We start from the raw sequence: 115,343 nt of genomic DNA, 5'->3' as shown, positions 1-115,343 counted from the left end.
AATTTCTACCCAAACAATAAGCCCCGTTAACCCTAAGCCGCCGATTGTGGCTTCAAACCATTGCTGATTTGTGTCAGGACTACAAACAAGACGTTGTCCGTCAGAGCGCAAAAGTTCAAAATTAAGAACAAAGTTGCCGAAACTTCCTACGCTATGATGGTTTTTTCCATGGACATCATTTGCTAGAGCGCCCCCAAGGGTAACAAACTGCGTACCGGGCGTGACTTGCAAAAACCATCCTTGTGGCACAACCAAGGTTAAAATCTCTTGTAAAGTCACGCCAGCTTCTGCTTTTAACTTTCCAGTTTGCCGATCAAACTCAATAAATTTATTGAGGGGACGCGTTAAAACTGGTGTGCCATCGGAGGTTAAGCAAACATCGCTATAACTGCGGCCGTTGGCATAGGCAATCATGGGGGTTTTAGGTAGGGGTTTTGTTCGGTCTGTCCATGAAATGACCTTTTCGCTGCTGATTTTGGGGTAACGGTTCCAAGGGGAAAGGGTGATGCTCATGGATGCATGGCCTCTGGTTTCCGTTTCAGATATAGCGCCCAAATGCCTAAGCCAACAGCAAACCAGAGAGTCGCAAGGCGGATAAACACGGTTGCGGCTATAGCGGTTGGCATGGGGACGTTTTTTAACACCAGCAGTGCCAACATCGCCGCTTCGGCTCCTCCCAGCCCACCCGGTAAGAAGCTTAGAGCTCCTGCAAGCATGGAAATAGCATAAATAAACACAGCAAAGGGGAGTGAAATGTCGGCACCAAGCCATTCCAGTACCCAATAAAACGCAAGGGCCTCTGCACCCCATGAAATTAAGCTGAGTATGAGAGCGGAAGCCATTAGTTTTGGTTCATGACATCTGCGAGCGTTTAAAAAGACGGTTGCAATATGACCCACCAATTTAGCTATTTTGCCGGTATAGCTTTCAGCTTTTTTCTTTATCCAATTTAAGATGCGCGCATCGCCCATCAATAGTAATAAGCTCAAAATGATCAAGCCGCCAGTCATCACGAAAACTTGCCCTTCGGGATATTGAGATAACCCTATTAAGGCTAAGGCAACGATAGCCAACAAATCGGACAATCTTTCGCTAATAAATGCTGCAAATGATGAAAAATAGCTCACATTGTAGGGTTTTAACAGAACGCCCCTAAAAGCTTCGCCTGCTTTGCCCGGCGTGGTAGTCAATGCAAACCCACTGATGTAAATCAGAATGTTATCTTTAACGGGTAATTTGTGACCAAGGACTTGTAAATACATTTGCCAGCGAATGAACCTTAAACCATAGTTAATAAGCGACATACTTAGCGCAATGGCTGCACCAATAAAACCAATCTCAACAAAAGAAGCCTGCACTTCTTCCCAGCCTCCCCAAACGGAAAACCCTAAATATCCCAAGGCAGATAAAACGATGGAGATAATGAGCGCCTTAAACTTCCATCCGCTGAGTTGGTATTCGCTCATGCGATAACCCAGAGGGACGCAATTGCCCAACAGGCAACAGTAGTAAGGAGATGGATGTCCGTTAGTAAATCTTTTGCTGTATCGTTACCTTTGTCTTTTTGGTGTAATAAAAATAGGTATCGGAAGATGCCGTAAACAACAAAAGGTAACGTATAAATGAGGTTATCGCTGCCATGCAGCGCCTTAGTGCTAGGCGCTACGGTATATAAGCCATAACTTAATATCGTGCAGGCGGCGGTAATTGAGATGAACTGCTCTAGCATCGCGGGCTTGTAATCATCCAACACTTTTCTGGTTATGTTGCTGTTTGCACCAAATGCTTCGAGAGTCAGCAATTCAGCTCTTCTTTTGGTGAAGCCTAAAAAGAGTGTAACCATCAAACCACACAATAATATCCATTGCGAAGGCATAATACCTAGCCCGAGGGTGCCTACTAAAATTCGCAGCATAAAGCCGGTTGAAATAATAAAAACATCTAAAATGACGACGTGCTTCAATTTCATTGAATAGAAGATGTTTAGAATAAAGTAAGTGCTAACAAAGCTACCTGCCCAAATACTGATATTGAACGAAATAGTCAGCGCCCCTGTAAGCAATAACCCTAGAGTTATCCACGCGGTTTTTAACGAGATTTTACCACTAGGTAGTGGTCTGTTTTTCTTTGTTGGATGTTCTTTGTCTGCTTCAATATCAAGGAGATCGTTCAAAACGTAAACAGCACTTGCAACCATGCAAAAGCTAATAAAAGCAAACAGCGTTAATTGTAAAATATCTTGCGACCATTGATGCGCAAAAAGAGGACCAATGAGCACAAAACCATTTTTAATATATTGGTGAGGTCTGAGTAGTTTGATTAATGGCACAATAAATCCTAAAGCTGTGCTGGTAAGCTAATTCCTGTTGCAGCTGTCGTTAGAAATTGAAATAATCGAAAAGCTGTTGGATCCTACCATAATATGGATCGCATTCAATATGAATGTAGTGATTGTGCATGAAGAATGTTATCTTCAATTGTGGTGGTAAAATAGTTGGCCTCAAGAGCTCTCAGAGTGGAAAAATATGGTTAGCTTTGAGATGAAACCTGTTTTATAAAGTACCAGTAATTGACTGGAATAAAACGTCATAAATACACAACTCCAGATCCAGAAAAATACTATGTTTACGAGTTTGAAAACGCTTTTTACTACCAGCTTACTAATATTGATGCTTGCTTCATGCGGTGGCGGCGGTGACTCAACGCAACCTGTTCAACCGCCCCCTCCTCCTCCACCTGCTCCCACGCAACAGGAACAAATAAGCGAATTATGGTCCTCCGTAATTCCAAATTATATGGAACAGGTACCTTGGGCTTCGAACAATATTTACGATGCTGGGCACGTATTAATGTTGCCTTTAGATTATGCTTTTTCCCCAAACGGTTCAGTGCAAATGCAAAATGATTTTCATGCGCTATTCTCAGATTACTTGGCCGTTTTTGATGAGAGTATTGAGCCGAATATCTTAAGTCGCTTCCAGTTTCTTTATTTGGCCACACGTTATTTGAATTTGGTGCAACCCAATGGGTTCAATCAAGAACAGAAAGCGCTTTATGATAAAATTTTATCGCATTTGGAGTTGGTGTTTTTTGAGCAATCAGCCCGTTATGCGTTCAACAACATTGGTACGTTAGAAGAAGTGGTTCAAACTAAACTTGATCTTGTTACTGAGCCGGTATCTAAATTACGTAGAGTGACGGTTGATTTAGAGTTTCATGTTTTTGCCATTGCCGGTGAGTTTGCAGCAATGCAGCGCCGAATCGACGGTGATGTGAGTCAGCGTATCCAGCGTATTTTGGATCTTAGTTATGATACTTTTCAAAGCGAAGTGGTTTATACCGACAGTGGTTGGTTATATCAACCGGGGTTTTGGGAAAACTATGTTGATTATCAATTTGCAGGCCACTCTATAATCCAAGAGAATTTAGCGCCTTTGCCTGTGGCTGGTATTGCTACCGATTCATCCCACAGCCATAGAATGCCACTTTGGTTATTGAGTATGGCCAAAGCATACCCAGAAGGAAACGATAGAAGAGAGTATTTTGAGTCACTTTCTGATGGGTTCGAAGAGCAATTTATGACAGTGGTATATCGTGCGCCTACCAGTGATTTCCCTGCTCCTCGTATGACGAACTATATGGACGGACATAATGGCTTATATCGGTATAATGCGGATAATCCAGAGCCAATTAAGTTAGCTTATGAAGCGTTTAATTTATCAGGCACGCTGTTAATTAGCTTCTTTCCTTATATGTATAACGACGAGCTTGCTTCAGCTTATGAAAACTTAGCATTCCCACTTCAGGAAAATGTAGCCGATTTATATGTAGGGCTGGGACCCTCGCTTGACCCCACTGCATCGGCCATTACCTTGCCTGCATATCATGAGAACGGTTTTGCAGAAATGAACGCATTAATCGCATCGTTAATGGTGTCTGAGGTTGTTCAGTAGAAGCAAGACAGCGGTTAAGTAGTAAAAAGGCGACAATGGGTCGCCTTTTTGCTTGTGGGATGGCAGAAACCTAGGCAGTAAAGCGTGTTTGTAGGGATTGTACTAACCAACCTTTCAGTTGTGCTTCTGAAAGTGCACCACTGGTACGAGATACTTCTCTTCCGCCAGCAAAAAGAATCATCGTTGGAATATTTCGAATACCTGCTTCGACGCTTACTTCCCGTGCCGTTTCGGTGTTGACCTTGGCGAATAGTATAGAATCAGTTTCCGCGGCAACTTTTGCGAAAACCGGTAGCATGACTTGGCACGGACCACACCAAGATGCCCAATAGTCCACCAAAACAGGTAAATCATTCTTTTCGATATAGTGATAGAAGTTTGAGTTATTTAACTCAAATGGTTGATGGCTATGTAACGCAGCCTGACATTTACCGCATTTCGCATCAACATGAGACTTGTCTTCAGGTATGACGTTAGTTGCTGCACAAGATGCACATACGATATGCATAATTTATCTCCAAAGTATTCAATAGTTTTGTTGACCTGTCACTTTGGCGCTTTATTTCAACTTTCTTTTGACGTTAAAGTAAATATTAACCATATAGCATATAAATGTTTCGCTAAAGGTCGACATAAGGCTAATATATTTGGATAGAAAGGGCGAAATCTAACCAATTCAAAATTGGAGGAGAAGATAATGGCATGTTTATTAGATCCCGCTGGAAATATCGTATTTCTAGCGCATTATCATGTGTTTGGCAGAATGCTACATTCAGTTGATACAGAAATTAAAGGTGCGGAAGTATCGAGACACCATGCGGCTCTAGAATGGCGAGAAGAACAATGGATGATCAAAGATTTTAGTACCAATGGTACTTGGGTCAATGGTGTGAAAATGCCGAAAAATCAATTTGTTGCCATAAAGAAGGGCGCGGCCATTCAATTTGGGCATAACACTAATGATACTTATACCTTGATTGATAACAAGGCTCCCGTTGATAGCTTGTGTCGTTGTCAGCCCGATGCAAAGGCAGAGCCGCCATCATTAGATTATGTTGTTGAGCTCGACACTTATCATATGTTGCCTAATGGCCAATCTCCGAGCACAGTTGTGTATAAAAGTAATGGCATGTGGTGGGTTGAAGATTTGCATGCACAAGATCACAAACGAGCTTTAAAAGACCGAGATTTACTTGAAATAAACAAAGAATATTGGCAATTCCGCTTAGCGGGAGGTTGCATGGAAACCGTGCCGCTTTCACAAGAAGAATCGCATTTAGAAGATTTATGTGCCGAGTTTAGTGTCAGTCAGGATGAAGAAAGTATTAGTTTGAAAATCATCCAAGGTACAAAAGAACAAGATTTAAAAATCCGCAATCATCATTATCTTTCCCTATATTTGTGTCGAAAACGTATCCAAGATCAGCAGTCAGGTTTAGCCAGTTCCGAGCAAGGGTGGGTTTATGTTGAGCAAGTTTCAAAAGATTTAGGCATTGAAGAAACCGCAGTAAATGTTCATGTTCATCGAGCTAGAAAACAATTTGCTCAACAATTCAAAAATATTGCGGATGCACCGAATTTTGTTGAGCGGAGACCTTCTCAGTTACGTTTAGGATTGTCGTGTTGCCGCGTTTTAAAAGCCGATAAATTAGAATGTGAACTGAGTTTAATGGCTTAGTTTTCAGGTAACGAGAAATTGGGCTTTTTATGATACGTGAAATAACGTGAAATAATACTCGAACAATATATCCATTACTTTAAGCGCTACCTTGATTACAGTGGAGTGTGTGATTTTTGAATCACACAAAGTTGATATGGAAGCAGCCTTGAGTCATCGATGGGTAGGGAACAGCCCAGCTTTAACACAGTTAAAACAACAAATCAGTAAATATGCAGGTGTGGATTTTCCGTTAATTCTTCGTGGTGAGAAAGGAACGGGAAAATCACTCGCTGCATCATCAATTCATGAGATGAGTGCTCGTCGTACTTCTCCTTTTATTAATGTCTGTTGTTCTCATTGGGATCCCAAAAGTGCCATTCAACTATTTGAACAATGTTTCAAAAAGGCATTAGGAGGGTCGATACTTTTAAAAAACCTCAATGTTCTACCCGAGTCCATTTTGAACCGGTTACAACCTTTCTGGGAAAGAGAGTATATGGGACAGGTCGTGCCCGTCAGGATTATGTGTACTTTTTGGGATCGGCATGAAAACAAGGAGGTGATTGAATCTTGTGCGCCGTGGTTATCTCTTAGTTTACCTAATCTAAATAGACGAACAGAAGATATTCCGCTACTCATCCACATGCTAAGAGAAAAATATAAAAACATTAAACACATTGAATTTGAACAGGATTGTTGGCCCCTTATTTTCAGCAATTCTTGGGAAGATAATGTAAAGGGGTTAGAGCGGTTTTTTGCGAAGTTGGCGGTGTTATCGGAAGATGAAGTCGTTTCAAAAAAGGCGCTCATTTATTATTTTCCAGAGTTTGAGGGGCTTAAAATAGATCCTGCTTACCTTGCGATGGATACGTTTGATGAAAACAAGCCAAAATTAGGGAGTAAACAGTCGATAGCGGTATCGTTATTGGAAAACCAAATTCCCGATGTGGCACATCAACACATTGCTATTTCGCGTTCACTCAATTTCATGATGCAGCAATTCAACGAGAAAATTACCATTGAACATGCTGCAAAAAAAGCCTGTGTTAGCCCGCCACACCTATCTTTTTTGTATCGAAAACACTTGGGCGTGTCATTTAAAAAGTTGCTTTTAGAACTTCGAATTGAGTATTCAAAGCGGCTTTTACGTAATCAACCCAGTATGCAAATTACGCAAATCTCTTATGAGACAGGGTTTCATGATTTAAGTCATTTTGAGAAAACATTTCGTAAGCTGGTTGGTATAAAGCCTTCCCAATATCGTCGCCAATTACACTAGTTCTAATGCTATTGTTGAGTACAAGTGAACACTCTAAATTAGGTGCTTAGGAGCCTACAAGGGGATGGTTTGCTTGTTGTCAGTTAGGCAGTTTATCAGCGGATTAAGTTCCGCTTTTTATTTCGTAAGCATCCTTGTTTTTTACCTTTTATCAATGCTTTTTACTCAAAGTAAACGATCTTCCGCGCAATTTACCTGCCAGTTGCCGCATTTGTACACTTCTTCTGTTTTAGCCTTGTTTATTCTTTCTCCATCAAATGAAGGTGATGCCGCATTTTAGGGCGCGCACATTCACTGATAACTAAACGCTAATTTAATCAATTAATGAGTAGGAGTTAACTATGGCTTTTCCAACCGCAGTTAATAATCAAATCACTGATTCAGTGACACAAGCCAATGTACAAGTGCTTGGTGATGCGCCCGCGTTATCAATGGGTAATTTATTCCAAGCAACCTCACAAGCGCTGGGCAACTCTGCGCACAATGCGACCACTTCCCAGCAGCAAACAAATGTAACTGCGCAAGCGGCGACCACAATGGGTGTTGCAACACTGTATTCCATTGATACCGCAGCAGCAGGCAAAGCAACTTCAGCAATTTTACAATCGAAAGTCGCTGGTTTGTAAACCTTGCCTAAAAATATTTAAATTTTAATAACACAAGGAGATAAGCATCATGGCTTTTCCAACTTCAGTAAATAATCAAATCACGGATTCTGTTACCCAAGCTAACGTAAAAGTGTTAGGTGATGCACCTGCTATTGCAATGGGCAACCTATTCCAAGCAACGTCACAGGCGTTAGGTAATGCGGCTCATAACGCAACTACCGCGCAGCAACAAACTAACGTAACGGCACAAGCAGCAACGACTATGGGCGTCACCACTTTGTACTCCCTAGACACCGCTTCAACCGGTAAAGCTACTTCGGCCATTTTGGGTTCTTAATTTCGAATTAATACGGAGTACGCCAAATGGCTTTTCCAACTTCAGTTAACGACCAAATCACTGACTCAGTGACGCAGGCTAATGTTGAAGTGTTAAGCAGTGCACCTGCCAGCGCGATGGGGAATTTGTTTCAAGCAACCTCACAGGCTTTAGCAAATGCTGCTCATAACGCGACGGCAGCACAGCAACAAATGAATATTGTTGCTCAGGCTGCAACAACGACGGGTGTGGCGTTGCTTTACTCCTTAGACACCGCGTCAACCGGGAAGGCGACGAGTGCTATCTTGGGCGGATAAGTTTCTTAAACCAACAGAAGGTAAAACCTAATGTATCCAACAACTGTAAACAGCCAAATCACTGACTCTGTTACTCAAGCAAACACAGAAGTAGTTGGTCTTGCACCAGCAAGTTCTATGGGCAATTTGATGATGGCAACATCACAAGCGCTAAGCAATGCTGCTCATAATGCGACGACTTCTCAACAGCAAAGCAACATCACTTGGCAGGCTTCTACTGTACAAGGTGTGAGCACACTTTACAGCGTAGACACGGCGTCTACAGGTAAAGCAACAAGCATGATTTACGGTTGATTCAAAACCGTATTATTTAGCTTAGCCTAAGAACAAGGAGGTTCTTAGTTAATAGGTTCAGGGAAAAAAACGAGAGGGTGATTATGAGTCTCGTAGCAACCTTGGTAAACGCAGGCATGGCTCCGGGTGTGGCCATGGGAATGGTTTACAGTACTGGCGCACATAGCGTAGGTATTCTGATGGAAAATGCTGTTCAAAATGAACGCTTTTCTCAACTTTCGAGTCAGGCAAGTTTAGATCAGTGCTTGGCACTTATTATTTCAACGGGCGCAGCTGGGGCTGCCAAAGGACAATAATCATGACGGGTTCAACAGTTAATGATGTGATTACAGATTCTGTTACGCAAAGCAGCACCTTACTCACTAGTATTGCAGCTCCTCACGGTCAGGCATTGCTCGACATGGCTTCGGCTGAAACGATGGGTATGGCGATGTACAACGCCATTTCAGCGCAACAAAATGCACAGCTTACTACCAATGCATCGGTAACAGCGACGTGTGCGAAAATGCTAGCTGTTGGACCTGCTGTACAGCTTCCTCCGGTCGAAAAGCCAGATGTGCCGCCGCCACCATTTATGCCGCTTTCCGGCGGGGACGCTAGCGGCGGTGATGGTGGATCAAGTAAGGCCGATGCTGAACAACTCATTGCGATGGCGAATACGCTGATAGACAGCGCCGCGAAAGACATTGGCTCACAAAGTTCCAGTGATGCAGATGTGCAAAAAAATCTCAAAGCATTGATTGCGAAATTGCAATCATTGGAGTCGAAAGGGGGGAGCAGTTCGGAAGAAGGTGACAAAAGCGTCCCCTCATCGGGTACAACACCCACCACCTAAAAACGAAGAAGCGGCGCATACAAACAAATTAGCGGATGAAAGAACGAAGCATAATCAGACATCCACAGGCGTGAACGACAACACTTTGAAACAGGTATTCTCATGGCTAATCAAATGGTAAATCCACAAATAATGAACTCAATTCAGGCGGTGCAGCAAGCCACTTTAACGGGCGATATTATTCGTCACTCAGGGGCGGGAAAGGCGTATCAGTCTGTTTCTCAAAGTGCAGCCATTGCCATTCAAGATGCAACTGACCAGCTTCGCAATATGAATACGATTAGCACAACGGCGGCAGGTGTTGCGGTTTCCCAAATGTTGGCAACAGGTAATGCGGACGAATGTGCAAAAGTATTAGCACAAATTCAGGGATTAGTGACTGCAAGCGCCGAAAGTTTCAAAACTATTGGTGAAAATGCGGGAACAGTCGTGAAAAACTTTCCTTCCGGTGACGAATAAAGAGCACAGTCGTGTGTTAAAGGATACGGAATCATGATTTCCATACATTCCCCCATTTCAGGCACATCTAGCTTATCCGTTAGGGCAAGCAACATTTTAGGTTGGATGCCAGGATCGATGCAGTGGCTAGAGCAAGCCATTAACGATTCACACCTGACCTATAATTTTTCGTCTGAAACTGCATTGCTAAACAGCATTGCTGAGGGATTGTTCAGCACGAACTTAATTCCTGTTGCGGATTCCGGCGTAGTGGCATCTGCGGATTTTTTAATGTCGATGAGTGAATCCGAATTACAAACCTTATCTTTGGCGTTACCGCAAAAAAACACCCAGGCTTTTGAGCAACTTGGTGTCGATAAGAAGGCGATTACGGCATGGCATAACCTGCAAGCAGAAACCGTACTCGATACACTGCAAGTCAGCCACAATGCGCTGTTCTTAACCATGTCGCTAGATGATATTGGTCAGCTAAGTCAGTTGAATCAAACTATTACGAATAACGCGTATCCCGACTTTGTGTATTTAGAAGCTGCGCGTTTTGCCTTAAAGGCTGCTTGTAGCGCCTCGGCATTTTGCCATTTTGTTGAGTTTGCGTGCATTACGTTGAATTATTTGGTGAGTAAAAATCAAGCAAAGAAGATAACTCCCAATATTAGTAATAAATTCAACGAGCTATATCAAGACATGTTATCCAAAGCAGTGAAAAATCTAAATTGCCCTCAGTTGACGTCGAACCAAGGAACGTTACAAATTCCTGCGCTGTTACAGCATTGGGGGCAGCAAAATGCCGCCATTGGGTTCCGTGATATGGCAACGGCGATAGTTAACTGGGTTCGTCATTCCGAGCCGCAGGCCCTGTTCGATGATATTGGCAATGATGCACAAGTAAAGGCCTTTCAGAATAGCCTAATTGCGTTTACCTGTTTCTTGAAAATGGAAAAATTGACGTTGTCTCAAGATAGCAAATACTGGTTTGCCAAACTCAGTAACCCGAATTTTGATCACCAAACATGCGAAGTCATGTTGGATGAAAATGGTTGTGTGAGTGTGTTGCGATTTGAACAGATAATTGCGTCAAATACCCAAGCAACAACCAATACACTAACCAGCACCTAGAACGTGCCGATTAACCCTAACAATGCTCAACCAGAGTAGGAGTGACATGCAATGAATCCACAACAAAATCAAAACCAAGATCCACGCGCACAAGTGGATGAAAATATGAAAACGTTAATTACGGAATTGAGCCAAAATTTGCAGCAAATTGGTCATTTCTTGAATCAGTCTTTCAATCAGAATAGGCAGTTGCTTGGGCACTTGGAGCATAGGCAGTTTATTGATACGCAAATGCAGCAGCAGGCTCAACAGGCACAGCATCAAGCGCAACAAATGGCACAGCAGCCGCATCACGCTCAGCAACAGCCTCAAATGCAAGGGCAACCGGCACCGCAAGCCGGTAATTTGGTAAATGATGCTAACACGGCAATGCAAGGAGGTAATGCACAAGCCGCATCGCAGATGCAGCAGCTTAATCAATCAGCGCAACATCATTTCCAAGAAACAGAAAGCGCTATGCATCAATCTAACTTGCAGATGCAAAAAGAAATGCAGCACCAGCAAGCACTCGCTGAGCAAAGTGTGTTGCAAGCACAACAACAGGCAGAACAAGCCAGTGCACATTTAGCGGCCCAAGCTCCACAACAAGAAGGCGTTCTGGGGCAAGGACCAGGGGTTCAAGGTGATTCGCATGGCACTCAGCCAGAGCAGAATATTCAACATCCGCCAGGGCCACAAATACCCTCGGGTAACGGCCAGTCGTAATTCTTGTACTAAGGAATGTGAGGTAAAAAACTATGATGTCGATAGCACCAATGAGCTTCATGCTAAATGAGACACATAAAGCCACATTACAGGTAGCAACGAAACAAATGTTGGACCTGCTTCATAGAGTGTCTGAGCCTCACGAGTATCGCCTACTTGCGACAGTTGATCGTAACACCTTGATTAAAGAAGGGTTCGCGAATGATTTAGTTGATAACTTAGTTTACTTAACCGAGCGTAATGCCAATAAAAGCGTTAAGTTGAGCAACGACAAGTTCAGCATCGGATATACTCAGGCCGCGTTTGATGCCTCGTTATACGCAACAAATGACATTGTAAAAACCTTGGCTGGGGCGTCATCTGGAAAGTGCTACTGGTGTGAAAGTCAATTGGGTGCAACCCATATTCAAGAGCACTTGGTTTCCCACTACCGACCACCGGCAGGTTATCTTCATGAAGGTGCGCTAAAGCGCCGCGCTTATGTGGGTCTCACTTATGATACCAGCAACCTACTTTATACCTGCCCGCAGTGTGCGGAGAAAAACAAAGGTTTACAGTTTCCAACGTTAGATGGACATCATATGCCTGAGGTGCAGCAATCAAACGAGCATCCGGTGTTAATCAATCCTAGAACGGAAAACCCAAGGGATTACATTCGTTTTAATCCGCTTAACGGCAAAGCGTATGCGTTTGATCGCGTTAAAGGGTTTTATTTGCAAAAACAAATGGACGAAGCGCAAATTGAAGCGCAGTTAGTGAAGCAACCGAATACCATCCCATTGCAATCAGATCCAACGGGAAAAGCATTATCTTCTCCGCAATTGGATGCTGAATTTAATGCGTGGCTGGCAAGTTTATCCGTCAACGAGAAAGCCTCGTTGTCCCGAGGAGAGGAAAGCATTCAAATATTAAATTTGAATCGACACGCTTTGCTACTCACAAGGTTAGCGCACTTACAAGCGCTTTGGCTGACGTTGCAGTCCGACATAAAAAGCGCATCAACAGACAACAATGAGCAAGGAGAGTTAACGCTGGAGTTGCCTTTATTGGCCCAGCAGCAATTCACTTCGTTATCAATCGATGCAAAGGCCACATGGTGGCATAACCCCCATGAAAACTGGAGCGCGATATATCTGAACTATGTTCAGTTTTTAAGTGGTGAGCAAACTCATCACGAAAACGTGTTCGTTCCTGCTTTAGCGCAGTCTTGTCTTATGTATCTCGTACTAGAAAGTGAATTAACGCTCAAGCAAGTTAGGCGAATAGTGATGCTAAATAGCCATGATTTACTGTATGCCAGCACAACATCCAAGTGTGTGTTTTTACCTATTAATTGGCAGGAAGATTGGCACAACCTTGTTAAGGTGCATGAAAATGGAACAACCTGGCAAACGAGTTTTAATGAACTTGTGTTAACCAAGCCCGCGGCGTTACAAAACTTGTTTTCTAGAAGTGAAGTTTGGGCAGAAGGAAACTACGAAGCGTTAGCTTAACAAGGTTACTACAGATAACCGAAGAAGGGGGTTAAATGAAGGTGCTGAAGTTAATAGGGTTTATTGCATTGTTAGTGATTATTTTTAAACGTCCCTATGCACATTCACCGCATTTCACGCCAGTAAACCACGCAAAAACGATCCCGACTCATGTCATTAAAGCCTTGCCTAAAGAAACTGAAAAACCTCTGCACGGTATTGATGTATCCCACTTTCAAGGGGAAATTGACTTCTTGGAAGTGGAAAAATCAGGCGTGCATTTTGTTTATTTAAAAGCGACGGAAGGCACCCGCTTTGTCGATCCCACTTATATGAAGCACATTGAAGCGATAAAGCAAACTCAATTGCAACACGGTGCATATCATTTCTTTCAACCTAGCCTTGATGCGAAACAGCAAGCGGAATTTTTTGTTAAAACCATCAAACAACAGTCGCATCTGTTACCTCCTATGCTTGATGTTGAAGTTTCGCAGGGCATGTCTTCTGATGCAATAAAAGCAGGCGTTAAAGTGTGGCTCGATTATGTGCAAGCTGAGCTAAAGTGCCGTCCAATTCTATACAGTTATGGGGATTTTTGGCGTGACAATTTAGGCACTGAATTCACCCAATATAAATTTTGGTTAGCAGAATACAGCAAAACCTTAAAAAAGCCTGATTCGCTATCTAACGTGAACCTTTGGCAATACAGCGATAAAGGCCGGATCCCGGGAATAGAGGGCAAGGTTGATATGGATGTAATGTTTAAAAGGGAAGGTGTTTGCAATGCCTAGCTATTTACGTTTGGGATTAATATGTGTGGCCTTCTTGAGTGTTGGCTATTTTGCTCTTTTAAGCAGTGCGAAAGTTGACGCTGAACTTGCCCATCTTAAGAAAATTCAGCTTCATGGTATGAATACCAGTAACGAAACTTTGTTGACAGCAAACCAGCATTATTTGAAAGGTGTTGAACAACAAGCCTTGGATGAACTGATATTGCTGGTTGAGGTGACTACCCTGTTAGACATCGCTGAAAGTAGCCAAATTGGAGTGTCATTTATTGCTGACTACAATGTGACTGTAGGTCAGTTACTAAAAGAGTTAAATCAAGGGCTTAAACAAGGCATTGACGTTACCATGGGGTCAATTGTCGCCGTGAGAGTGCTGGGCTTACTTGCGCAAAGCGCACATTTTTTATCACCGTATTTAATGTGGTTATGTCTCATCTTTTGGACGCTTTATGCATTGCTCGCAATGGTTCGGGAGAAAAAGTTGATACCGCAACGTGTACTCATTAACGCTCGGCTTATTACACGGCACACCACACTATTATTTATTGTCGTACATTTACTGCTTCCCTACAGCATTCATTTTTCTGCATTAGCATCTGAGCAAATCAGCAGTAAATTGCAGCTCAGTAGCCAAGCAAATTTGAGTCAATTACATGGTAGTTTACTCTCATTCACCGCGGGTCATAAATTAGAGGAAAGGGCGAAGTCGAGCATACATCACTTAAAAAGCGTTGGCCAAAAGCATGTTCATCAGCAAACGGAACGCGTGTTAAGTTATGTATTGTGGAAGATCACACTTTTAGCGTTAAACCTCATTTTGATGCCGGGAATTATTTTGACTGCAATGTTTTTTATTGCGAAGGCGCTGTTGCCTAGACCTGAAAAAGTCAATTAAATAATAAAGACAAAACCCATGTTATTCCCTTGAATAAGCGTTAAATAACCACTTTTCGCAGCATTTTATTAACCTTGTTGAAATAATCATATTCAACGAGATAACTGTATTTTGATTAGAACTCTAATTATTTATGTGGTAGTCTCGCGCGCCTTAAATATAGCAGTGTCGTTAAGCAGTGGGGGCGACTCATATGAATCAAATCGTACAAATACAGCCAGCAGAAACCTATCAGACACCAAAATTTCAAAGTTATCAGCAACGCCAGATAGATAAGATAGATGCATTGCAGAAAATGCCAGACGCACTGCGCTTTGAAATGCGAGTTGTTGCTAGTGTTTTCCCTTTTCGGGTGAATCAGTTTGTTATTGATAACCTTATTGATTGGGACAAAGTACCCAATGATCCCGTCTTTCAATTAACGTTTCCGCAGCGTGGAATGTTAGATGACGAGTCATTCAATAAAATGGCGGCGTTATTAAAAACTGATCCAAGTGCAGAAGCGATATTTCAACTGGCCCAAGAGATCCGTCAAAAGTTAAACCCGCATCCAGCAGGGCAGATGGACAAAAATGTGCCAAAAATTGATGGTGAGCCAGTAAAGGGAATGCAGCATAAATATAAAGAAACGGTGCTGTTTTTTCCATCTCAAGGACAGTATTGCCATTCATACTGCACTTTTTGTTTTCGTTGGGCACAGTTTGTTGGTAAAGCAACGCGTTTTAATAACAACGATGCTGAAGAGCTTCATTCGTACCTGAAAGAACATACAGAAGTAACCGACCTATTGATGACCGGTGGCGACCCAATGGTGATGCGTACGGAAAAATTCGAGAGATACTTGGATGCGTTAACGCAACCTGAGTTCGATCATATTCGTACTATTCGCATTGGCACCAAATCCCTGACGTTTTGGCCACATCGATATGTTTCTGATGATGACGCAAGTGAGCTTTTAGCTTTGCTACGACGCTTAGTGAAAGCGGGTAAACATGTGTCTATCATGGCGCACATCAACCATATCCAAGAGTTGCGCTCCGAGGTAACGCGAGAAGCAATAGCGCGAATTCGCGAAACCGGTGCTCAGATCCGCACACAGGCCCCATTGTTGAATAATATTAATGCTGATGCTGATATGTGGGCTGAGATGTGGAAAGAGCAAACACAGTTAGGCATGATTCCATATTACATGTTCATAGAGCGTGACACGGGTGCAAAGCGTTATTTTGAGTTGCCACTTTACCAAACATGGGAAATATTCCGTGATGCCTACAAACAGGTTTCCGGCGTAAGCCGCACGGTGAGAGGCCCTTCAATGAGTGCAGGTCCCGGTAAAGTGGAAATATCCGGTGTGACTGAAGTTATGGGCGAAAAAGTATTTGTATTGCGTTTTATTCAGGCAAGAAATCCTGAATGGGTGCAGCGTCCCTTCTTTGCTAAATACGATGAAAAGGCAACGTGGCTAGATGATTTGAAGCCAGCCTTTAATGAAGAAAAGTTTTTCTGGCAAGACGAATACGAATCCATGTAACCTCATTTCTCTTTCTATTTTTTGGGGTTGGCTCTGCAATGGGGCCGACCATTCTAACTTTCTTATAAATTTTCCCATTAAGCTAATTTTTCCAACCAATACTGTTGTTTTTTAATTAATTAAACATGGTTTATTAATTATTATTTTCATATAAAACAATGCCTTAATCTTGTTGAAAATATCCTGTCGTTTGTGTCCAGATAATTGTCGTTTAGCTCCTAATGCTGTGTTGATGCTCCTCTATATGATGAATATCAACGTAAGGGAAGCGGCTCAATAGAGCGGAAATTACATCATAGTTAATGTCAGTGAATAAAAAGGAAGACGCATAAATAAAAACGTCACTCGCATGACGTGATAAATAAAACAAGTGAAGAGAGAAAGAGTTATGAAACTTAATAAAATTTCAGCATCGTTAGTCGCCGCCACATTGGCTGCGTCGTTTGCCACTCAAGCTGCAAACGACCGTTATATTATCCAAGTAGAAGATGGTAAAAAAGGCGTAGTTAAAGCGCTAGCTAAGAAGCTTGGTGGGGAAATCAATGTTGATTCTCACGGTTTCTTCTCCGCGACCTTTGCCGGTAAAGACTTATCAGAAGTAAAAGGGTTATTGAATAACCCGCATATTAAATTAATTGAAGACGACCAAATTCGTAAGCCTCTTGCTATCTTCAATGACGATGCTGGCAATCCAAACGACATGCAAATCACGCCTTATGGCTATTATCAAGCACAAGCAGATCAAGTGACATTAGATCTGAATGCCGGCATGAAGGTGTGTGTTATCGATTCGGGTCTTTCTAACGACAACCCAGATTTTGATTTCACTCGTGTAACTGGCGATAACGACCCAGGTACAGGCAATTGGTTTGAAGCGGGTGGTCCTCATGGGACACACGTAGCGGGCACGATTGCCGCAGCGGATAACGACATTGGCGTTATCGGTATGGCTCCGGGTGTCGATCTTCACATCATCAAAGTATTTAACGCCGATGGTTATGGTTATTCATCTGACTTAGCTCACGCAGCCAACCTGTGTGCAGAAGCGGGTGCTAACCTTATCAACATGAGTTTAGGCGGTGGCGGTGCTAACAGCACTGAAGAAAATGCCTTTATTGCTTTCCGTGATGCTGGTGGCCTTTCCTTAGCGGCGGCGGGTAATGATGGTAATGACGTGGCTTCTTATCCTGCGGCGTATTCATCAGTTATGATGATTGGTGCGGCAGATGCTGACAACAACATTGCAGATTTCTCTCAATTCCCAAGCTGTACAGTAGGTCGCGGTAAAAACGTGACAACAGATGAAACCGTGTGTGTTGAAGTGGCTGCTGGTGGTGTGGATACACTGTCTACTTTCCCTGCTGGCACTGGCACGCTCTCAGCGATGTCTGCCGATGGTGTACCGTTTGCCTCTGCTGCAATGGAAAACTTTGGCACAGCAACGGGTTCAACCTATTTCATGGGGACAGCAGAAGCTGTTGATTCAGGCGCGTCTGGCAAAGTATGTATTATCGACCGTGGAAATATTTCATTCCTCGATAAAGTGGCAAACTGTGAAGCGTCTGGTGGCCTAGGTGCATTAATCATCAACAATGAGCCGGGTTTATTGTTCGGTACATTGGGTGATGCTAGCACTAACACAACTACTATCCCTGCTGTTGGCGCAGCGCTGGAAGACCGTGCTGCATTGTTAGCAGCAAGCAACGTTACTGTTTCTGTTGAAAATGGTGACTACAGCTTCCTAAGCGGTACCTCTATGGCAACACCAACAACAACAGGTGTCGCCGCTTTGGTTTGGTCTAATCACCCAACCTGTACTGGTGAAGAGATTCGTGCGGCACTTAAAGCGTCGGCATTTGATGCGGGTGCACCGGGTAGAGATGACTTCTTCGGATTCGGTTTGGTTAAAGCCGATGATGCCAATGCATACCTAACGGCTAACGGTTGTGCTGGCGGCGACAACGGCGGTGGCAACAGCGATGATTTCTCATTATCAGCGAATGGCTTTAAGTCTAAAGGTACGAAAACAGTTGATTTAACGTGGGGCGGTGCAACCACGAGCAATGTTGATGTTTATCGTGATGGCAGCTTGGTAGCAACCACTGCAAATGATGGTGCTTACACCGATAGCATTACGACAAAAGGTGGTGGTTCTTACATCTATCAAGTTTGTGAAGAAGCAACAAGCACTTGTACTGCAACAGTAACGGTAACATTCTAAGGTTTATAGACCCTTGTGACGCGCGGGCTTCGGCCCGCTTTTTCCGTTTCAGTACGTTCAAATTATAGATTGCTAATCGTATCAACAAATCGCTTTTGAACGCGCAGCTCGAGCAACAAAACAATTGAGAATCAAGGAGTTTGTTATGAAGAAATATGTGTTGTTAGTGTCATTCATTGTATGCATCACCACGGTTATTTCTGGCTCTTGGTTGTCCAGTAATAAACAGCAAGAAGTGGCGAGCTATATTGTAATGGCCAGCTCGTTGGCAGATGCCAAGGCCTCCGTATTGCAGCAAAAGGCGACTATCGACCGACCGCTGTCTATCATTAATGGCGTGTCAGCCAAACTGACCAGTGAGCAAGCAGAAAACCTTCGTAACCAAGGCTTAAGAGTCAGCCTTGATGTGACCATGCGCCTCAATACAAACAGCAAAAAACGCTTATCTGAGGTAAGCCAATCAGTTATTCCGTTCCAAATGGGAGCATTGCCGCTCCATGATGCGGGTTGGTATGGCAATGGTGTGACGATTGCTGTGATGGATACTGGCCTAAAACGGATGAAAGGCATTGATAGAACGGCGAATAATCGTCAGCGTTACTATGGTACTTATGACGCAACGACCGGTGAAGTAGACACCACAGACACCGACTTGAATGGACACGGCACGCACCTAGCTTCAATTGCAGCCAATAGTCAATTAGACATTTTCAACCGTTATTACGGTATTGCACCAAATTCACGCTTACTCAGCATTAAAACCTTTTCCGATGATGGTGTGGGTAACTACACCTCCGTGATAGATGGTATTCAATGGGCAATCGAAAACAAAGACTTGCTCAATATTCGCGTGTTAAATATGTCGTTTAGTGCAGAAGCTCGCAGTTTTTACTGGGATGATCCCGTTAACATTGCCGTGATGAAAGCGTGGCAAGCAGGGATTGTAGTGGTAACGTCTGCGGGTAATCAGGGGCCTGATCCAATGACAATCGGTGTGCCTGGCAATGTACCTTATATTATTACAGTTGGTGCAGCCACCGATCGATACACCGCCACCGATCAAGCCGACGATAGGATCACGACTTTCTCCGCTATGGGGCCAACTGTTGAAGGATTCGTGAAGCCTGATTTACTCGGGTACGGCGGTCACGTCATCGGACTTATGGATTTGAAAGCTGAGTGGGCCACACAATATCCAGAATTTCATGATGGCCTGAACTACTTTGAAATGTCAGGTACGTCACAAGCCGCGGCAACCGTTTCAGGCGTGGTTGCATTACTGCTTCAATATCACCCTGACCTTACTCCCGATCAAGTTAAGTGCAAACTTTTAGCGTCCGCGACACCGATTAAAGATCCAGATGGTGTGCGATTTGAGCACGTTTTGAAACAAGGTGCTGGCCGAATTAATGCCACAGAAGCAGTATTAACAGACGCGTTAAACTGTGCCAATCAAGGCATGGACATTGCCAAAGACATCGCTGGAGAAGAGCACTACATTGGGGCGCTTGCTTTCACGACAGAAAATGAATTACAGCCTGCTATTACCACCTTGATGAATGACGGCAATATTTGGCGAGATGGTAATATCTGGCGCGATGGCAACATCTGGCGCGATGGCAATATCTGGCGCGATGGCAATATCTGGCAAGATGGCAACATCTGGCGCGATGGCAATATCTGGCGCGATAGCAATATCTGGCAAGATGGTAATATTTGGCAAGACGGTAACATCTGGCGAGACGGCAATATTTGGCGGGATGCAACACTTATGTCCGCATCTTCTATTCCAGACACATCCACTGTGATACTGGACCACAGCTATGAAACCGATGTGGCAAATTGGATGACGCCGGAATAAAAAATACATCCGGCTACATTTTAAAAAGGCTTAAGCTTTGCAGCTAAGCCTTTTTTTTGTTTACACTTGACCTGTAAAATCCAATTTCAACCATTAATGACGCGTACCTTCTTGCCAAAATTACTGATCCTATTGTTGTTATTTTCTTTGCCTGCGTTTAGTGCAAATGAATTTCGTTTTGACTCTTTTAATGTGAAAGATGGCCTAACTCATGAAGTTATTCGTGGTGTCATTCAAGATAAACGAGGGTTTTTATGGATTGCTACAGAGGGAGGATTAAACCGGTACGACGGCTTCAACTTTGTTGAATTTAAATATCGAGCCAATGACAAGCAATCTAGTAACGTCATTTCCGACTTGACCATTGATACCGCTGGTGACTTATGGCTAGCCACTTTGGGCAGCGGCGTGCTCAAATTTGATACGCGCAAACACCAGTTTCAGCGGATCCTTCCCGAGCAACTTTCCAGCCAACAAGTCTCTGAAATATTCATCGACTCCAATCAACAAATTTGGGTAGGAACGCTTGAAAGCGGCGTTAACCTTATTGTTAAAGAAAACGGGCAATTTGTGAATAAGGTTTTTCCAGAACAACCTGAAGGCGTGAGTCATCCATCGATTACCGCTTTTGCTGAAGATAAACTCGGCAGAATTTGGATAGGCACTGATGGTGGTGGCGTTGATATTTATCAACCAGAAACGAATTCATGGCAAAACTTGAAACAAGCACCAAAGAGTCAGGAACAAGCGCCACTTAGTTTAACAGGAAACCGAATACGTAGCTTACTGCGCGATCGCAAAGGTAATATTTGGATAGGTACCGGATCAAGTGGATTGAATCAATATGTTTTCTCAACAAAAACCATTCGGCATTATCAGCATGATCCCCACAATATTCGCAGTTTAGCTAACAACCGCGTGTTAGCGATTTACCAAGACAAAGACGACGCGATTTGGTTGGGCACGGATGCAGGCTTATCGATATTGGAAGACGATAAATTTAACAACGTTAGTAGTAATCGCGCGAATCCCGATAGCCTAAGCAATAATCGTGTTATGAGCATTTTCCAAGATCGAACAGGGTTAATGTGGATTGGTACTTATAGTGGATTGAACAAATGGAATCCGGCTACTCGCTTTTTTAACCACAACATTCCCGTTACGCGACCTAATTTAGATCATTCCGTGGTTCTCGACATCACGAGTGATAACCAAGGCAAGGTTTATGCTGCTACTTACGGCGGAGGCGTTGCTATTAAAATGCCCGATGGACGCTGGAAGAGCATTTCTACCGAAGCAGGTTTAGTGTCGAACAGCGTTGTTTCCATTTTGGTGGATAAACATGATGGTTTATGGATTGGAACGCGCGCGCAGGGCCTTTTATATCGGGCCTCACCGCAAGCACCATGGACGCAATTTACTCACGACCCTAATGATCCCCGTTCCATCCCTTCCAACGGTGTTACCGACATCATGCAAGATAGACAAGGCAATATTTGGCTAACCACCTATTCTGGTGGAGTCAGTAAGAAAACTGCCAGTGGGTTTAAAAATGTTGTGAAGGGCGAAGGGGCGGCGGGGCTGTCCAGCAAAAATGTATTTCAGGTTTTGGAAGATAAAGACGGCTATATTTGGTTAGCAACTGATAGAGGGCTTAACTTACTCGATCCCAAAGACTTTTCCATTTCCCAATTTTTACCTGACGAATCTACAAAAGAAGGGTTGGCAACCGAGTTAACATGGAATTTGTTTGAAGACAGCTTAGGCAATATGTGGATAGCAACGCAAGGGCATGGTGTTCATTTATGGCTCCATGAAAATAAAGCAAAGCGTCACTTAGTGCTACAACATTTCACCACAGAAAACGATTTGCCCAGCGATACCATTTATGGTTTTCAAGAGGATAATTTCGGTCATATTTGGATGTCGACTGCGCGTGGTTTAGTGCGCTTAAATCCCTCAGACATGACTACCACCACCTTTAACGTGAGTCATGGGTTACAAGGCTACGACTTCAACTTGGGGGCGACGCACAAAGACAAAGCAGGGCGCATTTATTTCGGCGGTAACAATGGCTTTAATTGGTTGGTTTCAGAGCCATTGGTCAGGAATAATGTGCCGCCGAGCGTTGAACTCGTCAATATTACCTCCGTTGATGACAGAGTTAAAATGCCCAAACGTGGGCAAACTCTGGAACTAAAACACAGCGATTATTTGGTGGCTTTCGATTACGTTGCCTTGGATTTTGCCGCGCCATTGAAAAATCAGTATCAATACCAGTTAAGTCCGTTCGATGAAAACTGGCTTTACGTTGGCAATTTACGACGCGCAACTTATACCAACCTTCCCTCTGGTGAATATACATTTAAAGTACGTGCGGCAAATAATGATGGTGTGTGGAGTGAACCTCAAATTAACTTGAAGATAAGAGTGTTGCCTCCACTTTGGCGCACACCTATCGCCTATAGCGTGTATGCGTTGTTGGTGACAGTGATTGTCTTTTGGTTCTTACGGAATCATCTTAAAACGCTAGCGGCAGAAGAGCATCAGCGTAAACGCCTGCAAGAACTGGTAGATGAACGCACACGGGAATTAGCTCAACAAAATAAACAACTCACACAACTGAACAAAGAATTGGCGCTTTCACATACCACCGATGCCTTAACTGGCGCCAAAAGTCGGCATTTTTTGGATTTATATTTAAAAGATCACTTGAATCGACTACAGCAGGACGACGCTACTGAAAAAATGCTGTTGTTGCTGATCGACTTAGATAACCTTAAGCCCTTCAACGATACACTGGGACACGCGGCGGGTGATGCCTTGATAGTGCATTTCGCGGAAACCTTACGCTCCTTAATTCCAACGCCATTTCATATTATTCGCTGGGGCGGTGATGAATTCATGGTTGTTGGTTTAGTGAATCATGCCGAAGAATCGGTTGCATTCGTTGATAGTGTTAAACAGGGGTTACAAACCAAAGTTTTTCATTGGTTTAACCAATCGTTCGATTTGAACTGTTCAATGGGGTTTGCGCACTATCCATTCGAGGCGAGTCATCGAAATGCGTTAACGTGGGATCAAGCCTCAATGTTGGCAGATAAAGCCATGTATGCCGCCAAAGAACAAGCGGGTGTGAGTTGGTGCGGGGTTATGAAAAGTAAGCGTGAAATTAATGAACTGTATATTTCCGAGTTGATGCGATGCCAGCGCATTACCCAAGTGCAAGATCTTGTTGAAATCCTCACCTCCACTTAACGTTTAAGGTGAGCCATCTTGATGAGCCTGCTTCTGGTAATCGCTCGGTGTGCAGCCAAGCCATTGTTTGAAGCATCGCGCAAAGTATGCGGGATCAGAAAATCCAACAGCATCAGATACTTGCCCTACATTAAACCCTTGATGCAGCAAAGAGCGAGATTGAATGAGGCGGTACTCGCGAATATATTCACCGGGTGTCATACCTAAAGAGGCTTTTAATCGTCTTTGTAATTGTCGCTCCGACATGGCCATCCCCGAAGCCAACAAACTCAAACCAAATTCGCAGTCTGAGTAATGTTGATGAGCAACGGTTTGTAATTTGCTTAAGAAGTCTTGATGTGGATTAACGTCTGATTGAGGCAAGGCATCAGGCAACGCATCGGTTTTGGCCTTAGCAAGCACATTTTGATTCAATTGCTGGCGTAGTAAAATTTGAATTTTTTCTCGAATGCTTAATAGGTTTTGAAGGCGCAGTTGCAGCTCTTTGTAATGAAACGGTTTGGTGAGGTAATCGTCTGCGCGATTCTCCAAACCGGCGAGTTTGCTCTCAATATCTGATTTTGCCGTTAGCATTAAAATAGGAATATGTTGCGTATGTGGATTTTGTTTAATGCGTTCAACCACCTGATAACCAGAAATATCTGGCAGCATCAAATCACAAATAATCAAATCTGGAATGGCTTCTTCGGCATAATGGCAACCCGCTTCACCCGTGCCAATGACTTCAAGCTGATAATGTTCGCTGAGCAAATGGCGCAAGTAATCTTGCATATCAAGGTTATCTTCAACGATCAGCAAACGGTTATCTTGCGTGATTACCGAGGTGTTAGTAAGTTCGGCTTTAGGCTTATTCTCAGCCGCTTGGCGTGATGTAGCGTGGTGTGATGCATCAAACGATACCGCTTTTACCTTTACCTCTGCATTGTCAGGTTCAGCGGTTACGGGGAGAGTCAAAGTGAAGCAACTTCCTTGGTGAACTTCCGACTGGACTTGAATGCGCCATTGATGCAGTTGCACAAGTTCGCTGATTAGTGCAAGCCCAATGCCCATGCCAAAAGTAGAAGAATGCTTACTGATGTCAGCGCGCTGAAAGCGTTCAAATAAGCGAGTTTGTTCCTCTTGTGTCATGCCGCAGCCAGTGTCGGTTATTTCGATCTGTATTTTGTCCGTGCTTAACGTGGTTACAAGCCGAATTTCACCTCCTTCCGGCGTGTATTTATAGGCGTTGCTGAGGAGATTAAATAGAATTTGCTGGAGTGAGTCCTCATGTGCTTCCACCCAACATTTCTCTATTAATTGATATTGAAAATCAATGCGTTTTTGTTGGCACAAATGCAAAAATTGTAAACAGCACTGTTTGATGATTTCAGAAGCGGGTTGCACAGTTTTAACCAGTTTGGGAGCGCTGGTAATTTTGGATAAATTCAGCAGTTGCTCAACCATTTTTAGAATGTGATAAACATTGCTTTTTGCCACTGCAAAACGGTGTTTCAACGCACTTTCTTGAATTTTATCTTCCCCTTCCTCTATTGCGCCTTGAATGAGTGTCAGCGGGGTTCTGAACTCATGGGTAATATTGGCAAGGAATTTGTCTTTTATACTCAAAGCTTGTGCTTCCGCTTCATGCAGCTTGGTGATGTCTATCAAGCATACGGAATATTGGTTTTCAAGGACCTCTGCAAAGCGAATATAGCAATAAAGAATGCGTCCAGAGCGATGTTGTAAGCGTACTTCTCGAGTATGAGATGTAACCAGCTTGGACTCAGAAAAAGTTCCTTCGGCAAACCGAAAAATGCTTTCTAAAGGCTCATCGTTGGACAACAACGCGTTGAAGAATACACCGGTTAACTCGGAAGATTGATAACCGGTAAGGGGGGTGACTGCATCGTTAGCGGCTTCAATCTTGCCTTTGTTATCCAAGATTAAACAAGCAAAGGGAACGCCATTGAGCGATATCTGGCTTGAGCGTGAGTTGGCAACCTCAAGTTTAGGGGCTTGCGAGGAGGGCGCGTGTTTGTCGTTTTCGTTATGGTTTCTAGGGGAACTGAATGAGCCCTGTTGTTTATCAAGGAGATAAATAATTAGGCAATAAAAAGTGATCCACATAACCAATATTATTTCCCTAATTTCGCGAAGCTCTTCCTCGAAAGCGCCGGCAAAATAACCTGCAAAATGTATCAAAGGGAGAAGCGGCAGCATCATTAATTCCGGCTGAGGTAGCCAGCTAGGTGGATTTTGCGGTTTAAGCTTCGTGAGTGAAGGTGCTTGCTTAAGAGCATAAGCGAGAAAAAAGTAAGGGCTGAACCAAAGCAGCGAGACCCAATGTTGCCCTTGGGGAGGTAACACCTGAGAACGAGACATGAGTTCCAAAAAGTCCAGAATAAAAAAACAGACAAAGGAAAAGCTTAAGAATAAGAAGCGACGATTCCAGTCCTGACGCTCAGACGCTTTTGATTGCGAGTAAAAAGCCAGCACTAAGTAAGCATCCATCAACATAAAGAACAAAAAAGACGAAAAATGCTGGGTAAACTCATGGCTTTGGCTTTGACTGGGAATAATCACCAAATACACAAACATCATGCCCATAAACACAAGTGCGCCATATTGACGGATGGATGCTCTGAGCGAAAGCTGTTTGTTATCCTGATGATGTGCCGAATTATATAGCAACAGTGAAAACACCATCACGAGGAAATAAGCAAAGTAACCGTAGTCGGCAAACAAATAGATGTTTTCAGCAACATCAAGCTGGTGGGCTATCAACAAACCGATTTTGGTAAATAACCAACAAGCAAGCGCTACGTTGATACAAAACCAGAAAAAACGGATCGGAAGCATCTCTGACTTTCGGGGAACAAATGCCAAAGTAACAAGCAGCACCAACGTGCAAGCAATATGAAATGCCTGATTAAGCGCAGCCTGACTCATATCAAGCTGCGTGGCGAAATCAAAAATAAGAAAGACTATAACAGTGGTCGTTAGTCCGACCAATGTAAACAGCGTCAAGGAGCCGCCTGATTGGTTAATTTCGCTTTAAGGGAAGTCAATATCATAGCGTTAATAGTGAGTACCTTTGCTAACAAAATCAAGCGCCGCGACCCTAGAGCAACGCATCCTTTATGATGAATAATCAATGCTTAAATCAATAGCCCCAAGGCGTTGGCGGCAATGCGATAGGTTTAGTTAAATCAAACTCGACACTAAACTCTCGGCCTTCGCGTGTTAGTCGATAGGTGAACTTTTCAGGATAAATATACATGTGCCATGTATTGCCAATGGATTGTGGTAAACCTAAATTCGCGAATAATTCTTGGGTAAATGCATCTGCCGGAAAGGATTGAATTTGTGGCCAGCCTGCGTTTATGGTGTGGCCGCCATATTGGGTTAGGTTATCTTCTTTGCCAGAAGGTTTACGATGGTCGTGTTTTAAACTTAATCCTGAGCCTGTATGCGTAAGGATCCAAGTGCGAGAATGGTCGTTACCAACGTGAAACGGTATATAAACCCGGTTTTCTTCACACTTCATCACATGCATCACCAATGATTTGTTGGTAAATGCTGCGCTAGGTTGATTATCGACTTTTACTTTTCCTGCGTAAGCCTTACCGCAATGTTCTTTGATGGCATCCGTGAATTGCACTTGTGCTGTTACCTTTGGCACTGCTGGTTTAGGTCGTTCATTGTCAGCGCTGGATGAGGCCGAAAAACTAAGCGTACTAATGAAGAGAGAGAGCAAAACCCAAGGGTGTTTAAGATTGGTGTTCATTTCTTTTAACCTGTTGTTTTTATTGAGTGTTATAGGTATTTAGTGCATATGTAACGGTGAAGATTCCAATAGTCTGACATCATATAAGAAGCCTTATGCTTCAACCTACTGATGTCGCCTTATAACTTTTTCACCTGAGTAGTAAAAATAGCCGCTAACGTGTTGCTACCATAGCCAATTTCATCCTGTTATCTTTGCGCCTAAATAGTTGACCATTTTGGCATTATACTATGCCAGCGTGGTTTGTTTTACTTTCCGGTTCTTCCTGAGTCTTTGTCCGTTCTGAAAAGCGTTTTAGAGCCATTTTATCGAGAACTAAAAGCACACCTATGAAAAATAAAATCACAATTATGATGCTCGCGGCATTTGGTGCAACACCCATGACTTACGCGCAGTCTACCAGCTCGTCGCAGGCCGACAGTGTTGAAAAAATCGCAGTTGTTGGTATGCGCACACCGTTGCGTTCTATTGGGGATTCGCCCGTTCCCGTCGACCTTATTTCCGCTGAAGAACTTTCCAATACAGGCTTTACTGAATTAAACCAAATGGTGGCATCGTTAGTGCCGTCTTATAATTTCCCTCGACCTTCTGTTACTGATGGTACAGACCATGTGCGCCCAGCAACATTACGCGGGATGAGCCCTGATCAGGTATTGGTGCTAGTGAATGGTAAACGTCGCCACACATCTGCGGTGGTAAATGTAAACGGTTCCGTTGGACGAGGTTCAAGCGCGGTCGACCTCAACACTATTCCTGCAAATATGATTAAGCGAATTGAGGTGTTACGTGATGGCGCGGCTGCACAATATGGTTCTGATGCTATTGCTGGCGTCATTAACATTGTTTTGCGTGATGATGTGAAAAAAGAAGCCTCATGGAATTATGGGGCTTACGGTGAAGGTGACGGTAACTCTAGCACGATTCAGGGCAACATTGGTTTTGCCAGCGATATTGGTTTCGTGCATTTTGCCGCGCAGCATCGTAACAAAGCGCCCACCAATCGCGCGGGGCTGGATCCGCGTCAACAATACGTAGAAATTGATGGTGAGGCAGATCCAAGAGAAGCCGAATTCGATCGTTTAAACCATCGTTTTGGTGATGCAGATGTTGAATCTGATAGCATCTTTGTTAATTCGGGTTATAACTATACGGACGCGAGCCAATTTTACTTTAACGCTAGCTACGAAGCGCGCGATGGTGAATCGGGGGGATTTTATCGTCGCGCCCAAGATAGCCGAAATGTGCCTGAGATTTACCCCGACGGCTTCCTTCCCCTGATTGTATCGGACGTCACTGACTATGCCACAACATTGGGCTTTAAATACGAGCCGGGTGAAACCACTTACGACTTTAGTGTGACTTACGGCAGCAATGAATTTGAATTCGGCGTTAATAACAGTTTGAACACATCTTTAGGCGCACAAAGCCAAACATCATTTGATGCCGGAACATTAGAATTCGAACAATTCACGGTGAATTTTGATATGACCACCAGCGCTGATATTGGCTTGAATAACCCTCTAAATATGGCGTTTGGGGCAGAATATCGCGATGAAACTTACAAGATTCAAGCTGGGGAAGAAGCGTCTTACATTAATGGCGGTGTAGCGAATCAATTTGGCGGTACTGCTGCCGTTGGCTCTCAAGTATTTCCGGGTTTTCGCCCAAGCGATGCCAGCGACAACTCCCGCGATAGTTATGCAGTTTACGCACAGTTTGATAATTACCTAACGGATGAACTATTGATTTCATCTGCCATTCGTTTTGAGGATTTCAGCGATTTTGGCACTACCCTAAATGGTAAGTTGGCACTGCATTATCAGCTATCGGACAGTGTGTCATTGCGTTCCGCTATTAGTAGTGGTTTCCGTGCGCCGTCACTAGCGCAAATTAATTATGCGACAACAGCAACGGTGTTTATCGACAATATTCCAAACGAAGTGAAGACCTTCAGAGTAAACGATCCTGCCGCTATCGCCCTTGGTGCAGAGCCGCTCGATGCGGAAGAGTCGATTAACTACAGCGCCGGTATTGTGTATGCACCTATTCCTGAACTGGAAATTTCCATCGATTACTACCGCATTGATATTGATGATCGCATTGTGCTCTCCGACAATATTCGTGGCGATGCGGTACAAGCTATTTTAGAAGCAAATGGTAACTTTGGTGTGAATGGTGGGCGTTACTTTACCAACGCCATTGATACGGAAACCACAGGTGTTGACTTTGTTGCTAGTTATTTATGGACATTAAACGATACTTGGAACGCGAATATCACATTAGGCATGAATTTTAACGATGTGGATATTACTCGGATTGCTGAAAATCCACCAGAGTTAGAGCCTCTCGGCCCGAATGCGCGTCGTTTTGGTCGTACAGAACTGGCGTTAATAGAAGAAGCGCAACCGGAGAACAAAGGTAATCTCGGCATTAGTTTGCAAGGCGGCAAATGGGGTGGCTCTTTGATATTCCGTCATCACGGAGAACTAACCACTCGCCACTCAACCGATCCAACTCGCGACCAAACTTATGGTTCAGAAACAGAAGTCGATGTGGAAATTCGGTATGCACTTACTGAGAATTGGCAGTTTGCACTGGGCGCAAATAATTTATTTGATGAAACTCCAGACCGTGTTATCGAACAGAATAACTTTAATGGCATATTTCCTTATAGTTCTGCGTCACCCTATGGCTATAATGGCGTCTATTACTACGGTAAGGTAAAAGCAAGTTTCTAATCTGTCATTTGATGTCAATTCATGATTTATTTGGGAGAATTTCCGCATCATGTGGGTGGGTGAAAAAAAGTAACATTTTCGCTTAATGCTGTTGGCGCGGAAATTTTCTCCGAAAAATTTTGAAATCAGTAATTTGGTTACTTTAAATAATTAATCGCTATTTTTAATCTTATTTTTCTATCCAAGGTAGCTTATTTTCTCGCATATTCGATTGGGGAATACCTTGCTTCTTCCAGGCATTAAGTAAAGAAAAAATGCAGTTTGACTTTGCGCTTTTCTAGCAATAAGTTAGCTAAAAAACTAATAAAAACTGGACTATTTGGGGAACACGATGCTACTTCATATTGAAAGTATGCCTGTACAAAGACGCTTGACTATAGGTTTTGGTTTTATCCTTTTTTTAATGGTGGTTTTGACCGTTCTTGGCATTAATAAGGTTAACTTTATTAATGAAACATTAACGGAAATAACCGACATTAATTCAGTGAAGCAGCGCCATGCTATTAATTTTAGAGGAAGTGTTCACGATAGAGCTATTGCAATAAGAGATGTTGTCTTGGCAGATAATAGTCGCGCGCTTGATAACTTTGTTGATGAAATTGAAGCATTAGATCAATTCTACAAAGAATCAGAAGTAAATATTAATAAAATGATTTCAAGTGGGTTTAGTTTTACCTCCAAAGAGCTAAAAATACTTGACAGAATAGACGCCATTCAAAAAGAAACTTTGCCTCTTATCCAGCAAATCATCCAGCTTTCCAGAAATAAACAGCCACAACAAGCACAAGCTTTATTAATGAGCAAAGCACGACCTGCATTTATTAATTGGCTTGCCGCTATTAATGAGTTTATTGATTACCAAGAAACCGTCAATAAAGAAGCCACGCCGAAGGCGCGAGAGGTGGCAGATGGGTTTCAGTCGTTGATGATGATCCTCAGTGCGATTGCGATTGTTATCGGCATTATTGTTGCTAAAGTGATCGAGAAAAGCATCATTTGGTCGTTGGGTGGAGAGCCCTATGAAGCCGCAGATTCATTGTCAGAAATGGCAAATGGAAACCTCACGGTGAAGATTCAATCTTCTACCAAAGACAGCTTGCTTTCCTCCTTGGCAACGATGCGCGACAAACTTGGTAGTATCGTTAGAGATATTGTGAATGCGTCTGATGAGCTTTCGGAGCAAACGGACAAGGTTGTTACTGGCTCTTCTCAGGTTTTCAATGCTGCTAAGAAACAAGCAAACTTAACGGAATCGGCAACTAAACGGCTAGCTACGATTCGAGAAGGTTTGGGACAGGTGTCTGAGGTTGCCCAGCAAACGGAGGATAACTCATCTTCCACCACGGATTACACTTTAGAAAGTAAAAACTCTATTGAGCTGAGCGCGCAGGAAATTGAGCGCATTTCACAAACGGTAGAACACACCGTGAACCAAATTCGCAAACTGTCGGATACATCGAGCAAAATCGGTAGCATAACGAATGTTATCAGCGATATTTCCGAACAGACCAACTTGTTAGCACTAAACGCGGCAATTGAGGCGGCAAGAGCGGGGGAGTCCGGGCGTGGCTTCGCAGTGGTTGCCGACGAAGTACGTGAATTAGCGAAGCGTACAGGCGATGCCACTAGCCAAATCGAAAAAATGATTATGGAAGTGCAAAAAGAAACAGCGGCATCGGTAAGCGCAATGGAAAAAACCCAACCACTGGTTGAAAATGGGCGTGTATTGACAAGTAAAACCAATGACTTGTTAGAAAGCATAGAGCAACAAGCGTCGAATTCATTACGCAACGCGAAGCTAGTCACCTCGTCTATGGCAGAACAGATTAGGTCTTTAGAGGATATTAGCCAAGTGATGGAAGACATTAATCAAATGTCTCAGGACTCCATTTCGTCATTACAGAAAAACAACGAAGCAACGAAATCACTTAGTTCTTTGTCAACAAAGTTGCGTGAGGATGTGGCTTACTTTTCAATTAAATAAACGAAATAAGCCACAACTTTAGGTCTGAAAATAAATAGTTAGATAAAGGCGTTACTCGTTATTCGAATGGTGTAACGCCAATTCCCTTCATGCTGTAGCCCACTGTGGCAATGTCTCCTTGCCAACCTTCCGTTGATAGTGTTCCGTGAACCCAGACGGCATCATATAAGCTATCTACAGGCACACCTTTTTCAAATTTCACGTAAACAATTTGGTTTGAAGGTGGTGGTGGAACGTGAATACAAGCTCCGAAATAAGGTACCAGTAAAAATTCAGTAAGAGTTTGATCATCGCCTTCCAGTGGTACAACAAACCCCGGAATTTTGACTTCTTTACCATTCAGCTCAGGAAGTGTTGGTGCATTCGGGCTTTGCTGAGCCATAGATTTATTGTGATCGAGCTGCGGAGCATCAGGAATAACGTAATCCTTTGGTGCCAAATCCTCCCAATACAATTCCGTAGGCTTAGCCCAAGAAAAGGAACTGACTAGAATGATGCTAAAGAATAAGACTAAGTACCGCATTAATGGCTCTCCGGTTGGGGTTTAGGGGGGGCGATGTTTGCCCAGCCCATCGGGTTTTTGACGACTTCGTTGCCTTCATCCGGTGATAAAGGAATATTCATTGATAAAATTAACGAACAAACAGCAAAGCCGGCTCCAAAATAAAATACGGCACTTGGTGAGGTTAACCAGACAATGCCTAATAGAGCAGGAATGACGACCGCTGCTATATGATTAATCGTGAAACTAACACCGGCCGTTGAGGCAATATCTTTATGGTCGGCGATTTTCTGGAAATAGGTTTTAATGGCAATCGCCATAGCAAAGAACAGATGGTCGATAACGTACAATGTGCCTGCAATGTAGCTATTTTCTACTAGGCCGTAACAGATAAAAAGAATAATGAGCCCAATATATTCACACATCAAAGCGTTGCGTTCGCCTACCTTGTGGATCCACTTGCCGATTTTGGCTGCAAAAAACAAGTTAAAGACATAGTTGATCATAAACAGCAAACTGATGTCTCCAACGGAATATTCGAACTTTTCAACCATCATAAAGGCGGCAAATACCACAAAAATCTGACGGCGTGCACCGCTAAAGAAAACCAACGCGTAGTACAGCCAATAGCGTTTGCGTAGCACCATATGTTTGTGTTGCTGAGAAACCTGTTTAAACTGTGGGAAACTTACCCATAGCGCCACAATAATAATAAAGCCAATCCCACCTGCGAGCATGTAGGTCGTGCTATAACTCATGCCTAGCCATTCCATGAGTACCCAAATAGATGCATAGGCAAATAGCGACGCGAATGATTTTACGGCAAGCTGTGTTCCCATAAAATGCGCGCTTTTATCCTTGGGGAGCCATTGTAGGGTTAACGATTGGTTGATGGTTTCGTAATAATGAAAACCGACCGACATTAAAACCGTGGTGGCGTATAAACCAATTTCAAAAGGAAATAAGCCAGTGATGGCTACACCAATGGACAAAACGGCAAGAGACAAGAGTGCGAATGTTTGCTCTTTTATCGCTAATAAAACGAAAACGGCGGTAAACGCCAAAAAGCCGGGAACCTCTCTAAGGCTCTGTAAAATCCCAATTTCTGCACCTGTAAAGTTGGCTTTTTCCACAACAAAGTTGTTTAGTAACGCGTGCCAAACTGAATGCGTAAGCGGCATGACAAACGCCATGGCGAGCAGTAAAAACTGCGGGTTATTTCGTATGGATGCGAGGCGACTCATTAACGGCTCCCACCTTGAACAGAAGGAAAATAAGACGTTTACTTTATCATAGATTCAGTCAGGAGTGCCGAGGGAAGCAAAGAAAAAGCATCCCAAAATGAGATGCTTTTTGTAACAACAAACTGCTAAAAGCGTTTGTTTGAATAGAATTAGAATGCAGGCTTGTCTTCAGTTGAGTTGTAACGCTCAACACTGTCAGAGATTTCCTTCTTCGCTGCTTCAACACCTTCCCAACCTTCGATTTTAACCCATTTGTTTGGTTCAAGATCTTTATAGTGGGCAAAGAAGTGTTCAATTTGCTTTAACGTAGACTCTGGCACGTCGGAAAGCTCTTTTACATTACGGTATAAAACAGACAATTTATCAACGGGAACGGCAAGGACTTTTGCGTCGTTACCTGACTCGTCAGTCATGTTGAGTACGCCGATTGGACGACAAGCAATCACACAGCCCGGTAAAAGAGGGAAAGGTGTAATAACCAGTACATCAGCAGGGTCGCCATCACCAGAAAGTGTGTGAGGAACATAGCCGTAGTTAACAGGGTAGTGCATTGGTGTACCCATGAAGCGGTCAACAAAGATTGCACCTGAATCTTTATCAACTTCATATTTGATTGGGTCTGAATGCGCTGGAATTTCAATGATAACGTTAACTTCATCAGGCAAGTGTTTGCCAGCTGGCACATCGTTTAAGCTCATGTGAATACCTTAGTTACTGTAATTGGAATTAGAAATGAGTTCGCAAAATTGCCCAATTATAAAGGGGGAATGCGGCATTGATAAAGCGCTTTGTTGGTTATGTTTTTGACAACAGCGCTTTGCTTCGATTTCCTGTTTTAAATCAGGGCGTTTTTAACCCACAGCATTGCAAGAAAACCGGAAAGTGTTTGCAGGGTAAAACGTTATGATTCAAGGATGAGTTGTTCCATTACCTTCGGCTTTATAATATGCGGCTAGAGCCAAGGTGGAGTGAGGCTCTTGTTATGACATTCATTTTTTGGAGAAAAATATGTTTAAGCGTACCTTATTGGTAGCAATGGTTACTGCGTTTTCATTGGTTGCAACTGCTCAACAATCCGAGATTGATCTAGCAGCAGAAAATGGCATTGAATGTTATCCGTTAGCTCACGGTGTAAATGGGCTGGGTTCCAAACGAGAAATGGTGATCCCGCCTTTCACAACAGTAACGACCACATTTTTTGATTTAAGAGTGTTGAACATAGGTTCCGACATGGTAAATGTGCGATTAAAGCTTTTTGATGAGAATGGTATTCAAGTTGATTCAGAGACGGGTATGAGCTTCAATGCTAAGTTTTCAGCATCGAATAACCCTCTTCGTAAGAGTGATGGCACTGGTGCCGCTGTATTAAATTCTTTCGAAATTGGTCGTTTCAGATTTGATAATAATAGTACAAGCTACTATTCAGGGCTTATTTCATGGCAGGCTGACAGGTGCGTAACCGAACCAACCCTGTCTGTTGAAGCGTCTTTTGTTCTTTATTCCAATGGCTCTTATGGAACACGAAACCTAATGGTTAACGGTGGAAAACCGTTCTAATATATCTCGATAACGCCCGCTCATTGTGAATAACGCAGTGAGCGGGTTATTCTACGCTGCTTCGCAAGCCTTCTTTTTACGCCAGCGCTTTTTTCCGCCCAAACTGCAAATATCCGGTAGTGAAGGCCACGCCAATCAAAATAATCGCGCCACCAATAGCTGTGCGAAGTGCCAGTGTTTCACCCAAAAATATTCCGCCCCATAAAATCGCAAACAGCGGAATGAGGTACATATTGGTCATGGTGCGGGCAATGCCTTGCTCGGCAATGAGTTTGTAATAAAGATAAAAAGCGTAGCCCGAGCAGCCAATACCAAGTGCGGCTGTACTGGATATCGCTTCGATGCTTGGCATTTTTTGTGGCCAAGAAATGAGAGCGAAAGGTAATAGAATAATCGCGGAATAAAATTGGCTGCCAGCAGCAACCGTCATTGGTTTTAAACCGGCTGCTTTGGCTTTGCTAACACAAGCCGCTAAACCGTAATTGGCGCAAGCAAACAGGCCAAGCAAGGCTGGAAATAACGCAATACTCACAGTGTCGTTGGGTGAGATAAGTAAAATCGTGACGCCAGAAAAGCCTAAACACATGCCAAAAATAGCACTTTTACTTAGCTTATCTTTGAGCCAAATGAAAGCGATGAGTGAACTAAACATCGGCGCAGTCGCATTAATCACGCCCATCGGACCTGACTCCATAAACAAGCTTACATAGCCCCACAAACTAAAAGGAAGCGCAGTATTGGTTACGGCTAGCAAGGTAAGCGGCCACCAGTGTGTAAGAGTGTGTCTGATTTCTTGTTTATAAGACAAATAAACAATTGCGCCCAAGATAAAAGTGGCAATGACGCATCGAATAAAGGTGAGGGCCGCTGGGGCAATTTCTGGTGATGCAATACGCATAAACATAAAGGATGCTCCCCACACTGCGGATAACAACAACAGTTCAACAACCCATTTTAATTGCATACTTCGCCTTCCTAAAGTTTTATATCTTAATTAATGGGTTAGGCTCGTTTAGCTCGACGACGAAAAGAAAAATATCCTGTGGTAAATGCCACGCCTAACAAAATACAAGCACCTCCGAGTAACGTTCGTGCTTCAATCGGCTCTCCTAAAAACAATGCTCCCCACAACATGGCGAATAGCGGGATGAGATAAGTTACCGATAAGGTTTTACTAATACCTTGTTCTGCGATCATTTGGAAGTATTTGTATAGGGCATAACCGGTACAAACGATGCCCAATACACTGGCACTGATTAATGCATCAAACCCGGGAACTGTTTCGGGCATGAAATAAATAGCAATGGGGGCAATAAATAACGTTGAATAAAGCTGACTACCTGTTGCTACTGTCATCGCGGATAGTCCCGCTGCTTTTGCTCGTGTGATGTTTGCGGATAAGCCATAGCAAGCGCTCGCGAGCAACCCTAAACATATGGCAAGAGTATCGAGTTGAATGCCTTCCTGTGGCACTAACATCATCACACAGACACCAATAAAGCCTAGGATTAAGCCAATGATAGTGTTGCTATGAAAAGGCTCTTTTAACCACATATAGGCAACAAAGGTACCAAATAGCGGAGTCGCGGCATTGAGTACCGCCATGGTCCCTGATGCTAAAAATTGGCTAACGAATCCCCATAGGGAGAAAGGAATAGCCGTCCCGCATAGCGCGATGAGCGAAAGTGTGCCCCAGTAACGAAAGATTTTGCGAATATTGGCTTTGTTTGTGGCATATAAAATAATGCCGAGGAAAAGGGCTGCAATGGCAGTTCGAAAGAAGGTGACTCCAAACACACCCATCTCTGGAATCGAAATTCGGATAAAAATAAACGAGGCGCCCCAGATCGCGGCGAGGAAAAAGAGCTCGGCGAGCCATTTAACTTGCATTAGATTACTCACAAAAAAGTGACAACAGTGTTTTACGTATTCAGATATTGCGTTCGCTGAATTAAGCAACAGGCATTTAAGACTAGGAGCTTAATGCACAGATACTAAAAGCCAAAACAATATCAGTCGAAAAGGTCTTTTATTCGGCTCTCCAGCGCTAACAATTTGGATTTCCTATCGAGTCCACCAGCATACCCTGTTAACCCGCCGTTTTTGCCAATCACACGATGACAAGGAATGACAATCGAAATGGGGTTTTTTCCATTCGCTTGGCCGACCGCTTGACTGCCCTTGGGTTTGTTAATTTGGGAGGCGATATCTTGGTAACTGGTCGTTTCGCCATAAGGAATCGTAGTGAGCGCAGTCCAAACTTGTTGCTGGAATGCTGTGCCTTTGGGAGCTAAAGGTAAATCGAACTCGGTTCGTTCGCCTGCAAAATATTCCAGCAGTTGTTGTTTCGCGTCGTCGATAACCGAAATACGTGGCTCGGCTTCAGGTGTCCAGTCTTGTGGTGGCGCAAAATGGTCGATTCGCGTAATAGCATGGTTCGTCGCAACAATGTGAAACCAGCCAATACGTGTATCAAGGTAAGCGTTGTGTTCGAGTTGTGTCATGCCATGCTCCACAATTGAAACGTAAGGTAACTGCGCCACGGAATGACGTGTTCGTCGTTTATAGGGTGCTTCTCACGTTGTTTTTTGACAATCAAGTCTGTACTTAGCCAAATATCTGGGTCGGACAAGCCTCTCATCTTGGCGTAGGCCACTGTCCACGGGCCGATACCTTTTAAGGGAAGCCAATTTTCTGGGTCGCTTTGTCGGCCATTTTCACTTACGTATTGCGCTAAGTTGTGTAAGGTTTGCTTTCTTGCTTGTGGCATTTTTAAGAAACTAAGATCACTGGCAAGAATGTCGCTAGGGCGAGGAAAGTAAAGTTGCCCGTTCACTTCATGAGCGCAGTTTTCAACAAGGTGACATACGTGTTTCGTGGCGGCTTTTATTGACACCTGTTGGCCCATAATGGCGCGAACGCCCGCTTCAAATACATCCCATACACCCGGTAGCCTGAGCCCTTCGACTATCTGGTTTTCGGAGAGCCCCGCACGGATCATGTGGTTTGCGATCAACTGACTATCGGTATCGGTGTCCAACATTCGTTTAATATTACGCAACACAGCACCCAACGAACTGGGGGTGTCGAGTTGGATATTCACGTTGAACGATTGGCTTGTAGCTTGGTATTCGGCGAAGAAAAAACCCCGGCAATCAACGTTGTTTTCACTCAGTTCGAAGTGGCGGCTGTAGTACGACTCGGTGACTTCTTCTACACCTGAGATGGCGCGTAATGCCAGAAAATCTCTTACTTGAGGCCAGTTGTAAGGGGCTCTGCATGGTATCGTAATTTGATGAAACTCGTGTTGGGTATGTTGCATTTTCCGTACTTCGCTGGGCGTAAGCCTAAAGTGATTTTGCATATTGTCTTGTAACCGTCGAGCACTATTAAAGCCACAACTATGGGCGATATCCTCAATACTCAATTGAGTTTCGTGCAGTAGTCGCTTCGCAAATAAAAGTTGCTCGGTAAGTTGAAAGTGTTTGGGGCTTACGCCCAGTCCTAGTTGAAAACGTTTCCTTAAGTACCTATCTGATATGCCGAGCTTTTCACTAATAACAGAGAGTTCCATGTCCGGGTGCTGTTTGAGTAAACGCATGGCGCGATGTAATGTCGTTTCAACACCTTGCCAAGCGCAAGAGCCGGGGGCGCTGTCGGGTCGACAACGCAAACACGGGCGAAATCCTGCCTGTAGTGCTTGTGCTGCTAAATCAAAATAAACCACATTGTCTTCTTTAGGCAGTTTCACTGGGCAAACATTTCGGCAGAAGATGCCCGTGGTTTTTACTGCCACGAAAAAACGACCATCGAAACGAGGGTCTCGGCTTTTTCTGGCACTTTTATATTGTTCGGGAGTGAACTGCAACATGGTTAATATCGAATACGAAAGAGGTGAATATCATGCCATGTAATCTTAATAAAAAGCGATGAAAACGGAACTGATTGTGATAAACAATGTCCATTACAGCGGATCTATTATAATGTTTGCTATAAATGCTGTCTTTTTTAATCCGTTAAAGCATAGAGTTCTGGCTGCATTGGGCGCTTTTACTTGTTTTTGAATTAAGACAAAAGTACATGGGTCATTGCTTAACGCGCGGGCTCATTGGATAATAGTCAACTAATTTTCGTTCTAACACAGTGTCGATAATCCTAATAAATGATGTTTAGATTTTCCCATATTGCCTATTTTCTCATTGTCTTTTGTTGTGCTTTCACACGCGTGGCGCAGGCACAAACTGAGGTATGGTTAGACGCTTTTTTAAATAAAGTGGAGCAACAGGTATCCAAGGCTAAAGTACCCGGATACAGCATGGTGTATGTTGAAGCGGGCGAAGAGCCACGTTATTTCAGCTATGGTTTGACCGAGGCAAAAGGAAAGCCGGTAGACGAGTTTACGCTATTCCGTTTGGCATCGGTTTCTAAAACCTTTACGGGTGGATTAGCCGGCAAGCTGGTTGAGCAAGGCAAGCTGGATTGGCAAACATCAATTTCTCAGTTGGCGCCAGAGTTTGGTTGGGATCAAGCAGGCAAAGCTAATATCACCTTGGAACATGTGCTTTCTCAAAGTAGCGGATTAGTTCCCAATGCCTATGATAATTTAATTGAAGCTAACTATTCGTTTAACCGTATTTTAAATAAACTCGCCGACTTACAGCCTTTATGTCAGCCGGGTGAGTGCTACACCTACCAAAATGCCCTTTTCGGTGTACTTGAGCATCACTTTCGCTTGAACAATGTTTCCTACAGTAAGTTACTAGAAGAGGAGCTATTGAAGCCCTTGAATATGCGCTATACCTCGGTTGGCAAGTCACCGTTGGAATCATCAACCACATGGGCAAAGCCTCATGTTCTTACGCGAAATAAAACGTGGCGAAAAACACGCGTTTCGAACAGTTACTACCGTTTTGCACCCGCTGCTGGCGTGAATACCAATGCCACTGATATGGGAATTTGGCTTAAAGCCATGTTGGGTGAAAGACCGGATGTAATTAGTAGCAAAGTGGTGAATGACATCACAACACCGCGCGTACGTACGACTCGCGAGCTGCGACGCAGAGGGTGGCGAGGCCATATTCAAGATGCACATTACGGTTATGGTTGGCGTGTATACGACTTCGATGGTCACAAGCTAAATTACCATAGCGGTTGGGTGAAAGGGTATCGTGCAGAAGTGGCATTTAGTCCTGAAACGGGCGCAGGCTTTGCTATTTTAATGAATGCAGAGTCAAACATAATCAATCAGATTGGAGCGGAATTCTGGATTTCTTACTTCGATCAGCATCAAGCGTCAAAACTGACCGTTAAAAACGAACGACAGCCTGTAGAATAAAGAGCGCGTTTTGTCGGGATTTATACTACAGGCGCGTTTCTTCATGTGGTAAACTTTTTTACTTTTCCGGTCTTTCATTAATCAAACTAACAGATATAAAAAGATACGCTCGTGAACCAAACTGAATTACGAAGTGCATTATCGCTTGCTAGCATTTACCTCATGAGAATGTTGGGCTTGTTCATGATCATGCCTGTTATTGCCGTTCTTGCTCCCCAATATCCCGATTATTCTCCTTTGCTTGTTGGGCTTGCGATTGGTGGGTACGGGTTAACTCAAGCTGTGATGCAAATTCCAATGGGCATGTGGTCCGACAAAATCGGACGCAAGCCGATTATCGTATTGGGGTTGGCGCTGTTTGCTTTAGGGAGTGTGGTAGCCGCCATAGCAGAAACCATGACATTGGTTGTTATTGGTCGAATTTTGCAAGGAGCAGGCGCGATTGCAGGGGCGGTGATGGCATTAGCAGGGGATGTCAGTCGCGAGAATCAACGAGCGAAAGTGATGGCAATTATTGGCATCGCAATTGGCTTTTCCTTCTATCTTGCCATGATTTTAGGCCCTGTGATTGCAGGGTATTCTGGGTTATCAGGCATTTTCTCGTTAACTGCCATTTTAGCTTTATTAGGGATTCCCTTAGTGTTGTTCGGAGTGCCAAAAGGCCAAACCGAGGCGCCTAAAGGCGATACCTTGCCAGTGCTAAACAACATCAAAAAACTGATTAGTGATACATCACTTTGGCGTTTAAATTTGAGTGTGATGTTACTTCATATGCTCATTACCCTCATATTCGTACAAGTGCCAGTGTTATTTAAAGCGCAGGGCTGGGAATTGAACGAACATTGGTCTCTTTATTTGCCAATCTTACTTGCCTCTATCGTGGGGTTAGTGGTGTTAATGGGATTAAAGAGGCGCGTTGCTGGTGGAGCGTTAGTGCGTGCCAGTATTATTCTAATGGGACTCGCTTGCGCCATTTTGTTTAGTTTACACGCCGATGCAATGTGGCTACTGGGTGGAGTATGGCTCTTCTTCTGTGGCTTTAATTATCTAGAAGCGAACTTTCCTGCGCTGGTATCGAGCATTGCACCCGCTGGGCAAAAAGGCTCAGCCATGGGGATTTATGCGAGCTTTCAATTTTTTGGGGCGTTTTTAGGTGGCGTGGTGTCTGGTGTGGTAACACAATACTTTTCTGCCGAAGCCGTATTTGCCACCGGTGCGGGCATTTGCTTGCTTTGGTTAGGCTTATTAGCTGGCTTTACTGGCATGGAACATTTAAAGCGTTATGCCCTCGCTTACCCTGAAAACAAAACGCCTGCCGATCTTGAACATGCTTTTTCAGATTTACCCGGCGTTAGCGATTTCTCCATCAACGAAAAAGAAAACACCGTGTATCTAAAGGTGGATTCGCAAGTCTTCGATTTACAAAAAGCGCAGCAGTTAGTGGGCACAAACTAACGGATTGCGTCTTTTGTTTTAGGCTAAAAGGTTTGGTTTGATTTTTGCTCGCCTACAGAGAGGTTTATCCGAAAACTCGCTGTGAATATTTCCATGTAAGCTCTCATGTAGATTCTGTTGTCGCTTTCCTGCGGCTGAGGGGGTATGCCCGACTTACAGGTATTTAGTCTTTTCCCTCCTTTCCCTTTTGCTTCTCTCCAATCTTGTTGCTTTAATTTTTAATATATTTTTCTCACTTTTTCTAAATGGAGTCTAAACTAACCATATTGCGGTTGGGTTTTTAATTATGAATGTTGTTTTTGGAGGTCTCTACTGCACAGCTATTGAATAGTCATTTTGGAGATTTTATGAAATTTTTTTTTGCTCAAAGGGCCTGTGTTTTTTCTGGCTTGCTTCTTTGTTCGGTGTTTTCCGTAAATGCTGAAACATTAGTTTTTGATAACGAATCGGTAAGTTTTTCTGTACTTTCCGGTAACTGGAATGAGAGTTCAGTGGTTGCTGGTTACATTGGTAGTGATTATCTCCACGATGGCTCGGTAGAGTCTTTTAGTGAAGTGCAATGGAATTTAGATATTGGTAATGACGCAACATATGAAGTATTTGCTCGTTGGACTACCGATTCTAATAGAGCCAGGAATGTTAGCTATGAGATAGTCGATAAGGATGGCACGCATCTAGTTCAGGTTAACCAACAGTTAAACCATGCGGAGTGGGTTTCGCTTGGTGTTTTTGACCGTCCTTCACAGGTGCGGCTATCAAATCAAAATGCCAATGGTTTTGTTATCGCTGATGCGGTGCGGGTCGTTATGCAAGAAGTGCTTTTAGATTCAGATGGTGATGGGATTGTTGATAAAGATGAAGCGGATTTCTTGAATTCTAACCCAAACGATGCATTTAGTCAGGATCCTTCAGGTCAATTAAGTGATGCTGACTTTGATTCAGATGGAGATGGCTTTGGCAACTTGTATGAAATTGAATCGGGTTCTGATCCTTTAGATGCTAACTCTATCCCTCCCCTTTCTTCTGAAGAAAATACTTTTAGCGGTAATGTAGCAATTAATGGGGCTATTTTACTTACGCCAAAATTAACCCAGCCGTTTTTTTGCAACGACAACAGCCGAGGAAGTATTTACTATGACGATAATTTGAACTCCCCATTGATTTGCGATGGTCAGCAGTGGAGCGAATTTAGAGGTATTCCCGGAGAAAAAGGAGAACAGGGAGAACGGGGGATTCAAGGTATTCCTGGAGAAAAAGGAGAACAGGGAGAACGGGGGATCCAAGGTATTGCTGGAGAACGAGGTATACAAGGAGTGCCGGGAGAAAATGGCGAACAAGGACCACAAGGTATGCCGGGAGTTCCCGGAGAAAAAGGTGAAAAAGGGGACCCTGGGGAAACTGTTATAGTGACCCAAAGCTTAGCAGAAATTCTTCAGAGTAATAACAACGCAAACAATCAGAGGATAACAGGTGTTGCCTTGCCGAGTCAGAACAGAGATGTAGCCAACAAGGAATATGTTGATAAAGAAATTGCCTCTATTTCATCAAGCAATAATGGGGAGGTTCCTCCTTTAATATTTGATGTCTATAACAACGATACGTCAACCTATGCTTGTGTAACGAAAGATATTCAACAGCACTGTGCTGATGTTGATGGCTGTACTATCAGGCTACAGCTTCAACATGAGACTGATTCAAATGATCAGGTTCGTACTATTGAAGAGCACATGTATCTGGAAGGTAATTTATCGAACAATAATAGAGAAGGTACTTATGGTTGGATACGACAAGAGGGCGGCGGTGACTATGCTTTTATTTTGGGAGTCAATGAAAATACGAGATACGAGATATACAAACCATGGAATTGGACATGGGCATTTAACTATGTGCACTCCTTATGTAACAATGGCGTAAATGGCCCCGCATTTATAGGCGCGAACAAATACAAAGTGTCTTTTATGTCACATCCTGAAGTTAAGACTAGAGTTCTCATATACGATAGGTAATTTTTAACCAGTTCAAAAAGAGTTAAATGAGTGTACCGATACAGGTCTCAGTTAAGTAGGTACACTCAACCATCTACTCGTCACCTGAGTTACGCTATCAGAAGGTTTCTTATCTCAGTGTCTAGCAAAGAAAGATGCTTACAATTACTTTAAGGGATATTTTCAGCTTGACCCGTCTATCAGTCTAGGGTTCAGACTTGGTTTTCGGTCAATCGAGGTGAAAAAGTGAATCAAACCATGCTAACAGTAACGCAATTAGCGAAGCGATTAGGTGTCTCTCGCACCACCATTTTGTATTACGAGAAGGTGAAATTACTTTTGCCAAGCACTCGCTCTGAAAATGGTTATCGCTGGTATGGCGAGAAGGAAATAGCGAGGCTTCAGGCTATTTTATCGTATCGCTCTTATGGATTGTCGTTGCAAAGCATTCACACCTTGCTTGAGCGAAATGGTGTTTCCCAAGCTGAGATCTTGAAAGATCATTTCAACGATCTTGAGCGGGAAATCCAGAACTTGCGGTCGCAACAAAAAGCCATTGTTGCGCTGCTTCAAGAACCAAGCTTGCTAGAGGACAATACAGTGAATAAAGAACGTTGGGTACAAATTATGATTGCCGCTGGGTTTAGCGATAGCGACATGATTAAGTGGCATCAAAAGTTTGAAGAAATGGAGCCGGAAGAGCATCAAAAATTCCTTGAATCGTTGGGGATTTCCGATGAAGAAATTACAAAAATTCGCGCCTTTTAGGGGGCTACTCAATAGGTGAGAATTAATCCGCCTCTTTTCAATTACGCATTGTCGTGCGTTAAATTCGACGAGTGTAAAAGCAACAAAACCACCATAAGTGGTGGTTTTGCTGCTCCTTCCAGAGCGTGGCGGCTATCCAGTTCTGTCAGAGGCTTATCTAAAATAACCAATAAACCGCCGTAAGGAAGAAAGAGGGATGGCTAAGTGTTAGTCAAAAAGACGCCCGTAGCCTGAGATTACTGTATCTGCACCAATTGAGCGCAGTGAATCCCATAAAATAAGCTGGTTCCCCGTTACCATGGAAACGCCTAGCTTTTTCTCCACGGCGTTAATCACGCCAACAGAGCGTTGCCCGTTACCACCAACGAAAACGGTATCAGCGCCAGATTCTCTAACCGCTTTTTCAACCCATAAATACAAGGCTTCTGGTGTGACATACTTTTGACCACTAGGAATGCCACATGAACTTTGATGAACAACGTTAAAACCTGCTTCTCTGAAGTAGTCCGCGCCTTGTGCAACAAGGTCAGCATCGAACCATGCAGGGTTAATCATGGCAACTTTTTTGCTTTCTAGCTTAGTAAATGCTCGTTCGGCTGAAAGGCATGTCGACACAATTGGCATGTCTCGAGAAACGGCTTTTAGTCGCTCAATTAAAGCACGCTCACCTTCTGGGCCATGTTTGTATGCCGAGCTAGTAAAGGCAAGGCCAATCGCGTCTAAAGGTGATGAGCACAAAGACTCTACAGCATTATCGACATACGGTGCTTCAACAAAGGATTCAACGGGAGCGTGAGGGATCTTTTCATCCATTTCGCCACCAGCGCGCATTGCTGAAAAGAATATGCGGCTTGCATGAACCGTGATGTCGTCAGATGCCATGGCTTGAATTTCTACTTCTGGACCAACATCGGCATGAGGAACAACAATGCCAATGCGAATAGTTCTGTTCCAACCATCAGGTTTGAATAGGCTTTTCACTTCTGCGGGGATAATGGTTTGATCACTCATCCAAGGTTCCTCTTTTCTAGTAACATTTTGAAGGGTTCTAATGAGCCTTCCACTTGATGCTTAGCAATTTCCATCGGCCATCGGGAAGGGAAGTCAGCCAGCATTGAATAGGTTCTGCGGTAGTCAAAACCATGCACGGCAGCTTCATTGGAGTCTGCTGCAAATAAAACTTTGCCAATGCCAGAGTACATGGCATTGAGGTAGCACATGGCGCAAGGTTCACCAGAGGCGAGTAGCGTTAGGCCGCGTAAATGTGGTGATTGGGTATTCTTACAGGCATCTCGAATAGCCTCGACTTCCGCATGAGCTGTTGGGTCGCTATTCTCCATCACTCTATTAACGCCTTGACCAAGAATATTGCCTTCATCATCAATGACATAGGCCGTGAAGGGAATACCGCCATTTTTCACATGCTCCACTGAGTAATCAACGACTTCGCTCATGCGTTGCTCAAGGATAGCGTGATTCTTACACATCGTATTTCTCCTAAGAGATAATCAATGGCGAACTTACAAGGTCATAAGTTCGCCAAAGGCTATGTCAGTTTATTGAGTTGCTAGTTCTGCATCTTGAAACTTTTCGCTGCTGGCGAGTTTTAACCAAATCACCCCAACGATAATGACGGCAAGCCAGAAAGCTTGAGACATGGTTAATACCTGATCGAAAACAAACGCGCCGAATACAGATGCACCAATAGCACCAATACCAGCCCACACGGCATAACCAATACCTACGTCAATGGTTTTAAGGCTCACGCTTAAGCAATAGAGCGTTAGCAAGAAGAAGATGATGGCTGAAATTGTCCAGCTTAAAACGGTAAAGGCTTCGCTGCCACCTACGCTCAGCGCGTAACCAATTTCAAAAACACCGGCGAGGATGAGCATTAGCCATGCTTGAGTATTGCTTTCATTTTGAGAAGTCATTGTTCTTTCCTTTTGATAGTTAAATTAGGTTGAAGTATTGTTTTATGCCGCGCCGCTCATGCGAAGCCCAATAACACCACCAATTACAAGGGCGATACCAAATAGTTTTTTGCCGTTGAGCTTTTCGTTGAAGAATATCGCGCCCAAAATAACAATCCCTACACCGGCTGTAGATGTCCAGATTGAGTAGCCAACGCCAACATCGAATTCGAGTAAAGCAAGGCTTAAAAAGAATGTGGCAATAGCACCACTAATGAGCGTTGCCGCTGTCCAGCCCGGTTTAGTAAAACCCTGAGCGTTGCCTGCGGAGATCGCCACTGTAATCTCAAAAATCACTGCAATTCCAAGATAGATCCAACTTAACATTTCATTTCCCCTTATTAGTCTTTCACTAGATTTTTATAACAAGTTAAATTTAAAGTTGCCTAAGTGCCTGTTTGAACTCTTCAGGTCTTGGCACGCCGGTAAATTTGTGATTACCGACAATAATGGTTGGCACAGAACGAATCTGCGCTTCTTCCACTGCATGGCGCTGGGCCGCTTCGTGAGTGGCGCGATAAACACCGTCTTCCAAAGCCGCCAGCACCTCATCTCTATCGAGACCAATACTTTCTGCAACGTCTGCAAGCACATCGTTATCACCGATGTTTTGGTTTTGCTGAAAGAATGCTTTCATCGCTGCAATATTGAACTCGTGGCCTTTGCCTTGTTCTTCCGCCATCGCGAAGATCTGAAACGCTTTGTCTGTTCTTGGCTGTGGCGAAATCGTTGGCAATGTAATGGGTACACCCAGTCGTTTTGCGGTTGGGTATACCGAACGATCCCAAATATCTGGGAGGTAAGGGTCTTCAACGCGCAACGTTGGTACTGGGTCTGGCCTTAGCTCGAAGGGATGCCAGCGAATGCTGACATCCTCTTCATCGATAAGGTCACGAATTGCATGCTCTGCCAGTAGGCAATACGGGCACACAATGTCGGTGTAGATATCAATGGTTTTTTTCATAGTGCTTTTCCTAAGCTAATTAACTCAATAAGATGCTGGAGCAGGTACTTTTCCGTCAGGACCTTTCGCAATAGGAACCATTTTCGGGATCATTCCGCTAGGGGTAACCATTTTCGGATGGTGAGTACGAACCAGCGCTATCAACTCTTCCGGTGATGGGTTGTCAAATACAACCGGTGAGCCAAGATAATTCATTTGGCTATCGCCTTTGTACGGCTGAACAACGGCATCTGAAACGCCATCAAATTCAAGCGGTTCAATTGCATATAGTTTGCAAAGTAACTTGTTGAATACCGGCGCAACTTTCAGCCACTTACCGTCGACTTTGACTTCGTTGTACCAATGTAGGAACACTTCTCCACCAACTAAGTCTTGCAGTTCAGGTGTTGAAATGTGGTTAGTTACACGACTCGCAACAAGCCGACTTTCAAGGCCCTTCGATTGACATGCAGCAGCGAACAAAATGCCTTTATGCAGACAAAACCCTTTTTTCGCTTTTACGACCGAACTTGCTCGAAGGCCGACTTCACCCATGTCAGTATCAAAAACTTCATAGGCGATTTTGTCTCGAACGGCATAGTAGAGTTTGACAGCAATTTCTCGTTCGCTTAGCTGCTCATTTCCTAGTGCCTTATCAACGAATGCTTTAACATTTTCATGTTCAGAGTCGAACACTTTCTTGGGCGCTAAATTTGCCGATGACAACTGACTTGGTTGGCGAGGTTTGCTGTTTGCTGAAACTCCCAACATTGCAGCAATACGACCGCGTTGAATGTCATTAGTGCCAGAGTAAATCGGGCCAGCAAGTGCGTTACACACCTCTTCACCTAAGCCGTTTTTAGCAACAAAACCATAGCCGCCGTGAATGTGCAGTGCGTTAATTGAAGTCTCTAGCGCGTTTTCACTGATAAACACTTTTGCAATTGCGACATCGTTGGTAACGTCTTTATTGGCAATCATCTTTTCTGCAATGTGGTATAGCCAGTTTCGGCTCAGTTCATAGCTGATTTTCATGTCCGCGATGCGGTTTGAAACAGATTGGAAGCCACCAATTGGTGTGCCGAACTGTTGGCGCGAAATAGAGTGGTTCACACTGCGCTTTAGACGACGGTGCATCTCGCCAATACTAATAATGAACGCAAACAAGATTTCGCGTTGCATAACATGTGAGAGCACAAAAAAACCAGCGCCTTCTCGGCCAACCATATTTCGCTTGGAAACGCGATAATTGTTTAGCTTAAGCTCGCAAAGCGGCGATGTATGTAAACCTACAGTTTCCATTGTTGGACCAAGCTCAATGCCTTCTTGGTGTGTATCAACAAGGAATGCTGAAACACAATCCGCAGAAGAGGTGTCGCTTGTTTTCGCATAAACCACGATGACATCTGCGATGGGGCCATTGGTCACAAAGGCTTTGTGACCATTGAGAATATAGTCGTCACCACTTTTCGTGGCAGTGGTGGTCATGCTCAATGCATCGGAACCTGCCCCCGGTTCGCTAATTGCGTGCGCGCCAATGATGCGCCCTTCAACGAGCGGTTCCATGTATCTTTGCTTTAATTCGTCTGAACCGAATTTGCTCAATGCCGTAATTGTACTGGCAAGGTGCGTGGCGACTGAAAATGATAAACCAGCGTCTTCACACACTTCGCCTAAACGCTCTAGGCTATTGATAGTAGAAAGAAACGACTCTCGCTTTGATACTGTAGAATCGACAAAACGCTTAAAGATGCCCGAGTCACTTACCGCCTTCCAACGGTCGTAAGGAAACCCTGCTTCTTCAGTGTCTGCTTTTTTCAATAACGCAGATATGGCATCAATAGATGCTTTGGCCTTTTTGGCCACTTGCTTATCTTCCGGGTACATAAATGATTTCCTTTTGGGAAAGTTACGCTTACGACCTTAATATTGAGAGAAGCCGTCCTCACTCAATGTGTGCTTCTCATCACCATTTAGAGGCGGATTAAAAACGCTGACTAGGTGCATATCTTCACCTTCATCAGCTATAAGGAAGTGTGGGTCGTGTTGTTCAAGAACATAAATAACACCTGGAGAGACTTCATAAGTGTGTTCTTTGTCAGCAGACATAATGCGACCGCTACCACTGATGCAATAACATGCTTCTAGGTGGCGGCGATATTGCAAACGGGATTCCGTGCCAGCATAAACAACGGTATGGCATACGGTAAAACCCATTTCGTCTTTTCTCGTTAACATGCGGTAACTCTCACCATTACCCCAATTAACGCCTTCTACGTCTTTCTTATCTCGAGTAAACATATTGTTTCTCCCTTAAAATAATAAATTCAGATTTTGCTATTCGAAAATGTGCGCGACTTAGGCCAGCTCTACAGCATGGGTTTTGATAAAATTGTCGATGTTAAGCACGGTACTAAAGTCTTCAGGCGCAATTTCTAATTCGCCTGTTGGGATGTCGTATTCTTCTTCGAGCCATGTCACAAGACGGACAAGCGCTAAGCTGCCAATAACGCCGGTAGTAAGTAAGTTGCAGTCATTGGGTAACTCTTCTGGGTTAACGTCTGGCGCAAGTTCTTCACAGATGTATGCCTTAATTTCGTTGATGTAATTCATGTCAAACCTCCTGAGATTGGATGGAATTTTGAATTGCCTTGCGATCAGGTTTACCTGTCGATGTTCTTGGCAATGGATTGTCAAAAAAGTGGAATCGCTGCGGCACTGATGTTAAAGGCAGGTTTTCGGAACAATGCACGCGCAAGGAGAAGCCACTAGGCTTGTTTTCCTTGGTTGTTTTGATGGCGGCGTGAAGAATGACTCCTTCCACCTCATCAGGGACCGAAAACACAACAGATTCCTCAATTTGTTCGAATTGATCGAGTACATGCTCAATGTCGCGAAGGTTAGTTCTTACTCCGCGTACTTTGACAATGTGATCAGATCGTCCTTGCAGTAATACTGCTCCATCGCTTTCAACTGTAACCATGTCACCGGTTCGGTAATAACGGCGCTTCTCTGCGTCATCCCAGTAGAATGCTGATAAGGTTTTTTGCTTGTCGGTGTAGCCTTGTGCTAAAAACGGCGTAGATGTGTGTAGCTCGCCAGCACCTTGGGTTTTAAGCTCACCGTCTTGGTCTACAACACGAAATGTAGAGCCCTCAATAGATGTGCCAAGAGGCAGTTGCTCGTAAGCAGAAAAGTCCTCGGCAACTGATGTATGAATAAATGAATCGTTTGTTTCTGTGCATCCATAAACGTTATGGAATTTTGAAGAAGGGTACATTGCCGCCATGCGCTTACGTAATTGCTTAGGCGTCACATCACCCGTTACCAAAATATGCTCTACATCCAGCTTGTCATCACCCAGCCGCTCGTTGCCGTCACACAGTAGAGTGAACATCATTGGCACGCCTTGAATAACGGTTGGCTTGGTTTCTTTTACAAGAGTTGCAAGGTAGTTGCTGTTTGTTGCTTTAGATGGCTCAACAAAAACAACTGAACCGCCTACGGATAGCGTTGCCCAAACATCAAGAAGGCTTAGGTCAAAATTAAGGGGGGCATAGCTCAGTACCCGGCTTGAACGTTTAAGATCAAAGTACGACTTGGCCCATGCAAAAAAGGCAATAACGCTTGCTTCACTTAGACAAACAACTTTTGGTAAGCCTGTTGTACCGGATGTGGTCAACATCAAAGGTGAATCTTTTAACGAGATTTGGCTGAGCTCGGCATCAGTGTCTTCCGATGGGACGGATGTTACAGAAATTGTTGCGTTGCCAGATACACTCTCGGCGGCCAATTCAATGGAAATCCCAGCTTGAGAAAATACTTTTGGCTTAACTGCTGCACCAAGATCTGGTGATACCACAAGCGGGGTGTGACCTTGATCTCCAAGTGCTATCATGAGTGCTAATGTATCTACTGTTTTTCTTGCCGTAACAGCTACAGGGATTTGGCTAACAAAATCCTGCTTTTCCAATTCTACTTTGTATTTGCTAATAAGGTATGCAAATTCGCCATAAGTCCAGCTTTTCTCATCAGTTACCACAGCAATATCTGCTTCATTTTGCACTGAATTTGTTACTAGCGAAGAAATTAGTGTTCGTACTTTCATGTGTTAACCACAGTAGGTAAGTTATTTGCATTTGCAAGCATATTAGGGAGTTAAACTTACCTTGTCAATGTGTTTGCACAAGCAAATATTTTTTTTAAAAGTTGAAATTTAATTAGAAGAAATACGGACGTAAGAAAAAAGTTTTTAAAAATTTCCGGGAAAAACAAAAAAATTTTATGCTTTTCTGGCTGTTTTGACTCTTATAAGGCGTTTTATTCCAAGAAGTGTGGCATGAGATAAGCAGGAAAATTAATGATAAATCATTCATTTTACATTGAAGAGTAGTTCAAAATAATGGGCTTACTGCTATAATTATCTCCGTGCATATGTTTGCATGTACAAATTAATGGGACAACAAAAAATTAGTCGCTGGCAATGGGCTTCTCATATTATTTAGGAAATTCAATATGATACCGCAGAGTATGCTTTGGCTAAGAGTCAAAATAATTATAGATAGTGTTGAAAACCAAATAGCGAAAGAGCTACAAAGAGAACATGCTATTGGCTTAACCGAGTATCGGGCTTTGAAGGTTCTTTCTGAATCCGAGAACTCAGAATTAAGGATGCAAGATTTAGCTAAACATCTTGGGCTTAATCAAAGCTCCGTAACACGCCTTGTTGAAAGGCTAGAAAGAGGGGGATATACCATTCGGGACATTTGCCCGAAGGATAAACGTGGCGTTTATACCGTTATCACTGGGCGGGGTCGGGATGTTCAAGAAAAAGTTGGTGAATCGTTTTCTCAATACTTAAATGATGCGCTTGACGATGTTGCTATAGAAGAAGACAACAAGATTGTGGTGAATTGCCTGCGTAACATTACGATGGCAGAAGCATAATGGAGATTGTTTTATGTGGTTTTCTGCCAGCGAAGACCGCAAGAAACATAAATTCTTACCAATATCACTGATCCCAGCGGTCAGTACCTGTTTTAAGAATTCAACCTTCATCTATGCGCGTTTTTGCTTTTGGCGCATAGTAATTTTTGTTGATTTAGCTCTGAGCATATTAAGTGCAAGCTGTCGGAGAATAACGGGGTTCTTCGCTCCGTTACCCTTGTATATCTAACAATCATCTTCTTTCATCGGGCATTTAAAACCCAAAACCGTCTTGATTCAATGCCTAATGTTCCCGAACTGCTTGAGCAAGCGTATGCTAGTTTTTGGTTGAAAATCATTCAAAATCTTGCCGTGGAACAAAAATCGTATCGAAAATTGATGAGTGAAGTGAACTCATTAAAAAAGAAAATTCAACCTTCATATTGAATTTTCCTTTTTCAAGTGAATTATATTTAACAACCTATGAAGTAGGGTTATTTTAGATAAGGTACATACACTCAAATTGTTTATTGTTCATTTAGTATGAAACGATGTTTATCGGTATTATTCTTTAATACTTGGTATGAAAATATATTCCTTCAGTACATAAGTTTAAAAAGATCAAAAATATCATTTTTCAGAAAATGATATTTTATTGTGTGGGATGAAGCTCTATTTATCATAATGACGAACGTATACTGAGGCAGCGCTGAGTTTTTCTCCTTCTATAGCGCTGGAGTGGACAATATTCGCTGGAAGTGTACTTAACATTGCTTTTTCTGATCACGGGACTGATCAGTGTCTTGTCCCAACAAGACCCCAAGATTAAGCCTAACTTGCCTTAATCTTGGCTCAATAACTTCACTGTTCCACTGCAAATGAGGTCAGTTTTTCTGCTGCCAAATCCACATAATTGCTGAATGACTCAAAAAAACGCTCTGTTCGAATCAAATAGTGAGACAAAGATGTTATCTAATTAACTCACTAAATGAGGTGATTATGCGCTCACATTAAAGCTTCTAAACTTGAAATACATTGGGAAGAATGTAAGGCTTTACACTTCACTCTATAGGTGACTGATAATATGGTACAGGTTTTAGAGCCCATTCCAAATGGGGTATTGAAATTAGTCAAACGGGAAAAATCCGATCCTTGCGATACAAGTAGAGCCTGTTCTGTTACGCGTAATTCTCCAATACATACCTTCTTTAACAGGTGATGTCATACCCGATGAATTATCAGCCCTGCTGGTGCTAACAGATTGAGTCAGCTCTTCGTCGGTTCCAACGAATATAAGGTCAATATTACCTGTGCAAGAGCCATCATTTCTATAAGTAATGATGCCGTTGGACTCGGCTTTATATGTGGTATTAATTTGAAGATTAAATCCTAAATCCGTATGTAAGATTCCATCAAAAGAGCCTTGTGGAGTGGCTTTTTCTGCTTTAACTGCGTCAGCCACAACAAATCCATCAGTGCCATCGTTGGAAAGTTGCACAAGTGTTGGATTTACAAATGTCCCCAATGAAAAGAATTCACCGCCATTAATGCGTTGGTCAACGTTTACTGTTGATATGCCATTAGCATGGGTAATGGCGTAAGTTGCCGATGAGGTTCGATTACCATGAGAGGTCCAGCGTGCGAGCACTTCGTATTCGTCGCCTGAAGATGTATTTAACTGCCACTGTACTTGGCTGAAAGATGTGTTATCACCATTATGAACATAGTTGCTACCAAGAAAACCGTTAATAGCGGTGCTAGGCACCCAAGTTCCTTCCGTAATTGAAAAATTAGAGTCCCCATTATCGACTGTGATCGTTTGGGCCAGCGAATTCAGAGGGCTAATTGAGAAAAGAAGTAGTGTAAAAAAAAGCTTTTTCATAAAAGGCAGGTTCCATTTAATTGATTATTAAGCTAACCACTATCGGCAATATTTTTTATTCCTTGATATAAGGATAAATCTTCGGCCTACACACATGATACAGGCCATCTAAAGATCATAAGTTTTTGACCAAAGTGATTCATTTTCTAACCGAAAGTGTGCGCGGAAGCGCCAGAAGCTCTCTGTGGAGTTTCTATCGAAGAAGTTACCGAGGTATAAAAGCCTTGATCTTAGAGGGATATTTTTGAAGTAAACTCGCTTCATATTCCTTGCTATCAATCCATCGCAACAGGTAATCGGTGATATCAGGCATATTGTCTCGACGCAGACCGCAAACGCGTTCTATTTCCCAGCGTTTTAAAACAATATTTTCCTTAAATGCTTCAGCTACTGCATGAGCAATTCGTCGGGTCTGATATTCACCAATTGACTCAACATACCTGATAAAAAATGCTTTGCAAAGCGGAAGCTCGTTTAAATGATGTTCAACAGAAGATGAGTTATCTAGCTGTTTTAAATACCAATTCCTGCTTCGCCAAGGGCAAGTATAATCAAGCAGCTTTGACCGCTCGATTTTGAGCAGTTGTTTAACTAAAATTCTGTCCCTGGCAGCCCAATCAGCGGTGTGAGTGCAATCACCTTGTTTATGAAACGGTCTATTTATGTCAGCAAGCCAAGCTTTGTCGTGGCGATATAACCAAGCATAGATAGCAGCTCCACCATAAGCACTTCTAATAGCCTTGACACCTACATCACCATGCCTTCCAATAAGTGCCAACCATTGGTTTCGCTTCTGAGAGATCAATTTTTTAGGGGTCTCAAGGTCAATAAATACTTTTGCCTGTTTTTCTTTTGGATAAGACTGGATTTTATCGAATACATTTTTGGTATTGCTATCCAGTTCGAAGGCCTGCCAGACCATAAGGTGTTGCAAGTAGGAAAACGCCTTCTTGTGCTTTCTGAATAAATTCCGTAACCAAGAGTGGGCAGATGCATTTATGGACAATCCAAATTTTGATAAATACTCGTTTCCCCAAAAACGAACCATGAATACGGCAATTTCTTCATGACACACTTTTGATCCAACCTGCATATTCTTATGAGCAGCAAGCTCTTTGTAGAACAGCGTCCATTGCCAAAGCGTAGGTGAATAACTTGATTGGTTTGAAAGCAGTGTAAGTATACGTTTAGTTAGCTCTAATGATTTATCGCAGTCATTCTTAACAATTGCGCCGATTTCTTGGATGCGGCATGAGGAATACAGGTGACGGGACTTTGGTCGAAAGTGCTTGTTAGATTCGAGTAACAATACATTGTGCTTAGAACATACATTGGCACCAGAAATTTGATGCCGAATGTCCCAGTAATATTCACCAAAGTCACGTTTCATCTCAGCAAGGCATAATGGGCAATATCGGAAATAAGCCACAGGCTTCACAATCGATGCAGTCATGCCCGTTTGAGTGTGAATTCCCACACCAGAATCACTTAACATTGCATTAATAAGTACTGTACGCCTTTCTAAACCGATAAAAGGAGCATACAAAGGAAAGTGGGTATGCTGTTTAATGATCTCCTCAGGAGTGGCATCCCAGAAGCTTTGAATATTCGTATGAAGCCGCTGGATATGGCAAGGCAAATCAGCAACCGCAATAACATGCCTGTCTTGATACAAATCATCTAAGAAGGGTTTGTGCTGATTAATCCCTAAATGTGCATAACATCTCCCCAAGATGCTGAATAGCATCTCGTGAGGGTAGGGTTTTGGGAAGTAATTGAGCATTTAGTAAGCATTGTTTAAATTCCCCAAAACAGCCAACCCGAGGTTAAAAGATCTCACTTAGAATGGAAGCCCATTATTAACAGGAATAGAAATATCTGTCCTTTTTGTCCCATCATTTGCTCTGACTACAATTCCATGTGCCATTAGTGCATTAACATCTTCATCAGCAGATATATTGGACCACTGTATTATTGCGAAACCGCTTATTCTGTTGGCAGGTTTCATTATAACTCTTGCCGTTGATTTCGGTGCTATCTGAGTATTCTGGTTTAAGAAATTGTCAAAATGAGTAGCTGAATATGCTGCACCGTCATCACCATAAAACTTCACGCTTACATCAATAATATGATCTGTAATGTTAGATATGTAAACACTGGTAAACGTTTGGGATGAAGTCTCTCCAGACCAATGAGGAATAATTGCTTTTCCAGTATTCGCGTAGGTTATTTTGGAGATGAGCAAACTCACTAGAAGTAACAAGTTTTTCAAGTTCATTCTTAAATTTTCCTAGTAAACAATTGTGAATGGGTAATTTTAGTTTCTATGATTATTTTTTTCGATGAGAGTTAGATGAGATTAAGGATTGAAGCTGCAAATTCGTGGTGCATAGCAATAGAGTACTCCGATTAATTTTCTGTTTCCAAAATGCCTGAATACATTATTTGAGCCTAGCTATATATTTTCTTCGAGTGTGCTTAAGTGAGGTCGCGCACTAAAACACTTTTCAAATTCCTAAGGAGATAATAATGGCAAAAGCAAACAAGACTAAACCTGTATCGAATCACCCAGAGCCAGGTGGTAATTGGCCGTCGAAGAACCATAAAAGAAAATCTGGCGGTAGTAGAGGAAATGCAGTTCCTCAAAACAACAATAAATAATACGGAGGCAGGGGTGAACAGCCCCCTGCAATTTGATATGCAAGAAAACCAAATCTCATATCCAACAATTGGCGAACTAGTCAGAGAGATTTTCAATGCTTCCGGCCTATTAGCCAGTAAAAGTAGCAAAGATGCATTTCTGAGTAGCTCTCAGAAGAAATCGATTCAGACCAAAATCAAACGCCTTGCCGATGAGTCCTCCAAAATAGAAGGGAAGCTCAAAGAATTGGGAATTCAATTTTCAGCACTTTTGGAAGGAATAAATATTGATGAGAAAGTAAGAAACGTCGTTATTGCGTGTGTAGATGAAGTGCTCTTAGTTTATAAGTCTGTATTGAACAGTGACGGAACCTACACCTCTAAAAGGGAAAGCATGAAGTATTTCTTGGAGCATTTTCTCATTGGCAGGATCGTATTTTCACTTCATAAGAACTACCTGAAATTTAACTTGCCTGATTTACGGTCAGATGTCCCTAATGTGAAGTTATGGATATTGCCTGCTTTTGATTCGCAAAAAATTTTATGGCCATTAGCTAATGCATGGAAGCAAATTTATAGTCAACTAGGCGTTAGCCAATCTTACTTTCATTATCCCGATAAGAAGCATGAAGATCTTCAGGCAATAAGAAACCTCGAAAACGCTCAACATTGGAGTAGCAAGGGACAGCTACCGAGTATTAGTGCTCTGTATGACAACTTTGATTATTCAGTCGAACTTCTTAAACGAACTTGCAACAAGCAATTGAGCGCAAATTTCAGGAGTGAAAGACTAAAGTCGTTTAAGCTCATGCTATTTATAGCTCGTGTTGCAACTTACTTATTCCAAAGAATAGAAGCAAGTTTTGGAAGAGAGTACTTAGAATCAATCATCAAGCAAATTATGGGAGCATCAGCACGTTTATCTCGAATTAATCAAGGACTGGCAAAAGATATTGAGATTATAAGATCACAGAACTATCTGATTCGGCAAGCGGATATTGATAGTCTGCATTTCTCCATGGTGGATAATTTTTGGGAAGACTATAGTAACCGAGTGCTCGTTGGTTCTGAGACATTACAAGAGCTTATTGAAGAGAAAATTTTTGATGGACTTTCTGACTTTGAAGTCAAAAGGATTGTTATATTTTGTCTTGGTTCCTTAGCTGCACAAGAAGTGCTAGCCAACAAGTCTTATCAATCTATTGACTTTGATAAGGAGCCAAACAGAAAGAAGAAAGATTTTTTCGAATTGCTACACGAAGGTTTTAATTTAAGAAAATCACCGCCATCGATTTCTGATATTGAGGCTTATGAGCGTGAGTTGGAGAGTCGAGATTTAAAAAATGCGTTGCTCTGGTTATCGGAATGGTGTTACGCAAACTTTTATTACGACAAAAAGGATTTCTTGGAGTCACATGTACATTATGAGAAGGCATTCAATCATGCTAAATATTGTGCTGGTGAAAATCAGTATTCTTTGGTCAACCAATATATTGAGTCTTGTGCCAAAGTTCACAATCGTAAGGCCATGAAAAAAGCAATAGCATGGGCTCACTACATGGGTATTGAAGTGCGATTAATAAGGAATTTTGATGATCCTGAATCGGAAGAAAGTATTGATTTCATATATGAAATAATGGGGAATCATGATTATCATTCCTTTCCCCGCTAATTTTTAATTAGTTGAGAAATAGCACAATACCCTTTGCTAGCAAGGCTTTCACGCATTGTCTTTTCCCCTTAGTCGCAAAAATATAACGTAAGTCATTAGTGGGTAAATCCTTCCAATCAGCTTGTTTTATTCGCTTGGTTTTCTCTGGCTTGGGATTGCTGTCTTTAAGCTCTTTGGTCGCAAATTGGGTGACTTTGTTTATTAAGGCAGGTATTGGTAGATCTGGGGTGGTGGTCATTACTTTATCAACCATAGGTATGGCGATATCTTCATCTATGTCCATTTGCAGGAGTAACGACAACAGGATCTTGGCCTTATCTCCGGTTGGCTTTTCGTGATCTTTTATTACTTCTGTTTGCACTTCTACGTCTTGAACGATCTCAAGCAATTTGTTTTCCACTGCTGGTAATGTCAGATCATCATAGTTTTTGATGAGATTTGGATTACCACTTTTCAGTGCATCTATCATTGGGTGAACAGGCTGAAACTCATCAAAATAGACCTTTTCTAGTAAGGGAGCCGTTATCCGCTCACTTCCAATAGCGATTGCTCTGGCTTGAGCCAGTACAAACAGCTTCACCACAAAATCCATGACGCCTTGTGTCAGGTCGTACATAGTATCAATGAGCTCTGGCGTTAGGTCTTCTGCTTTTTGCAGCCATTGATATTGCCACAGACGCTTTAACAGGCTTTCCCAGTATTTGTCTTTTGGCATTCTTGTCCAAAGAATACTGCCTAAACCCGTCACGCGGCGAGCGTCTTTAAGGTTGCTTTGAAAGAACTTTTTGGCTTTGGGTGTGCCAATTTGAATAACCGGAATTCCGATTGTATTTACCAATGACACGAAGAAGTTGTTCATGATTCTGGCTCCGCCAGAACGAGCTTCATTAAGGTTTTGTACTTCGTCTATGATCAAAACGCCTAATGCGTGGAGGTTGGCGATAATTGCCATATTGGTTTTTAGTCCTTCTGGACCTAGCTTCTTGCGCCCATGGCTCTGGCTGTACCGAGTATTTAATATCTTATCCATTTCCACGAAAAAGCTCAGGCACAGCTCGGTTAAGTCTCCACCTGAAGGGCATTCAAGCCTTAGGTACACCACTTGCGTGATGTTATATTTGGGATGATAAATCGCTTGTTGGTAAGTTTTTGTAATGCGTTCTATGGCACGGGATTTACCACAACCAGAGCACCCGAAAATTGATAACGATGTAGCAGTTGAAGTTACGTCATCAAATATTTTGGCATCGAGATCACGCTCCATCACTCTCTGATAGGCATTTTGCTGTTGCTTGTAAAAGTCACCCGTTTTCGGGCTACGTCCCATATACCCTTGACGAATCAGCAATGAGATTTTTTGTTCAAGCTGTAAGTGCTGACTAAGAGGTTGATAAAAGCTGCGTAGAAGCCGAGCAATGGCATGAACGCGAACACTGCCATCGAGAAACTTTTCTTCTTCCTTAAACTTAGGCTTGTCTCGCATTCTTTCTGAGGCTTCAGAAAAGCTCAAAATATGAGGAAGGGCAGCAGTAAACGGGTTCTCGCTGTATTCTTCAAGTTCTTGCTCTTTGTATATGGCATGTGGAATACGCCCCTGAAATAGTTGCTCACTCATCGTCATCCTCCTTGAATAGGATGTCAGTCATATCCGGAAAGTTATAGTCTTGTGGCGTTTCTTTGTTTATAGAGACCACCTTAGCAGGCTTTTCCTGTTGGGGCGTTGAAGGACGAATAGCGGTTTTAGCGCGTTCAGCGGCCTTTTCAAGTTGTTTGTTTTCTCGGATATCCTTAACTCTTTGAGTTTTAGAGGCTGACGAGAAATCAGGCTTTTTATTCTTTGCTTCGGCCTCTATTTCCGCAAGCTTTTCTATGAGACTGCCTTTGGCTAAAGCAGAATCAACTTTTTGATTAGCCATAGCTTTATTTTCTTCCCGCACAATTCGCCATAAATCCCAAAATGTCATGCCCTTAAACCTTCGGCTATGGTCTGATAGATTACAAACCCAATATTCATCCAGATTGCCGCTAGGCCGAATATAAACATGGTCAGCCAATCGTGGATCATAAGCGACTTGTATCTTCGCCGGACGGTTTTTAACGGTTCTTATTAGCCAACCTTGTTGAACGATTTCCTGACAAGTGTAATAAGCACCAAATACCCGAATACCAAGATCTGAAACAGTAGCTGTCGTGTGGGGTAGCAAATTAATACGAAGTAATTCTTCGTTAACTGGTCTGTTTTTACCGGTAAGCGCGGACGTACCCCAGTTCCAGAGTTCTAACGGAATGCGTTTAACTGATGTCGGCATTCCCTCGCAAGGATCGTACTTTTCCATTTGCTTTTTATTGTTGTGGTAAAGCACGATATAAATGATTTTTTGAGTAAACTCATAGAGTGTTAGCGTGGCATCCAGACGATAATCATTGCCACCTCGTTTTTTACTGATAACAGGCTCTACAATACCTTCGGAATAAGGCTTAAAGTCACGCTGTATTGTTAGGAATTTATTCTCAACAATCCCTTTAGCGCTGCCTTTCCTGGCTTTGGCATTTTCAATATGGCCCCGATGCGCCTTAATAAAGGTTTCTACTTTAGTGCCCTTAAATTCACCTTGGTCTGCAAGTAGAGTGTCAGGTAGTCCTTCGACCGGCCAGTCTTCATGAGATATTTCAATGCCGAACTCTTTACAGTAATTCACTTTATTGGACGCAGCGTTAGCAACAGCCATCATTGCGCTCACCCAAGACGGACCTTCAAAGCCGACATACATGCCAACAACCATGCGGCTAAATACATCGGTAACAAAGTAGAGAACAGGCCTTCCGACAATTTTGGTACGGTCGTATTCAGAAAGCAGATAGATATCTGCAACAGTGGCATCAATTTGGTAGCGATAGCCTGGGCCAAGAGTTTCTGTGGTAGATGTGCTTTTTAAAGCGGCATAGTTATTTTCGTAATCAATATCACTAAGTTGGCTGGTAATGATTTCCTCTGTTGTGTACTCACGCTTGTAGAAATATCTGAATTGCCGCTCTGTAGGTAAGCGAGTTTTATCAGTACCAAGCTCTGTTTTTTCCAGGGCTGCTACAGCAATAGCGTAAGCATCGGCTACGGATGTATTTTTCTTATTTAGTACCCATACCTCAATGGCTTGCCTGAACACTCTGGCTATATCTGGCGTGACATTGTGACCAATGCCATCGGTGATCACTCTATTTCGCCCTAGTTTTCCTTTACTGGTATCTCTTGTTTTGCCCTTACCACCAGAGTTCACATAATCAGGAAGCAAGGCATACTGATTCATTCCTCGCTGCCAATATCGGCGAATATAACGAGTGATAGATTGCTTAGTGACTTGATGTTGTTCAACCAAACTGTTGATGAGTTTTCCACGCTCATTTCGATAAAATAAGGCGACATCATTAATATGATCCTTGATGATGTTCCAGGCTTTTTCACACTTAATCCAGTTGGTACTGGTTTTATCAATTTCTCTTAGTATCAGTGATAGGTATGGGTCATCTATTGGAACGAGTTCCTGTTCGATAATTAGGCTTTCAATTTCTTCTGATTTAATTGCCACCGGCCAGGGAGCTTTGGCATTAATGTCGATCCAAAAAACGATTTTGCTATCTCGCCAGACAATGCGCATTTGTTGATCGTGCAACTGGAATACTTGATTAAGCTGAAGCATGAATTTCCTCCGGCTCGTCATGAGCATTTTCATGCAAATCAGACACTAGCAATTTGCGATAGGGAATCTCCATGTCAAATGCAAAAAAGCGTTTAGCGAGTAAGCAGCGGAGCCAATACAATGCGGTGCCGTTTTCGAGGTCGTATGACATATCTAAACGTTGCGCGATTGAAATTGCTCCCGCATCCGGTAGTTTTTGGAACTCTCTTCGAAACAGTTCAAAGTAATGTTGTAATTCCTGATTTTTTAACTTGTCTTCCTGGGCTGGATATAGCCATTGGATGTTTTGCAAAATGGTTTGAGGGATGTCTTCTTTCGTAATGATATCCCAAGGTATTTCCTTATATTCAAGGTAACGTCGTTCAAGCTCCAACCGCTCAATGGTTCCAGCCTTCTCCAATTCTTCAGCGGGTTTAGCTTGGATAGCGAATAGCTTCATTTCTGGATTTGTACTGGAAACGACAAAATCAGTGGTAAGCACCTGATTAACGCCACTATATTTCCAGTGGGGTAAACCAGCCTCATGCGCAATGCGAATGGTATCATCCACATTCATAGGGAATTGCTCGCGAATATCAATGACATCCGGCGACCAATCCAGAATAAGGAAAATCGCTAGTTCCAAGTCCGATAATAAGTGAAGAATTCGCTTGGTCTTGAAGCCAAACAAGCGATGAACTCGTCCTTGAGGAGATATTTCATGAACGTAGATAAAGGGCTGATAGTCAGCGCCAGAGCCTTGCCCACGCCCTTCTTTAATCCGTTTATTAATTTGAGACTGCGTGAGTCCTTTGAAAGCAGATGCCATAAAAAAGCCAAATGAAATACTCTATGAACAGCATAGCTTTATTTGGCCTTAGAGTGAAACTTTATTGTTACAAACAATCTGAATTATTAAAGGGGTAAGTTAGCCATGAAAGCCCAGCCTTTATAAGGATTAAACTCCTCAATATGTTACTTGATTACAGTTGATTGAGAGTTCACATGTAACCCGACAAAAAAGCTTTAATTACTGAACTCCTAGCTATCAAATAACTTCTTTTCGGTTAAAAAGCTTATAAATTAAAGGTTACATGAAAAATGATCTTTTCCTCCCCTGATTGCTTCTGTGGTCTGAAAGTATAGTTCTTAACGCCGGTATCAAATTTACTAAATTATTAAAAATTATACATGGGGAGCATGATGAATAGATTAGAACGAACTCTTGAAAATACAACGAAAGTGGTGCTTTACACTTTGGTCATAGCTCGGATACCAAACTCAAGCACAGGAAATAGTGTTCAAATAGTATTTCATTTATTGAATGTTGAAATTAGTCAAAGTGTTCGGTTGGTGTTGATCAATACAGCCTTTACCGTTATCAATCGAGCAGAGGGATAAATGCCATGAACTTACAGAATAAAATGATCCTAGGATGCGCAGGTCTATCACAAGACATTGATAGTTTAAAACCTTTTCTTACAGACTTTAAAGATGATAATGGTGAAGCTAGCTCAGCTTTTATCAGAAGAAATGTCGAAGATAGAATAATTGGGGGTTCTTGGGGGAATTTGCAAGGATATGTTTTTTCGATACTTTCCAGAGAGCAACGCGCAATTATATATGGTTCAGGGTACGAACCTGGCTACCCAGACCCCATCCCTTCTGACAGCGAAAAGGAATTATATAATTATTTACAAACAACCTATGGCGGTAGTGTCGAAGATTTATGCAAAAAAATTAAAAAGGATATTAAAAACTTAGTGGGCATACCGTTTCTAACATTCTTAAAACAAGATCGTAATCAAGCTTACAAAGTCTTAACTTTAATGTATCGAATATATCGGTTCAGGAGCAAACTTATGAAGCTTTTATTGAGTGATAGTACGGATAAATGTAATTATGAATTTCGCTCTGAACATCCTTTAAGAGAATCTGAAGCAAAAGAAAACTCCGCTATATTGTCTGAAATACTTTGTCACCTTCGCTTTATGATGTCAGATCTCGAGGGGGAGAAAATGTCGAAGGTTGTTGAAACATTAACTTGTACGCAAAGTTATGTAGCTAATGATTTCTTGGACTTGTATGACCAAATTAGCCATGACCCACAATTATATCTAAATTCCTACTTTGCTCTCGTATCAAGTGAAATACAAGAGTGGTCAAACTCATTGCCAAATCCAGTTAAAAAAGAACCACCACCACTCCACGTTGCACATACCTAGCAATTCGTGCTCGAGAGTTTACGCAGCGTCATAAATCAAATCACTTGATTACTTCCATAGTTTCAAAGCATCCACTCGATCTAAATCCGTATGCTTCTAAAAGTTGGGAGAATGCCTCCGATTCTGAGTGCCTTCAGTATCTGACCAAAGCCTCCAAGCCACTTCGTTTAAAGTCAACATTGGAGGAACAAGCCAAATATGTCGAATCCTTATGTAACAATCCATTTATAGATGAGAGTTCACCTCCCAGAATGCTAATTAAAGCCCTGATTTTACATGATCAAAAACTTCGAATTAATGTACCTTCTTTAGTAACCGGTATGTATGGCGTAGAACAATCCCCTTTGGCTTTCTTGCAAAAGGCAGTGCGTAATAAACAAAAACATGAATTAAATAATATGAATCCAAACCAGTCCCCAGAAGGACTTAGCCAGTATTGGTATAGCAGAGTTATGTTAGCAGTTTTACAGCAAAACTATGGTGCGGAGTTAGGGAGGTTACGTTTTGAGCATAAAGCTAAAATAGAAAACCAAGTCTGTCTTGCAATTACTAATTACCTTGAAAATGGCGGTGTTACAGCATTCACCGCACTTTATGAATTGTATTTAGAGTAGGTATATTTATTAGGCTTAAATTTCAAGTTTTTTACAATTATTTTGCACTGTATGCGTGAAGAGTAACCCTATTAATTAATGAAAGGGTTATTCTCTTTTATACCGCTGATTTGATTAGTATAGCGAAATCGTACTACTTAACTATCTACGCATGAGTTCCGTAATAAAAAACTTCTAGTGGATTTTTTACAACTGACCTCCCAGCGATTTTACCCTCTCAATTTCCAGCTCTAAAATCAATGCCGCATGGGCATCATTTGCAGCATATTTGATTTGGTGCTTGTCTAGAGGAAACTTTGCCCAGTTAGACCGCTGAGCGCTCTTTGCAAGACGCTTTTTAAGAAGCATTGCAACGGCAACTCTTGCTCCAACCCTATCCTTTAGTTGTGCAAATTTCATGACCTTAGAAGACAGTTCTTCTGGATTGGCTAGTCGGATACCATATTTTCGGCATAGAAGTTTTTTGTCCTCGTTTAATCCAAAACCAACTTTCTTAATTGCTGGATCAGTTAAAATTTCCTTAACGATGCAAACGTTGAAGTGAAATTGTGTTGGAAATAGATAGGCCTTAGATTCTGTGGCTAACTGAATAAGATGTGGCCCATCACTGCTCTGGCCTTTTTTGAAACAAGGTTTACTTTCAGTGTCAAAGCCTAGGCAGGAAGTTTGTTTTAATTTATTGAGTACACGCACTGCCTGATATTGGTTTGTTACAACGGCAATATTTCCGAATTTGACTCCTTCATAAATAGGTAAAGCCTGGATTTGCTCTTTTGTCGGTCTTTGCATTGAAGTTTTTATCTTGTTAGGGGCTTTTGAGCTGTAGGGAATACTAATAGAAGTCCTAACTATCCTACTCACTGGTATTTTTTTCTGCCTATTAAATCCTGATACTGTTGAGGAAGATCAAAATTGTAGCAATAAAGGATAAAGCACCAAGATTAGCCTCTCCACAATAAGAGTGAATCTTTATTGTAAAAAGTGATACCTTTATTGTGTGGGATGAAACTTTATTGTCATCCCACAACTTTTATCCCAAACCTTTCCCATTTATTCCACGGTCACACTCTTAGCCAAATTACGCGGTTGGTCTACATCGGTGCCTTTTATTACGGCGACGTAGTAGGAAAGTAGCTGTAATGGCAGGGTGTACACGATGGGCGCGACGATTTCGTCGACGTGCGGTAGATTGATGACGCGCAGGGTGTCGTCGCTTTCGAATTTTGCGTCTTTGTCGGCGAAGACGTACATGATGCCGCCTCGGGCGCGCACTTCTTCCACATTGGACTTGAGTTTTTCCAATAATTCATTGTTTGGGGCAACCACAATAACCGGCATTTCGTCGTCGATGAGTGCCAGCGGGCCGTGCTTAAGTTCGCCCGATGCATAGGCTTCGGCGTGAATGTAGGATATTTCTTTTAGTTTTAATGCGCCTTCCATTGCAATGGGGTATTGGTCGCCTCTGCCAAGGAATAAGGCGTGATATTTGTTGGCAAATTCTTCTGCTAATCCGCTAATTTCTTTATCTAAATTTAGGGTTTCTTCTAGCTTGGCCGGCAAGGTAGTGAGCGCGTTAATAAAGGCGGTTTGTTGCGCTTCGTTCATGGCGTTGTTGCCGTTGCCATTAGCTTGGCCCAGCTTCAAGGTGAGCATTAACAATGCGGTTAGCTGTGTGGTGAAGGCTTTGGTGGATGCCACGCCAATTTCCGCGCCCGCTTTGGTCATAAAGGCAAAGTCGGATTCGCGCACAAGGGATGAGCCGGGCACGTTACAAATGGTCAGGCTGGTCATATAGCCTTGTTCTTTGGCTAAGCGCAGCGCTGCTAAAGTGTCGGCGGTTTCGCCTGACTGAGAAATGGTAATGAGCAAGCTGCCTTCGTGTACGAAGGATTTGCGATAGCGGAATTCCGAGGCAATTTCCACATTGCACGACACATTCGCGTGTTGCTCTAACCAATAACGTGCGGTTAAACCCGCGTGGTAGCTCGTACCACAGGCGACAATTTGCACGTGTTTTACTTTTGCTAGCAATTCATCGGCGTTTTTATCTGTGCTGCTAATGTACAAGTTGTCGGCTAAACCGGCTTCGGTTAAACGCGCTTGCAATGCGTTGCGCACCACTGTTGGTTGCTCGTAAATTTCTTTGAGCATGTAATGACGATAACCTGCCTTGTCGCCAGCATCGTGTTCCACTTCTGAGTCGTGAATTTGGCGCTCTACTTCGTTACCGTCTGCATCTAAAATGCGAATGCTAGTGCGGGTGATTTCAGCCACATCACCTTCTTCTAAGAAGATAAAGCGGCGAGTGACTGGTAACAATGCGAGTTGGTCGGAAGCGATAAAGTTCTCGCCAATGCCAAGGCCGATAACTAACGGGCTACCAGAGCGCGCCACCACTAAGGTGTCGGGGTCGTTTTTGTTCATTACCACCGTGCCGTAAGCGCCGTGGAATTTCTTAACGGCTGCTCGAACGGCTTCTAGCAAGGAGCTTGCTGTTTTCAATTCGGCGTGAATGCTGTGGGCAATCGTTTCGGTGTCGGTTTCAGAAGAAAATACGTAACCTTGAGACTGCAAGGCGTCGCGCAGTGTTTGGTAATTTTCGATAATACCGTTGTGAACTACAGCTAAATCGTCGCTGGAGAAATGCGGATGAGCATTTTTCTGTGTCACGCCGCCGTGGGTTGCCCAGCGTGTGTGAGCAATGCCAATAGCGCCTTTAACGGGCGTTTCGGTGATGGCGTCTTGTAAGGCTTGTACTTTGCCAGTGCGGCGCACGCGGTTTAAGTTGTTATCGGCGTCGATAAGTGCCACACCGGAGGAGTCGTAACCACGATATTCTAGGCGTTTTAGCCCTTCTAAAAGAATATTGACCACGTTACGTTCGGCGATTGCGCCTACAATTCCACACATAGTTTGCTCCGTAAATTCCGTTAAATTTAGTGTTATTCAGCGATTTCCGCACATAACACTTCAACGCCTTGATCTTCCAGCTCCGCTTTAATGTCTGGCGCGATAAGTTCATCGGTAATCAAGGTTGAAATGCCGTCCCAAGTCAGTTCAATATTGGGCATCTTGCGTTCAAATTTGCTGGACTCAGCAAGCACAATCACTTGGCGAGAAACCTCCGCCATTGCCTGTGTTAGCTGAGTTAATTCGTTGAAAGTGGTGGTGCCTCGGTCCACATCCAGCCCCGCTGCACCCACAAAAGCGCGATCAAAGTTGTAAGCGTTGAGCATTTGCTCAGCCATTGCGCCTTGAAAAGAGTTTGACTGTGTATCCCATGTGCCACCAGTCATGAGTACGGTGGGCTCGCGCTCCAATTCCAGTAAGTCTTGTGCCAAATGCAACGAGTTTGTCATTACCACCAATCCGTGTTTGTGATTGAGTTCTGGTAACAAGGCGCTGGTAGTCGAGCCTGAATCAATGACAATGCGATCGTGATCGTTAATGAGACTTGCAGCCAATTTTGCGATTGCTATCTTTCGATTCGAAACTTTTTCGTTGTTCACTTCTGGGGCGTCGGTGGGCATGGGAATCGCGCCACCAAAGCGACGTAGCACAAGGCCATCAGTTTCCAGTGCAGCAAGATCCTTGCGAATGGTTACTTCCGATGTGGAGAAACGTTTGGCGAGATCTTCCACACTTACTTCTCCTTTTTCGCCAATACGATCGAGGATTTGTCTTCTGCGCTGTTGCGTATTTCGACGGCTGATGCTCATGCGTGATGTATCGTTTCGCGTTAGTGTTTGTTTCGAAGTGCTTATCTAAATAGTTGCGTTTAATTGTCTGTCATCTACAGAGATTTATCGCAAACTCGCTGTAGGCAACTGATAATTTGGAACAGGTATTTAGATACAGGTATTAAGAAAATCAAACCTGTTTTTAAAAAGTCTAAATTTCAATTCGAAAGTATTTTAGTTAACTCGAAACTTATTGCAAGAGTTACTCGTAACTTATTTTCTTGGGTTTGCCTAAATAGCTGTGTTTAATTGTCAGTCACCCATAGAGATTTATCGCAAACTCGCCGTGGATACTTCCATGTAGGCTCCACAGCCGCTTCCCTGCGGCTGAGGGTTTGCTCCTAATTCTCTATGGGTGACTGATAGTTTGGAACAGGTATTTAGAGCAAAAGCGTCATAAATACGCTGTTTGGATCGAGTTTGTATTGTGCAAAAGGCGCGCATTCAGTGAAGCCGAACTTACGATATAAGGCGCGGGCAGGGGCGAAATAGTCTTCAATGCCGGTTTCAAGGGAAAGTTGCGTGAGTTGCAAAGCGTTGGCTTGCTCAATGACATGGGTTAATAATTGGGAGCCGATGCCTTGGCGATGAAATGCTCGTGAAGTGCGCATGGATTTTATTTCACCTAGCTGTGCATCGTGTTGTTTTAAAGCAACACAACCGGCGAGTTCATCACCATGCCACATGCTCCAAAAGCGCATTTCAGGTTGGCGCAAGCCGGCTAAATCCAGCGCGTGAATGCTTTCTGGCGGAGACACTGCGTGCATGTCCTGCAAATGCTCTTCTAACAGCGCAATGACTTTTGGATGTGTGAGGTCATCTAGGCGAATTTTCATGATTTTCTTTTGTACAGCAAGTTAACGCAGGTTACTTCTTCGTTGGGCGCTTCCAAGACGATTTTAGAATTTGCTTACCGCGCGCCACGGCGAGGTTTTCTTCTGGTACATCTTTAGCGATGGTAGAGCCTGCGCCAATTGTGGCATTGTTGCCGATATTCACCGGCGCAACTAAAGATGAGTTCGAACCAATGAAGGCGCCATCGCCAATAATGGTTTGGCTTTTATTCACGCCGTCGTAGTTGCAAGTAATGGTGCCTGCGCCAATGTTGACGCCCTTGCCGACTATGGTGTCGCCAAGATAGGTGAAGTGGTTGGCTTTGGAGCCTTCGCCCAATGTTGATTTTTTCATTTCCACAAAGTTGCCCACTTTGGCACCTTTGCCTAACACCGCGCCCGGACGCAATCGTGCGTAAGGCCCAACGGTGCAGTTTTCCGCGACTTTGGCTTCTTGCACAACGGAGTTGGCTTCAATGCGAGTGTTGTCGGCAATATCACAGTCAATCAGCAAGCAATTGGGGCCGATTACCACGTTATTGCCTAGTGTGACTTTGCCTTCCATGATCACGTTGACATCAATGAACACATCTTGCCCTGTGCTGACATTGCCGCGAATATCAACGCGGGCAGGGTCGGCTAAGGTTGCGCCCTCTAGCATTAAACGCTGTGCTTGTTCTAATTGATAGGCACGCTCTAAACGCGCCAATTGCACACGATTATTCACGCCTTCTACTTCCACTTCGCTTTGTGCCTTAGCAGTTTGAATTTGCTTGCCTTCTTTGGCGGCCATGCCAATTACATCCACTAAGTAATACTCTTGCTGTGCGTTGTTGTTTTCTAACTGGCTCACCCAACGTTTTAGGTCTGCGCCGGACATCACCATAATGCCAGTGTTGATTTCTTTAATGTCGCGCTGGGCGTCGGTGGCATCTTTGTGCTCAACAATGGCGGTAACGTTACCGTTTTCACGAATAATGCGGCCCATACCAGTTGGATCTTGTGCCTCTACTGTGAGCAAGGCGATGTCGGCCTGTGCTTTTACGTCGAGTAATTTGCGAAGCGTTTGTTGTTTAATCAGCGGTGCGTCACCCACCAAAACTAATACATCGTCGTTATCGTTTACATGTGGAACGGCTTGTTGGACCGCATGACCAGTGCCTAATTGTTCCGCTTGATGACACCAATTCACCTTATTGTGCGCCAACGCGCTTTGCAGTTGCTCTGCGCCATGCCCGTAAACAAGGTTTATCTGTTGTGCGCCAAGGGCCGTCACGGTGTCGATAATATGTTGGACCATGGGCTTTCCAGCGATAGGGTGCAACACTTTTGGCAAGGCAGATTTCATTCTTGTGCCTTTTCCGGCAGCGAGGATGACAACAGATAACGACATATTTATTCCGTAAATTTTTAAGGCTGAGCGGCTATTTTGAAGGTCGATATTCTAGCTTACTCGCGGGAAAGAAGGCTAGCGTAAATGATAGAGGAAAGCGCCCGCGAGCGTTTACTTTGGCAAAAAGTTGGAAAATGAAAGGTGGTAACGGCGTTTGGGAATGTAAACTCGCCGCGAAACCTCCATGTAGGCACTCATGTGGTTTCTGTAGCCGCTTCCTTGCGGCAAAGGGTTTACTCGTAATTCTCTATCGGCGACTAATAATTGAGAGAGGCTCTTTAGCTAATATTACTCACACCACATCACATCGTTCGTTTTCCCCCTTAGTTATTCAATCCTTATATTAGGTGTCAATAAAAGTCCTTTAAAATTACCTTTGTGGATATATTGTTGCGTCCTCATGATAACGACGATAACGAGGGATTAAACCATGAAGACGTTCCTATTAAGTGCAGTTTGTTGTGCCGTTTCATTGTCCGCTTTAGCGGTCGAGGTGACGATTGGCAGTGACCATAATTTGCTCCAAAAGAATGATGGAAGCATTGTGGGCTGGGGTTATAACGCGTTTGGGCAGTTGGGAAATGGTGAGCGCGTAAGCCAATATTCACCGATTCCGCTGGATTTAGGCAGCGTTAGTGCATTGTCCGCTGGCAGTAATCATAGCTTTGCTATTTTAACCGATGGCAGTGTGGTGGCGTGGGGTAAAAATAGGGACGGTCAACTAGGACTGGGTAGCACCACGGATGCATACACCCCGCAGGTGCTTAATTTAGCGAATGTACAGCAAGTAGAGGGGGGAGAAGCACACTCTTTAGCATTGCTTAATGACGGTAGTGTGATGGCGTGGGGTAATAACGCCGATGGCAGACTGGGCGATGCGTCAACGCAAAACGCGACTACGCCAGTTGTGGTGGCAAACTTATCGGCTATTCAGCAAGTGTCTGCTGGGGATTACCATAGCGTGGCGCTTTCTGAGCAAGGCTTGGTGTATACGTGGGGCAACAACGCCTTTGGTCGTTTGGGTGATGGCACCACATTGAACCGGAACGTTGCCACGCAAGTTCAAGACCTTACTGATGTGGCGAGCATTGATGCAGGTACGGCGCACACGCTAGCGCTGAAAATGGACGGCACGGTTGCGGCGTGGGGCTGGAATACGTATGGGCAACTGGGTAATAACAGCACAGTGAATGCGCCTATAGCGGTGACGGCCTCTGGGCTGAGCAACGTTATCGATATTGCCGCCGGAGACAGGCATTCTTTAGCGTTGCGTAACGATGGCACTGTGTGGGCATGGGGAGATAACACTTATGGTCAGCTGGGTAATGGCACGTTTACCGCCTCTTCTGTGCCAGTCAAAGTGCCGCTATCGGGCTTAGCCACCGACATTAAAGCCGGTCGTTATCACTCTGTTATCGTGATGCAAAGTGGCGATGTGTTAGCGTTTGGTCGTAATTATCGCGGGCAAGTGGGGAGTGGTTATTTATCCAATGCTGAGGCAACGCCATTGGTAGCGTTTACTTTTGAAACCGGCAGTGTGCCTGCTACTTGTCGAAGCATTAAAGCGATGAACCCAAATAGTCCAAGTGGACTGTATTTGATTGACCCCGATGGTGATGGAGGTGTGGCTCCTTTTAATGCGTATTGTGAGATGGTGCGAGCAGGGGGCGGCTGGACATTATACGCTAATCATCGAGACGGCATTGCCAAAACACAAGTAAGCAGCGTGGTAACACCATCGGAGTTTAGCGTCATGACAGATGCACATTGGCGAAGCATATTATCGACAATGGTAACCGGTATGATGTTTGTGGATGAGTATGGTAGGGAAGCGCATTTATCCGCCAGTAAATTACAGAGCGGTAATTGCCGTAAACCGACGGATGTAAACTCTCTTTCTAGTGTTAGTGTTGTTGGTTCTTCGCAACCCATTTGGCATGACGAAACAGCGGGTTGTACGGTAACGGGAACGGATTATTCGATGGTTTTACTGATGGACTCTCGTTCAATTCATTACAAGACTCAAGGCGCTGCATTATTCCGTGAATCAACTACGGACTTTGATATCTGGCCTTATGGAGACATGGTTTATACAAGTCCTGTGCAAAACGAACTCCTCTACTACATAAAATAATCTAAAAAGATCGGATTGAATTTTATATTCGATCCGTTTTTCTCTCCCCTTAGTTATTCAATCCTGATATTAGGTGCTAACAAAAGTCCTTTAAAATTACCTTTGTGGGTATATTGTTGTGTCCTCATGATAACGACGATAACGAGGGATTAAACCATGAAGACGCTCCTATTAAGTGCAGTTTGTTGTGCCGTTTCATTGTCCGCTTTAGCGGTCGAGGTGACGATTGGCAGTGACCATAATTTGCTCCAAAAGAATGATGGAAGCATTGTGGGCTGGGGTTATAACGCGTTTGGGCAGTTGGGAAATGGTGAGCGCGTAAGCCAATATTCACCGATTCCGCTGGATTTAGGCAGCGTTAGTGCATTGTCCGCTGGCAGTAATCATAGCTTTGCTATTTTAACCGATGGCAGTGTGGTGGCGTGGGGTAAAAATAGGGACGGTCAACTAGGACTGGGTAGCACCACGGATGCATACACCCCGCAGGTGCTTAATTTAGCGAATGTACAGCAAGTAGAGGGGGGAGAAGCACACTCTTTAGCATTGCTTAATGACGGTAGTGTGATGGCGTGGGGTAATAACGCCGATGGCAGACTGGGCGATGCGTCAACGCAAAACGCGACTACGCCAGTTGTGGTGGCAAACTTATCGGCTATTCAGCAAGTGTCTGCTGGGGATTACCATAGCGTGGCGCTTTCTGAGCAAGGCTTGGTGTATACGTGGGGCAACAACGCCTTTGGTCGTTTGGGTGATGGCACCACATTGAACCGGAACGTTGCCACGCAAGTTCAAGACCTTACTGATGTGGCGAGCATTGATGCAGGTACGGCGCACACGCTAGCGCTGAAAATGGACGGCACGGTTGCGGCGTGGGGCTGGAATACGTATGGGCAACTGGGTAATAACAGCACAGTGAATGCGCCTATAGCGGTGACGGCCTCTGGGCTGAGCAACGTTATCGATATTGCCGCCGGAGACAGGCATTCTTTAGCGTTGCGTAACGACGGCACCGTGTGGGCATGGGGAGATAACACTTATGGTCAGCTGGGTAATGGCTCGTTTACTGCCTCTTCTGTGCCAGTCAAAGTGCCGCTATCGGGCTTAGCCACCGACATTGAAGCCGGTCGTTATCACTCTGTTGTCGTGATGCAAAGTGGCGACGTGTTAGCGTTTGGTCGTAATTATCGCGGGCAAGTGGGCAATGGGTATTTATCCAATGCTGAGGCAACGCCATCGGTGGTATTGACGCTTGAAACCGAGAACGAAACAGCAACATCCTTAACTATTTACCGCGACAAGAGTGCCTTTTTATCTGCAACAGGAGCTACGTTAGCAGAGGATTATGAAGTTCCCGGAATAAGTGGAAATTCTGGAGTGACCCGTAATGGAATAACGCATACAGGAAACCTAATTGTTTGCCGGTGTGATGACTTTCAGTTTCCGCCTCCCTCCCAAACACTTACGTCTAATGGTGGTGAGAATTACACACTTACTTTTACAGATCCGGTAACGAGTGTTGGCTTTGATACTTTAATCAACACTTTTGGACCGGGATTTGTCAAAGTTTATGGCATCGATGGAGAGCTTATTTCTGAGGTCGTTGTTGATCACGACCCATTTGTGGTTGGATTTATTGGTGTTGTTGGTAACGGGCGAATCGGCTCTATAAATTGGACTTCTACTGGGGGAGGGACCATTGATACAGGCATCGACAATGTCTATTTAAAATAACCTCAACGCTTCCCTATGCCGCACATTAAAGGTGCGGCTTTCTTCATAATACAACCGAGCGTTTCTTTTCGTGGTTTTGGTTTGCCAGCCTCTTCAAACAGCAAGTGTTAAAGATTGTCAACGCTTTGCCACGTTCAAAACTTAAAGTAGACTCGTTTGTTTCCCATCTATTATGTTTTGAGGTTAAGGCGATGAACAGGCGGCAATTCCTAATTGGTACAGGAGTAGCGAGTGTGGCGGTTAGCGCAGTGAGCTTTGGTGTTTGGTTCAGCATTACGCCTCAACATGAGCCGTTAACCATTGATTTTGCGCTGGCTAAATTAGAGCGCTTATTGGCCTCTAAACTCAGCAAAGCAGGCGAGTGGTCGTTAGCGCAAATGTTCACTCACCTTGCGCAGAGTGTGGAATATTCGATGACGGGTTATCCTCACCATAAATCAGCATTGTTCAAAGGCAGTATCGGGCAGTTGGCGTTTAGTGCCTTTCATACTAAAGGAAAAATGACGCATAATTTGGCAGAGGAAATTCCCGGCGCACCATTGCTTAGCGTGAGTGAAAGCCCTAGCGATATCTACACTGCTGCACAGCGTTTTAAAGCGTCGTTGCTAGCATTCCAGCAGTTTGAAGCGCCGTTGCATGAGCATTTTGCTTACGGCCCGTTAACCAAGGTGCAATATGAAGCAGCGCATGTGATGCACTTCAACAATCATCTTATTGAAGTGCAAAGTGTGTAGTTCGCATTTAGTCACTCGCGGTTCGAATAAGCTAAGAGTCACCGGTAGAGACTTATCGCAAACTCGCTGTGAATCCATCCATGGAAGCTCCGCAGCCGCTTCCCTGCGGCTGAGGGTTTGCGCCTAATTCTCTACAGGTGACTTGTTGAATTACGGCAGACAAACTCAAAAAACGATGGTTGATTCACTTTCGAAAAGCATACTTTTCAGGACGAAAAGCCTTGAGCGAGCAGGGATGCGAAAGCGACTTTGAGAAAGTGAAGCGGGTGGCGTTTATACTCCACCCACTGTAACTGAACCATTGGAAGCGCTATTTAAGCGCTTTTCACCCACTCTCTAATTTTGTGTTCCAACAACGGCATGGGCAGTGAGCCATCTAACAACACTAAATTGTGGAAGGTTTTAATATCAAACTTATCGCCAAGAGCTTTTTCTGCGTACTCGCGAAGCTGTTTAATTTTAATTTGCCCCGTTTTGTAAGAGGTTGCTTGCCCCGGCATGACCATGTAACGCTCCACTTCGGAAGTGATGTCGGATTCCACCATGTCGGAGTTCGAAAGCATGTACTCAATCGCTTGTTCGCGCGTCCAACCTTTAGCGTGAATACCGGTATCGACCACTAAGCGCATTGCGCGGAATAACTCAGCGCTGAGTTTGCCGAAGTATTGGTAAGGGTCGGTGAACATACCTAACTCTTTGCCTAAACTTTCCGCGTAAAGCGCCCAACCTTCAGCGTACACAGTGTAAAAGTTCATGCGGCGTAACATGGGGAGTTCGTCCAACTCGGTTTGTAAACTAAGCTGAAAATGGTGTCCCGGAACGGCTTCGTGAATAGATAAGGTTTCCACGCCGTATTTAGGCTGTGCTTTTAAGTTGTAGGTATTGGCGAAGAAAATGCCGGGACGAGAGCCATCGGGTGCGCCCGGTATATAGGATGCACCCGGAGCAGATTTCGCTTGGGCCTCAGGATACGAACGCACAATGTAGTCTGCTTTTGGAATAACATCGAATAATGCTGGCACTTTGGTTGCCATTTCGGCCTTGATGTCTTCATACGCTTTGAGGACGTCATCCGGTGAGTCGAAGTAAAATTGTGGGTCATTTTTTAAGAAATTGAAGAATGCGTTTAAGTCGCCCTTAAATCCCACTTCTTTCATGATGTCGCGCATTTCGTTGTGAATACGTTTGACTTCATTGAGTCCGGTTTGATGAATTTCATCGGCGGTTAACGGCAGAGTAGTGTTGGTTTTAATTTGATATTCGTACCACTTTTTACCGTTCGGTAGCTGACCATAACCGTGGGTATTTCTGGCGTGAGGTAAATATTCATTTTGCATGAAGGCCAGCATTTTCTTGAATATAGGAGTGATTTTAGCGTCGATGAGCTGCAAGTATTCTTGCTTGAGCTGGCGCAATTCTGCCTCGGAGAGTTTGTCGCCCGCATTGTTCAGAGGCGTCATTAAGCTGCTATCACTTGGGTTATCAAAAATTTGTGCTTCTAATTGTGGAATGATGGATTCAACCACTGGTTTCGGTAATACCACACCACGCTCAATGCCGTTGCGCATATTAATAATGGCTTGTTCCATCCAAACCGCGAAGCCTTCGCCGCGTTTAATGAGATTTTCAAAGTCTTTTGCATTGTTAAAGGGTTGCGCGCTTAAACCTGAGCCTAACTGAATGAAAACGTTATGGGGGCTAAAAACGAACTGGCTGATTGGCAGTAACTCGCTTGGGAATTGCGCCCCTTCTAACCCGTTTTTCAGGTTCATTTTGAAGATTTCATAAGTGTAGAAGTCTTGGCCTGTAAGCTGTGACGCATCAATGGCTTCCAGTTTGGCGAGATAGGCTGTATCTAAGGCAATACCTTCTTGAATAAAGCTGGGGGCAATGCTGTTTGGCCATGTGTGATTAAAGCGGTTATCGCCAAAAAACATAGCATTTAATGGATTACGTTTTAAGGTTTCCTCGGCATACGCATCAGCAAGTCTCGCCAGAGCATCGGATGCGGCGGCTTTTGAACTAGAGTTTAAAACGGCTTCTTCTGGTTGAGCTTGGGCATTTTCAGTGCGGGTCGTTTGTGTATTGGAACTGGTACTATTGCAACCAGATAACAGTGCAGCGGTGATGCACATTCCTAACAAGGATTTCTTCATTTTTACTGTCTCGAAGGTGAATAATGTTAGGCCAAAATCAGCCTAAGTTCTGGCTTGAAAGAGCTAATTAGCGTAGCAAGATGTTAATCTAAACTCAGTGTTGCTAGGCGTTAATATACGGGATTTGGTCTTACCAAGTGAAGTGGATATACGCATACAGCGCAAGAATTATGTAAGCGTTTATTCCTTAAGATAGATATTTTACCGATATCGGTAGCGTGATTGTATCCCTGAGCATATGCTGTTACGAAGACGATTTATTGGGAGATGCCGTGATGTTTGCAATCTATTTTCCACCTGTAATAGGTTTAATTGGCTTGTTCATGGCGTTGATTTTGTATTTATTAATTCGTCGAGTCCCCGTCCACAATCCCGTAATTGCCAAAATAGCCGAAGCGATTCACCTAGGCGCGATGGTATTCATGCACCGCGAATACAAAATGCTGTTTATTTTTGCGCTTGCCGTGGCAATAGCAATCTACTTTTCATTAGGTTTTCAAACAACTTTAGCGTTTGTTGTAGGCGCACTTTGCTCAGGAGTAGCTGGTTATATTGGCATGTACACAGCAACTAAAGCGAACGTGCGCACCACTCAAGCCGCGCATGATTTTGGCGCACCACAAGCGTTATCCATTGCTTTTATGGGAGGTTCCATAATGGGATTGAGCGTGGCGTCTATGGGGTTACTTGGTTTAGGAGGGTTATATCTATACTTTGCCGGTGATCCTGAGTCGATTCACGCCATTCATGGTTTCGGCATGGGGGCATCTATTGTTGCGCTATTTTCTCGTGTTGGTGGCGGCATTTTTACCAAAAGTGCGGATGTTGGCGCAGACTTAGTCGGTAAGATAGAAGCAGGCATCCCAGAGGATGATCCTCGAAACCCCGGTGTTATCGCCGACAACGTAGGTGACAATGTGGGAGATGTTGCGGGGATGGGGTCGGATATTTTTGAGAGCTATTGCGGTGCGATGATTGCTACGATTGCCATTGCTTCGACTATGTTTACTGGCACCTTAGGTAGTCGAGAGAATCTTATGTTTCTACCGTTAGCACTGGCGTCATCAGGATTGATCTGTTCGGTGCTTGGGATTTTGCTAGTGAAGTTATTATCGGCTAATCAGCCCGACTCGGCGCTGCGGGCAGGCACTATTTCCGCTGCCTTGTTGTTTATATTAACGTCATATTTATTGATGGTAGGAATGGAAGTTAGCACTCACATTTGGTGGTCTGTGGTGACAGGGGCATTAGGTGGAATCGTGATTGGCTTAGTGACGGAATATTACACATCATCTAACCCTATTCGTAAAATTGCAAAATCAGGGGAGACGGGGGCGGCAACCGTGATGATTACGGGGCTGTCTGTTGGAATGCAATCTGTCGTTATACCAATTTTAACTATTTGCGTGATTATTTATGTGTCCACTGAGCTTTCTGGGTTGTACGGCGTCGGTATTTCTGCTGTTGGTATGTTAGCCACTGTCGGAATGACAATGGCAATAGATGCGTATGGCCCCGTTGCCGACAACGCAGGAGGCATTGCAGAAATGGGCGGTTTAGGGGAAAAAACCCGTAACATTACCGATTCATTAGACGAGTTGGGGAACACCACTGCTGCAATTGGCAAAGGCTTTGCCATTGGAGCCGCAGCGTTAGCAGCGTTAGCGATTATTGCGGCTTTTGTTGAAACGATAACGGTGCAGTCGAGCGAGCCGTTTGTGCTGCACTTAGGTGATCCCAAAGTGCTAGTCGGCATGTTTATTGGGGGCGTTTTACCGTTTCTAATTGCGTCTATTACTATGACGGCTGTGGGTGATGCAGCATTTGAAATGATCCAAGAAATTCGGCGTCAATTTAAAGACATCAAAGGGTTATTGGAGGGCAATGCCGAACCAGATACCGCGCGCTGTGTTGATATTGCCACGCGAGCTGCGCTAAAAAAAATGTTACTGCCCGGTATTTTAGCCGTGTTGGCTCCGCCTGCGGTAGGGTTTGGGATTGGAGCTCATGCGTTAGGTGGAATGCTCGGAGGGGCGCTATTAGGCTGTGTGTTACTTGCTTTGATGATGGCCAATGCAGGTGGTGCATGGGACAACGCAAAAAAACATGTTGAAAAAGGCCATCATGGTGGCAAAGGTTCTGATGTTCATGCTGCCACAGTGGTGGGTGATACCGTTGGTGATCCGTTTAAAGATACCGCAGGTCCAGCAATGAATATCCTAATTAATGTAATGGCGATTGTGAGCTTGGTGATTGCGCCTTTGCTCTAATTATTTGTGAGTAGCGGCACGGTTAAGCAATCTTGGCGTATTTTGCTCTCAGCCACGAAAAGTCGGCTGAGAGCAGGTAGGCACGGTTATCCAACACCAGTTTACTTATCCTGTATTTCGCATCCCTACGGCAATGCCAGTAATGGTGATCATCATGGCCTTTTCCAGCTCCGGTATTTCTTCCGATTCAGCAAGCTGACGGATACGATGCAACAACTCAATTTGTAAGAAATGTAAGGGTTGTAAATACTTCGCGCGTATCCGCATGGATTCATAGCCCGGCTTGTCGCTCTGCATCACATGATCTTGATTGGTGAGTTTTAACAACAACTCAATACTGTCTTGTAACTCTTGGCGCAACTGCGCACCAAAGTGTTTTAACTCGTCAGACACTAAACGTTTATCGTACTCTTCACCAATGCGAATGTCGGCCTTACAAAAGACCATATCAAGCATGGATAAACGCGACTGGAAGAATGGCCAGTGCGCAAACATATCTTTAATGGTATTTTCACCGCCATTATCTAGCGCTGTCTGCATGGCTTTCATTACCCCTAACCACGAAGGTAATACCATACGTGTTTGCGCCCAAGCGAAAATCCAAGGAATGGCGCGTAGGCTCTCGATGCCGCCGTTTGGTTTGCGTTTTGCTGGGCGACTACCTAATGGCAATTTGCCAAGCTCTAATTCTGGTGTGGCTTCTCGGAAGTAACGCACAAACGTGTCGTTATCTCGTACCACCGCTCGATAATTGTCGCGTCCATTCGCCGCAATTTGACTCATGATCTCGCGCCACGCTTGTTTAGGTTTCGGTGGAGGCAACAACATGGCTTCTAAAATGGCGCTGGCATATAAGTTTAAACTCCGCTCTGCAAGGCGCGGAATTCCAAACTTATAACGAATGGTTTCGCCCTGCTCCGTTACCCTAAATCCACCTTTTAATGACCCCGGCGGTTGCGACAAAATGGCAGCGTGAGCTGGTAAGCCTCCGCGACCAATAGTGCCTCCACGGCCATGGAATAACGTTAATTCTATGCCGAATTTATCAGCCAGTTCGACCAAGGCTTCTTGCGACTGATATTGTGCCCAACCTGCCGCCACTGCACCCGCATCTTTGGCAGAGTCCGAATAACCAATCATGACGAATTGATGCGCATCAATGTGCTCCTTATACCAGTCGATGTTCATTAGCGCATCCATCACTTGTGGTGCGTTATTCAAGTCATCTAAGGTTTCGAATAATGGAGCCACCGGCATCGACCATGAAATCCCCGTTTCCTTAAGCAAGAGTTTTACGGCGAGCACATCTGAAGGCAAACTCGCCATGGAGATGATGTAAATACCGAAGCCCGATTGGCTGTTTTGGGCAATAACTTTGCAGGTGTCTAACACTTCTTTTACGTCGGGGGATGGCGACCAAGTGGTTGGAACAAGCGGGCGGTTTGACTGCAACTCTTCAAGCAGAAACGCTTGTTTTTCGGTTTCGCTCCATTGGTGATAATCTCCCATGCCTAAATATTGAGTGATTTCACTAAAGACGTCGGCGTGTCGCTCGGAATCTTGGCGAACATCCAAGCGCAATAAATGAATACCGAAGCAATAAGCGCGGCGAATGGTATCGAGCAGTTCGCTATTAGCAACACGTAACATGCCCATGTTGATCAGAGATTGATAGCATAGAAGTAAGGGGTCAATCAGTTCTTCTTGTTTGTTAATCCACTTGCTTCTGTCTACCGCTTCGCCAGAAAGATAGGCCTCAATGCCATCGTGCGTATTGCGTAAACGGCGCAATAGCGGTGTTAGCAAGGCACGGTAAGGTTCTTTGGATTGACCAACCTTTTCGCGCAAAGCATCGTCACAATCCCGCATAGAAAGTTCCACTTGAAGCTTTTCGATATCGGCAGCGAACAAGCGTGCAGCGCGTTTTCGAGCGAGCAACAGCACTTTTTCTGTGACTTGCGCGGTAACAAACGGGTTGCCATCGCGATCACCCCCCATCCATGAACTAAAATGCACAGGCGTCGCTGATAAAGGTAAGTTCTTACCAAACTGCTTTTGTAATTTGCAATCAAGCATACGAACAAACTGAGGAACGGCTTCCCACAAGGAATTCTCGATAACGGCAAAGCCCCACTGAGCCTCGTCCGTTGGGGTCGGGCGCTCGGAGCGAATATCGTCGGTGTGCCACGCTTGGGTGATCAAATCTGCAATACGAGCACGTATGTTTTCGGCGCTTTCGTCGTCCAAACAATCGTTATTGAGCTGTGTTAAGCAATCGGAAAGCTCGCTGTATTTATGAATAAAGGTGCGTCGAGAGACTTCCGTCGGGTGCGCGGTGAGTACAAGATCAATATCCAGATCTTGTAAGGCGCTTTCAAAGGAACTCGCTTCCACATCACTTTGTTTTAGCTTATCGAATAAGCTTTTGAATACGTCGTCTGCGGCGTGATGGCTGTTATGTTCTTGCTCTGCAATATTGGCAAGATTAAGGAATTGTGTAAATGCGCGGGCAACGGTAAGTAGTTCGTCATTGCTTAATTCATTAAACATTGATTTGAGGTATTGGGTTGCCTCATTGTCGCCTTTGAATGATTCCCGACCTTTAAGGCGGACGTCTTCAATGCGCTGTAACCAAGCCTCACCAAGCTGAGTTTGAATAGCTTCCCCCAAAGTTTTGCCCAGACTCTTTACGGTGTCTTTGAGTTTTCTATCTAACTTCACTGCCATGTTAGCTCCAATTATCTTGCTAAATTACCAAAAATTAAGATTTTTGCTTTCTTTTGTTGCTTCAATCTACCTCTTTTTGTAACTAAATTACAGAATTCAACGAACTAAGACAGGAGAAACTATTCTAAGCAGGCCGAGTGATGTCTTAAAAATTGATATATCTCAATGTGATAGCGAACATTTTGCATACTATGGGCTATGCTTTAATACTTAAGTAAAAAATACACAATTGTAAAGATAGGCGGATTTTTGATTACTTTAAATAACAATAAGAAACAGTGAAACACCACTTATTAGTGTAAAAGGAATCTTATCCACAAAGGCTAAGTGGGCAGTTTAGAACGCCCAAATTCCTGACAGTACGAAGTCGGTATTCAGTGAAAGCTTGCCTAAAATGAGGAGTGCAGTGTGAAAAAGTGGTTGTTGTTAGCGGTTGCGGTGCTTTTGATTGGGACGATACTGTGGAGCAAACGTGAAAAGCCGGTATCGGTGAGCGTGGCAAAAGTGATGCTTGGCGATGTGGCAGAAACCGTAAGTAACACACGATCTGGGTCAGTGAAGGCGTGTCGACGTAGTAATCTTTCATTGTCGTTAGGAGGGCAGATCACCCAAATCAACGTGAAAGAAGGCGATATTGTTGAAGTCGGGGAATTATTGCTAGAACTAGCGAATAACGACATTCAAGCCAATATTGAACAAGGGCAAGCGCTGATAAATGCGGCTAAATTAGAGCAACAGCGGGCCTGTATTGTTGCTGATGCTGATCACCGAGAACACGCACGCTTGAAAAAATTACAACCTAAAGGTTTGGCAACAGAAGAACAAGTGGATTTAGCGTTGTCCAAAGCACAAGCTTCAACGGCATCTTGTAAACGTTCCGAAGCACAAGTCGCACAACAAACAGCAAGTTTAAAAGCCATAAAAGCTAATTTCGATAAAACCCGCTTATTTGCGCCATTCGACGGCATAGTGGCCGAAGTGAATGGTGAAGTGGGCGAATATGCGACGCCATCGCCTCCGGGCATTGCTACTTTACCTCTCATTGATTTAATTAACGCTCATTGCTTTTTTATTAGTGCGCCGCTGGATGAAGTGGACGCAGGGCGATTGGTAATCGGTCAAACGGTGAAAATCAATATCGATGCCTATCGAGATCAATCCTTTCGAGGCAAGCTAAAACGCATCGCACCTTATGTTTATGCGCTGGAAAAACAAGCGAGAACCGTTGAGGTGGAAGTTGACATTGATAATGTCAACGCGTTGTCTTTGCTGGTGGGTTACAGCGCTGATGTGGAAGTCATTATTCAAGAGCGTAAACAGGTAAAACGCATTCCGACAGAAGCGCTTTTCAACAATAATCAAGTGTTTGTATTGGCACAAAATGTACTACAGAAAAAACAGATTGAAACAGGGCTTTCAAATTGGCGTTTTACTGAAGTGGTATCGGGGTTAAATGAAGGGGATGTTGTCGTTACCTCTACCACGTTAACTGGCCTTGCTGACGGAGTGAAGGCGGTAGCACAGTGATTCAGCTCGACAAAATAAACAAATACTACAAAACCGGCGCGGAGACTCTGCGCGTGCTGAACGACATTACGCTGAATATTGAACAAGGTGATTACATCAGCATTATGGGGCCATCGGGTTCAGGTAAGTCCACATTGCTCAATATGCTTGGGTTGTTAGATGTGTTCGACACCGGTTCGTATCGTTTAGAAGGCGTGCAAACTGAAGTGTTAGATGAGGAACAGCGAGCCCGTATTCGTGGTGAAAACATTGGATTCATTTTCCAATCGTTTCAACTTATCGACAGATTGACTGCTGCGGAAAATGTGGAATTACCGTTGATTTTGGACGAACAGTCCCCGAAAGAGCGCAAACAAAAAGTAGCGCATGTGCTAGCGCAAGTTGGATTAAGCGATCGGGCAACGCATCGTCCGGGACAAATGTCCGGCGGGCAATTACAGCGGGTGGCGATAGCCAGAGCCATTGTCATGCAACCTCAGCTTATTTTGGCAGATGAACCAACGGGGAATTTGGATCAAAAATCCGGTAAGGAAATCGTCGCGTTATTAGAAGAGTTGAACCGAAAAGGGTTAACCGTGGTTGTTGTGACGCATGATCTGGCGCTGGGCAAACGCGCCAAGCGACGTTGCGTGATGGTTGACGGTGAACTTTCCGAAACGCCAATGGGCGATGATACGGCCTACGAATCCATCGTTATGGGTTTTTAAATCATGATGTTGCCTGATGTGCTGAGGTTTAGTACGCAAGTATTGTTACGAAATACGTGGCGTTCGGTGGCCTTAATGGTTTGCGTCGCCATTGGTGTTTCTGCGGTGATTTTGTTAACAGGCTTAGGTGAAGGTGCGCGTCAATATGTGCGAAATGAGTTCAATGCCTTAGGCACAAACTTGTTGGTGATATTTCCCGGAAAACGTGAAACCGCTGGCGCAGGACCGCCTATTTACGGCACAACACCGCGTGATTTGACTATTGAAGATGCGCAACATTTGCAACGAATTTCCGGTGTTGATTACGTTGCTCCTATTATTGCGGGTAACGCGGCGGTGAGCCACGGGGCACTTTCCAGAGAAGTGGTAACAATAGGCTCCACAGACACCTTTATTCAAACCCGCGACATGGTGTTATCCATGGGGAAAAACCTGCCAGAAACCAGTGCTGAACGAGCTGAACCCGTTTGTGTATTGGGCATGACCCTGTATCGCGAGTTGTTTGGCAATGAAAATCCTATCGGCAGAATCATTACGGTTGAAGATTATCGCTACAGGGTGATTGGCGTGCTAGCGCAGCGCGGTGAGTCGTTAGGGCTGGATTTACGAGATGTCCTTTTGGTACCAGTGCGTTCGGCAGAAATGTTGTTTGATACACCCGCTTTGTTTCGCATTTTAGTACAGCTTAATCCAACACATGCAAAAACCGATGAGCAGCAGAATCAGGTAGTTGAAAGGATTTATGCCAGCATTAAAGAACGTCATCATGGCGAAGAAGACATTACCATTGTGACCCAAAAATCCATGCTGGATTCGTTTAACAGTATTCTCACAACACTTACCATGGTAATTGGCTTTTTGGCCGGGATTAGCTTGTTGGTTGCCGGTATTCTAATTATGAATTTGAGCTTGATTTCGGTGCAGCGGCGACGCGCAGAAATTGGTTTATTGAAAGCGCTTGGTGCGAGTATTCGTACCGTTCAAATCATGATTCTTTCGGAAACCCTGCTGCTTATTTTTATCGCAAGTATTATTGGCCTTGGTTTGGCCCATGCGTTGTTATTGACCTTGAAACTGTTTTTCCCGTACTTACCGCTTGAAGCCCCATTTTGGATTAATGCTCTGGCATTGTTAGTAGCGTTATCCGTGGGTACTTTATTCAGTATTTTGCCTGCCAGAAAGGCGGGTTCGGTTCCGCCAGCCGAAGTCTTGCGAGGGTGAACCATGCGATTTAATGATGCGGTTAAATGGGTGAAAACAGCAGTGATGGCAAAGTCGGGTCGTAATTTACTGACTATCTTAGGTTTTGCCATTGGCGTGAGTTCGGTGACGGTACTGGGGGCAATGGGCGACAGTTTACGTCAGTTCGTGATGCAGGAATTTACACAGTTCGGCACGAATGTTGTGTCCATTACACCCGGGAAAACGGAAACATTTGGCCTAAATGGTGTGTTGAATTCCAATCGAGGGTTAACATTAGCGGATGCTGTATCTTTTAACCAAACGCGTGATGTAGTTGGGATTGTGCCGATTGTTGCGGGCACTGCGGAGTTCCGTTATCAAGGCAAAACACGCGCTACCGAAGTTTATGGTGTATCGGATGCAGCAGACGATGTGTGGCAACTCTCGATTCGCCAAGGCGAGTTTCTGCCTAATGATAAGGTGATGAACTCAAGAGCCGATGTGGTGCTTGGCAGCAAACTCAAGGCAGCCTTATTTGGTGATGGCCGAGCTGTGGGAGAGCTTATCCGTATTGGTGGGAGTCGCTTTCGTGTAGTCGGTGTGCTTGCGGAAAAAGGCCGCTTTATGAATTTAGACTTAGACGAAGCCGCGTACATCCCTGCCGGACAAGCATTACGCTTATTCAACCGTGACTTCCTGATGGAAATAAACCTGCAATATCGCGACAGCATTAGCAGTAGCCGGTTTGCTGAAGTGGTTAAACGCCATTTAATTCGACGCCACGGTTCGGAAGATTTCACCATTATTACCCAGGACCAAATGCTAGAAAGCCTTGATGCCATCCTGAACGTTGTGCGTATTGCCGGCATGGGCATTGGCGCTATCAGTTTGTTGGTGGGCTCTATCGGCATTTACACCATGCTGACCATTACCCAAAGCGAGCGCCGTAGCGAAATTGGCTTACTGAGGGCGCTGGGTATGTCGCAAAGCTTAATTATTAAACTGTTTTTAGGCGAAGCATTATTGCTTGCGCTATTAGGAGGCGTAGTTGGCCTAGTCTTCTTATTGATGATCCAAATTGTTGCTTGGTTGTTAATGCCGCAAATGCCCATGCTTTTTAATACAACCAGTGTGTTTATGGCGCTGAGTATTTCTTCTGTTATTGGCTTGTTGGCAGGTATTCGGCCTGCCTATTTAGCTTCGAAACTCCCGCCGTTTCTGGCGCTTAGGGCGGAGTAATAGAACGTTTTTGATTTATCTACAATTTGCCTATTCATAGGCGTTATGCTCTTAGAGGTGTGAATATGAAAGTATGTTTTTTTGTTGTATTGCTCTCAATATTTATGACGAGCAGTCTATTTGCTGAGCAAATGGAGACCATCGTAAAACTTAAAACCAATACAGGGACATTAGAAGGCTCCCTAATTGTTCCTGATGAAAAGGGAGCGGTGCCAGTCGCGTTAATTATCGCGGGATCTGGTCCGACAGACAGGAACGGCAACAATGTGGCAATGAACAATAATTCCTTAAAAATGTTGGCAGAAGCTTTGTCCAAAAATGGCATTGCAACAGTGAGGTACGACAAAAGAGGCGTCGGGAAAAGTCAAAAAGCCGGTTTAAAAGAAGATAAATTGCGATTCGATCATTACATTTCAGATGCGAAAGCTTGGGCTGAATTACTCAAGAATGATAAGCGGTTTAATCGCGTCGTTATTATTGGACACAGCGAAGGCTCATTAATTGGCATGATCGCAGCGCAAAAGAGTGGTGTTGATCAATTTATCTCAATTGCAGGCTCCGGGATTTCGGCTGATAAAACCCTGCTCGAACAGCTTAAATCCCAGCCTCCTGAGGTTTTGAATATTGCATCGCCGATTATTGATAAACTCAAACAAGGTGAAACCGTTAGTGACGTTAATCCGATGTTGTATTCCTTATTCAGACCCAGTGTTCAACCTTATTTAATCTCTTGGTTTAAACATGACCCTGCCGAAGAGTTAGCCAAGCTGAAAATTCCCACATTAATCATTCAAGGGACGACAGATATTCAGGTAAGAGAAGAAGACGCCAAGATACTTGCTGAAGCGAATCCGCAAACAGATCTTAAGATTATCAAAGGAATGAATCATATCTTCAAAGAAGCGAGTTTAGATAGGATGAAAAATATCGAAACTTACAATCAGCCAAACTTGCCAATAAAGCAGGAGCTTGTTGTCGCCATCTCTGATTTTGTTAATAAAAATAAACGTTAGGCTGCTCCGTGAGCGGCCCCTAGACCCGACTTCTGGCTAAAAAAATGCAAGCGTTTTTTGATCCAGAACAAATTTACAATTTATTTTTCGCTTACAACGAGCGGTTTAATAATTTACCTTTATGCCCGTGTTCAGTCATTTCTTCGGTTGATTACGTGACCAAGAAGGAATGGCTGAACTTCATGGTTGTTTTTCGCTGTTTCTTTCAACAAAAACAAACGCTTACTAAAGGTAATTGTATGATCATTGCAAAAATGCATAGTCCAGAGAATATTAACAAGGTAGCTAATAAGCTAGAAAGTATGGACTACGAAATCGCTATTAAAGACGACAACAACTTCTTTTTGTATGGCAAAAACGTGTCCTATGAAAAGTTGACGTCAGATGTGAAAAGCGCGAAAGCGGAAACTGAATTTGGCGCTCACTTGAACTGTCGTTATGGCTGTAATTTAATGGTCTATTAATACGGCTATTCGAATTTGCTATCTCGGGCTACCCACAGGCCCGAGGGCAAATGTTTGTTTTTAATGTATCGCTGCCTTGTTACATATGCAGGTTGGCGTTGCTAACACCAACTTATCTTAATTTGGCATTGCTATGATGGGTTATGTATTTGTGCTGCAAATGTGAACCGCAGTGGCGATGTGGGCAAAAGGCTATCAGCAACAAATAAAAATACTCCCTTAAATAATCCTGAAACCGAGCAACAAACACACCTACCTTATACCAGCGCAAGTCAGCCAGATGATAACGTTAGCGATTCGTCGCAAAAGCCCGATGTTTTTCTGGTGTGGGTTTGTAATGCTGAGCAGAATTACGCCACAATAACCATAAATAAAATAAGAAACACATCGATTATGATTTTGGCGATAAAACACAGGCTTACATATTTTTTACTGGCAGCTGGCTTTTTCTTTGCTGCGGCTAACGTCGCTCAAGCAGGGATAGATTTTCCTAATAAGTTTGAGTGGCACTCTGTTTCACCTGAACAAGCAGGATTTAGTCCTGAAAAACTGGATGTAGCGGTGCGACTTGCCATTCGAAATACGGTGCTTGAACCGAATGATTTACATCAAGTCCTGCTGGATAGCTACGCGCCTAAAGAACACAATTATCGAGTGCTTGGACCAACAAAACCGAGAAAAACGCCCGCAGGTATGGTGCTAAAATCAGGTAAAGTGGTCGCGAGTTGGGGGGATACCCAGCGTGTCGATATGACCTTTAGCGTAGTGAAAAGCTATCTATCCACCTTAGTGGGTATCGCGTTACGTGACGGGTTGATTAAAAGCGTACATGATCCAGTGGTAAATTATGTGCAGGATGGTAAGTTTGATAGTGATAAAAACCGAGTGATTACTTGGCACCACTTGATGCAACAAACATCCGATTGGCAAGGCACTTTGTGGGATACCCCAGATTGGGCAGACAGGCCGGTCGGTGATTCTTTAGAAGAATGGAAAAGTCGCACGCTATACCCCGCAGGTACACATTTCAAATACAACGATGTCCGTGTGAATTTATTGGCGTATGCATTGTTGCAAGTCTTTCGTGAGCCATTGCCCGTGGTATTGAAACGAGAGGTAATGGATAAAATTGGCGCGTCTTCAACTTGGCGTTGGCATGGTTATGAGAATTCATGGGTCACATTAGATGGAATGAAAATCCAATCCGTTTCAGGCGGCGGTCATTTTGGTGGTGGGCTGTTTATCAATACCGAAGATCACGCGCGTTTTGGTTTATTATTTTTGAATCAAGGAAAAGTGGGCGAAACACAAGTATTACCAGAAGGTTGGACGAAGCGTGTGCGAGTGCCAACCGATGTGCGCCCTGACTACGGTTACATGTGGTGGTTGAATACGCAAAATAGCATTAGTAAAGCACCTGAGTCGGCTTATTTTGCAGCGGGTTTTGGCGGTAATTATATTTACGTTGATGAAGAGAACGAGCTAGTTATCGTGTTGCGTTGGATTCCAAATATGGCCGAGGTAATCAATGCATTTTTAGAAGCACAAGTTGCGTTGGTCAATTAGCGTTTTTCTCGTCAAAAAGGGTTATGCAAAAGCGTTTTGCGGCTCTATAATGTCGCGCTTTTTTTGGGATTGACCTAGTGAATAAATATTCATAAGTTGTGGTTAATTATTTTATTAGTTTGAATGATGTTCTCGTTGGGAACCAATTTGGAGAGTAAGCTTCATGGCAGAATGGTCTATTACTGAAGCGGAACAGCTCTATCGTGTGAAACGATGGGGTGGTGGGTATTTTGAAATTGGAGAAAATGGCAATTTGCATATGACTCCAGACCCGAATAATCCCGATATTCGTATCGACTTTAAATCAGTATTAGATGAAATTCGTGACGAGAATATTCAGTTCCCGCTGGTGGTACGGTTTCACGATATTCTGCGCTCTCAGGTGGTCAACATCAATAAGATCTTCCGTAACAAAATGGAAGAAGCCGGTTATAACGCAACTTACATGGGCGTTTACCCCATTAAAGTAAACCAAATGCGTGAAGTGGTTGAAGAAGTGGTTGAAGCCGGTGAACCCTACAATTTTGGCTTGGAAGCCGGTTCGAAAGCTGAATTGCTGACGGTTCTTGCCTTGAATACCAATTACGACTCTTTAACCATTTTAAACGGCTACAAAGACGAAGAGTTTATGATGCTAGCGCTGATGGGGCGTAAATTGGGTCGGAAAATCATTGTTGTTATCGAGAAATTCTCGGAGCTAGTGACCTTAACACGTTTATCGAAAGAGCTTGGTGTTGAGCCGCTCATTGGTATTCGCGCTAAAATGTTCGTGAAAGGCAAAGGACGTTGGGAAGGGTCCGGTGGTGATAAAGCTAAGTTTGGTCTATCCACGGCTGAAATTATTAATGCGGTTAATTTCTTGCGTGAACATGAGATGTCGCATTGTTTGAAGTTATTGCACTTCCACATAGGTAGCCAATTAACAGATATTCGCTCGATAAAAGATGCAGTAACTGAAGCGGCTCGTATTTATGCTGAGCTACATCACATGGGAGCGGCTCTTGAATATGTTGATGTAGGAGGCGGTTTAGGTATTGATTACGATGGTAGTCATTCAACAAGTGAGTCATCTCGCAATTACAGCATGGAAGAATACGTGGGCGATGTGGTCTATGGCATGATGGAATTGTGCGATATGGAAGGCGTGCCGCATCCAATTTTGGTGAGTGAGAGTGGACGGGCATTAACGGCTCACCATAGCTGCGTTATCACCGAAGTCGTGAGCGAAATTAAACCGAGTGAGCAGAAATTTAATACCGAACCCGGTGCAAACGATCACCTGATTGTGAACAACATTCGTGACCTTGCACAGAACTTAGATCGGTATCCCAACTCGCAAGAAGTCTATAACGATGCGAGTGACTGGAAAGAGCAGGCAATCAATGCATTTAAACTGAAAGTGTTGTCTCTTGAAGAATTAGCGAAAGTTGAAACTTTGTATTGGCAGATTTTGGCGCGCTTACGTAAGCGTGAACAAAGTGAACCTTATTCGCCGGAGATTATTGATGATCTTGATGAGTTACTGGCGTCGCAATATTTGAGTAATTTTTCAATTTTCCAATCGGCAGCCGATATTTGGGCGATTGATCAAATTTTGCCTGTAGTGCCGTTAACGCGGCTAAATGAAAAACCAACAGTAAATTGCTCGTTGGTGGATATCACCTGTGATAGCGATGGTAAAATTGACCACTTCATTGGTGATAATGAAATTAACAAAACCATCCCATTACATGAATTAAAAGAAAACGAACAGTATTTCATTGGATTGTTTTTAACGGGCGCTTATCAGGATGTTATGGGCGATATGCACAACTTATTTGGTCGTTTAAACGAAGTGCATATATATAGTTATGACGACGATCCAGAAGATTTCTATATTGAAGAAGTAGTGCAAGGTTCTTCAGTCAGTAATGTGTTGGCTATTATGCAGTACAATCCTAAAGCGATGGCGCAGGATGTGAAGCGTAATGTCGACAAGTGTATTTCAGCGGGCATGATTAAACCGCGCGAGGGTGTGAAGTGGATAGATTTCTACGAAGAATGCTTAGAGGGTTACACGTATTTGAAAACGGATAGCAAACAAGGCTTTCCGAAGCGGTAAACCTTATGTTTAATTGGTTCAAGGACGAATCAATTAAAAATGATCAAAAATTTTCCTTTATGCTCTTTTCTTTCCATGAAATTTATATTCAAAATGCCAATTTTAGTGCAATAATCTAATTATGATTGCAAAAGACTCTTCGTAATCGCGATAAATATGAGTGATATGCACATCATTTTGATAAATAAGCACATTGCCTCGAAATTTATAATATACTGTAAATGTTATAAAAAATTCTCAAATAGAGCCTTTTGTCAATCTCAATGAGTTAAAAACTTGCCAATTTTTCACGCATGCGATATGGTTAACCCATAAATTTATGTTTTATTTTACAAAGTGGGTTTAAATATTACCTTTTGGATTTTTCGTTTTCCTTGTAATAAATTGATTGCGATCAATCTGTATAAAGTAAATGGTGATAATTTTATCTTTGCGGGTGCAATTTAATTTTCACTTGTAGGGTCCCTTTCGGGTAGTTAATGTATCATTAGGCTTATGAGGTCATTGTATGAAAATATTCATTGATGCGATTCTTGGAGGAATGTACTTAGTTTCTACAGAGGAGCAAGGTACTGTGTCACCTCTACAGGATAGCAAGAACAAACCTCTGTATTTTCAGTGCTTAGAGCAAATAAAGCAGTATTTTGAAGATGAGCTATTCGAACTGGAAGAAGTGTGGTTAAGGAAAGATAGCTTGATCGATCATTTCTTAGGTTGCAAACCTGATGACGACATTAGGTTGAACTGGGCAGAGCACTAACAGAGCATGCTGACAAAGACAGCTCCTATAGATTATACGAAGGTATTTCACCGAACATAGGTTGTAAGTCAACTAGAATAGAAACCAGTAGTTAGTTTCAAATGAACATAAAAAAACCCGGCAATGCCGGGTTTTTGCTTTATTGTGCTAGAGGTTTTTCATTAAGCCGCAGGCTTATGTTTTTGTTCGTAGGACTCTGGACCGGCAGCAATTTGCTCTTTACTGAGTAAATTTAGGTCGAAGTCGTATTCATCTACACGTACTGCTACACGACGTTTGTTTTCGTAATCAGTAACAGCTTCAACTTCACTTGCTGTTAAGTCGCCGCGCTTCTGTAACGCTGCTAGCATATCTTCATAGGCAGTAGCCGGTGCAACAGGATTGGTACGCAGGGCTTTGCGAATTTTAGATAAAATAGGCATGACCTTATGTTTGGCAACGAAAGCTTGCGTATTGATGTCATAGCCATCACCTTCAACACTTTTCACCAAGTGGGTGATTTGCGCTTTAAACTCGCTATTTTCCAAACTTGCTTCTGCAAGCTTACGAATTTGATCATCAGTTACAGCATTAGTTGCATTGCTGTAGCTGTTGGTCAATAAACGCATCAAGTAACGAGTTGGCGCATTCGGGAAGTTAGCAACGAAGTCTGCTTGTGCTTTTTCGCACTGTGCTAGCGCCCAAGTTACACCGTATTCAAAGTACGGTAAGGCTTCTTTTTGTAGACGAGAATCAACGCGCAGTTCAAAATAACGAATCGCTGCCATTGTCATGTACAAGTAGCTCATCATGTCGCCTAAACGAGCAGATAGCATCTCCGCTTTTTTCAAGTTTCCGCCCAATACCAACAAGGCCATGTCAGCCATAGTTGCTAAGTTAGCAGAAAGTTTGTTCATGCGTTTTTCGTACTTCTTCACTGCCGCGTGCTTAGCGGATTCTTTGCGTAGGAATGGCAAATAGCTTAAACCCAAGCTGCGGAAGGCGTTAGCAACACTGTAGCCCACGGTTTTGTTTAATACGCCGTTGAATTTCGAATCTGCGCGGCTATCGTCGCTGTGGATTAGGTCAACCATCTCTTTCAAGTATGGGTGACAGCGCATCGCACCTTGACCGAAAATCATTAAGTTACGAGTTAAGATGTTGGCACCTTCAACTGTAATCGCGATTGGCTGCGCTTGGTAAGCATTTGCTAAGGTATTTTGAGGACCTTTTTGAATGGCCTTACCTGCTTGAACATCCATTGCTGCGGTTAATACATCACGACCTAACTCAGTCATGTGATATTTAGCAATAGCGGTGACAACAGAGGGTTTTAAACCAAGACCCAAACCTTCGGTAGTTAGCACACGCATGGCTTCAAGAAGGTACGTTTTACCTGCCATTTCAGCAAGAGGCTCTTGAATACCTTCGAAGCGACCAATTTGTGTTGCAAACTGTTCACGAACGAAAGAATACTCAGAAGCAGATTTAAAAGATGCTTGTGCGGTTGCTGTACCCATTGCTGGAAGTGAAATACCACGACCTGCACCTAAGCAGCTAACCAACATTTGCCACCCGCGACCAATGTTCTTTTGACCACCGATGATGAAGTCCATTGGGATAAATACATTCTTACCACGGGTTGTACCGTTGTAGAAGCGCATGTTCATTGGATCGTGACGGTTGCCTAATTCCACGCCCGGATGGGATTTAGGAATTAACGCACAGGTAATACCAAGCTCAACTTGATTACCTAATAAACCTTCAGGGTCATAAACCTTGAATGCTAAGCCAAGTACCGTGGCAATAGGGGCAAGTGTGATGTAGCGCTTGTCCCAAGTGACAGACAAACCAACCACTTCTTCACCGTTCCACATGCCTTTTGTCACGATACCGGCATCAGGAATAGCACCGGCATCTGAACCAGCATCTGGGCCGGTTAATGCGAAACAAGGAATGTCTTCACCAACGGCAAGTTTAGGAAGCCAATGTTGCTGTTGTTCGGTTGTTCCGTAATGCATTAGCAGCTCGCCCGGGCCTAATGAGTTAGGCACCATCACGGTTACTGCAACAGAACAGCTCTTAGAAGCCAACATTGAAACGATAGTAGAGTTTGCGTAAGGGCTAAACTCTAAACCACCGAATGCTTTAGGGATAATAAGAGAGAAAAATTTATTTTTGCCTAGGAAGTCTAGGATCTCTTTTGGAAGATGAATATCTTCTTGAATGGCGTGATCGTCGATCATGCCAATTAATTCCTGTAGAGGGCCATCAATGAAAGCTTGCTCTTCAGCGCTAAGTTGCGTTACAGGAATGCGTCTAAGGGCAGCCATATCAGGCTTGCCTTGATAAATTGACGATTCTAACCAAATGTCACCGGCATCGAGTGCTTCTTGCTCAGTAACGGAAATAGGAGGTAATACCTTTTTAAGACTTTTGCGAATACTCATATCTATATACTCATCTGACATCCGACCAGTTAGTAGTAAGTATGATTCAAACGCGCGTTTGGATCAAAAGATTTAACACTAATTTTACTAATTATTTTATAAAATCCAGAAAATCAGGGGCTTATAGAGCTTAAAAAGATAGCCTTAAACGACGAGGAAAGATGTTTTAACCTTTTATTAACTTAATTTTGTGTACAAAAATTGGCTGTTTATTGTATTAAAAATGTACGAATGTCGTCATTTTTAACCAAAAGTGTCCCTGCGTTAATATGCGCTAGCCCTAACTGTTTTACGCCCAATCCAATACTCTTAGCTAAACCATTGGCGTACATTCGAGCGTAAAAGGGCAGGGAGTTTTCAAAAAACGGAAGTAGAGATGTTAACTCTACGTTTTGATCATGGTGGGCCTTAAATCCCGCATAAAAGTTTTCAATAAAGGTTTGAATCTCGGTATCGGATTTAGATTCTTCTGAAAACGTTATATCCCATGTTAATTCCGGCTTTAGCTTGCAGTTTCCTACAAATTTGCCAAACCGGTTGCCGTTAGTTTGCGGTTCAATCAGCGTCAAAATTAACTGATTATCTTTTAGATAAAGAAAGTAAGGCGTATTCACCACAGGACGGAATTTAAACTTGGCCGAAAGAACCATTAAAGACAGCAAATAATCTTTCATTAAGGTTGGCAAATCACGCGTTTCGCGCACGACAAGAGGCGGGTGCCATTGGCTGAATAGAGTAACTAAGCCCTTTCCTTGCGGATTTGCAACTTTCATAGCATGGCCTCATATCGTGCGTTATTTCGTATCGTGATCATCGACTAATGCAATCACAGTGCATTTATATGAGTCAAATTGAATATTGGATCCCAAAGGAGCAACAAAAAGGGCCGCCTGAGGGCGACCCTAAAAAGTGAACCCATCTTAGAGCGGGTTAAACCTGAATGGAATGTTTTAAATGATTATTGAGTTAGCCATATGATCGAATTCAGGAGCATGTTTGTCGAAGTAGTGCAGCTTGGTCGCGATAAAAATCATGCTGTACAAGCGCTTGTCTTTTTCCAATACCAATACATCACCTTGTTTTGCTAAGCCATTTTTAGTGAAGTAGCTTAGGTTGAATCTGAACCCAATTTGCCCCGCAACTTCTGTAGGACGAAGGTTTGATGTGGTTATATCAACATCGCCGCCATAAAGGTTTTTCAAAGACGATGAAACAAGGTCTTGCATTTCGTTTGGTAGCATTCCCGCCTTGAATACGGGCATTGGAAGTTCTTTACTTGGTGGTGTGAATAATCTTTGATTGTTGGCAAGCGCACCAATAAAAATTAATTGGTTAAGTTGTCTGCCGTCAACGGTCCACAGTTCAACATTATTACCCAGTGAATCAGGGGTTTTACTCCACATCGTTTGTGGTTGTACGTTCATGCCTTTTACATTAACGGATTTAGCGTTAATGAGTTTGTATCCTGCACAAGAGGATAAAAATAGAATAGCGATAGTTGCAAATAAAATTCTCATCGTGTCCTTACCTTAACGTCGTTAAATAGTAATTAATCATGGCTTTGTCCGTGGCGTCTGGATTCTTTTCCAAATAGCGCTGAAATTGCACAAATGCCTGTGTTTTCTTGTTTTCTTTTATGAAGAGATAACCAAGTTGTTTGTGAGCCTCTGCGGGCGAATCTTCAAATGAAATGGCGCGTTGATAAGCGTTCATAGCCAGTTTTATATCGTCGTTTTGTCCACGCAAACGATAAAGTTCTCCCAAGAAGAAACTCACATTCGCCGGTGAATAGCCAAGGGTTTCGTGCTTGTGTAACAGCACTTCGGCTTGCTCATATTCTTGAAGACTAATGTGGTTTGCCATTATTTGAGGATAAACCTGACTGACAACTTCAATGTACTCAGCTTGATTGATGCTTTCAGCGTGTTCATTCAGGGAACTTAAGCGTTGTGCTTCAGTTCGTAGCTTGTCGGCGCGTTTGTTTGATGAAGGGTGTGTTTGCCAAAATAGGCTTGGACTTTCTTTACTTTGGTCCGCTTCCCGTTCTTCGATAATGCCTTCCCAGACTTTGCTTGCTTGAATGGGATCGTAGCCGCGTAGTGCCATGAGTTCGAGTCCGATAGTGTCGGCTTCGTGTTCTTGGTCGCGACTAAAAGCATATACGGATGGCAGCATGGCGAGTGTGCCAAGCCCGTGAATACCTGTTAATGCGGCAATGCCAACATCAAGGAATGCAGAAAAAGACGTGGTGTTTTTAACGTTTCTGTAGCGCTGCAATTGATGTGTCATTAAATAATGACCAATTTCGTGGCCTAGAATTGCCGCTAATTGCGCTTCGTTTTCTACACGGAGTAGCAATCCACTCCAAATGTGCATCATGCCATTTGGGTACATAGATGCGTTAAAACCGGGATTATCAATTAAATACACGCGTATGCTAGCGCAATACTCTCCCGCCAAATCACACACCAACTTTTCCAAATATTGGTTAATTGCCGGGTCGGTAATTCGGTATGGAGAGCGCTTGGTTTCTTGTTCAAGTTTTTCAACTTGATACCAAAAACCGCCTTCATCTGTGCCTAAGCTCGGCTTGTAATTGACCTTTAATAACGGTTCTAAACTAATGCCAAGTGGCGCAGCATTAGCAAAGGGTAAACTGCTTATTAGTATCAAATACAGCGTGCGAGTCCATGTAAGAAGCATGGCTAGCTTCCTTTAACGCTCGTTGCGCGAGGCGAAGGTAAACCCGTTAACAAATTGGCAACGGTTTTTTGCGTACCATGTGCTTTGCGTAAGTCGCCGGAAGTACTCACTAACTGGTTAAACCATACAATATCGCCAGAGTTGAGGTCGACCAATGAGGCGAAACCAACTTGCATACCGCCGGTTACGCCAACGCCTAATAGCGCCAACCCAACTTGCATTGCCACTCTGCCGCCACTGGAATAACTGTCGCGCACGTATACAAACATGGCGTAATCTGCGCCCGTTTGTTGTTTTAGTAATTTGGCATCTTCACCCAGTGTCCAGTCAAATTGGTGTTTTTTATTAGGCAATTTAGACTGACCAAAGTGATGCACTAGCACGTTATAACCCACAGCTTCGTGCAACTTTTCCAGTTGAACGTTAGCCGAGTTAATGTCATCTGTAGGTGATTGATAATCTAATATGTTGAGGTTGTTGCGACTAAGTTGAAACTCAATCGCTTTTTCCATATGGCCTTTGGCATCTTTTGTCCACTTGGCGTTCACTTCGTTAAGCCCACCGGCGGTGAGCACAGATAGCTCCACATCCAACGGCATCAGCAACACTTTAGTATCGCTGTTTACGTTAGTGGTAAGTGCTCGAACGGTAGATGCTTTACTGGTTGAATTACAGCCTTGAATCACTAAAAAAGAAAGACAAAGTAGTGCTATTGAAAGCGGGGTTTTTATTGTGAATTGTTGTTTCATTTTGTTGTTGACGCTGGATACGGCTTAGCTTCGCAACCAACTCTCCATGTTTGATTGTTGTTTTTTAGTCCTAGTAGTAACAATGTGTTACATTCGGAGCTAATTATGGCAAAAAAGTGATGTTTGTAAATGTTGTCTTTTGAGAAAATGAAAAAATAGAAATAGGCTCTTGATACTAGGATGTTTATCCTGTTTTGGGTTGGATGTTGCAAACAAAATGTTAAGTATGATCGCTATTTTCTGGTTTTTATTAGGATACAGTCACTAATTTTACTTTTTTTGAAAAATGGGAAATTAAAGCTTGCCCTGCACAAAAATTGTATGTTATTTCTTAAAAAGCAATTTAACAAAAGAGATTTTTTATGCAACTAGCCCACAGTACAAAACGTTTAATTCAAGCATCAATTGCTAGCGTTGTGCTCGTGGACGTCGTGGTGATTATTATTAACTCACTGCGGGGGCGGCTGTTGGCATAATCATAAGGTCAAATTAGCAAAAACCCCCGCACGAAAGTTCGGGGGTTTTTTCGTTTTAGGGCATTCATTTTTTAACACAAAGCAAACGATAATCATTAGATAGAGGCAAATAGTCATCATGAACGGCGCACAATACATTTTGCATTTTCTGGAGCAAAAGCAGGTTCACTCCGTATTTGGCTACCCTGGTGGCGCTATCATGCCATTGTACGATGCCATGCTTGATTCATCGATAAAACACTACTTGGCAAGGCACGAACAAGGTGCAGCTTTTTCCGCTATCGGTTATGCCAGATCAACCAATTCGGTTGGCGTTTGCATTGGCACTTCTGGTCCGGGGGCAACCAACCTTATCACCAGTTTAGCCGATGCCATGCTTGATTCAGTGCCTTTGTTAGTGATCACGGGTCAGGTGGCAACCAGTTCAATGGGATCAGATGCATTTCAAGAAGTCGACGTATTGGGTTTGTCGTTAAGTGTTTGCAAACACAGCGAACTTGTTACCGATATTCGTGAGCTTCCCGCTGCACTGGAATATAGCTGGGAATTGGCACAAGAAGGTCGTCCCGGTCCGATTTTATTAGATGTACCAAAAGATGTTCTGTTGACTGAACTAAATGATACCGACATCAAGCAAAGTTCAGGTACTCAAACTTCTACCACATCAGAAATGCAAGTTATTGATGGGCATCAACAGCCGGTTAGTGAAATTAATCAACTACTTGAGCAAGCACAAAAACCTTTGTTGTATGTGGGCGGAGGAGTGGCAATGGCTGGAGCTATTCAAGAACTAAACGACTTTATTGAGCGAAGTCATTTGCCATCTGTTTCTACGTTAAAAGGCTTAGGTTGTGTGCCTAGCGCACATCCTTACTACCTGGGTATGCTCGGAATGCATGGTTTACCCGGTGCGAATATCGCCGTCCAAGAGTGTGATTTATTACTTGTCGTCGGTGCTCGTTTAGATGATAGAGCAACAGGTAAATTAGATGAATTTGCGCCACACGCCAAAGTGGTTCATGTCGATATTGATGCAGCGGAACTGGGTAAACGCCGCGCTACTCACATTGCTATTCAAGCTGATGTGAAGCAAATTTTGCCATTGTTGACGACACACCAAGATTACGACGAATGGAACGCCCACTTAAGGCAAATCAAAGCGGAAAAGGCGGTGCAGTACAGCGATTTTTCCGCTTCGGCAAGACCCGATGCGCCAAGTGTTTTACATTGCCTTAGTGAAAAACTTCCTAAAAATGCTGTTGTTGCTTGTGATGTTGGTCAACATCAAATGTGGGTGGCGCAACATATGCAATTTACAACGCCCTGCAATCATTTAACCAGTGGCGGCCTTGGCACTATGGGCTTTGGTTTGCCCGCAGCAATCGGGGCAAAAGTCGCGCGTCCCCAGCATACGGTTGTTTCGGTGTCCGGTGATGGTTCGTTCATGATGAACGTACAAGAGCTTGGTACGTTAAAACGCTATGGTATCCCTGTCAAAATCATCATTATGGATAACCAACGGCTTGGCATGGTGAAGCAATGGCAAGAGTTGTTTCACGAAGAGCGCTACAGCGAAACGAATTTATCCTGTAACCCTGAATTCTGTGCGTTGGCACAAGTGTTTGGTTTAACTGCAAGAGAGCTAACAAATAATAACCAAACAGAAGAAGCCTTAAATTGGTTATTGGAGCAAGAAGGCGCCGCTTTATTACATGTGCGCTTAGACGAACAACAAAATGTGTGGCCGATTGTGCCACCCAATACGGCAAATCATAAAATGTGGGAGCAACCATCATGCAATGCTTGAAGCTAGAAGTGAATAATAAGCCAGCTATTCTTGAACGTGTATTGCAAGTTGTTCGCTACCGAGGCTTTGAGCTAATTAGCCTACAGGTGTCTCCCCAAGGGATGGATATGTTGACAGTTTTCATTACCGTCGACGGAGTCCAACCTATAAGTAAACTAACCAATCAGCTAAATAAGTTGTATGATTTGGCCGGAATAATTCATTTAAACTTAGCTCAATCCGAGAATGCGCCACATGAAAACGCAATGCGTACCGCGTAAAAGTGCTAGGTCAACAGTACTTAGTATCAGTTTAGATTGGGCTACTGGGCGTACACAATAGGAATAACAATGTCTAAAAAACTTGCTGATTTAATTTGGTTTAATGGTGAAATCATTCCTTGGGAAAAGGCACAGGTGCATGTCTTAACCCACGCGATTCATTATGGCTCTTCTGTTTTTGAAGGTATCCGTGCTTACAATACGCCAGATAAAGGAACCTGTGTATTCCGCCTGCAAGAACATAACCGTAGGTTGTTAGATTCTGCAAAAGTCTACCGCATGACAATCCCTTATACGGTGGAGCAAATTAACGAAGCAACCTTAAACATCATTAAAGAAAACAAACTTGAATCTGCTTATATTCGTCCAATCGCATTTTATGGCGATATTGGTATGGGGCTTCAAGTGCCATTTGGTCAAGAAACTGAACTCGCTATTGCGGCATTCCCTTGGGGTGCGTATTTAGGTGAAGAAGCGTTAAAAAACGGTGTTGATGCAGGAGTATCTTCGTGGAATCGTTTGGCCGCCAACACCATTCCTACTGGTGCCAAAGCGGGTGGTAATTACTTATCTTCTCAGTTAATTTCCATGGAAGCGCGTCGTCATGGTTACGGTGAAGGCATCGCGTTAGACGTAAACGGTTACGTTAGTGAAGGTGCGGGCGAAAACCTATTCGTGATTCGTAATGGGATTGTTTCTACTACACCTAAAACGGCGGCGATTTTACCGGGTATCACGCGCGATACGTGCATGACCATGTTGCGCGAACTGGGTTATGAGATTCGTGAAGAGAACATTCCAAGAGAATCGCTCTATTTAGCGGACGAAATATTCATGTGCGGTACAGCCGCAGAAGTGACACCAGTGCGTAGCGTTGATGGCATTGATGTTGGCTCTGGTTCGCGCGGCAAGATCACCGAACAAGTACAAACAATGTTTTTCGGTTTATTCAATGGAAAAACAGAAGATAAATGGGGTTGGTTAACGCCGGTCGAATAAGCGATAAACACGCTTAAGTATAGGAGTTAGCCCCGCTGTTAACTCCTAACTTCCTCGCTGTTATCTACTTAGCTTCCTGCTTCCTCCCTCATCGGTTTAAAAAATACACTATGTTCATGCATTTTTGTGTGAATATAGGGAATCTATCGGGCAATTATGCTGGATTGATGCACGTTAATAGCGTCGTCCTGAACTTGAATTATTTAAGGTAAAAACAGTGGCTAGAAAACTCCGTTCTGCAACTTCAACTCATGGTCGTAATATGGCTGGTGCCCGTGCTTTGTGGCGCGCTACCGGTATGGCTGACGCCGATTTTGGGAAGCCCATTATCGCGGTAGCCAACTCGTTTACCCAGTTTGTCCCGGGGCATGTACATTTAAAAGATATGGGGCAGTTGGTTGCCAGACAAATTGAAAAAGCAGGTGGTATCGCTAAAGAATTCAATACTATTGCGGTAGATGACGGCATTGCGATGGGACATAGCGGCATGTTGTATAGCTTACCGTCGCGTGAGTTAATTGCTGACTCTGTAGAGTACATGGTCAACGCCCATTGCGCCGATGCTTTAGTGTGTATTTCCAACTGTGACAAAATCACGCCGGGAATGCTTATGGCGGCGATGCGTTTAAATATCCCGGTGATTTTTGTTTCAGGCGGCCCAATGGAAGCGGGCAAAACTAAGTTATCAGACCAAATCATCAAATTGGACTTGGTTGATGCCATGGTGGCAGCAGCCGATGACAAAGTTTCCCAAGAAGATGCTGACCAAATTGAGCGTTCAGCTTGCCCTACATGTGGTTCTTGCTCTGGCATGTTTACGGCCAATTCTATGAACTGTTTAACCGAAGCTTTGGGGCTATCCTTGCCCGGGAACGGTTCTATGTTGGCAACCCATGCCGATCGCGAAACGTTGTTTTTAAAGGCGGGAGAGCAGATTGTCGAACTTTGCAAGCGCTACTATCAACAAGAAGACGATAGTGTTCTGCCTCGTGAAATTGCCAACTTCAATGCCTTTGAAAATGCCATGAGCTTGGACATTGCCATGGGCGGTTCAACGAACACGGTATTGCACCTTTTAGCTGCCGCGATAGAAGGTGAAGTGCCTTTTACCATGGAAGACATCGACCGATTGTCGCGTAAAGTGCCACACCTGTGTAAAGTCGCCCCATCAACCAGCAAATACCACATGGAAGATGTTCACCGTGCGGGTGGCGTGGTTGGCATTCTTTCAGAACTTAATAAAGCTGGCTTGTTACATGCTGACAACCAACATGTTCTGGGAATGTCCGTGCAAGAAGTGCTTGATAGTTGGGATGTAACCAATCCTGCCAACGAGCAGGCAATTGCGTTTTATCGAGCCGGACCTGCTGGTATTCGCACAACCCAAGCTTTCAGCCAAGACTGTCGCTATGACAGCGTAGACGACGACAGACAAAACGGCTGTACCCGCAGCGTTGAACATGCTTACAGTCAAGATGGTGGTTTAGCCGTGCTATTCGGCAATATTGCAGAAAAAGGCTGCATTGTTAAAACCGCTGGCGTGGATGAGTCCATTCTTGTGTTTAATGGCAAAGCTAAAGTCTATGAGAGTCAGGACGATGCTGTTCAAGGCATTTTGAATGACGAAGTGAGCGCGGGCGATGCCGTTATTATTCGTTATGAAGGGCCAAAAGGCGGCCCCGGAATGCAGGAAATGCTATACCCAACCTCTTATTTAAAATCCAAAGGGCTAGGTAAAGCGTGCGCGCTTATCACCGACGGGCGCTTCTCTGGTGGAACGTCCGGGTTATCTATCGGTCACTGTTCACCGGAAGCCGCTTCTGGGGGGGCTTTAGCGTTAGTGAAAGATGGCGACCCCATTAGCATCGATATTCCAAATCGTAGCATTAACCTTGCTATTGATGATGCCGAGTTAGCTCAGCGTCGAGCTGAGATGCAGGCAAGTGATAAGCCTTGGCGCCCGGTTACACGAGTGCGTCCGGTGTCTACGGCGCTAAAAACATACGCCATGCTAGCGACCAGCGCAGATAAAGGCGCGGTCAGAGATGTCAGCAAGTTACCCGAATAACAGGAGCCTATGCCTATGCAGGATCATCATCCAAAAGAACTAACCGCCTTTGAGTATCTGCGCAAGATTTTAAGCTCACCTGTTTATGATGTTGCGGTGAATTCCGACTTAAATTACTTGCAGCGACTTTCTGCTGAGCTAGGCAATCAAATTTGGTTAAAACGAGAAGATCAGCAGCCGGTAAAATCCTTCAAATTGCGCGGGGCTTACAACCGGATTTGTCAATTAACCGAAGCGCAATTGGCTCGGGGTGTGGTCGCCGCTTCTGCGGGGAATCATGCCCAGGGAGTCGCGTATTCGGCGAAATACAAAAATATACGAGCTACCATCGTAATGCCGAGTACCACACCTGAAATTAAAGTAGAAGCCGTGCGTAATTTTGGTGGTGATAACGTTGAGATTGTGCTCTACGGCGACAACTTCAATACGGCAAATGCAAAGGCATACGCACTGGCCGAGGAGCATGGCTATATTATGCTGCCTCCCTTTGATGATCCTGATGTCATTGCCGGGCAAGGTACTATTGGTAAGGAGATCCTCGAGCAAAACCCGCATATCGACACGCTATTTATTGCTGTGGGCGGCGGCGGGTTAGCAGCAGGCATTAGCACCTATGTAAAGACCATACGCCCCGATATTCGTATCATCGCAGTAGAAGCGGAAGACTCTGCTTGTTACACCGCAGCGAGAGGAAAGGGGGCTCCAGTAGATTTACCCTCAGTTGGCATCTTTGCCGATGGCGTAGCGGTTCGGCGGGTCGGTACAGAGCCATTTCGCTTGTGCCAGCAGTTTGTAGACGAAACCATCACCGTTTCAACCGACGAAATTTGTGGCGCTATTAAAGATATTTTCGATGATACACGCACTATAGCCGAACCTGCCGGGGCGCTTTCAGTTGCCGCTATCCGAAAATATACACGAGAGAAGGGAATTTCGGGACGGAATATTGCGGGTATTTTGTGTGGTGCAAACATCAACTTTCATACCTTGCGTTATGTGTCTGAACGATGTGAATTAGGTGAACAAAAGGAAGCTGTTTTTGCGGTGAAAATCCCAGAAGAAAAAGGCGCGTTTATGCGTTTTTGTCGCTTGATGGGAGATCGTGCCATCACCGAGTTTAACTATCGTTTTGCTTTGGAAAACGATGCTCATATATTTGTAGGTACGCGATTACGTTATGGCTTACCCGAATTTCAACAGCTCACCGAAAAGCTAGAAGACGAAGGATATGAATGGTTCGACCTTTCAAATGATGAAACCGCAAAACTCCATGTACGCTACATGGTTGGTGGACGACCTGCTAGCTTGCCGAATGAACGGATATTCTCCTTCGAATTTCCAGAATCTCCCGGCGCCTTGTTGCGCTTTTTAGAAACGCTCGGCGAACATTGGAACATCACTTTATTTCATTATCGAAATCATGGCGCAGCGGAAGGCTTGGTATTAGCAGGTTTCGACATCCCAGAGCCGGAATTTGAACGTTTTAAAGAAGACTTAAATGAACTGAACTATGAATATACAGAGCAAACACAAAACCCCGCTTATCGCTTCTTTTTATCGGGGTGCGGTTAGCCGTTTTTACTTTGTTGCTCAAGCCTGCATTTTTAGCACTTTATATCTTCGGCTTAGCAGGACGCTTAGCTTAAGGATGTTAAAGGACTAAAAATGTGGATGCTATCTTGAGAAATATCGCATTAATTCAACCGCTTGATTGCTAAAAGCGTAAAAGCGTAAAAGCGTAAAAGCGTAAAAGCGTAAAAGCGTAAAAGCGTAAAAGCGCCCTTGCGTTGAATAAAAAATTTGTCTCTATTCAAACTCTAAGGCGCTGATGTTAAGGCGGTATTATTTACGCATTGTTATCTTTCGATTCACTCTGCTTTCTCAGCATCTTTTTTCGCCTCTGAACCGCCTTCTAACGCTTCCACACGCGCTTCTAACGCTTCTAACTTTTCGCGAGTGCGTTGCAGCACCATAGTTTGCACATCAAATTCTTCACGGCTAACAAAATCAAGGCGACTAAGTTGAGATTGCAGCACTTGTTTTACCTTGGTTTCCAGCCCTTCTGCCACATTTTTCACGCCCGGTGGTACGGCATCGGCTATTTGCTTGGCTAAGTCTTCGAGTTTTTTCGGATCCAACATAAGGCTACTCATAAAATAAAGGGGCGTTAGCGTTAACTTAGCACCCATGTGTTTAATCGGTATTGCATGAAGTTTATCAAATTAACGCGAGCTTACCTAAATAGAATACGGCGGGAAATGTTACCAAACTTACGTCGCGTTAAATTTGCTTGTAGAACTGAATTAAAGTTACATAAAAATAACGATTTATATAAATTTAATAACAATAATTTTACATTGGGGTTTGTTGGTCATATAATTAACCGAACTGCTACCGGTGGCAGTTCGGTTTTTCAATGTGAATGTGTTGAATTAAAGGGAAGGATGAGTACCCGTTATTAAGAAGAGTGTTATTGGGGTAATCGTCTTACCTCTCCGGTTTATATGATTTTTCTATTTTGGTAGTTGTTAATTTTGACATGGTGTTGGTTTCTTATTTTGTTTTATCGATAGCATTTTGAATAAGTTCTAGTTGTACTAAATTTACTCTAATTGCTACCGGTGGCACATTGTGAGGCGTGGTTGGAAAATGTGACTTAAAATAATAATGTTAAGAAGGTGTAACAATGGCAACATTTAAAATCCCTAAGCATTGCGCACGTTACCTGAGTGTAATTGTGGCGCTTTATTGCACAGATGCATTAGCTGAAAATCTAAGCATTGGTGCCGGTTCTGATGGTTCGAGTAAGGCAAGCGGTACAAGTTACGGAAACGTAAGAGACGGTGATCTTTCAACGTATTGGTCGCCAACAAGTTCGACAGGACGTATTTCAATTAAATGGGGTAGCAATACCACCGTTGGTTCTATTGTGATTCAGGAAGCTTCAGGGTTTGAAGGCAATATTGGAGCATGGAATGTTGTAAACCATGACACTGGTGACGTATTAGCTACGGGCTCCGGGTCAGGTAGTATCTCTTTTACACCTGTGGCGTTACGCAAAATCAACTTTGTTATCAATAGTTCTTCTGGTACGCCGGCAGTGGCTGAATTTGAGACTTACGCCGATGGATCAGGTACAACGCCGCCACCGGCAGGTCAGGTATCGTTATCTACGAGTGTCACTGGCAGCACAGTGGCTTTGAACTGGACCACAGAAAACATCGCGAACGTTAGCACAGTTGAAGTTTTCCGTGACACAGATAACAACCCAACGGGGCGAGTGAGTGTCGCAACTAATGTGTCCGGCACAAGTTATACCGATTCTAGTTTGGCAAACGGCACCTATTATTATTGGGTGAAAATTACCGACGACCAAGGTAACAGCGTTGAGTCCAGCCCGGTTACAGCAACCGTAAATGTTGAGCAACCGGATTTACCATCGGTTAGTTTAAATGCGTCCGCCGCAGGCACAAATGTTGATTTAAGCTGGTCGGTAACAGCAATTAACGTTGCCAATCAATCTGTTTATCGTGATACCGATGCAAACCCATCTGGCAGCACGCTAATCGCTTCCAATGTGTCGGGCTCTCAATTTACCGACACTAACGTCGCACCGGGCACCTATTACTACTGGGTAGATGTTGCCGATGCCAGTGGTGGAACTTATCGTTCAGAAGCGGCAACTGCAATTGTAAGCGCCCCGGGCGATGCCAATTGTGCGGCTCTGGTTAACGATGATTCGGTAAACTGGTACGACAGTGCGTTACAAAGTGACCAAGAAATCGTGGCGTGTTTATCTGAGTCTTTGGGTAAACCGGTTGGATTCGGTGGCAAAACCACTGGTGGTTATGATGCCGATGGCAACAGCAATCTTGTTGTGATCACCAAAGGCGGCAGTGTTTCGCCTGAGCAGCAAATTTTAGATGCCATTAGTTCCGCATCGCCTAACTGGATCGTGTTCGACAAAGAAGACTTTGCAAACGACACCACGCTTGCGATGTATCGTAACGGTTGTAGTAACCCAGATGTATTAGAAGCATTGGATAACGCTACCGAGGCCGAGTGTCGTGACCACACGTTATGGTGTAGTAATCACGGGGTATCTAGCGCTAACTGTAATTCTACTTTCTTCAACGACAGAATAAACGACAAGTCGCTTAATGCATTGAAGATCCCGCTTATCAACTCCAACACAACCATTGATGGACGTGGTGCTAAAGTAACCTTCTTGTTCAGCGGCTTCAAAATTGGTTCGGATAGCTCTGGCGCAAGTACGCATGTTTCTGAAAACGTGATTATCACCAACAACCGCTTTATTGGGGCAGGCCATGATGAAGATCATAACCTTGACCCAGACATGATTCGTTCAACGGGTGAGTCTCACGATATTTGGATCCACCAAAACACCTTTGAAGAAACCGGCGATTCAGCGTTTGATGTGAAAGTAGGCGCTTACGATATTACAGTTTCGTTCAACCGTTTACATAACGTTAAGCGTGCGGCGTTGCACGGTTCAAGCGACAGCAGAACCATCAACTCGCAAATTACTACCACCATTCACAATAACTTGTTTGTGACAACCGATGATGTTTACGGTAGCAGTACCTACAACACATTGCGTCGTGTGCCCTTGATGCGTCGTGGTCAATCGCACATGTTTAACAACGTATTCTACGGGTATCGTAAAGACATCCTAAGCGTACGTGTAGGCGGTCGCATTGCCTTCGATAACAACATGGTGCTTAACAACATCAACAACTCTAAGGGTGACGATTTACAAGACTGGGTTGAAGTGTTGCTAAGAGACTTCCGCGAAGGCGGTTTGGAAGTGACTGGCAGCTATGTTTGGTATGCCGATTCAGCATGTCAATTACAAGGCCAACCGGGTGACTTAACGGCTTCCCATGGTGTTACGCCAAATATGGTTGCGTCATACGACAGCGCTAGCCAAGCAACCTACAACAGCTATCGCTTTGCAGCCGGCACGGACTTAGCCGACTACGTATTTGCAACCGCAGGTAAAGGCGCGTTAGCACCTTACGTATCACCGGATTCGCTAGGCGTGTCAACGCTTATCGGTTTAGCGCCGGGTAGCTGTCAGTAAATAATTGAGCAATACAGTTCTGCAACTCCGAGTTTGCAGGTAAAGTAAAAACGGCGACATTATCACGATGTCGCCGTTTTTTTATGTCAAAGAAGGAATACCTGCGATGGCTATTTTATACAAAATCAACGAGCCAATTAGCGCTGAACAATTTATCGCGTTGCTAAATGAATCAACCCTTGGCGAACGCAGACCAGTGAGCGATGCAGAGTGCATGAAAGGCATGGTAGAAAACAGCAATTTGATTGTGACCGCATGGAATAACGGCAAACTCGTTGGTGTGGCGCGCAGCTTAACCGATTTTCATTATGCCTGTTACTTATCGGATTTAGCGGTATCCAAACACTACCAAAAACAAGGTATCGGTAAGCGATTACAACAACTGACACAAGAACAACTTGGGCCAAAGTGCAAACTCATACTTCTTTCAGCGCCCGCTGCAAACAATTACTACCCGAGCATTGGTTACACCAATAATCCTCGATGTTGGGTGTTGGAGCGGGATAAGCAAATCTAAATAGTAATGAAAATTCAGTGTTTTTCAGGGATGATATAAACCTCTACAATATTCACTTAATCCAACCTAAATTAAACTACAGTTTAAGGGTGCTTGCAGGTAAAATCGCGGCTCAAATTTGAAGAGCGCCCATGAAACTTAATCCTAAACAAAATGAAGCGGTAAATTACATTTCTGGCCCTTGCCTAGTGTTGGCGGGAGCGGGCAGTGGTAAAACGCGCGTTATCACCAATAAAATCGCCTATTTAGTGCAAAAGTGCGGCATCCCTGCGCGTAACATTATTGCGGTGACGTTTACCAACAAAGCCGCGCGAGAAATGAAAGAGCGCGTGTCGCAAACCATGGGCAAGCAAGAAGCGCGCGGGCTAAAAGTTTCTACCTTTCATACCCTTGGGCTGAATATTATTAAACGAGAAGTGAAAGCGTTGGGCTTGAAGCCCGGCTTCTCGTTATTCGATGACAAAGATTCCAGCGCACTGATAAAAGATTTAGTCGGCGATGAGTTTGGCGACGATAAAGACCAGTTACAGTTGTTGCAGTCTACTATTTCCAATTGGAAAAACGACTTACTGCTACCGCAACATATTTTAAAACACGCTAGAGACCCGCAAGACGTTGCTTTCGCCCAGTTTTATGAGACTTATCAGCAGCATTTAAAATCCTACAATGCCTTGGATTTTGATGATCTTATTTTGATGCCAACCTTGCTGTTTAAAGCCAACGAAGATGTGCGAACACGCTGGCGCAGGCAAATTAAATACGTGCTGGTGGATGAGTATCAAGACACCAACACCAGTCAGTACGAGCTAATTCGTATGTTGGTAGGAGAAAACGCACGCTTTACCGTGGTTGGTGACGATGATCAGTCCATTTATTCATGGCGCGGCGCAAAACCGCAAAATTTGGTGTTGTTAAACGAGCATTACCCCAATCTTCGACTCATCAAGCTGGAGCAAAATTACCGCTCATCGGGGCGCATTCTGCATTGCGCTAACATTTTGATTGATAACAACCCTCACGTTTTCGAAAAAAAGCTTTACTCCGAGTTGGGCTACGGCGAAATTCTGCGGGTGTTGGAGTGTAAATCTGAAGAACATGAAGTTGAGCGTGTGGTAGCGGAACTGCTAGCGCATAAATTCATGAATGGCAGCATGTATCGTGATTACGCCATTTTGTATCGTGGAAACCATCAGTCGCGCGGCTTTGAAAAAGCCTTAACCATGAACAAAATTCCCTACAAACTTAGTGGTGGAACCTCATTTTTCGGGCGCGCAGAAGTGAAAGACATGATGGCGTATTTCCGCTTGTTGGTGAATCAGGACGACGACACCGCATTGCTTCGTGTGATCAATACACCAAGCCGTGGCATTGGGCGCGTGACGCTGGAAAAAATTGGCGGCTTAGCGCACCAAATGCATTGTTCTATGTTCGAAGCCGCAATGTCGGAACAAATTCGTCATGTGCTGAGTGGCAAAGCGTTAACTGCGGTTGAAAATTTCGGTCGATGGATGGTCGAGCTTTCTGATAACGCGCAACGTGGTGACACTGTTGCCGCTATTCGCGATCTTATTAAAAGCAGTGGTTACGAAGAATATTTGTATGAATCCAGCACCAGTCCCAAGGCCGCTGAAATGGCGATGGCAAACATCAGCACCTTGTTTGGTTGGGTCAATGGCATGTTGCAAGGCGACGACCTAGAGCCGCCAATGACCTTACAAGAAGTGGTTAATCGCTTAATGCTGCGCGACATGATGGAGCGTGGCGAAGGGGAAGAAGATGACGATGCTGTTAAACTTATGACGCTCCATGCTTCCAAAGGGTTGGAGTTCCCATTTGTATTTATGGTTGGCATGGAAGAAGGCTTATTGCCACACCAAACCAGCATTGATGAAGATAACATCGAAGAAGAACGGCGCTTGGCGTATGTGGGTATTACTCGGGCGCAACGAGAGTTGTATTTTAGCTACGCAAAAGAACGCCGTCAGTATGGCGAGCTAATTCGTACAGAGCCAAGCCGTTTTCTCATGGAGTTGCCTCAGGATGATTTGGAATGGCAGCAAAAGCGTCCGAAAGACAGCAAAGAAGTTCGTCAGAAAAAAGCGGAAATTGGTGTTGCCAATTTACGTGCTAGTTTGGGCGATTTTTTGAAAGACTAGATAGCTAACGTACTAGCAAGAAACGTTTGTTGATGGTGACTGCAACGTGTCGCTAGTTTGGCTTTTTTGAGCTGGCAGTAAGGGGACTGGCTGACTAATATGGCGTCCTTGAGCAAATAAACAGCCTATCTGTTGTACGGCGGATAATTGCGCTGGAGCTTCTATGCCATTGGCAATTAAACGGAAACCAAAATTGTTAGCAATTTGCTGTAATGAATGAACTAGCTGCCTATTTTGTTCGTTTTCCGGTAGAGACTTGATCAAATGACGGTCAACCTTGACGAAATCAAACGGAAAATGACAGAGCGAGTTGAGAGAAGCCATACCGTTGCCAAAATTATCTAGAACCAAGGTTACGCCAAGGTCTTTTAGCTCTTGGATAGAGCTGTGAATATGTTGAATTGGACCATTAATATGACTTTCGTCAATTTCCAATACTAGCTTTTCCGGTGGCACGCCAGAATTTTGGATCAGCTTGATGAGTTGCTTAACCTGTTTGCTGTGCATTAAATGACTGACGGAAATGTTGATGCCAATATTGCGTTTGCGCTCTTGTTCATTCCCCGTTTCTTGCCACTCCCTTAAGCGTTGGCAGGCTTGCTCAATCATGAAGCGATCAATTTCTAGTGTCATGCCAACATGTTCCGCAACATTCCAGAATCGTTCTCGCTTTATCTTACCAAGCTTAGAATGATGCCAGCGAACGTAACATTCACAGTACAACTCTTCTTTGCTGTTTAAATCGATAATGGGTTGAGAATAACAATCGAAGTTGTTGTCTTTTAAGGTATGACGGAATTCGTTTTCTAATTCGACTTCTTCTAGTAGGCGCTTACGCATACTTTGGTCGAACATTACATAGCGTCCCCGACCTGATGATTTAGCCTGATACATAGCAGCGTCGGCATCACGGATCACTTCGCCAGCTTCTTTATACCAAGTCTCAATAAAGGCGATACCTATACTGCCACCTGAGTACATTTCCGTGCCTTCCAAACTGAAAGCATTCGACATGGTATCAAGTATACGTACAGCGACTTCTTCGGCGTCTTCGTCTCGTTCAAAGCTATCGAGTAAAATAACGAACTCATCGCCACCTAATCGGGCCAGTAAATCGTGACCTCGAATACAACGAGAAATACGTTGACTCACTTCTATTAGAAATTGGTCGCCTGCTTGATGACCCAGTGTGTCGTTAATGAGTTTAAAACGATCTAAGTCAATGAATAAAATAGCAAATTTATTTTTTGGATAGCGCATTTTGTTGGCAATTGCCAGTTCTACCCGGCTGGTAAATAATGCGCGATTCGGTAAGCCAGTGAGGGAATCATGGTGAGCATCATGAATAAGCCGAAGTTCAATTTGCTTACGCTCTTCTATTTGCTCTTTCAAACTGGCATTAGCACGGTGTAATTCTTCGGTTCGTTCTTTGACTTTATCGGTAAGTTGCTGGTTATAGGCTTGGATTTCTTCAGATGCATGTTTGCGTTCAAGTGCTACGGCAATGTGATGAGAGACATATCGTAACAGTTCCAAGTCTTTGGGCTGGTATTTGTATTTATCGTTGTAAGACTGAATTCCGACAACGCCAGAAACCACTCCCTCTACAACTAGAGGAGTGCCAAGCCAATAGTTCTGTCCTTGCTTCATCCGGTGTGCAACTTCGATGTCCAACTCACCTTCATCTGCAAGTTCTTTTGCGCGATTGGGACCAATCAGTTCGGCTCTGCCGTGCCGCAACACATATTCTGTTAGTCCCCACCCGAGTGGGCGAGGGGCAACTTGGGCATAGCTTTCGTCAGAGAAATAAGGAAATTCTAAATAATTTTCATCTTTATTATGGATGGCGATGTAACAGTTTGGTGCATGAATTAAGCGAGCAAGCACAATATGCAGGTTCGAATAGAAATTCTCCATATCGCCATCAAGACCGGCAGACAGTTCCGAAATTTCAAAGAGTGCTTGTTGCAAATCTTCAATCTTTTGGCGTTCTTGAATCTCTTCTTGAAGCTCATCGTTAATTTTTCGTAGCTGCTTTGTACGTTCGCGAATTGTGCGTTCAGTGAACTCTCGGTTCTTGACGCGATCAATCGAGGTGACAATATGCTGCGAAACGAACTGTAGCACCTCCATGTCTTCTTCATTATGCCGCACGGAGTCGTCATAACTTTGCACCACCATTGCCCCAATGACTTTGCTACCGCGTTTCAATGGCACACCAAGCCAATCGACGCTGCTTGTACCGAGATCCCTAATATCGAGTTGATTGGCTATTTCATCAAAGTTCTCTTTGGTAGCAAATAACGGGTTACCGGTTCTTAACACGTATCCGGTCATGCCATTTTTG

General features: G+C 43.7%; 94 protein-coding genes (2 of these 94 running past the window's edge). 51 read left to right on the top strand and 43 right to left on the bottom strand.

The annotated features are described in order from the left end of the window. The 3 genes in view from HJG39_RS06295 to HJG39_RS06285 are tightly spaced (each overlapping or abutting the next) and all read right to left on the bottom strand, a layout consistent with a single transcriptional unit that may run on beyond the window. On the bottom strand, nucleotides 1-513 hold the 5' end (the start) of the coding sequence (locus HJG39_RS06295) for an FAD-binding oxidoreductase (protein WP_268407921.1). 783 nt of this gene lie to the left of the window's left edge; the window shows 513 of its 1,296 coding nt (coding positions 1-513); it begins with the start codon at nucleotides 511-513; the stop codon falls past the left edge of the window. Beyond that, nucleotides 510-1,466, bottom strand: a complete 957-nt coding sequence (locus HJG39_RS06290; protein WP_268407920.1) for a lysylphosphatidylglycerol synthase transmembrane domain-containing protein — start codon at nucleotides 1,464-1,466, stop codon at nucleotides 510-512. Before HJG39_RS06290 ends, HJG39_RS06295 begins: the two co-directional genes overlap by 4 nt. Then, the gene (locus HJG39_RS06285; protein WP_268407919.1) at nucleotides 1,463-2,329 is read right to left on the bottom strand and encodes a decaprenyl-phosphate phosphoribosyltransferase; all 867 of its coding nucleotides are present in this window, start codon (nucleotides 2,327-2,329) and stop codon (nucleotides 1,463-1,465) included. Before HJG39_RS06285 ends, HJG39_RS06290 begins: the two co-directional genes overlap by 4 nt. A 292-nt stretch (nucleotides 2,330-2,621) precedes the next feature. On the opposite strand from HJG39_RS06285, the gene HJG39_RS06280 reads away from it, so the two are divergent. Then, nucleotides 2,622-3,953, top strand: coding sequence for a hypothetical protein (locus HJG39_RS06280; RefSeq protein WP_268407918.1), 1,332 nt, complete (start codon nucleotides 2,622-2,624; stop codon nucleotides 3,951-3,953). A gap of 70 nt (nucleotides 3,954-4,023) precedes the next feature. Here HJG39_RS06280 and trxC read toward each other — a convergent pair whose 3' ends face one another. Then, the gene (gene trxC / locus HJG39_RS06275) at nucleotides 4,024-4,461 is read right to left on the bottom strand and encodes a thioredoxin TrxC (protein ID WP_268407917.1); all 438 of its coding nucleotides are present in this window, start codon (nucleotides 4,459-4,461) and stop codon (nucleotides 4,024-4,026) included. Nucleotides 4,462-4,650: 189 nt separating this feature from the next. Here trxC and HJG39_RS06270 point away from each other — a divergent pair, with 189 nt between their 5' ends. The 18 genes from HJG39_RS06270 to HJG39_RS06185 all read left to right on the top strand — a co-directional run bounded on the left by HJG39_RS06270 (nucleotide 4,651) and on the right by HJG39_RS06185 (nucleotide 23,568). Beyond that, nucleotides 4,651-5,631 carry an FHA domain-containing protein gene (locus HJG39_RS06270; protein ID WP_268407916.1) on the top strand — a complete coding sequence of 327 codons (981 nt, stop codon included), beginning with the start codon at nucleotides 4,651-4,653 and terminating at the stop codon, nucleotides 5,629-5,631. A 109-nt stretch (nucleotides 5,632-5,740) separates the two neighbouring features. Further along, nucleotides 5,741-6,892: a helix-turn-helix domain-containing protein gene (locus HJG39_RS06265; RefSeq protein WP_268407915.1), complete on the top strand. Its 1,152-nt coding sequence runs from the start codon at nucleotides 5,741-5,743 to the stop codon at nucleotides 6,890-6,892. Between the two features lie 341 nt (nucleotides 6,893-7,233). Further along, the gene (locus HJG39_RS06260) at nucleotides 7,234-7,518 is read left to right on the top strand and encodes a RebB family R body protein (RefSeq protein WP_268407913.1); all 285 of its coding nucleotides are present in this window, start codon (nucleotides 7,234-7,236) and stop codon (nucleotides 7,516-7,518) included. Between the two features lie 49 nt (nucleotides 7,519-7,567). Next, a complete protein-coding gene (locus HJG39_RS06255; protein ID WP_268407912.1) occupies nucleotides 7,568-7,837 on the top strand; it encodes a RebB family R body protein in 270 nt (89 codons plus the stop codon). Between the two features lie 26 nt (nucleotides 7,838-7,863). Next, on the top strand, nucleotides 7,864-8,133 hold the full coding sequence (locus HJG39_RS06250) for a RebB family R body protein (protein ID WP_268407910.1): 270 nt from the start codon (nucleotides 7,864-7,866) through the stop codon (nucleotides 8,131-8,133). 30 nt (nucleotides 8,134-8,163) lie between these two features. Continuing rightward, nucleotides 8,164-8,427, top strand: a complete 264-nt coding sequence (locus HJG39_RS06245; RefSeq protein WP_268407908.1) for a RebB family R body protein — start codon at nucleotides 8,164-8,166, stop codon at nucleotides 8,425-8,427. 83 nt (nucleotides 8,428-8,510) lie between these two features. Next, nucleotides 8,511-8,723 carry a RebB family R body protein gene (locus tag HJG39_RS06240; RefSeq protein WP_268407906.1) on the top strand — a complete coding sequence of 71 codons (213 nt, stop codon included), beginning with the start codon at nucleotides 8,511-8,513 and terminating at the stop codon, nucleotides 8,721-8,723. 2 nt (nucleotides 8,724-8,725) lie between these two features. After that, a complete protein-coding gene (locus tag HJG39_RS06235; RefSeq protein WP_268407904.1) occupies nucleotides 8,726-9,262 on the top strand; it encodes a RebB family R body protein in 537 nt (178 codons plus the stop codon). 102 nt (nucleotides 9,263-9,364) lie between these two features. After that, nucleotides 9,365-9,721, top strand: a complete 357-nt coding sequence (locus tag HJG39_RS06230) for a hypothetical protein (RefSeq protein ID WP_268407903.1) — start codon at nucleotides 9,365-9,367, stop codon at nucleotides 9,719-9,721. 33 nt (nucleotides 9,722-9,754) lie between these two features. Next, on the top strand, nucleotides 9,755-10,837 hold the full coding sequence (locus HJG39_RS06225; protein WP_268407902.1) for a hypothetical protein: 1,083 nt from the start codon (nucleotides 9,755-9,757) through the stop codon (nucleotides 10,835-10,837). A gap of 51 nt (nucleotides 10,838-10,888) precedes the next feature. Then, nucleotides 10,889-11,542, top strand: a complete 654-nt coding sequence (locus tag HJG39_RS06220) for a hypothetical protein (RefSeq protein ID WP_268407901.1) — start codon at nucleotides 10,889-10,891, stop codon at nucleotides 11,540-11,542. 32 nt (nucleotides 11,543-11,574) lie between these two features. Beyond that, nucleotides 11,575-13,035 (top strand): hypothetical protein, encoded by a 1,461-nt coding sequence (locus HJG39_RS06215; protein WP_268407899.1) that lies wholly within the window; start codon nucleotides 11,575-11,577, stop codon nucleotides 13,033-13,035. A 35-nt stretch (nucleotides 13,036-13,070) separates the two neighbouring features. Then, the gene (locus HJG39_RS06210) at nucleotides 13,071-13,805 is read left to right on the top strand and encodes a glycoside hydrolase family 25 protein (protein WP_268407897.1); all 735 of its coding nucleotides are present in this window, start codon (nucleotides 13,071-13,073) and stop codon (nucleotides 13,803-13,805) included. Beyond that, nucleotides 13,798-14,697: a hypothetical protein gene (locus HJG39_RS06205; protein WP_268407895.1), complete on the top strand. Its 900-nt coding sequence runs from the start codon at nucleotides 13,798-13,800 to the stop codon at nucleotides 14,695-14,697. Before HJG39_RS06210 ends, HJG39_RS06205 begins: the two co-directional genes overlap by 8 nt. Before the next feature lie 193 nt (nucleotides 14,698-14,890). Next, entirely contained in the window at nucleotides 14,891-16,228 is a 1,338-nt protein-coding gene (locus HJG39_RS06200) for a KamA family radical SAM protein (RefSeq protein ID WP_268407893.1), read from the top strand. A gap of 388 nt (nucleotides 16,229-16,616) precedes the next feature. Then, complete coding sequence (locus HJG39_RS06195; protein WP_268407891.1) at nucleotides 16,617-18,449, top strand: S8 family serine peptidase; 1,833 nt, start codon at nucleotides 16,617-16,619, stop codon at nucleotides 18,447-18,449. A gap of 145 nt (nucleotides 18,450-18,594) precedes the next feature. Then, a complete protein-coding gene (locus HJG39_RS06190) occupies nucleotides 18,595-20,310 on the top strand; it encodes a S8 family peptidase (protein WP_268407889.1) in 1,716 nt (571 codons plus the stop codon). A 111-nt stretch (nucleotides 20,311-20,421) separates the two neighbouring features. Then, complete coding sequence (locus tag HJG39_RS06185) at nucleotides 20,422-23,568, top strand: ligand-binding sensor domain-containing diguanylate cyclase (RefSeq protein ID WP_268407887.1); 3,147 nt, start codon at nucleotides 20,422-20,424, stop codon at nucleotides 23,566-23,568. A gap of 3 nt (nucleotides 23,569-23,571) precedes the next feature. Here the strand turns inward: HJG39_RS06185 and HJG39_RS06180 are convergent, their stop codons facing one another. Beyond that, nucleotides 23,572-26,574, bottom strand: a complete 3,003-nt coding sequence (locus HJG39_RS06180; protein ID WP_268407885.1) for an ATP-binding protein — start codon at nucleotides 26,572-26,574, stop codon at nucleotides 23,572-23,574. 136 nt (nucleotides 26,575-26,710) lie between these two features. Continuing rightward, nucleotides 26,711-27,334 (bottom strand): hypothetical protein, encoded by a 624-nt coding sequence (locus HJG39_RS06175; RefSeq protein WP_268407884.1) that lies wholly within the window; start codon nucleotides 27,332-27,334, stop codon nucleotides 26,711-26,713. A gap of 329 nt (nucleotides 27,335-27,663) precedes the next feature. Here HJG39_RS06175 and HJG39_RS06170 point away from each other — a divergent pair, with 329 nt between their 5' ends. Continuing rightward, entirely contained in the window at nucleotides 27,664-30,072 is a 2,409-nt protein-coding gene (locus tag HJG39_RS06170) for a TonB-dependent receptor plug domain-containing protein (RefSeq protein ID WP_268407882.1), read from the top strand. A 331-nt stretch (nucleotides 30,073-30,403) separates the two neighbouring features. Then, a complete protein-coding gene (locus tag HJG39_RS06165; protein WP_268407880.1) occupies nucleotides 30,404-32,056 on the top strand; it encodes a methyl-accepting chemotaxis protein in 1,653 nt (550 codons plus the stop codon). A gap of 58 nt (nucleotides 32,057-32,114) precedes the next feature. Here HJG39_RS06165 and HJG39_RS06160 read toward each other — a convergent pair whose 3' ends face one another. From HJG39_RS06160 to ppa, 3 genes are all read right to left on the bottom strand, one after another. Continuing rightward, the gene (locus HJG39_RS06160) at nucleotides 32,115-32,579 is read right to left on the bottom strand and encodes a DUF3299 domain-containing protein (protein WP_268407878.1); all 465 of its coding nucleotides are present in this window, start codon (nucleotides 32,577-32,579) and stop codon (nucleotides 32,115-32,117) included. Then, on the bottom strand, nucleotides 32,579-33,802 hold the full coding sequence (locus HJG39_RS06155) for an MFS transporter (protein WP_268407876.1): 1,224 nt from the start codon (nucleotides 33,800-33,802) through the stop codon (nucleotides 32,579-32,581). The genes HJG39_RS06160 and HJG39_RS06155 overlap by 1 nt, the downstream gene beginning before the upstream one ends. A 149-nt stretch (nucleotides 33,803-33,951) precedes the next feature. Then, on the bottom strand, nucleotides 33,952-34,500 hold the full coding sequence (gene ppa, locus HJG39_RS06150) for an inorganic diphosphatase (protein WP_268407874.1): 549 nt from the start codon (nucleotides 34,498-34,500) through the stop codon (nucleotides 33,952-33,954). Nucleotides 34,501-34,810: 310 nt separating this feature from the next. On the opposite strand from ppa, the gene HJG39_RS06145 reads away from it, so the two are divergent. After that, entirely contained in the window at nucleotides 34,811-35,359 is a 549-nt protein-coding gene (locus tag HJG39_RS06145) for a hypothetical protein (RefSeq protein WP_268407872.1), read from the top strand. A 76-nt stretch (nucleotides 35,360-35,435) separates the two neighbouring features. Here HJG39_RS06145 and HJG39_RS06140 read toward each other — a convergent pair whose 3' ends face one another. From HJG39_RS06140 to HJG39_RS06125, 4 genes are all read right to left on the bottom strand, one after another. Next, nucleotides 35,436-36,323, bottom strand: coding sequence for a DMT family transporter (locus HJG39_RS06140; protein WP_268407870.1), 888 nt, complete (start codon nucleotides 36,321-36,323; stop codon nucleotides 35,436-35,438). A gap of 38 nt (nucleotides 36,324-36,361) precedes the next feature. Then, nucleotides 36,362-37,249, bottom strand: a complete 888-nt coding sequence (locus HJG39_RS06135) for a DMT family transporter (protein ID WP_268407868.1) — start codon at nucleotides 37,247-37,249, stop codon at nucleotides 36,362-36,364. 122 nt (nucleotides 37,250-37,371) lie between these two features. Then, complete coding sequence (locus tag HJG39_RS06130; RefSeq protein WP_268407866.1) at nucleotides 37,372-37,863, bottom strand: methylated-DNA--[protein]-cysteine S-methyltransferase; 492 nt, start codon at nucleotides 37,861-37,863, stop codon at nucleotides 37,372-37,374. Continuing rightward, nucleotides 37,860-39,230, bottom strand: a complete 1,371-nt coding sequence (locus tag HJG39_RS06125) for a DNA-3-methyladenine glycosylase 2 family protein (protein WP_268407864.1) — start codon at nucleotides 39,228-39,230, stop codon at nucleotides 37,860-37,862. Before HJG39_RS06125 ends, HJG39_RS06130 begins: the two co-directional genes overlap by 4 nt. 291 nt (nucleotides 39,231-39,521) lie before the next feature. On the opposite strand from HJG39_RS06125, the gene HJG39_RS06120 reads away from it, so the two are divergent. The 4 genes from HJG39_RS06120 (at nucleotide 39,522) to HJG39_RS06105 (ending at nucleotide 44,902) form a co-directional block, all read left to right on the top strand. Next, nucleotides 39,522-40,694: a serine hydrolase domain-containing protein gene (locus HJG39_RS06120; RefSeq protein ID WP_268407862.1), complete on the top strand. Its 1,173-nt coding sequence runs from the start codon at nucleotides 39,522-39,524 to the stop codon at nucleotides 40,692-40,694. 111 nt (nucleotides 40,695-40,805) lie between these two features. Continuing rightward, entirely contained in the window at nucleotides 40,806-42,149 is a 1,344-nt protein-coding gene (locus HJG39_RS06115) for an MFS transporter (RefSeq protein ID WP_268407860.1), read from the top strand. Between the two features lie 347 nt (nucleotides 42,150-42,496). Beyond that, nucleotides 42,497-44,155 (top strand): golvesin C-terminal-like domain-containing protein, encoded by a 1,659-nt coding sequence (locus tag HJG39_RS06110; RefSeq protein WP_268407858.1) that lies wholly within the window; start codon nucleotides 42,497-42,499, stop codon nucleotides 44,153-44,155. 225 nt (nucleotides 44,156-44,380) lie between these two features. Beyond that, the gene (locus HJG39_RS06105) at nucleotides 44,381-44,902 is read left to right on the top strand and encodes a MerR family transcriptional regulator (protein ID WP_268407856.1); all 522 of its coding nucleotides are present in this window, start codon (nucleotides 44,381-44,383) and stop codon (nucleotides 44,900-44,902) included. A gap of 207 nt (nucleotides 44,903-45,109) precedes the next feature. Here the strand turns inward: HJG39_RS06105 and HJG39_RS06100 are convergent, their stop codons facing one another. From HJG39_RS06100 to HJG39_RS06060, 9 genes are all read right to left on the bottom strand, one after another. Beyond that, nucleotides 45,110-45,913, bottom strand: coding sequence for a maleate cis-trans isomerase family protein (locus tag HJG39_RS06100; RefSeq protein WP_268407854.1), 804 nt, complete (start codon nucleotides 45,911-45,913; stop codon nucleotides 45,110-45,112). After that, complete coding sequence (locus tag HJG39_RS06095; protein WP_268407853.1) at nucleotides 45,910-46,389, bottom strand: nucleoside deaminase; 480 nt, start codon at nucleotides 46,387-46,389, stop codon at nucleotides 45,910-45,912. The genes HJG39_RS06100 and HJG39_RS06095 overlap by 4 nt, the downstream gene beginning before the upstream one ends. A gap of 69 nt (nucleotides 46,390-46,458) precedes the next feature. Then, nucleotides 46,459-46,836, bottom strand: coding sequence for a DMT family transporter (locus HJG39_RS06090; RefSeq protein WP_268407852.1), 378 nt, complete (start codon nucleotides 46,834-46,836; stop codon nucleotides 46,459-46,461). A 42-nt stretch (nucleotides 46,837-46,878) separates the two neighbouring features. Next, entirely contained in the window at nucleotides 46,879-47,202 is a 324-nt protein-coding gene (locus tag HJG39_RS06085; protein WP_268407850.1) for a DMT family transporter, read from the bottom strand. 49 nt (nucleotides 47,203-47,251) lie between these two features. Further along, nucleotides 47,252-47,839, bottom strand: coding sequence for a DsbA family oxidoreductase (locus HJG39_RS06080; protein ID WP_268407849.1), 588 nt, complete (start codon nucleotides 47,837-47,839; stop codon nucleotides 47,252-47,254). Nucleotides 47,840-47,863: 24 nt separating this feature from the next. Continuing rightward, nucleotides 47,864-49,705 carry an acyl-CoA dehydrogenase family protein gene (locus HJG39_RS06075; RefSeq protein WP_268407848.1) on the bottom strand — a complete coding sequence of 614 codons (1,842 nt, stop codon included), beginning with the start codon at nucleotides 49,703-49,705 and terminating at the stop codon, nucleotides 47,864-47,866. A 36-nt stretch (nucleotides 49,706-49,741) separates the two neighbouring features. Then, a complete protein-coding gene (locus tag HJG39_RS06070; protein ID WP_268407846.1) occupies nucleotides 49,742-50,119 on the bottom strand; it encodes an ectoine synthase in 378 nt (125 codons plus the stop codon). A gap of 57 nt (nucleotides 50,120-50,176) precedes the next feature. Next, nucleotides 50,177-50,431: an acyl carrier protein gene (locus HJG39_RS06065; RefSeq protein WP_268407845.1), complete on the bottom strand. Its 255-nt coding sequence runs from the start codon at nucleotides 50,429-50,431 to the stop codon at nucleotides 50,177-50,179. Between the two features lies 1 nt (nucleotide 50,432). Continuing rightward, a complete protein-coding gene (locus HJG39_RS06060) occupies nucleotides 50,433-51,926 on the bottom strand; it encodes an AMP-binding protein (protein ID WP_268407844.1) in 1,494 nt (497 codons plus the stop codon). 407 nt (nucleotides 51,927-52,333) lie between these two features. On the opposite strand from HJG39_RS06060, the gene HJG39_RS06055 reads away from it, so the two are divergent. Next, nucleotides 52,334-52,765 carry a MarR family winged helix-turn-helix transcriptional regulator gene (locus HJG39_RS06055; protein ID WP_268407842.1) on the top strand — a complete coding sequence of 144 codons (432 nt, stop codon included), beginning with the start codon at nucleotides 52,334-52,336 and terminating at the stop codon, nucleotides 52,763-52,765. 651 nt (nucleotides 52,766-53,416) lie between these two features. Here HJG39_RS06055 and HJG39_RS19415 read toward each other — a convergent pair. From HJG39_RS19415 to HJG39_RS06040, 4 genes are all read right to left on the bottom strand, one after another. After that, nucleotides 53,417-53,515, bottom strand: coding sequence for a DUF4172 domain-containing protein (locus HJG39_RS19415; RefSeq protein ID WP_442781007.1), 99 nt, complete (start codon nucleotides 53,513-53,515; stop codon nucleotides 53,417-53,419). A 355-nt stretch (nucleotides 53,516-53,870) separates the two neighbouring features. Continuing rightward, on the bottom strand, nucleotides 53,871-54,626 hold the full coding sequence (locus tag HJG39_RS06050) for a golvesin C-terminal-like domain-containing protein (RefSeq protein ID WP_442781006.1): 756 nt from the start codon (nucleotides 54,624-54,626) through the stop codon (nucleotides 53,871-53,873). A 205-nt stretch (nucleotides 54,627-54,831) separates the two neighbouring features. Next, nucleotides 54,832-56,409, bottom strand: a complete 1,578-nt coding sequence (locus HJG39_RS06045) for a TnsD family Tn7-like transposition protein (RefSeq protein ID WP_268407839.1) — start codon at nucleotides 56,407-56,409, stop codon at nucleotides 54,832-54,834. A 57-nt stretch (nucleotides 56,410-56,466) separates the two neighbouring features. After that, a complete protein-coding gene (locus HJG39_RS06040) occupies nucleotides 56,467-56,904 on the bottom strand; it encodes a hypothetical protein (protein ID WP_268407838.1) in 438 nt (145 codons plus the stop codon). 300 nt (nucleotides 56,905-57,204) lie between these two features. Here HJG39_RS06040 and HJG39_RS06035 point away from each other — a divergent pair, with 300 nt between their 5' ends. After that, entirely contained in the window at nucleotides 57,205-58,938 is a 1,734-nt protein-coding gene (locus HJG39_RS06035; RefSeq protein WP_268407837.1) for a hypothetical protein, read from the top strand. Between the two features lie 7 nt (nucleotides 58,939-58,945). Here the strand turns inward: HJG39_RS06035 and HJG39_RS06030 are convergent, their stop codons facing one another. Genes HJG39_RS06030 through HJG39_RS06020 form a run of 3 tightly spaced genes read right to left on the bottom strand, consistent with a single transcriptional unit; the run spans nucleotide 58,946 to nucleotide 63,441 of the window. Further along, nucleotides 58,946-60,553 (bottom strand): ATP-binding protein, encoded by a 1,608-nt coding sequence (locus tag HJG39_RS06030; RefSeq protein ID WP_268407835.1) that lies wholly within the window; start codon nucleotides 60,551-60,553, stop codon nucleotides 58,946-58,948. Next, nucleotides 60,546-62,633, bottom strand: a complete 2,088-nt coding sequence (locus HJG39_RS06025) for a Mu transposase C-terminal domain-containing protein (protein WP_268407833.1) — start codon at nucleotides 62,631-62,633, stop codon at nucleotides 60,546-60,548. Before HJG39_RS06025 ends, HJG39_RS06030 begins: the two co-directional genes overlap by 8 nt. Next, nucleotides 62,620-63,441 carry a TnsA endonuclease C-terminal domain-containing protein gene (locus HJG39_RS06020; protein ID WP_268407832.1) on the bottom strand — a complete coding sequence of 274 codons (822 nt, stop codon included), beginning with the start codon at nucleotides 63,439-63,441 and terminating at the stop codon, nucleotides 62,620-62,622. Before HJG39_RS06020 ends, HJG39_RS06025 begins: the two co-directional genes overlap by 14 nt. Nucleotides 63,442-64,018: 577 nt before the next feature. Between HJG39_RS06020 and HJG39_RS06015 the strand changes: the two genes are divergently transcribed. Next, nucleotides 64,019-64,837: a hypothetical protein gene (locus HJG39_RS06015; protein WP_268407831.1), complete on the top strand. Its 819-nt coding sequence runs from the start codon at nucleotides 64,019-64,021 to the stop codon at nucleotides 64,835-64,837. A gap of 251 nt (nucleotides 64,838-65,088) precedes the next feature. Next, the gene (locus HJG39_RS06010; RefSeq protein WP_268407829.1) at nucleotides 65,089-65,451 is read left to right on the top strand and encodes a hypothetical protein; all 363 of its coding nucleotides are present in this window, start codon (nucleotides 65,089-65,091) and stop codon (nucleotides 65,449-65,451) included. Nucleotides 65,452-65,637: 186 nt separating this feature from the next. On the opposite strand, the gene HJG39_RS06005 is transcribed toward HJG39_RS06010, so the two are convergent. The 5 genes from HJG39_RS06005 to glmU all read right to left on the bottom strand — a co-directional run bounded on the left by HJG39_RS06005 (nucleotide 65,638) and on the right by glmU (nucleotide 71,417). Next, nucleotides 65,638-66,240, bottom strand: coding sequence for a 3'-5' exonuclease (locus HJG39_RS06005; protein WP_268407827.1), 603 nt, complete (start codon nucleotides 66,238-66,240; stop codon nucleotides 65,638-65,640). Nucleotides 66,241-66,501: 261 nt separating this feature from the next. Beyond that, nucleotides 66,502-68,361 (bottom strand): glutamine--fructose-6-phosphate transaminase (isomerizing), encoded by a 1,860-nt coding sequence (gene glmS, locus HJG39_RS06000; protein ID WP_268407826.1) that lies wholly within the window; start codon nucleotides 68,359-68,361, stop codon nucleotides 66,502-66,504. A 32-nt stretch (nucleotides 68,362-68,393) separates the two neighbouring features. Continuing rightward, the gene (locus tag HJG39_RS05995; protein ID WP_268407990.1) at nucleotides 68,394-69,164 is read right to left on the bottom strand and encodes a DeoR/GlpR family DNA-binding transcription regulator; all 771 of its coding nucleotides are present in this window, start codon (nucleotides 69,162-69,164) and stop codon (nucleotides 68,394-68,396) included. Between the two features lie 407 nt (nucleotides 69,165-69,571). Continuing rightward, a complete protein-coding gene (locus HJG39_RS05990) occupies nucleotides 69,572-70,027 on the bottom strand; it encodes a GNAT family N-acetyltransferase (RefSeq protein WP_268407824.1) in 456 nt (151 codons plus the stop codon). 31 nt (nucleotides 70,028-70,058) lie between these two features. After that, nucleotides 70,059-71,417, bottom strand: coding sequence for a bifunctional UDP-N-acetylglucosamine diphosphorylase/glucosamine-1-phosphate N-acetyltransferase GlmU (gene glmU / locus HJG39_RS05985; RefSeq protein WP_268407823.1), 1,359 nt, complete (start codon nucleotides 71,415-71,417; stop codon nucleotides 70,059-70,061). A 430-nt stretch (nucleotides 71,418-71,847) separates the two neighbouring features. On the opposite strand from glmU, the gene HJG39_RS05980 reads away from it, so the two are divergent. From HJG39_RS05980 to HJG39_RS05970, 3 genes are all read left to right on the top strand, one after another. After that, nucleotides 71,848-73,551 (top strand): RCC1 domain-containing protein, encoded by a 1,704-nt coding sequence (locus tag HJG39_RS05980; RefSeq protein ID WP_268407821.1) that lies wholly within the window; start codon nucleotides 71,848-71,850, stop codon nucleotides 73,549-73,551. Between the two features lie 156 nt (nucleotides 73,552-73,707). Continuing rightward, nucleotides 73,708-75,282 carry an RCC1 domain-containing protein gene (locus tag HJG39_RS05975; RefSeq protein ID WP_268407819.1) on the top strand — a complete coding sequence of 525 codons (1,575 nt, stop codon included), beginning with the start codon at nucleotides 73,708-73,710 and terminating at the stop codon, nucleotides 75,280-75,282. A gap of 191 nt (nucleotides 75,283-75,473) precedes the next feature. After that, complete coding sequence (locus HJG39_RS05970) at nucleotides 75,474-76,016, top strand: DUF1569 domain-containing protein (protein ID WP_268407818.1); 543 nt, start codon at nucleotides 75,474-75,476, stop codon at nucleotides 76,014-76,016. A gap of 314 nt (nucleotides 76,017-76,330) precedes the next feature. Here HJG39_RS05970 and HJG39_RS05965 read toward each other — a convergent pair whose 3' ends face one another. Next, entirely contained in the window at nucleotides 76,331-78,172 is a 1,842-nt protein-coding gene (locus tag HJG39_RS05965; protein ID WP_268407816.1) for a DUF885 domain-containing protein, read from the bottom strand. Nucleotides 78,173-78,447: 275 nt separating this feature from the next. Here HJG39_RS05965 and HJG39_RS05960 point away from each other — a divergent pair, with 275 nt between their 5' ends. Beyond that, complete coding sequence (locus tag HJG39_RS05960; protein WP_268407988.1) at nucleotides 78,448-80,442, top strand: sodium-translocating pyrophosphatase; 1,995 nt, start codon at nucleotides 78,448-78,450, stop codon at nucleotides 80,440-80,442. 105 nt (nucleotides 80,443-80,547) lie between these two features. Here HJG39_RS05960 and ppc read toward each other — a convergent pair whose 3' ends face one another. Further along, entirely contained in the window at nucleotides 80,548-83,169 is a 2,622-nt protein-coding gene (ppc, locus tag HJG39_RS05955) for a phosphoenolpyruvate carboxylase (RefSeq protein ID WP_268407814.1), read from the bottom strand. 408 nt (nucleotides 83,170-83,577) lie between these two features. Between ppc and HJG39_RS05950 the strand changes: the two genes are divergently transcribed. The 9 genes from HJG39_RS05950 to HJG39_RS05910 all read left to right on the top strand — a co-directional run bounded on the left by HJG39_RS05950 (nucleotide 83,578) and on the right by HJG39_RS05910 (nucleotide 93,728). After that, nucleotides 83,578-84,696 carry an efflux RND transporter periplasmic adaptor subunit gene (locus tag HJG39_RS05950; RefSeq protein WP_268407813.1) on the top strand — a complete coding sequence of 373 codons (1,119 nt, stop codon included), beginning with the start codon at nucleotides 83,578-83,580 and terminating at the stop codon, nucleotides 84,694-84,696. After that, the gene (locus HJG39_RS05945; protein WP_268407811.1) at nucleotides 84,693-85,403 is read left to right on the top strand and encodes an ABC transporter ATP-binding protein; all 711 of its coding nucleotides are present in this window, start codon (nucleotides 84,693-84,695) and stop codon (nucleotides 85,401-85,403) included. The genes HJG39_RS05950 and HJG39_RS05945 overlap by 4 nt, the downstream gene beginning before the upstream one ends. A gap of 3 nt (nucleotides 85,404-85,406) precedes the next feature. Next, nucleotides 85,407-86,624: an ABC transporter permease gene (locus HJG39_RS05940; RefSeq protein ID WP_268407809.1), complete on the top strand. Its 1,218-nt coding sequence runs from the start codon at nucleotides 85,407-85,409 to the stop codon at nucleotides 86,622-86,624. Between the two features lie 3 nt (nucleotides 86,625-86,627). After that, entirely contained in the window at nucleotides 86,628-87,824 is a 1,197-nt protein-coding gene (locus tag HJG39_RS05935; RefSeq protein ID WP_268407807.1) for an ABC transporter permease, read from the top strand. A 65-nt stretch (nucleotides 87,825-87,889) separates the two neighbouring features. Then, entirely contained in the window at nucleotides 87,890-88,837 is a 948-nt protein-coding gene (locus HJG39_RS05930) for an alpha/beta hydrolase (protein ID WP_268407805.1), read from the top strand. 239 nt (nucleotides 88,838-89,076) lie between these two features. Continuing rightward, nucleotides 89,077-89,301 carry a hypothetical protein gene (locus HJG39_RS05925; protein ID WP_268407803.1) on the top strand — a complete coding sequence of 75 codons (225 nt, stop codon included), beginning with the start codon at nucleotides 89,077-89,079 and terminating at the stop codon, nucleotides 89,299-89,301. A gap of 162 nt (nucleotides 89,302-89,463) precedes the next feature. Beyond that, nucleotides 89,464-90,867, top strand: a complete 1,404-nt coding sequence (locus HJG39_RS05920) for a serine hydrolase domain-containing protein (protein ID WP_268407801.1) — start codon at nucleotides 89,464-89,466, stop codon at nucleotides 90,865-90,867. Between the two features lie 163 nt (nucleotides 90,868-91,030). Continuing rightward, nucleotides 91,031-92,968 carry a biosynthetic arginine decarboxylase gene (gene speA, locus HJG39_RS05915; protein WP_268407799.1) on the top strand — a complete coding sequence of 646 codons (1,938 nt, stop codon included), beginning with the start codon at nucleotides 91,031-91,033 and terminating at the stop codon, nucleotides 92,966-92,968. A gap of 508 nt (nucleotides 92,969-93,476) precedes the next feature. Next, complete coding sequence (locus tag HJG39_RS05910) at nucleotides 93,477-93,728, top strand: DUF6482 family protein (RefSeq protein ID WP_268407796.1); 252 nt, start codon at nucleotides 93,477-93,479, stop codon at nucleotides 93,726-93,728. Between the two features lie 161 nt (nucleotides 93,729-93,889). Here HJG39_RS05910 and HJG39_RS05905 read toward each other — a convergent pair whose 3' ends face one another. The 5 genes from HJG39_RS05905 to HJG39_RS05885 all read right to left on the bottom strand — a co-directional run bounded on the left by HJG39_RS05905 (nucleotide 93,890) and on the right by HJG39_RS05885 (nucleotide 99,609). Then, complete coding sequence (locus HJG39_RS05905; RefSeq protein WP_442781005.1) at nucleotides 93,890-96,157, bottom strand: acyl-CoA dehydrogenase; 2,268 nt, start codon at nucleotides 96,155-96,157, stop codon at nucleotides 93,890-93,892. A gap of 209 nt (nucleotides 96,158-96,366) precedes the next feature. Then, entirely contained in the window at nucleotides 96,367-96,930 is a 564-nt protein-coding gene (locus tag HJG39_RS05900; protein ID WP_268407790.1) for a hypothetical protein, read from the bottom strand. Between the two features lie 177 nt (nucleotides 96,931-97,107). Further along, nucleotides 97,108-97,674, bottom strand: a complete 567-nt coding sequence (locus tag HJG39_RS05895; RefSeq protein ID WP_268407787.1) for a hypothetical protein — start codon at nucleotides 97,672-97,674, stop codon at nucleotides 97,108-97,110. Between the two features lie 7 nt (nucleotides 97,675-97,681). Beyond that, on the bottom strand, nucleotides 97,682-98,860 hold the full coding sequence (locus HJG39_RS05890; RefSeq protein ID WP_268407784.1) for a M48 family metallopeptidase: 1,179 nt from the start codon (nucleotides 98,858-98,860) through the stop codon (nucleotides 97,682-97,684). 2 nt (nucleotides 98,861-98,862) lie between these two features. Further along, nucleotides 98,863-99,609 carry a hypothetical protein gene (locus HJG39_RS05885; protein ID WP_268407781.1) on the bottom strand — a complete coding sequence of 249 codons (747 nt, stop codon included), beginning with the start codon at nucleotides 99,607-99,609 and terminating at the stop codon, nucleotides 98,863-98,865. A gap of 594 nt (nucleotides 99,610-100,203) precedes the next feature. Here HJG39_RS05885 and ilvG point away from each other — a divergent pair. From ilvG to ilvA, 5 genes are all read left to right on the top strand, one after another. After that, nucleotides 100,204-101,892 (top strand): acetolactate synthase 2 catalytic subunit, encoded by a 1,689-nt coding sequence (gene ilvG / locus HJG39_RS05880; RefSeq protein ID WP_268407778.1) that lies wholly within the window; start codon nucleotides 100,204-100,206, stop codon nucleotides 101,890-101,892. Beyond that, complete coding sequence (gene ilvM / locus HJG39_RS05875) at nucleotides 101,880-102,152, top strand: acetolactate synthase 2 small subunit (RefSeq protein WP_268407775.1); 273 nt, start codon at nucleotides 101,880-101,882, stop codon at nucleotides 102,150-102,152. Before ilvG ends, ilvM begins: the two co-directional genes overlap by 13 nt. 69 nt (nucleotides 102,153-102,221) lie before the next feature. Then, nucleotides 102,222-103,151 carry a branched-chain amino acid transaminase gene (locus tag HJG39_RS05870; RefSeq protein ID WP_268407772.1) on the top strand — a complete coding sequence of 310 codons (930 nt, stop codon included), beginning with the start codon at nucleotides 102,222-102,224 and terminating at the stop codon, nucleotides 103,149-103,151. A 262-nt stretch (nucleotides 103,152-103,413) separates the two neighbouring features. Continuing rightward, nucleotides 103,414-105,219: a dihydroxy-acid dehydratase gene (gene ilvD / locus HJG39_RS05865; RefSeq protein ID WP_442781008.1), complete on the top strand. Its 1,806-nt coding sequence runs from the start codon at nucleotides 103,414-103,416 to the stop codon at nucleotides 105,217-105,219. A 15-nt stretch (nucleotides 105,220-105,234) separates the two neighbouring features. Then, complete coding sequence (gene ilvA / locus HJG39_RS05860) at nucleotides 105,235-106,791, top strand: threonine ammonia-lyase, biosynthetic (RefSeq protein WP_268407766.1); 1,557 nt, start codon at nucleotides 105,235-105,237, stop codon at nucleotides 106,789-106,791. Nucleotides 106,792-107,087: 296 nt separating this feature from the next. On the opposite strand, the gene ubiK is transcribed toward ilvA, so the two are convergent. Then, complete coding sequence (gene ubiK, locus HJG39_RS05855; RefSeq protein WP_268407763.1) at nucleotides 107,088-107,360, bottom strand: ubiquinone biosynthesis accessory factor UbiK; 273 nt, start codon at nucleotides 107,358-107,360, stop codon at nucleotides 107,088-107,090. A 545-nt stretch (nucleotides 107,361-107,905) separates the two neighbouring features. Here ubiK and HJG39_RS05850 point away from each other — a divergent pair. The 3 genes from HJG39_RS05850 to rep all read left to right on the top strand — a co-directional run bounded on the left by HJG39_RS05850 (nucleotide 107,906) and on the right by rep (nucleotide 112,996). After that, entirely contained in the window at nucleotides 107,906-110,323 is a 2,418-nt protein-coding gene (locus HJG39_RS05850) for a pectate lyase family protein (RefSeq protein ID WP_268407760.1), read from the top strand. Between the two features lie 106 nt (nucleotides 110,324-110,429). After that, nucleotides 110,430-110,840, top strand: coding sequence for a GNAT family N-acetyltransferase (locus HJG39_RS05845; RefSeq protein WP_268407757.1), 411 nt, complete (start codon nucleotides 110,430-110,432; stop codon nucleotides 110,838-110,840). A 131-nt stretch (nucleotides 110,841-110,971) separates the two neighbouring features. After that, complete coding sequence (rep, locus tag HJG39_RS05840) at nucleotides 110,972-112,996, top strand: DNA helicase Rep (protein WP_268407754.1); 2,025 nt, start codon at nucleotides 110,972-110,974, stop codon at nucleotides 112,994-112,996. 12 nt (nucleotides 112,997-113,008) lie between these two features. On the opposite strand, the gene HJG39_RS05835 is transcribed toward rep, so the two are convergent. Further along, nucleotides 113,009-115,343, bottom strand: partial view of a sensor domain-containing diguanylate cyclase gene (locus HJG39_RS05835; RefSeq protein ID WP_268407751.1) — the 3' portion only. 317 nt of this gene lie beyond the right edge of the window; only the last 2,335 of its 2,652 coding nucleotides appear in the window; the start codon falls outside the window, past its right edge; its stop codon occupies nucleotides 113,009-113,011.

The organism is Alteromonas sp. a30, assembly GCF_026788005.1.
Lineage (GTDB): Bacteria > Pseudomonadota > Gammaproteobacteria > Enterobacterales > Alteromonadaceae > Paraneptunicella.
The sequence above is the reverse complement of the archived record's forward strand: the minus strand, read 5'-3'. Positions and strand labels throughout refer to the sequence as shown.

Coding starts and splice junctions, on each gene's coding strand:
- HJG39_RS06290 (WP_268407920.1), bottom strand. CDS start 1,466: ATGAGCGAATACCAACTCAGCGGATGGAAGTTTAAGGCGCTCATTATC.
- HJG39_RS06280 (WP_268407918.1), top strand. CDS start 2,622: ATGTTTACGAGTTTGAAAACGCTTTTTACTACCAGCTTACTAATATTG.
- trxC (WP_268407917.1), bottom strand. CDS start 4,461: ATGCATATCGTATGTGCATCTTGTGCAGCAACTAACGTCATACCTGAA.
- HJG39_RS06270 (WP_268407916.1), top strand. CDS start 4,651: ATGGCATGTTTATTAGATCCCGCTGGAAATATCGTATTTCTAGCGCAT.
- HJG39_RS06260 (WP_268407913.1), top strand. CDS start 7,234: ATGGCTTTTCCAACCGCAGTTAATAATCAAATCACTGATTCAGTGACA.
- HJG39_RS06255 (WP_268407912.1), top strand. CDS start 7,568: ATGGCTTTTCCAACTTCAGTAAATAATCAAATCACGGATTCTGTTACC.
- HJG39_RS06250 (WP_268407910.1), top strand. CDS start 7,864: ATGGCTTTTCCAACTTCAGTTAACGACCAAATCACTGACTCAGTGACG.
- HJG39_RS06245 (WP_268407908.1), top strand. CDS start 8,164: ATGTATCCAACAACTGTAAACAGCCAAATCACTGACTCTGTTACTCAA.
- HJG39_RS06240 (WP_268407906.1), top strand. CDS start 8,511: ATGAGTCTCGTAGCAACCTTGGTAAACGCAGGCATGGCTCCGGGTGTG.
- HJG39_RS06235 (WP_268407904.1), top strand. CDS start 8,726: ATGACGGGTTCAACAGTTAATGATGTGATTACAGATTCTGTTACGCAA.
- HJG39_RS06230 (WP_268407903.1), top strand. CDS start 9,365: ATGGCTAATCAAATGGTAAATCCACAAATAATGAACTCAATTCAGGCG.
- HJG39_RS06225 (WP_268407902.1), top strand. CDS start 9,755: ATGATTTCCATACATTCCCCCATTTCAGGCACATCTAGCTTATCCGTT.
- HJG39_RS06220 (WP_268407901.1), top strand. CDS start 10,889: ATGAATCCACAACAAAATCAAAACCAAGATCCACGCGCACAAGTGGAT.
- HJG39_RS06215 (WP_268407899.1), top strand. CDS start 11,575: ATGATGTCGATAGCACCAATGAGCTTCATGCTAAATGAGACACATAAA.
- HJG39_RS06210 (WP_268407897.1), top strand. CDS start 13,071: ATGAAGGTGCTGAAGTTAATAGGGTTTATTGCATTGTTAGTGATTATT.
- HJG39_RS06205 (WP_268407895.1), top strand. CDS start 13,798: ATGCCTAGCTATTTACGTTTGGGATTAATATGTGTGGCCTTCTTGAGT.
- HJG39_RS06200 (WP_268407893.1), top strand. CDS start 14,891: ATGAATCAAATCGTACAAATACAGCCAGCAGAAACCTATCAGACACCA.
- HJG39_RS06195 (WP_268407891.1), top strand. CDS start 16,617: ATGAAACTTAATAAAATTTCAGCATCGTTAGTCGCCGCCACATTGGCT.
- HJG39_RS06190 (WP_268407889.1), top strand. CDS start 18,595: ATGAAGAAATATGTGTTGTTAGTGTCATTCATTGTATGCATCACCACG.
- HJG39_RS06175 (WP_268407884.1), bottom strand. CDS start 27,334: ATGAACACCAATCTTAAACACCCTTGGGTTTTGCTCTCTCTCTTCATT.
- HJG39_RS06170 (WP_268407882.1), top strand. CDS start 27,664: ATGAAAAATAAAATCACAATTATGATGCTCGCGGCATTTGGTGCAACA.
- HJG39_RS06165 (WP_268407880.1), top strand. CDS start 30,404: ATGCTACTTCATATTGAAAGTATGCCTGTACAAAGACGCTTGACTATA.
- HJG39_RS06160 (WP_268407878.1), bottom strand. CDS start 32,579: ATGCGGTACTTAGTCTTATTCTTTAGCATCATTCTAGTCAGTTCCTTT.
- HJG39_RS06155 (WP_268407876.1), bottom strand. CDS start 33,802: ATGAGTCGCCTCGCATCCATACGAAATAACCCGCAGTTTTTACTGCTC.
- ppa (WP_268407874.1), bottom strand. CDS start 34,500: ATGAGCTTAAACGATGTGCCAGCTGGCAAACACTTGCCTGATGAAGTT.
- HJG39_RS06145 (WP_268407872.1), top strand. CDS start 34,811: ATGTTTAAGCGTACCTTATTGGTAGCAATGGTTACTGCGTTTTCATTG.
- HJG39_RS06140 (WP_268407870.1), bottom strand. CDS start 36,323: ATGCAATTAAAATGGGTTGTTGAACTGTTGTTGTTATCCGCAGTGTGG.
- HJG39_RS06135 (WP_268407868.1), bottom strand. CDS start 37,249: ATGCAAGTTAAATGGCTCGCCGAGCTCTTTTTCCTCGCCGCGATCTGG.
- HJG39_RS06130 (WP_268407866.1), bottom strand. CDS start 37,863: ATGACACAACTCGAACACAACGCTTACCTTGATACACGTATTGGCTGG.
- HJG39_RS06125 (WP_268407864.1), bottom strand. CDS start 39,230: ATGTTGCAGTTCACTCCCGAACAATATAAAAGTGCCAGAAAAAGCCGA.
- HJG39_RS06120 (WP_268407862.1), top strand. CDS start 39,522: ATGATGTTTAGATTTTCCCATATTGCCTATTTTCTCATTGTCTTTTGT.
- HJG39_RS06110 (WP_268407858.1), top strand. CDS start 42,497: ATGAAATTTTTTTTTGCTCAAAGGGCCTGTGTTTTTTCTGGCTTGCTT.
- HJG39_RS06100 (WP_268407854.1), bottom strand. CDS start 45,913: ATGAGTGATCAAACCATTATCCCCGCAGAAGTGAAAAGCCTATTCAAA.
- HJG39_RS06095 (WP_268407853.1), bottom strand. CDS start 46,389: ATGTGTAAGAATCACGCTATCCTTGAGCAACGCATGAGCGAAGTCGTT.
- HJG39_RS06090 (WP_268407852.1), bottom strand. CDS start 46,836: ATGACTTCTCAAAATGAAAGCAATACTCAAGCATGGCTAATGCTCATC.
- HJG39_RS06085 (WP_268407850.1), bottom strand. CDS start 47,202: ATGTTAAGTTGGATCTATCTTGGAATTGCAGTGATTTTTGAGATTACA.
- HJG39_RS06080 (WP_268407849.1), bottom strand. CDS start 47,839: ATGAAAAAAACCATTGATATCTACACCGACATTGTGTGCCCGTATTGC.
- HJG39_RS06075 (WP_268407848.1), bottom strand. CDS start 49,705: ATGTACCCGGAAGATAAGCAAGTGGCCAAAAAGGCCAAAGCATCTATT.
- HJG39_RS06070 (WP_268407846.1), bottom strand. CDS start 50,119: ATGTTTACTCGAGATAAGAAAGACGTAGAAGGCGTTAATTGGGGTAAT.
- HJG39_RS06065 (WP_268407845.1), bottom strand. CDS start 50,431: ATGAATTACATCAACGAAATTAAGGCATACATCTGTGAAGAACTTGCG.
- HJG39_RS06060 (WP_268407844.1), bottom strand. CDS start 51,926: ATGAAAGTACGAACACTAATTTCTTCGCTAGTAACAAATTCAGTGCAA.
- HJG39_RS06055 (WP_268407842.1), top strand. CDS start 52,334: ATGATACCGCAGAGTATGCTTTGGCTAAGAGTCAAAATAATTATAGAT.
- HJG39_RS19415 (WP_442781007.1), bottom strand. CDS start 53,515: ATGTTAAGTACACTTCCAGCGAATATTGTCCACTCCAGCGCTATAGAA.
- HJG39_RS06050 (WP_442781006.1), bottom strand. CDS start 54,626: ATGAAAAAGCTTTTTTTTACACTACTTCTTTTCTCAATTAGCCCTCTG.
- HJG39_RS06045 (WP_268407839.1), bottom strand. CDS start 56,409: ATGCTCAATTACTTCCCAAAACCCTACCCTCACGAGATGCTATTCAGC.
- HJG39_RS06040 (WP_268407838.1), bottom strand. CDS start 56,904: ATGAACTTGAAAAACTTGTTACTTCTAGTGAGTTTGCTCATCTCCAAA.
- HJG39_RS06030 (WP_268407835.1), bottom strand. CDS start 60,553: ATGAGTGAGCAACTATTTCAGGGGCGTATTCCACATGCCATATACAAA.
- HJG39_RS06025 (WP_268407833.1), bottom strand. CDS start 62,633: ATGCTTCAGCTTAATCAAGTATTCCAGTTGCACGATCAACAAATGCGC.
- HJG39_RS06020 (WP_268407832.1), bottom strand. CDS start 63,441: ATGGCATCTGCTTTCAAAGGACTCACGCAGTCTCAAATTAATAAACGG.
- HJG39_RS06015 (WP_268407831.1), top strand. CDS start 64,019: ATGAACTTACAGAATAAAATGATCCTAGGATGCGCAGGTCTATCACAA.
- HJG39_RS06010 (WP_268407829.1), top strand. CDS start 65,089: ATGCTAATTAAAGCCCTGATTTTACATGATCAAAAACTTCGAATTAAT.
- HJG39_RS06005 (WP_268407827.1), bottom strand. CDS start 66,240: ATGCAAAGACCGACAAAAGAGCAAATCCAGGCTTTACCTATTTATGAA.
- glmS (WP_268407826.1), bottom strand. CDS start 68,361: ATGTGTGGAATTGTAGGCGCAATCGCCGAACGTAACGTGGTCAATATT.
- HJG39_RS05990 (WP_268407824.1), bottom strand. CDS start 70,027: ATGAAAATTCGCCTAGATGACCTCACACATCCAAAAGTCATTGCGCTG.
- glmU (WP_268407823.1), bottom strand. CDS start 71,417: ATGTCGTTATCTGTTGTCATCCTCGCTGCCGGAAAAGGCACAAGAATG.
- HJG39_RS05980 (WP_268407821.1), top strand. CDS start 71,848: ATGAAGACGTTCCTATTAAGTGCAGTTTGTTGTGCCGTTTCATTGTCC.
- HJG39_RS05975 (WP_268407819.1), top strand. CDS start 73,708: ATGAAGACGCTCCTATTAAGTGCAGTTTGTTGTGCCGTTTCATTGTCC.
- HJG39_RS05970 (WP_268407818.1), top strand. CDS start 75,474: ATGAACAGGCGGCAATTCCTAATTGGTACAGGAGTAGCGAGTGTGGCG.
- HJG39_RS05965 (WP_268407816.1), bottom strand. CDS start 78,172: ATGAAGAAATCCTTGTTAGGAATGTGCATCACCGCTGCACTGTTATCT.
- HJG39_RS05960 (WP_268407988.1), top strand. CDS start 78,448: ATGTTTGCAATCTATTTTCCACCTGTAATAGGTTTAATTGGCTTGTTC.
- ppc (WP_268407814.1), bottom strand. CDS start 83,169: ATGGCAGTGAAGTTAGATAGAAAACTCAAAGACACCGTAAAGAGTCTG.
- HJG39_RS05940 (WP_268407809.1), top strand. CDS start 85,407: ATGATGTTGCCTGATGTGCTGAGGTTTAGTACGCAAGTATTGTTACGA.
- HJG39_RS05935 (WP_268407807.1), top strand. CDS start 86,628: ATGCGATTTAATGATGCGGTTAAATGGGTGAAAACAGCAGTGATGGCA.
- HJG39_RS05930 (WP_268407805.1), top strand. CDS start 87,890: ATGAAAGTATGTTTTTTTGTTGTATTGCTCTCAATATTTATGACGAGC.
- HJG39_RS05925 (WP_268407803.1), top strand. CDS start 89,077: ATGATCATTGCAAAAATGCATAGTCCAGAGAATATTAACAAGGTAGCT.
- speA (WP_268407799.1), top strand. CDS start 91,031: ATGGCAGAATGGTCTATTACTGAAGCGGAACAGCTCTATCGTGTGAAA.
- HJG39_RS05910 (WP_268407796.1), top strand. CDS start 93,477: ATGAAAATATTCATTGATGCGATTCTTGGAGGAATGTACTTAGTTTCT.
- HJG39_RS05905 (WP_442781005.1), bottom strand. CDS start 96,157: ATGAGTATTCGCAAAAGTCTTAAAAAGGTATTACCTCCTATTTCCGTT.
- HJG39_RS05900 (WP_268407790.1), bottom strand. CDS start 96,930: ATGAAAGTTGCAAATCCGCAAGGAAAGGGCTTAGTTACTCTATTCAGC.
- HJG39_RS05895 (WP_268407787.1), bottom strand. CDS start 97,674: ATGAGAATTTTATTTGCAACTATCGCTATTCTATTTTTATCCTCTTGT.
- HJG39_RS05890 (WP_268407784.1), bottom strand. CDS start 98,860: ATGCTTCTTACATGGACTCGCACGCTGTATTTGATACTAATAAGCAGT.
- HJG39_RS05885 (WP_268407781.1), bottom strand. CDS start 99,609: ATGAAACAACAATTCACAATAAAAACCCCGCTTTCAATAGCACTACTT.
- ilvG (WP_268407778.1), top strand. CDS start 100,204: ATGAACGGCGCACAATACATTTTGCATTTTCTGGAGCAAAAGCAGGTT.
- ilvM (WP_268407775.1), top strand. CDS start 101,880: ATGCAATGCTTGAAGCTAGAAGTGAATAATAAGCCAGCTATTCTTGAA.
- HJG39_RS05870 (WP_268407772.1), top strand. CDS start 102,222: ATGTCTAAAAAACTTGCTGATTTAATTTGGTTTAATGGTGAAATCATT.
- ilvD (WP_442781008.1), top strand. CDS start 103,414: ATGGCTGGTGCCCGTGCTTTGTGGCGCGCTACCGGTATGGCTGACGCC.
- ilvA (WP_268407766.1), top strand. CDS start 105,235: ATGCAGGATCATCATCCAAAAGAACTAACCGCCTTTGAGTATCTGCGC.
- ubiK (WP_268407763.1), bottom strand. CDS start 107,360: ATGTTGGATCCGAAAAAACTCGAAGACTTAGCCAAGCAAATAGCCGAT.
- HJG39_RS05850 (WP_268407760.1), top strand. CDS start 107,906: ATGGCAACATTTAAAATCCCTAAGCATTGCGCACGTTACCTGAGTGTA.
- HJG39_RS05845 (WP_268407757.1), top strand. CDS start 110,430: ATGGCTATTTTATACAAAATCAACGAGCCAATTAGCGCTGAACAATTT.
- rep (WP_268407754.1), top strand. CDS start 110,972: ATGAAACTTAATCCTAAACAAAATGAAGCGGTAAATTACATTTCTGGC.